This window comes from Variovorax sp. HW608, assembly GCF_900090195.1.
Taxonomy (GTDB): Bacteria; Pseudomonadota; Gammaproteobacteria; order Burkholderiales; family Burkholderiaceae_C; genus Variovorax.
This window is the reverse complement of record NZ_LT607803.1, coordinates 4,785,899-4,895,177: the sequence shown is the minus strand read 5'-3', so window position 1 is coordinate 4,895,177 and position 109,279 is coordinate 4,785,899. Positions and strand designations below refer to the sequence as shown.

Below are 109,279 nucleotides of genomic sequence, written 5' to 3'. Positions count from 1 at the left end.
AAAAGCAGTTCGAAGTGCTGTCGACCAACGGCGACACCTTCCTCGGCGGCGAGGACTTCGACCAGCGAGTGATCGACTACATCATTTCCGAGTTCAAGAAGGAACAGGGCGTCGACCTCTCCAAGGACGTGCTCGCGCTGCAGCGCCTGAAGGAAGCGGCCGAGAAGGCCAAGATCGAGCTGTCGAACAGCGCCGCGACCGACATCAACCTGCCCTACATCACGGCCGATGCCTCGGGTCCGAAGCACCTGAACATCAAGCTCACCCGCGCCAAGCTCGAGAGCCTGGTGGACGACCTGATCGAGCGCACCATCGCGCCCTGCCGCACCGCGATCAAGGATGCCGGCGTTTCCGTGTCGGACATCAGCGACGTGATCCTGGTCGGCGGCCAGACCCGCATGCCCAAGGTGCAGGACAAGGTCAAGGAGTTCTTCGGCAAGGACCCGCGCAAGGACGTGAACCCGGACGAAGCCGTGGCCGTCGGCGCCGCCATTCAAGGCCAGGTGCTCTCGGGCGACCGCAAGGACGTGCTGCTCCTGGACGTGACCCCGCTGTCGCTCGGCATCGAGACGATGGGCGGCGTGATGACCAAGATGATCACCAAGAACACCACGATCCCGACGAAATTCGCCCAGACCTTCTCGACCGCCGAAGACAACCAGCCGGCCGTGACCATCAAGGTGTTCCAGGGCGAGCGCGAAGTCGCAGCGGGCAACAAGCTGCTCGGCGAATTCAACCTCGAAGGCATTCCGCCGGCATCGCGCGGCACGCCGCAGATCGAGGTCAGCTTCGACATCGACGCCAACGGCATCCTGCACGTCGGCGCCAAGGACAAGGGCACCGGCAAGGAAAACAAGATCACCATCAAGGCGAACTCGGGCCTGTCGGAAGACGAGATCCAGAAGATGGTGAAGGACGCCGAGCTCAACGCGGCCGAGGACAAGAAGAAGGTCGAGCTCGCCCAGGCGCGCAACCAGGGCGAAGCCATGGTCCACAGCGTGAAGAAGTCGCTGGGCGAACACGGCGCGAGCCTGGATGCCGGCGAAAAGGAAAAGATCGAAGCCGCGATCAAGGCCGTCGAGGACGTGCTCAAGGGCGAGGACAAGTCCGCGATCGAGGAAAAGACCAACGCGCTGATGGCCGCGAGCCAGAAGCTCGGCGAGAAGATGTACGCCGACGCGCAGGCGGCGGCCGGCGCGGCCGGTGCCGCGGCTGGCGCCGGCGCCGAAGCCGCGAGCGCTGCGGCGGACGACAACGTGGTCGACGCCGAAGTGAAGGAAGTCAAGAAGGGCTGATTCGCTCGCCCTGACACGAGGCTGGGTCACCCGAAGGTGATCCAGCCTTTTCCGCTTCCTGACCCCGCCTCCTCTCGACCTGCCTCACCATGGCCACCAAACGCGACTACTACGAAACCCTCGGCGTCCCGAAGAACGCAAGCGACGAGGAAATCAAGAAGGCTTATCGCAAGCTCGCGATGAAGCACCATCCCGACCGCAACCACGGGGACTCCAAGGACGCCGAGGCCAAGTTCAAGGAGGTCAAGGAAGCCTACGAAATGCTGTCGGACGGCCAGAAGCGCGCGGCCTACGACCAGTACGGCCACGCCGGCGTCGACCCGAACATGCGCGGCCCCGGTGCCGAAGGCTTCGGCGGCTTCGCGGAGGCGTTCGGCGACATCTTCGGCGACGTGTTCGGTGCGCGCGGCGGCGGTCGCGGTGGTCGGCAGGTCTACCGCGGCAGCGACCTGAGCTATGCGATGGAGATCACGCTCGAGGAAGCCGCCGAGGGCAAGGACGCCCAGATCCGCATCCCGAACTGGGACGACTGCGCGACCTGCAAGGGCAGCGGCGCCAAGCCGGGCACCAAGCCGATCACCTGCACCACCTGCCACGGCCAGGGCGCGGTCCAGATGCGCCAGGGCTTCTTCAGCGTGCAGCAGACCTGCCCGACCTGCCATGGTTCGGGCAAGATCATTCCGGAGCCGTGCACCACCTGCCACGGCCAGGGCAAGATCAAGAACAACAAGACGCTGGAAGTGAAGATCCCGGCCGGCATCGACGACGGCATGCGCATCCGCAGCAGCGGCAACGGCGAGCCCGGCACCAACGGGGGCCCGCCCGGCGATCTCTATATAGAGATCCGCCTCAAGAAGCATGAGATCTTCGAGCGCGACGGCGACGACCTGCACTGCGTGGTGCCGGTCAGCATCACGATCGCGGCGCTCGGCGGCGAGATCAGCGTGCCGACGCTCAAGGGACCGGCGGCGATCGACATTCCTGACGGCACGCAGAGCGGCAAGCAGTTCCGCCTGCGCGGCAAGGGCATCAAGGGCGTACGGTCGAGCTATCCCGGCGACCTGTACTGCCACGTGCGCGTGGAAACCCCGGTCAAGCTCACCGAGCACCAGCGCAAGCTGCTGAAGGAACTCGACGAGTCGCTCAAGAAGGGCGGCGACAAGCACAGCCCGACCGACAAGGGCTGGTTCGACAAGGCGAAGGAGTTCTTCAGCTGAGCTCGAAGCCGCCCTGCGCTCGCAGGCTGCGCGAGGTCGGCCCGGCCAGGAGCGCCACGAAGCGCTGGGCCAGCGCCGGATTGCGCGCCGTCGCGCTCACTGCGGCCGTGTAGACCGTCGCGAGTTCGAAAGCCTCCGGCAGGGGCCCGGCCAGCGCGACGCCGGGCGTGTACCTGATTTCGGTGATCTGGGTGCAGCCGATCGCGCCGCGGCGCGATTCCGCCGCCAGTTCGCGCATGGCGGTGGCGCCGTTCGGAAAGGTGCGAAGCCGCGCCGCGACGTTGCTGGCGATGCCCAGCTTCGCCAGCACCGACGCGAAATGGATGCCGGCCGTGGAGCGCTGCGCATCGGGAAAATAGATCGCGCTCGCGGCCAGCAGGCTCGCCCTCAGCGCCTCGGGCGTCGAGATCGCGGGCACCGGATCGCCCGTGCGGACCGCGATGCCGGTGCGCACACGGCCGAGCGCTGCTTCCGAATCGACGATCAGCCGTCTTTCGTTCTGGAGTTCGGCCACCATCGGCGCAGTGACGATCATCACGTCGCACGGCTCGCCGGCCAGCAGGGCCTCCTTCATCGCGCCCACCGCGCCGAAGCGCCCTTCGACCTTGGCGCCGGTCAGCTCCAGGAAAACGCCCTGCAAGGCCTTGACCAGGCCCTGGGCAGCGCCCGCACAAAGAATATTCATTGGTCAGCCTTCGCGCCGGAGATCTTGACGATGCGCGCCCACTTGGCGATGTCGTCGTTCATGTAACGGGTGAAATCGGCAACATTCATCGTCATCGGCGTCGCGCCCTGCGCCTTCCAGGCGCGGACCACGTCCGGGTTCGATGCGATCCCGACCACTTCCGCGTTGAGGCGCTCGACGATCGCGGGCGGCGTGCCCTTCGGCGCCATCAGGCCCAGCCAGATCGTGGCTTCGTACCCGGACACACCGGCCTCGTCGACCGTCGGCACGTCCGGCATCACGGCCGAGCGCGCGAGGCCGGTGGTCGCCATGGCCTTCACCCTGCCGGCGCGGACGTGCTCGGCCATGGTCGGCACCGCGTCGAACATCATGTCGACCTGGCCGCCGAGCACGTCGGTGCGCGCGCCGGCGCTGCCGCGGTACGGGATGTGCAGGATCGACACGCCCGCCATCGCCTTGAAGAGCTCGCCGGCCATGTGGTAGGGCGTTCCGGGGCCGGACGAGGCGTAGGTCAGCGCCCCGGGGCGGGACTTCGCCATCGCGATCAGCTGCCCCAGGTTGTCCACCGGCAGGCCGCTGCGCGTCACGAGCACCAGATCGGAATAGTTGATCGCCGCGACCGGCGTGAGGTCGCGCATGAGCTGATACGGCTTGTTCGGGATCAGCGACTCGTTGACTGTCTGCGCGTTGGACATCAGGAGCAGCGTGTAGCCGTCCGGCGGGCTCTTGGCGGCGGCATCGGTGCCGATCACCGAGCCGGCGCCGGGGCGGTTGTCCACCACGAAACCCTGGCCCAGCGCTTCCTGCAGCCGGTTGGCGACGACACGCGCATACACGTCCGCCGGGCCGCCTGCGGCAAACGGCACGATGACCCGCACCGGACGGGTCGGATAGTCCTGCGCCACGGCCCATGGGGCGGCCGCCGCCAGTGCCGCGGCGATCCAGGCGCGAAGCGCCGGCCGCGCACGCTGAACCCAATGCGTCATTCCTTTTGTCTCCGGATCTGGGGTGGGTGGTCCCGCCCCTATTGGTATCGATTGGTATGTAAAACTTCCAATTGCGTACCAATATAGCGAGCCCCCGCACGGGGGTCAATGCGGGGCCGGGTTAGTCCGCAAGAGGATGTGGCGCGGGCGCCAATTCAGTAGCCCAGCAGGTTGCGCCGCACATGCACCAGGTGCCCGAGGCAGAGCTCGGCGGCGCGGGCGCTGTCGCGGTCCTTCAGCGCCGCCACCAGTTCGCGATGCTCGCGCTGGTATTCGAGCCGGCGCTCCGGCGTGGCGCTGCGGCGCTTGAGCATGCCCCACTCGCTTTGCGCCCGGACCTCGTTCATGCGCTGGAACACGGTGGAGATGAAGCTGTTGTGCGCGGCATCGGCGATCGCCTCGTGCAGCCTGCCGTCCCACAGCTCGAATTCCTCGAGGGTCGCGGCCGCCTCGCTCTTGTCGCAGCACTGATCCATCCTGTCGAAATCCGCCGCCGTCGCATTGCCGATCACCATGGCGATGATCGCTGGCTCCAGCACCAGGCGCGCGCTCATGAGTTCCGCCGGACTGGTCGCGAGCGGCGATGTGCCGCTCGCGATGTCCGCCAGCGCGCGCCCGACGTCGTGGCTGACGTAGGTGCCGCTGCCGACGGTCTGCGTGATCAGCCCTCGGGTCTTCAGGTCACCGAGCACCCGCCGCACGGTCGAGCGGCTGAGCCCGAACTGCCCACAGAGCTCGCGCTCGGTGGGCAACCGGTGTCCGGCACGCCAGGCGCGCGACTTCAGGTTCTCGAGGATCGCTTCCCGCAGGGTCAAGGCACTGTGCACGTTGGGCGCAAGAGGATGAGTTGGTGGGCGCACCGATCGTATCAATGTCAGTGCAGGGCCTGGCTCTATTGTGCACTTGGTATCCGATTGGTAGCATTTGGTCGGTCAACAGGAGATCATTTTGCGCATTGCCACCTATCAGCACCAAGGCCGCCGCCAGGTCGGCCTCGTCTCGGCCGACGGCCAGACGGTGTCGCCGTTCCAGATCGAAGCATCGCGCACCCGCCGTGGTGCGCTCTCACTCATCGAGGCGCAGGCCGCCGGCGAATCGCTGCCCGCCACCGGCCAGCCCGTGCCGCTGGGCGCCGTCCGGCTCGAAGCGCCACTGCCCATGCAGCGCCGCAACATCTTCTGCGTGGGACGCAACTACCACGCGCACGCCAAGGAGCTGTCGGGTTCGGTCTTCAGGAACAGCGCCGCCAAGGTCGATTCATGGCCGATCGTCTTCACGAAGGTGCCCGAATGCGTGATCGGCCCGAACGACGAGGTGCGCCTGCCCGGCGAGGCGATCTCGGCGCAGATCGACTACGAGGCCGAACTCGCCGTTGTGATCGGCAAGCCGGGCCGCAACATCACGCGCGAAGACGCCATGTCGCACGTGTTCGGCTACACCATCGTCAACGACGTGACCGCGCGCGATGTGCAGATGCGGCACCAGCAGTGGGATCTGGGCAAGTCCTTCGACACCTTCTGCCCGATGGGTCCGTGGGTCGTCACCGCCGACGAACTCGACGGCACCCGAACCCGGGTGCGCTGCTGGGTCAATGGCGAACCGCGCCAGGACGGCCGGACCACCGACCTGATCTTCGACATCCCGACGCTGATCGAAACCTGCTCGCGCGGCATCACGCTGAACGCCGGCGACGTGATCGCGACCGGCACGCCGGCCGGCGTCGGCATGGGCCTCACGCCGCCCCAGTACCTCAAGTCGGGCGACGTGGTCCGCATCGAGATCGACGGCCTGGGCGTGCTGGAAAACCGGTTCGTCTGAAGCTCGCCCCCGAACACGACAAGACGGAGACAACATCCATGAACGCATCACGACGCACGCTGCTGCAGGCCGCGCTGCTCGCGGCCGCCGGCTGCGCCGCGGCGCCCGGCGCGCTGGCCCAGAACAACTGGCCCGAAAGGCCGATCACGATGGTCGTGCCCTTCCCCCCCGGCGGCGTCGCCGACACGGTGGCCCGGCCGGTGGCCGAGGCCCTGTCGCGCGAACTCAGGCAGCCGGTGGTCGTCGACAACAAGGCGGGTGCCGGCGGCGCCGTCGGGATCGGCTTCGTCGCCCGGGCGCCCGCGGACGGTTACACGGTGCTGCTGAGCCTGTCGTCGATTTCGATCCTCCCCGAAGCCGACGCCATCCTGGCCCGCAAGCCCGCCTACCAGATGAACCAGTTCAAGCCGATCGCGCGTTTCACCGCCGACCCGACCGTGCTGGTGGTGCGCGCCGACGCACCGTGGAAGACGCTGGCCGAGTTCATCGCCGACGCGCGCACCAAACCGGGCACCTACAACTACGGCAGTTCCGGCAACTACGGAACCATGCACGTGCCGATGGAGATGCTGAAGAACGCCGCCGGCTTCCGCATGACCCACATTCCGTACACCGGCGCCGGGCCGGCGGTGATGGCGCTGCTCGCCGGCCAGGTGGATGCGGTGGCCGGCGGACCGGCCACCGTGGTGCAGCAGATCCAGGCCGGCAAGCTGCGGGCGCTCGCGCACTGGGGCGATCAGCCGCTCGCCGCACTGCCCAGCCTGCAGCAGGCCGGCTTCGACGTGAAGTTCGCGCAGTGGTCGGGGCTCTTCGTTCCGGCCGGGACGCCGGACGAGGTGATTCGCAAGCTCCGGGCCGCCTCCGCCAGGGTCGCGGCGGACCCGGCCGTGGCGCAGGTGATCGAAAAGGCCGGCAGTCCGCTCGCCTACCTCGATGCGCCCGCGTTCCAGGCCTACTGGAACGCGGATGCGGCCACCATGACGGAAGCGGTCCGGAAGATCGGCAAGGTCGAGTGAGCGCGATGCAGGGCCGCGGCTCGGACCGGAAAGAAAAAAGCGGCCCATCGGCCGCTTTTTTGTGTCGCGCCGCCGCATAAGAATATGCAGAGTCATTGTCGCGCAATTCGCGCTTATTCGTATGCCGCACGGACGCGTCGCGCGTTTCGATTGGAATAGAGCCTCAGGGAATATGGAAAGAACCGACAGGTGCAGACGACGAATCCCGACACGTGCAGGCCCCCTGTGCGCACGACGATGGCGGCAGCAAGCCCATCGTGCATGTCAGGGTTACCGAACGAGTTCACGATGCCCCCAACTTTTGCGCTGAACTTTCAATCTTCGTGTGGTTCTTATCCCAAAAGCAATTTGCTCGACGCCCTGTTTGTTCTATGCTGAGAGCCAAGTACCTGCTTGAGGAGTGAATCCGAAGCGTGCACACATCACCTGGCACCATTCCTGCGAACGATGCAACGTGTGCAGCACGGAGACTCCGGGCAGCGCCCCGCTGACTCGATGGAGGTGTCTATGGATGTCATCAGTAACTTCGCGGCTCGTTACGAACGTACGCGCGAAGAGGTCCTGTCCTTGCAGGAGTACCTGGAAATCTGCAAGCGGGAGCCATTGGCGTACGCGACCGCGGCCGAGCGCATGCTCAAGGCCATCGGTGAGCCGGAGCTGGTGGATACGCGCAACCACCCCCGTCTGTCGCGGATCTTCGCCAACAAGGTCATCAAGATCTATCCGGCGTTCCGCGAGTTCTACGGCATGGAAGATGCCATCGAGCAGGTGGTTTCGTACTTCCGCCACGGCGCGCAGGGCCTCGAGGAAAAGAAACAGATCCTCTATCTGCTCGGACCGGTGGGCGGCGGCAAGAGCTCGATCGCCGAGCGCCTCAAGCAGCTCATGGAGCACGTGCCGTTCTATTCGATCAAGGGCTCGCCGGTGAACGAATCGCCGCTCGGTCTCTTCGACGAGGCCGAAGACGGCGAGATCCTCGAAAAGGAGTACGGGATCCCGCGCCGCTACCTGCAGCGCATCCTCTCGCCCTGGGCCGTGAAGCGGCTCGAGGAGTACGGCGGCGACATCCGCCAGTTCCAGGTCGTCAAGCGCTACCCCTCGGTGCTGCGGCAGATCGCGGTCGCCAAGACCGAGCCCGGCGACGAGAACAACCAGGACATCTCCTCGCTGGTCGGCAAGATCGACATCCGCAAGCTCGAGGACTATGCGCAGGACGACCCGGACGCCTACGCCTACTCCGGCGGCCTGTGCCTGGCGAACCAGGGCCTGCTCGAGTTCGTCGAAATGTTCAAGGCGCCGATCAAGGTGCTGCACCCGCTGCTCACGGCCACCCAGGAAGGCAACTTCAAGGGCACCGAGGGCTTCGGCGCGATTCCGTTCGACGGCATCGTCCTCGCGCACAGCAACGAGAGCGAGTGGAAGACCTTCCGCAACAACAAGAACAACGAGGCCTTCCTCGACCGGATCTACATCGTCAAGGTGCCCTACTGCCTGCGCGTCTCGGAAGAGATCAAGATCTACGAGAAGCTGGTGCGCAACTCCTCGCTGTCGCACGCCCCCTGCGCGCCCGGCACGCTGCGCATGATGGCGCAGTTCTCGGTGCTCACGCGCCTGAAGGAGCCCGAGAACTCCAGCATCTTCAGCAAGATGCAGGTCTACGACGGCGACAACCTCAAGGACACCGACCCCAAGGCGAAGTCCATCCAGGAGTACCGCGACTACGCGGGTGTCGACGAGGGCATGAGCGGCGTCTCCACGCGCTTCGCGTTCAAGATCATCTCGAAGGTCTTCAACTTCGACAGCAGCGAGATCGCGGCCAATCCGGTGCACCTGATGTACGTGCTCGAGCAGCAGATCGAACGCGAGCAGTTCGCGCCCGAATCCGAGCAGAAGTACCTGTCCTATATCAAGGAGCTGATCGCCCCGCGCTACGCCGAGTTCATCGGCAAGGAGATCCAGACGGCGTACCTCGAGAGCTACTCGGAGTACGGCCAGAACATCTTCGACCGCTACGTCACCTACGCCGACTACTGGATCCAGGACCAGGAATACCGCGACCAGGACACCGGCGAGGTGTTCGACCGCAGCTCGCTCAACGCCGAGCTCGAAAAGATCGAGAAGCCCGCGGGCATCAGCAATCCCAAGGACTTCCGCAACGAAATCGTCAATTTCGTGCTGCGCGCTCGCGCCGGCAACGCAGGCAAGAACCCGCTGTGGACGAGCTATGAGAAGCTGCGCACGGTGATCGAGAAGAAGATGTTCTCGAACACCGAGGAGCTGCTGCCCGTCATCAGCTTCAACGCCAAGAGCAGCGCCGACGAGCTCAAGAAGCACGAGGATTTCGTCAATCGCATGGTGCAGAAGGGCTACACCGCCAAACAGGTGCGGCTGCTGTGCGAGTGGTATCTACGCGTACGCAAGAGCTCATGATGAGCGAGTGAAGGAGGTCCGGCCGTGGCCATGCTGCAGCAGATCATCGACCGCCGGTTGTCAGGAAAGAACAAGTCCATCGGCAACCGCGAGCGTTTCCTGCGGCGCTATCGCGAGCAGATCGGGGAGGCCGTTCGCCGCGCGGTCAGTGGCCGGGGCATCCGCGATCTCGAGCAGGGCGAGGACATCACGCTGCCCAAGCGCGATGTCTCCGAACCGGTCTTCGGCCACGGGCAGGGCGGAGACCGCGAATACGTTCACCCGGGCAATCGCGAGTACGTCAAGGGCGACCGCATCGAAAGGCCGCAGGGCGGCGGCGCCGGCTCCGGCAGCGGCTCTCAGGCCGGCGACGGCGAAGGCGGCGAGGACGACTTCGTCTTCCGCCTGACCAAGGAAGAGTTCATGCGGGTCTTCTTCGAGGACCTCGCCCTGCCCCACCTGATCCGCACGCAACTGGCGGAAGTCCCCGAGTGGAAGAGCCACCGCGCCGGCTTCACCAGCGACGGCACGCCGGCGAACCTGCATGTGGTGCGTTCGATGCGCGGTGCACTGGCGCGGCGCATCGCATTGGGCGGCGATTCGCGCAAGGAGATCCGCGAACTCGAGGCGCACCTGCTGCGCCTGCAGCGCAGCCCGCGCGCGACCGACGCACTGGTGCAGCGCGAGATTCGCGAGACGGAAGCCAAGCTCGAAGAGTTGCGCGCCAAGGCGCGCCGCATCCCCTACCTCGACCCGATCGACCTGCGCTACCGCAATCGCGTGAAGGTGCCGGTGCCTTCGGCCAAGGCGGTGATGTTCTGCCTGATGGACGTCTCGGGCTCCATGGACGAGGCGCGCAAGGACATGTCCAAGCGCTTCTTCATGCTGCTTTATCTCTTCCTGACGAAGCACTACGAGAAGATCGACCTCGTCTTCATCCGCCACCATACGCAGGCCGCCGAAGTGACGGAGGAAGAGTTCTTCCACGCCACCGAGACCGGCGGCACCGTGGTGTCGAGTGCGCTCACGCTGATGCTCGACATCATCCGCGCCCGCTACCCGAGCACCGACTGGAACATCTACGGTGCGCAGGCCAGCGACGGCGACAACTGGCACCAGGACAGCGGCCGCTGCCGCGAGCTTCTGGCCGACCACCTGCTGCCGCTGGTGCGCTACTACGCCTACGTGCAGGTGGCCGAGGCCGAGCAGAACATGTGGGAGGAATACACCCAGCTGCTCGATTCGCACAAGAACTTCGCGATGCGCAAGGTGTCGGACGCGCAGGAGATCTACCCGGTGTTCCGCGAGCTGTTCAAGAAAGAGAGAGGAACGGTGTGAACGACAAGACCCGGACGCCCCTTCCCAGCCCGTCCGACTGGACTTTCGAACTCATCGAGCAATACCACGGCGAGATCGCCCGCGTGGCGAAGGGCTACAAGCTGGACACCTACGCCAACCAGCTCGAGATCATCACGGCCGAGCAGATGATGGACGCCTACGCCTCGGTGGGCATGCCGGTGATCTACCGCCACTGGTCGTACGGCAAGCAGTTCATCCAGACCGAGAAGAACTACCGCCGCGGCCACATGGGGCTGGCCTACGAGATCGTCATCAATTCGGACCCCTGCATCGCCTACCTCATGGAAGAGAACACCATGGCGATGCAGGCGCTGGTGATCGCGCACGCCGCCTACGGCCACAACAGCTTCTTCAAGGGCAACTACCTCTTCAAGATGTGGACGGACGCGTCGTCCATCATCGACTACCTCGTCTACGCGCGGAACTACATCAGCGAATGCGAGGAGCGCCACGGCGTTTCGGCGGTCGAGGACCTGCTCGACTCCTGCCACGCGCTCATGAACCACGGCGTCGACCGCTACCGCCGGCCGCAGAAGCTGTCGCTCAGCCAGGAGCAGGCGCGCCGCGAGGAGCGCGAGCACCACCTGCAGCAGCAGGTCAACGACCTCTGGCGCACGCTGCCCAAACGCACCCGCAGCGCCGAGGAAGAGGAAGCCGCCAAGCGCTTCCCGCCGGAGCCGCAGGAGAACCTGCTCTACTTCATCGAGAAAAATGCACCATTGTTGGAGCTGTGGCAACGCGAAGTGGTGCGTATCGTGCGCAAAATCGGGCAGTACTTCTATCCGCAGCGGCAGACGCAGGTGATGAACGAGGGCTGGGCCACCTTCTGGCACTACACGCTGCTCAACACGCTGTACGACGAAGGCCTGCTGGCCGACGGCTTCATGATGGAGTGGCTGCAATCGCACACCAACGTCGTCTTCCAGCCGCCGATCGGGCACCGCGCCTACAGCGGCATCAATCCCTATGCGCTGGGATTTGCGATGTACACCGACCTGCGCCGCATCTGCGAAAAGCCGACCGAAGAAGACAAGCGCTGGTTCCCCGATCTCGCGGGTTCCGACTGGCTGACGACGCTCGACTACGCAATGCGCAATTTCAAGGACGAGAGTTTCATCGGCCAATTCCTGTCGCCGAAGCTGATGCGCGATTTCCGCTTTTTCGCGATCAGCGACAAGGAAAGCGAATCCGAACTCGAAGTCTCCGCCATCCACGACGACAGCGGCTACAGGCAATTGCGCGAGGCGCTGTCGCGGCAATACGACCTCAACCACCGCGAGCCCAACATCCAGGTGTGGAGCGTCAACCTGCGCGGCGACCGCGCGCTCACCCTGCGGCACACGCAGCACAACAACCGGCCGCTGCACGACGATTCGCAGGAAGTGCTCAAGCACGTGGCCCGGCTGTGGGGTTTCGACGTGCACCTCGAAAGCGTCGACAGCCAAGGGCGCATCAGCCACCGCAAGGTGTCCGGCCCGCAGACGACGTAGCGCAGCAGGGGCGGCTCAGCGCGGCAGCTCGAGCTTCGCGCGGGCGGCGAGCGCCATCTCGCGCGCATGGCAGCCCTCGATGTGGTCGTTGACCAGCCCCATGGCCTGCATGAAGGCATAGACGGTGGTCGGGCCGACGAAGCTCCAGCCCCGCCTCTTCAGGTCCTTGGACATCGCCACCGATTCGGGCGAGGTGGCCATGGCCCGCAATGCCTCGTGCGTGATCCGCCCGGGCCGCGTTGCCGGGTCCGGCTCGTAGCGCCACGCATAGGCGGCGAGCGATGCGAACTCGTCACGGAGTTCGAGCAGGCGCTTCGCATTGTTGACGGCCGATTCGATCTTGCCCCGGTGCCGCACGATGCCGGCATCGGCCAGAAGCCGCTCGATGTCCTTGGCGCCGAAGCGCGCCACCTTCTCGGCGTCGAACTGCGCAAAGCCCCTTCGGAAGGCCTCGCGCTTGTTCAGGATGGTGAGCCAGCTCAGCCCGGCCTGGAAGCCTTCGAGGCACAGCTTCTCGAAAAGCCGGCGCTCGTCCGTGACCGGGAAGCCCCATTCGCTGTCGTGATAGGCCTGGTAGGCCGGCGTCGACTCGCACCAGCGGCATCGCAAGGTGCCGTCGGCAGCCTCGAAAAGCCCGGCTTGCGCGCCCATCAGCAGTCGTCGCTCACGCGGACCAGCGCCTCGATCGCGAGCGCATAGCCCTTCACCCCGAAGCCGACGATGATCCCGCGCGCCGCGGGCGAAATGTAGGAGTGATGCCGGAATTCCTCACGCGCATGCACGTTGGAGATGTGCAACTCGACCAGAGGAACGCTGGCCCCCTTGATCGCGTCGTGCAGCGCGATCGAGGTGTGGGTGTAGGCGCCCGGATTCATCACGACGCCGAGCATGCGGCCGGCGGCGACCTCGCGGCCCGCCTCGTGGATCCAGTCGATCAGCATGCCTTCGTGGTTGGACTGGCGGCATTCGATCTCGACGCCGAGCTTCGCGCCGGCTTCCGCGCACATGCGCTCGACGTCGGCAAGGGTCTCATAGCCGTACTGCGCGGGCTCGCGCGTGCCGAGAAGGTTGAGATTGGGGCCGTTGAGAACGAGGATCTTTTTCATGGCCACTTTGTATCAGGTGTCGCCCAATGCCACCACCGGGAGCGCCGATCCGGAGTAAAACAACGCATGCCACCGAAGAATTCCGTTCTCGACCGCCTTCAGGGACCGCTGCGCCTCGGCTTGGGCGGCGCACCGCTGGGCAACCTGTACGCCCCGCTCAGCGACGACGCGGCGCTGCAGACGATCGAAGAGGCCTGGCGGCTCGGCGTGCGCTATTTCGACACCGCGCCGCTCTACGGTCATGGGCAGAGCGAGGTGCGGCTCGGCCGCTTCCTGCAGGTCCAGCCGCGCGACAGCTTCGTGCTCTCGACCAAGGTCGGCCGGCTGCTGAGCCCCGACCCCGATCCGCCCGCCGAACGCGACGGCTACGTGCAGGGCCTGCCCTTCGCGCCACGCTTCGACTACAGCTTCGACGGCGCGCTGCGCTCGATCGACGAAAGCCTGCAGAGGCTGGGGATCGACCGCATCGACATCGCCTTCATCCACGACATCGACCGGCACACGCACGGCGACGCGCAGCCGGCGCGGTTCCGCGAAGCCATGGACGGTGCCTACCGTGCGCTGCACCGGCTGCGGGGCGAAGGCGTGCTCGGCGCGATCGGCATCGGCGTCAATGAATGGCAGGCCTGCTGCGACGCCCTGCGCGAAGGCGACTTCGACTGCCTGATGCTGGCCGGCCGCTATACGCTGCTCGACACCTCCGCCGCGGCCGAACTGGTGCCGATGTGCAGCGCCAAGGGCGCGCGGCTCGTCCTCGCGGGCGTCTTCAATTCGGGCATCCTCGCGAGCGCCAACGGCGTTGCGGCCGACGCGCGCTTCGACTACCGGCCAGCGGATCGGCAGGTGCGCGACAAGGCCGCGCACATCGCGCGCATCTGCAACGAGTTCGGCGTGGCGCTCCCGGCCGCCGCCCTGCAGTTCGCGCTGGCCTGCCGCTCGGCCGCGGCGGTGGTGGTCGGCGCCCGCAGCGCCGCCGAGATCGCGCAGAACGTCGCGCATCGCGATGCGCCGATCCCCGCCGCGTTGTGGGAAGCGCTCGTCGTCGAAGGCCTGCTGCCCGCCGGCCTGCCACCAGGGAGTTGGCCATGAGCGTTGTCCGAGTCGATGCCCATCAGCACTACTGGTCACTGGCGCACCGCGACTATGGCTGGCTGCGCGACACGCCCGAGTTGCACGCCATCCATCGCGACTTTGCACCGGAAGATCTGGCGCCGCTGCTGGACGACAGCGGCATCGACGCCACCGTGCTGGTCCAGGCCGCGCCGTCCGAGGCCGAAACCGCGCGCCTGCTCGCCATCGCGGCCGATCCGGCAAGCCGCGTCCGCGCGGTGGTCGGCTGGACCGACCTCGCCGCCGACGACGCGCCGCGACGCATCAGCCGCCTCGCGCAGGAACCGTTGCTCAAGGGCCTGCGGCCCATGCTGCAGGACCTGCCGGACCCGGAGTGGATCCTCGACACGCGCCTCGAACCCGCCATCCGGACCATGACCGAGCTGGGCCTTTGCCTGGATCTGCTGATCAGGCCACACCAGATCGACGCCGCGACGAAGTTCGCCTTGCGCCACCCGCTGCTGCCGATGGTGATCGACCACGCGGCCAAGCCCGATATCGCGAACGGGCGGTTCGAGCCGTGGGCGAGCCAGATCGCGGCCTTCGCGCAGTCCACCCGCGTGAGCTGCAAGCTCTCGGGGCTCGCGACCGAGGCCGGCGCCGACTGGGATGCGGCCGCGCTGCGACCTTACGTCGATCACCTCATCAGCCACTTCGGTCCCTCGCGCCTCCTGTGGGGCAGCGACTGGCCGGTGCTCAACCTCGCGGGCAGCTATGGGCAATGGCATGCGGCATCGCTCGAACTGCTGGCCGGGCTTTCTTCTCTCGAGCTGGAGCAGATTCTGGGCACGAACGCGTCAACCTTCTATGGCATAAAGTGAGGCCCGGGCGCCGTCCGCCCCGCATCCAATACCTCGCTCCACCCATGAAAACCAAAGCCGCCGTCGCCTGGAAATCCGCTTCGCCCCTCGCCATCGAAACCGTCGATCTCGAAGGTCCGCGTTTCGGCGAGGTGCTGGTCGAGATCAAGGCCACCGGCATCTGCCATACCGACTACTACACGCTCTCTGGCGCCGACCCGGAAGGCATCTTCCCCGCCATCCTCGGCCATGAAGGCGCCGGCATCGTGGTCGACGTCGGCCCGGGCGTGACCACGCTCAAGAAGGGCGACCACGTCATCCCGCTGTACACGCCCGAGTGCCGGCAGTGCAAGTTCTGCCTCTCGCGCAAGACCAACCTCTGCCAGCTCATCCGCGGCACCCAGGGCAAGGGCCTGATGCCCGACGGCACCAGTCGCTTCAGCATCGACGGCAAGCCCATCTTCCACTACATGGGCACGAGCACCTTCAGCAACTACACGGTGGCGCCCGAGATCTCGCTCGCCAAGATCCGCGAGGACGCGCCCTTCGACAAGGTCTGCTACATCGGCTGCGGCGTGACCACCGGCATCGGCGCCGTGATCTTCACGGCCAAGGTGGAAGCCGGCGCCAACGTGGTCGTGTTCGGCCTCGGCGGCATCGGGCTCAACGTGATCCAGGGCGCGAAGATGGTCGGCGCCGACAAGATCATCGGCGTCGACATCAACCCGGCGCGCGAAGCGATGGCCCGCAAGTTCGGCATGACGCACTTCCTGAACCCGAGGGAGCACGCGAACATCGTCGACTCGATCGTGCAGCTCACCGACGGCGGCGCGGACTACAGCTTCGAGTGCATCGGCAACACGCAGGTGATGCGCCAGGCGCTCGAATGCACGCACAAGGGCTGGGGCCGCAGCATCATCATCGGCGTGGCCGAAGCCGGCGCGGAGATCAGCACCCGCCCGTTCCAGCTCGTGACCGGCCGCAAGTGGGAAGGCTCGGCCTTCGGCGGCGCGCGCGGGCGCACCGACGTGCCGAAGATCGTCGACTGGTACATGGAAAACAAGATCAACATCGACGACCTGATCACGCACACCATGCCGCTGGAAAAGATCAACGAAGGCTTCGACCTCATGAAGCGCGGCGAGTCGATCCGCGGCGTCGTCATCTACTGAGCACCGCCGTGACGCGCATGGGCCCGCTCCGCACGATCCGAGCCGGCGTGCTCGAGGTGTCATATGTCGAGGCGGGACCGGCGGAAGGCCCGCCAGTGCTGCTGATGCACGGCTTTCCTTACGACATCCACAGCTACGTCGACGTCGCGCCGATGCTGGCGGCCGCGGGTTGCCGGGTGATCGTTCCGTACCTGCGCGGCTACGGCGGCACGCGCTTTTTGAGCGACGCGACGCCGCGTTCGGGCGAGCAGGCGGCGCTGGGCGCGGATCTGCTCGCGTTGCTCGATACGCTCGCGATCCCGAGCGCGGTGCTCGCCGGCTACGACTGGGGCGGCCGCGCCGCCTGCGTGGTGGCGGCGCTGTGGCCTGGGCGTTGCGCGGGGCTGGTCTCCTACAACAGCTACAACATCCAGGACATCGCGAAGGCGATGCAGCCGGACAGCGCCGAGAACGAGCACCGGCTCTGGTACCAGTACTACTTCCACAGCGAGCGCGGCCGTGCCGGGCTGGCGGCCGACCGGCGCGGCATCACCCGGCTCCTGTGGCGGCTCTGGTCGCCGACCTGGCGCTTCGACGACGCGACCTTCGAGCAGAGCGCGAAGGCCTTCGACCACCCCGACTTCGTCGACGTCGTGATCCACTCGTACCGCCACCGCTTCGGTCTGGTGCCGGGCGATCCGGCCTATGCGTCGATCGAAGCGAAGCTGGCGGCCCAGCCGGCCATCACGGTTCCGGCGATCACTTTCGACGGCGCCGACGACGGCGTCCGCTCGCCGGCCGATGCGTCGACGCATGCGCAGCGCTTTGCCGGACCGCGCTCGCACCGCGTGCTACCCGGCGTCGGCCACAACATGCCCCAGGAAGTCCCGCGCGTGTTCGCCGATGCCGTGCTCGAACTCATCCCTCGACCGAAAACATGACAGACAGCCTGAAGACGCTCTCCGAACACCGCTGCTTTGGCGGCACTCAACGCTTCCACGAGCACGACTCGCGCGAGATCGGGCTGCCGATGCGCTTTTCGGTGTTCCTGCCGCCACAGGCCGAACGCGGCCCGGTGCCCGCGGTGGTGTACCTCGCAGGCCTGACCTGCAACGAAGAGACCTTCATGATCAAGGCCGGCGCGCAGCGCGTTGCCGCCGAACTGGGCCTCGCGCTCATCGCGCCCGACACCAGCCCGCGCGGCCCCGAAGCCGAAGGCATCGAGGGCGCCACGGCGAGCTGGGATTTCGGCATCGGCGCCGGTTTCTACCTCGACGCCAGCGCCGAGCCGTGGGCAGACCACTGGCGCATGGAAAGCTGGATCGTCAACGAACTGCTGCCGCTGATCGCGCGCAGCATGCCGATCGACGGCAAGCGCATCGGCATCTTCGGCCATTCGATGGGCGGGCACGGCGCGCTGACCTTGGCGCTTCGGCATCCCGGCCGGTTCCGCTCGCTGTCGGCGCTGGCGCCGATCTGCGCGCCTTCGCAATGCCCATGGGGCCAGAAGGCGTTCGCCGGCTACCTGGGCCGCGACGACGAGACCTGGCTCGCGCACGACGCTTGCGCGCTGATGCAGTCGCAGACCGCGCCGCCCTATCCCGCGGGCATCCTCGTCGACCAGGGGCTGGCCGACAAATTCCTCGCCGAGCAATTGCGCCCGAAGCTGCTCGAAGCCGCCTGCCGCGCCGCGGGTCAGCCGCTCACGCTGCGGCGGCACGAGGGCTACGACCACGGCTATTACTTCATCCAGAGCTTCATCGCGGACCACCTCGCGCATCACGCGAGGACATTGCTCGGCGCGAAATGAGTGCGTCCGCGACCTGAGCCGGCCGGCTCAGATCCACGCCCGGACCTGCGCGACGAGCTGCGGGATCGGTGCGGTCGCGTCCACCGCCAGCACGCCCGGCTCGCCGACCGGCGACTCCAGCGTCGCGAACTGGTTGGCGACGAGGCTGGCCGGAAACATGTGCACCGCGGCGCGCTCGGCGACGCGCCGCTCGGCCTCCTGGCGTGACAGCGCCATGAAGACGAAGCGCAGCCCGGGCCGCGCGGCACGCAGGCGCTCGCGGTAGTCGCGCTTGAGCGCCGAGCAGGTCAGCACCGCGCCCGCCGCATGCCCGCCGAGTTCGCGGCCGAGCCGATCGAGCCAGCCGGCGCGATCGGCATCGGTGAGCGCGATGCCGGCGCGCATCTTGCGAACGCTTTCCGGCGCATGGAAGTCATCCCCCTCGATCAGCGGCAGGGCCAGTTCGCGCGCGAGCGCCGCGCCGAGGCTGGACTTGCCGCACCCCGAAACGCCCATGACCACCAGCCATCGGGCGACGTCTGTTCCGGGTGTGTAGGTCTGCTGCATGGTCGGCATTCTCGCCGAGCGGTCCACCGAGCTAGAAGAGACTGCCCTGCCCCGCTGCGCCAGGCGGCCGGAACGCGCTCAGGTCCAGCGGCGTGCGGTCGTTGCAGAAGCCGAGGCGCTTCGACGCCTTCTCGAAACGCTGGCGGATCAGCTCGGCCCAGACGCCGCTGCCCTTCATGCGCGTCGCGAAATCGGCGTCGTAGTCCTTGCCGCCGCGCATCTCGCGGATGCGTTCCATGATGCGGCCCGCGCGCTGCGGGTAGTGCAGCTCGAGCCACTGCTTGAAGAGCGGCGCGACCTCCCACGGCAGGCGAATCACGGTATAGAAGGCGCTGCGCGCGCCGGCGTCCCAAGCGGCTTCGAGCACCTGCTCCATGTCTTCGTTGACGAAGGGGATCTGCGGCCCCACGCTGACGCCTACCGGGACGCCCGCCTCGGCCAGCGTGCGCAGCGTCCGCAGCCGGCGGTGCGGCGCGGCCGCGCGCGGCTCGAGCTTGCGTGCGAGCTCGCCGTCGAGCGTGGTGACGGTGACGTAGACCGCCGCGAGATGCTCCGCGGCCATCGGTGCGATCAGGTCGAGGTCGTGCTCCACCGCGCTCGATTTGGTGATGATGCCGAAGGGATGGCGCGCTTCCTTCAGCACCTCGATCACCGAGCGCGTGAGGCGAAGCTCGCGCTCGATCGGCTGGTAGCAGTCGGTCGCGGTGCCGATGATGATCGGGCTCGGCTTGTAGCTCTTGCGCGCCAGCTCGGCCCGCAGCAGGTCGGCGACGTTGCGCTTGGCGATCAGCTTGGTCTCGAAATCGAGGCCCGGCGAGAGGTTGAGGTAGCTGTGCGTGGGGCGCGCGAAGCAGTAGATGCAGCCGTGCTCGCAACCGCGATAGGGGTTGAGCGAGGTGTCGAAGCTGATGTCCGGCGAATCGTTGTGGCTGAGCACGGACTTGGCGTCCTCGAAGCGGACCTCGGTGGCGAGCGGCGGCAGCTCATCGGCTTCGGCCGCGCCTTCCTCGAGCGTCCCCCAGCCGTCGTCGAAGGCATTGCGCGTGTCGCGCTCGAAGCGGTGCGCGAGCCGCGTGGCCGCGCCGCGGCCCTTGAGCGCGTGAACGGGAATGAAAACATCGGGCATGGCGATGGTTCGAAATACTGGATGAATTCACAGTATTTCACCATCTTGCCGCGCGTGCAGCAACTGGTTGTTTCAGCCGGGATTCTGGCGCTAAGCTGCGCCTTAGCCGCCGGACTTCCCCATGCCACGCCGCCCCGAAAACCTCTACCCGCAATACCACGCCCACATCTACTTCGGCCCCGCGACCGCCGCGCAGGCACGGCAGTTGGCCGAGGATGCGGGCCACAGCCTGCTCGTGGTGGTCGGCCGGGTGCACGAGAAGCTCGTCGGCCCGCATCCGCACTGGAGTTGCCAGATCGCCTTCGACGCGGCGGAATTCGACGAGGTCATCGAATGGCTCGATGCGCACCGCAACGGGCTCGACGTGTTCGTGCACGGCGTGACGGGCGACGACTACCTCGACCACACCGCGCACGCGATGTGGCTGGGCAACGAATCCAGCCTCGATCTGCGGATGTTCCGCAAGCCGGCCTGAGAGGCGGGCGGCTCAGAACTCGGCGTCGAGTTCGTCGATCTCTTCCGGCTCGGCCTTCGCGGCCTTGATCCACTCCTGCATCGCCGGCAGCTCGACGATGCGCTTGCAGTAGGCGGTGCAGGCCTTGTCCAGCGCGACGTCGTAGGTGATGAAGCGCGTGACCACCGGCGCGTACATCGCGTCCGCGATGCAGGGCGTCTCGCCGAACAGGAACGGCCCGCCGTAGGCCGAGAAGCATTCGCGCCAGATCGTGACGATGCGGTCGATGTCGGTCTGCGCGCGCGACCAGATCTTGAAGCCCGGGAAGCGCGCCTTGACGTTCATCGGCAGCGAGCCGCGCATCGAGGAGAAGCCCGAGTGCATCTCGCCGCAGATCGCCCGGCAGTGCGCGCGTGCCTTGGCATCGGCGGGCAGCAGGCCGGCCTTCGGCTTGATCTCGCCCAGGTACTCGCCGATCGCGAGGGTGTCCCAGACCTTGATGCTGCCATGCTGCAGCGAGGGCACCAGCATCGAGGACGAGAGCAGCAGCATCTCGGCCTTCATCGCCGGGTCGTCGGGCGGGATCACCTCTTCGGTGAATTCCAGCCCCGCCAGCTTGCACATCAGCCAGCCGCGCAGCGACCAGGCGCCGTAGTTCTTGCTGCTGATGGTAAGTACGGGTTTGGCCATGCATCGCTCCTGGTCCGCCGGATCGGCGGTGCAGTCGTGCAAGGCCTGTGCCAGAAAGGTGCACCGCGCGCCGCTCGTGCACGACTGGCCCGCAACTTGCCTGCAACCCGTGCATGCTGTATCGCGCCTACCAAACCCACGCCGACCTGTTCTCGCCGACGCGGCTCACGGCGCAGGTCCTCGGCAAGGCGCTTTGGAACGACAAGGCGGACCGCAGCCTGACCCGCCGCGTCGCCTCGGCCATGGAGGTCTTTTCGCGCATGCGGCTCACCCACACGCGGCCGCCCTACGGCATCGAGCGCGTGGTGGTCGACGGCAAGGAAGTGGCGGTGCATGAAGAGGCGGCGCTGGTCACGCCCTTCGGCACGCTGCTGCACTTCCGCAAGGAGTCCAATGCGGTGCATCCGCCGGTGCTGCTGGCTGCACCACTATCGGGCCATTTCGCGACGCTTCTGCGCGAAACCGTGCGCACGCTCCTGCGCGACCACGACGTGTACGTGACCGACTGGCACAACGCGCGCGACGTGCCGATCTGGCACGGCGGCTTCGGCCTGGACGACTACACGCTGCGGATCATCGATTTCCTCGAGGCGATCGGCCCCGGCGTGCACATGGTGGCAGTCTGCCAGCCCTGCGTCGCGGCGCTCGCCGCCACCGCGCTGATGGCCGAGGACGACAACCCCTCGACCCCGCGCAGCCTCACGCTGATGGCCGGGCCGGTGGATTGCCGGGTCAACCCGACGATGGTGAACAAGCTCGCGAACGACCGGTCGATCGGCTGGTTCGAGCGCAACCTGATCAGCTACGTGCCCTGGCCGCACGCCGGCATGATGCGGCGCGTGTACCCGGGCTTCCTGCAATTGAGCGCCTTCATGAGCATGAACCCGGACCGCCACAAGCAGCAGTTCGCGAAGCTCTACCAGCACCTCGTGGACGGCGAGATCGAGCAGGCCGACACCATCCGCACCTTCTACGACGAGTACCTCGCGGTCAACGACCTGCCGGCGGAGTTCTATCTGGAAACCGTCGAGCGCGTGTTCCAGACCTACGACCTGCCGCGCGGCGAACTCACGGTCGGCGAGCGCAGGATCGACCCAGCCGCCATCCGGCGCACCGCGCTGCTCACGGTCGAAGGCGAGCGCGACGACATCTGCTCGGTCGGCCAGACGGTGGCGGCGCAGGACCTGTGCACCAGCGTGCGCCCCTATCTCAAGACCCATCACCTGCAGGCGGGCGTCGGGCACTACGGCGTGTTCAGCGGCAGCAAGTGGAACACGCAGATCTATCCGCGCGTGCGCGAGACGATCCACACAGCGACCGAGCTCCACTGAGGCTCAGGCGCCGCGCTTGCGCGGCGGGCGAAGACGCCGCGGTGCAATGCCATCGGCGGGTGACGGCAGGCTCTGCCGCAGATGCGCGATCAGCGCCTCGGCCATCACGTTGCGCATCGGCCCCGGAAGATGCACCAGCACCACGCGCCGCTCGATGTTCGGCTTGCGCAGCGGCAGCACCACCAGTTCGTCATCGCCCAGCGACGAGGTGTAGAGCTTGGGCATCAACCCGAGCGCGAGGCCGCCGCGCACCAGCGCGTAGAGCGTCTCCGAGTAGCTGACGCGATACGGCTCGGCGCCCTGCGCGAACTGGGCGCGCGCCGGATCGCCCAGCGCAGGCATGCTGCCGCTCTCGAACAGCACGAGCCGCTCGCCACCGATGGCTTCCCAGTCCGCCTCGCCCGCCTGCGCGAGCGGATGGTCGCGCCGCACCACGAGCACCAGCGGATCGCGGAACAGGTCCACGCAGACGAGCCCGCCCGGCGGCTCGGTGATGGCTGCGACCGCCATGTCGAGCTGCCCGCTGCGCACTTCGGCCAGGAGCGTGTTCGAGGGCGCGTCGCGCCAGCCGAATTCGACCTGCCGCGCCGCATCGCCGCGCTGGAAGTCGCCGACCGCCGCCGCGACCCGGCCGCTCGCGGAAGGGATGACGCCGATGCGCACGAACGCGCGTCCGCGCTGCACCGTGTGCTCGATGTCGCGCAGCGCCACGTCGAAGGTGTTGACCAGGAAATCGGTGCGCGCAAGCACCTCGGCGCCCAGCGGCGTGAGTTCGAGCCGGTGCGTGGAACGCGTCAGCAGCTCGGCGCCGAGCAGCTTCTCCATCTGCTTGATCGCATTGCTGAGCGCGGGCTGCGTGATGGACAGCCGCTTCGCCGCGCGGCCGAACTGGCCTTCCTCCACCAGCACCGAGAAGAACCGCAACTGGCGCAGCGTGAGCGCGCGCAGGGAGGAGGAAAGCTGCGTATTCGCCATTGGATTCGGACCGGATTGCCATCAGTCGGCTGAATCAAATTATAGAAATTCAAAATTTTCCTTATCGCCGCATCGTGCCTAGACTGCGCGCCATGACACAAGCCGCAGCCGTTCCGGCATCGCCCCTGGAATCGTTCCTCCACGCGATTCCGAAGGTCGAACTGCACTGCCATCTGTTCGGCACTGTGCGCAAGGACACTTTCATCGACCTCAACCGGCGCGCCGGCAAGCCGCTGCGGGGCGACGAGATCGAGGCTTTCTATACGCGCGGCGAGAAGCCCGTCGGCGTGTTGCGCGTGCTGCGGGCGCTCGATTCGGAACTGGTGCGCAGCGCCGACGACCTGCACCGGCTCACGCTCGAATACCTGGAAGACGCCGCACGCCACAACGTGCGTTATGGCGAGTTCTTCTGGAACCCGACCGGCACGGTGCACGAATCCGGCATCGACTACCGCAAGGCGCAGGACGCGATCGTGCGCGCGATCCACGACGCGAAGCGGCAGTTCGGCATCACCGGCCGCCTGATCGCCGCGATCGACCGCGAGGCCAGCCCCGAGGCCGCCGTCGAGATGGTGCAGTGGGTCGTGGGCAACCGCTGCGACGAAGTGATCGGCATCGGCATCGACTACCGCGAGAACGACCGCCCGCCCGAGCTGTTCCAAGAGGCGTATGCCGACGCGCGCCGCGCCGGCCTCAAGACGACCGCGCACGCGGGCGAATTCGGCATGCCGTGGACCAATGTGCGCACGGCACTCGAGCTGCTCCATGTGGACCGCATCGACCATGGCTACACGGTGGTCGACGAGCCCGCGTTCGCGCGCGAGTGCGCCGACCGCGGCGTGATCTTCACCGTGGTGCCGACCAACTCCTACTACCTGCGCACCCTGCCGCCGGAGCGCTGGGCGCTCGACCATCCGATCCGCCGCATGCCGGGTCTCGGCCTGCGCATCCACCCGAACACCGACGACCCGACCTTGCACAAGGTCACGCCCACCCAGGCCTGGCACATGATGGTGCGGGACTTCGGCTTTGGCCTCGACGACCTGCGCGGCTTCATGCAGAACGGGATCGACGGCGCCTGGATCGACGACTCGCTTCGCCGCCAGTGGCGTGCGCAATGGACCGCCGAATTCGATGCGCTGCGCGCCCGCCTCCCGCAAGACCTGACGCCTCCCACCCCATGAACAAGCTCATCCGCAAGCCCCTTCTCCTCGCCTCGATGCTGCTCGCCGCGCTGCCCGGCGCGGCGCTCGCGCAGGCCGCATGGCCCTCGTCCAAGCCGATCACGCTGATCGTCCCGTACTCGGCCGGCGGCAGCGTTGACTTCAACGCGCGGCTGGTGGCCAGCAAGCTCGGCGAAAGGCTCAAGCAGTCGGTGGTCATCGAGAACATCTCCGGCGCGGGCGGCGCGATCGGCGTCGCCAAGGCGGTCAATGCCGCGCCCGACGGCTACACGCTGGTCGCCGGGCCGGACAGCGTCATCGCGATCGGCCGGCTCATCAATCCGGGCGCCTTCAAGTTCGACCCCCTCAAGGACTTGGCGCCCGTGGGCATGCTGAACACCGCGCCGATGGTGCTGGTCGCCAGGCCGGGGCTGCCGGCGAAGGACTTCGCCGACTTCGTCAAGCTCGCGAAGGCGGCGCCGGGCAAGTACAACTACGCGACCTCCGGCGTGGGCACGGTGCTCCAGCTCGCGATGGAACTGCTCAAGGACCGCACCGGCATCTACGTGACCCACGTGCCCTACCGCGGCGGCGCGCAGATCGCCTCGGACGTGATCGGCAATCAAGTCGATCTCGCGATGCTGGTCAGCACCAGCGCCATCCCGCATGTGAACGGCAATCGCCTCAAGGCGCTCGGCGTGACGAGCGAGAAGCGGCTTGCGGCCCTGCCGGACGTGCCGACCTTCGGCGAGATGCCCGGCCTCAAGGGCTATTCGATGGTGAGCTGGACCGGCATCTTCGCCCCGGCCGCCACCCCGCCGGCGATCGTCAACCGGCTCAACCAGGAGCTCAACGCCGTCCTGAAGGACCCGGAGATCCGCGCCAAGCTGCAGGAACAGGGCGCCGTCCCCGGCAGCGGGACCGCCGAAGAACTGGGCCAGTTCGTGCGAGCCGAATACGCCCGCAACCAGAAGATCGTCCAGTCGGCGAATATCAAGGAATAGGGGCCGGAGCGGCCCCGGGGGCGAGTCCTACTGCTCTTCGGGCCAGTCGCGGATATAGGCCTTGAGCATCTTGTTCTCGAAGTTCTGGCTGTCGACGACCGCCTTCGCGACGTCGTAGAAGCTGATCACCCCCATCAGCATGCGCTTGTCCATCACCGGCATGTAGCGCGCATGGCGCTCCAGCATGATGCGGCGGATCTCGTCGAGATCGGTCTCGAGGGTGCAGGTCACCGGATGGTCGTCCATGGCCTTGCGCACCAGCGTGCCGCCGACCTGGCCGCCATTGCCCACGATGGCGAGGATCACTTCGCGGAAGGTGAGCATGCCGACGAGGTCGCCGTGCTCCATCACCACGAGCGAGCCGATATCCTTGTCGGCCATGGTGCTGACGGCCTCGGCCAGGGGTTGATCAGGGGTGATCGTGAACAGGGTGTTTCCCTTGACGCGCAGGATGTCGCTGACCTTCATCGTGTTGCTCCTCTCTTGGTTGGCGGCGTTGCGTTTTTGAATATAGCCCACAATGACCACCCGTCCACAGGCCACGTCGGCATCGCAGGGATTGCGCGCGTAACGGGCCTTTGCAGAAACCCCATCGAAAGACCCCCATGCCCGGCTACTCCGACCCCGGCTTCGACACGCTGGCCCTGCACGCCGGCGCCGCGCCCGACCCCGCCACCGGCGCGCGCGCAGTGCCGATCCACCTGACCACCTCCTTCGTCTTCGAGTCCAGCGACCACGCGGCGGCACTCTTCAATCTCGAGCGCGCCGGGCATGTGTATTCGCGCATCAGCAACCCGACCAACGCGGTGCTGGAGCAGCGGGTGTCGGCGCTCGAAGGCGGCATCGGGGCGATCGCCACCGCGAGCGGGCAGGCCGCGCTGCACCTGTCGATCGCGACGCTGATGGGCGCGGGCTCGCACATCGTCGCGAGCACCGCGCTCTACGGTGGCTCGCAGAACCTGCTGCACTACACGATGCGGCGCTTCGGCATCGAGACCACCTTCGTCAAGCCCGGCGACCCGGGCGGCTGGCGCGCCGCGATCCGGCCCGACACCAAGCTGCTGTTCGGCGAAACGGTCGGCAACCCGGGCCTCGACGTGCTCGACATCCCGGCGGTGAGCGAGATCGCGCACGCGGCCAAGGTGCCGCTGCTGGTGGATTCGACCTTGACCTCGCCCTATCTCATCAAGCCCTTCGACTGGGGCGCCGACCTGGTCTACCACTCGGCCACCAAGTTCCTGTCGGGCCACGGCACCGTGATCGGCGGCATCGTGGTCGATTCGGGCAACTTCGACTGGGAGCGCTCCGGCAAGTTCGCGGAACTGACCGAGGCCTACGACGGCTTCCACAACATGGTCTTCAGCGAGGAAAGCACCGTCGGCGCCTTCCTGCTGCGCGCGCGGCGCGAGGGGCTGCGCGACTTCGGCGCCTCCATGAGTCCGCACACCGCATGGCTGATCCTGCAGGGCATCGAGACGCTGCCGCTGCGCATGGAGCGGCACATCGACAACACGCAGAAGGTGGTGCAGTTCCTCGCCGCCCATCCGTTCGTGGCGCACGTCGGGCATCCGCTGCTCGAATCGCATCCGAGCCACGCGCTCGCCAACCGGCTGCTCAAGCATGGCGCGAAGGGCGCGGGGTCGGTCTTCAGCTTCGACCTCAAGGGCAACCGCGAGCAGGGCAAGAAGTTCATCGAGGCGCTGCGGCTGTTCAGCCACCTTGCGAACGTCGGCGACTGCCGCAGCCTCGTGATCCACCCGGCGAGCACGACGCACTTCCGCATGAGCGACGAAGCGCTGGCCGCCGCGGGGATTTCGCAGGGCACGATCCGGCTCTCGATCGGGCTCGAAGACCCGGCCGACCTGATCGACGATCTCAAGCGCGCCCTGAAAGCCGCGGAAAAGGCAGGTGCGTGATGCAGCTCAAGGTCAACGGCCACGCCACCTATTGCTACACCGGCGGCAAGACGCTCGACAGCGCCAAGCCCACGGTCGTCTTCATCCACGGCGTGCTGAACGACCACAGCGTGTGGATCCTGCAAAGCCGCTGGTTCGCCAACCATGGCTGGAACGTGCTGGCGATCGACCTGCCCGGGCACTGCAGGAGCGAAGGGCCGCCGCCGGCCACCGTCGAGGAGGCAGCGGCGTTCATCGCCCTGCTGCTCGACGCGGCCGGGGTGGCGAAGGCAGCGCTGGTCGGCCACAGCTTCGGCTCGCTGATCGCGCTCGAGACCGCCGCGCGCTCGCCGGAGCGCGTGACGCATCTCGCGCTGGTCGGCACCGCCTATCCGATGACGGTGTCGCCGGCACTGCTCGACGGCGCAATCAACGATCCGCAGCAGGCGATCGGGATGGTCAACACCTTCTCGCATTCGCTGCTGGCACCGCCGCCCTCCTCGCTCGGGCCGGGCACCTGGCTCCATGGCGCCTCGCGCGCACTGATGCGCCGCGTGCTGGCGAGCAATCCGGATGCGAACGTCTTCCACATCGGCTTCAAGGCCTGCAACGACTATGCGAACGGCGAAGCCGCGATGGCCAAGGTGCAATGCCCGACGCTCTTTCTCCTCGGCGCATCGGACCAGATGACGCCGCCACGTGCCACACGCACGCTGATTTCGAAGGCTGCCAACGCGAAGGTGGTCACGGTCAACGCCGGCCATGCGCTGATGACCGAGGCACCGGACGAAGTGCTCTTCGCGCTCGGCGCCTTCCTGAAGAACTGAATCAGCCGCCCAGCCTGTTGATGTCGGGTACCTCGACCAGCGGCGCCGGCGCGCCGCGCTTGGCTGCCATGAGCATCGCGCGGCCCACCTTCACGCTGGTCGTGACCCGGTCGGGCGCCCAGCGCTGGAGGAGCCCGAAGACCGGCTTCGCGATCACGTAGGCCGCCTGGTAGAGCGCCGTTTTCGAGCGCACGCCATGCATCGGCTCGATGAACCCGGGCCGGAACATGTAGGCCGCCTTGAACGGCAGCCGCATCAGCGCGTTCTCGGTCGCACCCTTGACGCGCGCCCACATCACCGATCCGCGCTCGGTGCTGTCGGTGCCGGCGCCGGACACATAGATGAAGGTCATCTGCGGATTGAGCCGCGCCAGGGTGCGCGCCGCAGCCAACGTGAGGTCGTAGGTGATGCGGCGGTAGTCGTCTTCCTTCATGCCGACGGACGACACGCCGAGGCAGAAGAAACAGGCGTCGTAGTCCCTGAGCTGGTCCAGGACCGCCGAATAGTCGTGGAGATCGGGAAGAACCAGCTCGTGCAACTTGGGATGCTGCTCGCCGCTGGGCCTGCGGCCCACGCAGAGCACCCGTGTCACGTCGCCATCGACGAGGCATTCGCGCAGAACGCCCTGCCCCACCATGCCGGTTGCGCCGAAGAGAAGAATCCTCATCGGCCGCTCCGCTTCAGGCGACCGAGAAGGTCTCGGGCTCTCGCTGGAGCGCCGCGAGCAGTGTCCGCACCTCTGGCGCCGAAGCCTGGGCGGGCTGCAGCGCGGTCAGCAGCCGCGACAGCGTCTCGGCGTGCGGCAGCAGCGGCCCGAGGAAATGCGTGCCGCCGCCGTTCGCGATCAGCATCGTCGGGAAGGTCTCGACGTCGAAGTCGTCGGCCAGATCGGCATGGTCCTCGATATCCACCCAGGCAAACCGGAGTTGCGGATGCGCGCGCGCCACCTGCTCGAACAGCGGCCGGTACTCGCGGCATGCGCCGCACCATTCGGCGCACAGGCAGACGACCCACAGCGGATCGTCGGCCGGAACGGGCGCTGCACAGGAGGAGAAGTCGGTCAAGGCCAGGCTCGGTCGTGAAGGTGGAATGAGAAATCCGCCGCCATTATCGATAGACCAGCAGATCCTGCAGCAAAAGCGTATCCAAAGGGCCTTTGCGCCAGAGGTTCTCCAGCGGCGGCGCCTGTGGCATGAGCAGTTCTTTCAGCAGCGGTTCGAGCGGGGTGATGGTCGGGTCCGCGAGCAGCACGAAGCGCGGGTCTTCGTTGGCGGGCTCCTCGGCGATCGGCGCGATCCAGTCGATGGCCACCAGCGTCTCGAGCACCGGCGCGAGCTGCAAGGCCTCCACCCGCATGCGCGCCACCAGCGCGGCGGCGCCGAGCCCCTTGGCGGTGGTCGATCGGGCCTCCGAGAGATGCTGCAGCACTTCGACTGCCAGCTGCAGCGGCCAGCCCGCCGCTCCGCCGCGGCGCGCCACGCCGGTGAGAAGGCTCGGCAGATAGGCCGCGATCACCGCGCCGAACAGCACAATCAGCCACGCCACGTAGGTCCACACCAGCAGGATCGGCACCGTCGCGAAGGCGCCGTACATCACCGAATAGGTCGGCACGAGGCTGAGGTAGTAGCCGAGCACCCGCTTCGAGATCTCGATCGCCGCCGCGACGAAGAATCCGCCGGTCCAGGCATGCGACCACTTGACGTGCGTGTTCGGCACATAGCGATAGAGGCAGGCCATGCCGCCGGCCAGCAGCACGAACTCGAAGCTGTCGAGCAGCAGCTTGACGATGGCGCCACCGAACACTTCGCGCGAGGCCGCGAGGAAGGAGGCGGTGGTGCTCAGGCTCAGGGCCAGCACCAACGGCCCGAGCGTGATCGCGGCCCAGTAGATCAGCACCCGCTGTGCAAAGGGCCTGGGCGTGCGCACACGCCAGATGCTGTTCAGCGTCTTGTCCATGGTCAGGATCAGCGCCACCGCCGTCGCGAGCAGCACCACGAGGCCGGCCACGCCCAGCCCGCTGGCCTTGTTCGCGAACTGGGTGAGGTAGCCGAGCACCTGCCGCGCGATGTTGTCGGGAATCAGGCTTTCGATCAGCCAGCGCTGAAGCCGCCCCTGCATCTTCGAGAAGATCGGGAACACGGTGAACAGCGCCAGCGCCACCGTGAAGAACGGCACCATCGCGATGGTGGTGGTGAAGGTCAGGCTGCTCGCGGTCAGGCCGAGGCGGTCCTCGCGGAAGCGCTCGCGAAGGACTGCCGCCGTGTTCCCCCAGGGGAAATGCGAAAGGTCCCTCCACAATTGCCGGCGATTCATGGCCGGTATCATGCCGTACCAGGCTCACCCCAGGCTTCGCGCACTGCATCTCGCTTCGCCTTTCCTTGTGATCAATCCCTCGCTTCCTTCCGCCTCCGTCTCCGCCAGCCGCTGGCTCGCCGTCGGCAGCCTCGCCGGGCTGATCGTGCTCGGGCTGGCCTGGGAACTGTGGCTGGCGCCGCTCCGGCCGGGCGGGTCGTTGCTCGCACTGAAGGTGCTGCCCCTGGTGGTGCCGATCGCGGGCCTCTTGAAGAACCGCATGTACACCTACCGCTGGGTCAGCCTGCTGGTCTGGCTCTATTTCACCGAAGGCGTGGTGCGCGCCTGGAGCGACACGAACGGCGTCAGCCAGGCGCTGGCGCTGATCCAGGTGCTGCTGTGCCTGGCGCTTTTCATCGCCTGTGCCTGGCATGTGCGGCTGCGGCTGCGCAACGCCGAGCGGGCACGAACACTGGAAGGAGCGACGCAATGAGCGTCCTGATCGAAAAGCTGCGCGGCATCGTCGGCGCGGCGAACGTCCTCACCGATGGCGATCTCACCGCCTGGGAGCAGGACTGGCGCAAGCGTTCGCGCGGCAAGGCGCTGGCGGTCGTCCGGCCGGGCACCACGCAGCAGGTGGCCGACGTGGTCAAGGCCTGCGCAGCGGCCGGCACCTCGATCGTTCCGCAGGGCGGCAACACCGGCCTCGCGGTCGGCTCGATCCCCGACGGCAGCGGCACGCAGGTTCTGCTGAGCCTGCAGCGCATGAACGCGATCCGCGGCATCGATGCAGCGAACCTCACCGTGACGGTCGAGGCCGGCTGCGTGCTGCAGGTGCTGCAGGAAGCGGCGCGCGACGCGGGCTTCCTCTTCCCCCTGAGCCTCGCGGCCGAAGGAAGCTGCACCATCGGCGGCAACCTTGCAACCAATGCCGGCGGCACGCAGGTCGTGCGCTACGGCAATGCGCGCGACCTGTGCCTCGGTCTCGAAGTGGTGACGCCGCAGGGCGAGATCTGGGAAGGCACCAACGGCCTGCGCAAGGACAACACCGGCTACGACCTGCGCGACCTGATCGTCGGCAGCGAAGGCACGCTCGGCATCATCACCGCGGCGACGATGAAGCTCTATCCGCTGCCCGCGGCGCAGCTTACGGCCTGGGCGGCGGTGCCGTCGCTCGACCATGCAGTGACCTTGCTCGGCCTCGCCCACAAGCGCCTGGGCGCGGGGCTGACCGGCTTCGAGGTCATGGGCCGATTCGCGCTCGGCCTCGTCGCCAAGCATTTCCCCGCGCTGCGCGTGCCCTTCATCGACGAAGAATCGGTGCCCTACTGCGTGCTGCTCGAGAACTCCGACAACGAATCCGAGGACCATGCACGCGCCCGCTTCGAGGCACTGCTCGAAACCGCCTTCGAGGCCGGCTGCGTGACCGATGCGGTGGTCGCCGAGAACCTCACGCAGGCGCATCAGCTCTGGCATGTGCGCGAGAGCATTCCGCTCGCGCAGGCCGAGGAAGGCCTCAACATCAAGCACGACATCTCGATCGCGGTGTCGCGCATCCCCACCTTCGTGGCCGAGACCGATGCGCTGCTGCAGCGCGAGATCCCCGGCGTGCGGCTGGTCAACTTCGGGCACCTCGGCGACGGCAACCTGCACTACAACGTGCAGGCGCCCGCCGGCGGCGACAACGGCGCCTTCCTGCGCGAACACGAGGATCGCATCAACGCGCTGGTCTACGACGAGGTGGAAAAATTCGAGGGCTCGTTCTCGGCCGAGCACGGCGTCGGCTCGCTGAAAGTCGAGAAGCTCGAGAAGCACAAGTCGCCCGTCGCCCTCGCGATGATGCGCGCCATCAAGCGCGGACTCGATCCTGAGAACATCCTGAATCCGGGCCGGGTGATTCGCAACACATAGGGCATGCGCGTAAACTATGCGCATTGCCGATCAATCGCATTCCCCCATGCTCCGCTTCGACAACGCGCCCAAGAAGGCAACGAACCTCACCCTCAACAGCAAGGTGCTCGAGATGGCCCGCGACCTGGGCATGAACGTCTCGCAGACGGTCGACCAGCTCCTGGCCGAGGAGGTCAAGCGCCGCTACTGGGAGAAATGGAACGAGGACAACCGGGAAGGCATCGCCGCCTACAACGCGCGCATTGCGAAGGAAGGCCTGCCCTTGGCCAAGTACCGGACGTTCTAGATCGCGCATGGCCCGTTTCGACGTCTATCGGCATCCGGACGCGGCGCTGCGAAAGAGCACGCCCTACCTCATCGACCTGCAGAACAACTACATCAGCGGACTGGACACGCGCGTGGTGATTCCGCTCAGGCTTGCCCGGCTCTTCGGCCCACCGATGCGCGATCTCAATCCCTCGTTCGAGGTCGATGGCGCGGAGGTGATCCTCGATACCGCCGCGCTCGCTGCCATTCCCACCGCCGAACTGCGAACACCGGTCGCCAACCTGCAGGCACAAAGCGAACGCATCGTCGATGCACTCGACACCCTCTTCGGTTCCTACTGACATGACCCAACGCCCCATCCGCTCGCAATACGAAGACTTCATGCGCCACGTCGACACGACCGGCGTGCAGAAGGGCGACCGCACCGGCACCGGCACCAAGAGCGTGTTCGGCTACCAGATGCGCTTCGACCTGAACGAAGGCTTCCCGCTGGTCACCACGAAGAAGGTGCACCTGCGCTCCATCATCCAGGAGCTGCTGTGGTTCCTGACCGGTTCGAGCAACAACAACTGGCTGCGCGAGCGCGGCGTCACGATCTGGGACGAATGGGCGCGCGAAGACGGCGACCTCGGCCCGGTGTACGGCGTGCAATGGCGCAGCTGGCCGACGCCGGACGGCGGCCACATCGACCAGATCCAGCAGGTGATCGACACGCTGCGCAGCAACCCCGATTCGCGCCGCATCATCGTGAGCGCCTGGAACGTGGCCGAACTGCCCAAGATGGCGCTGATGCCCTGCCACGCCTTCTTCCAGTTCTACGTCGCGCCGCCGCAGGCGCCGGGCGAGCGCGGCAAGCTCAGTTGCCAGCTCTACCAGCGCAGCGCCGACATCTTCCTCGGCGTGCCGTTCAACATCGCGAGCTATGCGCTGCTCACGCACATGATCGCGCAGCAGTGCGAGCTCGACGTCGGCGATTTCATCTGGACCGGCGGCGACTGCCACATCTACAGCAACCATGCCGAGCAGGTCGCGCTGCAACTCGGTCGCAAGCCCCATCCCTATCCGACGCTGGTCATCAAGCGCAAGCCGAAGTCGATCTTCGACTACGCGTACGAGGATTTCGAAGTGGTCGACTACCAGCACCACGACGCCATCAAGGCGCCGGTCGCCGTCTGACGCCATGACGACGCGCATCAACCTCATCCTCGCACGCGCCGCCAACGGCGTGATCGGTCTCAATGGCGTGATGCCCTGGCATCTGCCGGAGGACATGGCGCACTTCAAGCAGCAGACGGTCGGCGCGCCGGTCATCATGGGCCGCAAGACCTGGGACTCGCTGCCGCCGCGCTTCCGCCCGCTGCCGGGCCGCCGCAACATCGTCATCACCCGCCAGCCGGACTGGCAGGCCGACGGTGCAGAGCGCGTGTCGAGCCTGCAGGCAGCGGTGGATCTCTGCGAACGCGACGCGACGCCCGAAGCGTGGGTGATCGGCGGCGCGCAGATCTACGCCGAGGCCGAGCCGCTGGCACATCGCGCCATCGTCACCGAGATCGCGCGCGACTACGGCGGCGACGCCTGGGCGCCGCGCTTCGGCGCCGGCTGGCACGAGATCGAGCGCGAGTCCCACACTTCGGCGAGCGGCATCCCCTATAGCTTCGTTACTCTCGAGCGAAATCCATGAAGATCGCCACCTGGAACGTCAACTCCCTCACCGCCCGACTGCAGCACGTGCTCGACTGGCTGATCGCCAACCCCGTCGACGTGCTGTGCCTGCAGGAGCTCAAGCTGAGCGACGACAAGTTCCCGCTGGAAGTCCTGAAGTCCGCCGGCTACGAAGCCGCGGTGTTCGGGCAGAAGACCTACAACGGCGTCGCAGTGCTGAGCCTCGCGCCGACGCGCCACGTGGTGAAGAACATCGTCGGTTTCACGGATGAACACTCGCGCGTCATCAGCACGACCATCGACACGCCGTCCGGCGAATTGCGCATCGTCAACGGCTACTTCGTGAACGGCCAGGCGCCGGGCACGGACAAGTTCGCCTACAAGATGAAGTGGCTCGAAGCCCTGCGCGACTGGCTGCGGCAGGAGCTCGCCCTGCATCCCGACCTCGTGCTGCTCGGCGACTTCAACATCGCGCCGGAGGACCGCGACAGCTTCGACCCGGTGGGCCTCGCGGAGACGATCCATCACACCACCGAGGAGCGCAACCACTTCAAGGACCTGCTCAAGCTCGGGCTGACCGACAGCTTCCGCCTCTTCGAGCAGCCCGAGAAGAGCTACTCGTGGTGGGACTACCGCATGCTGGGCTACCAGAAGAACCGCGGCCTGCGCATCGACCATATCCTGGTGAGCGATCCGCTGGTGCCGCGCGTGAAGGGCTGCGTGATCGATCGCGCGCCGCGCAAGTGGGAAAAGCCCAGCGACCACGCACCGGTGATTCTGGAGCTCGCACCATGACACACGCTCTCGCTCTTGCGCTTCTCGCGGCTGCGATCGGTCTCGCCGGCTGCTCGGCGCTTCAGAAGGAACGCGAAGGCGAGGCCGCCAAGGAAGCGGCAGCCGCACCCAGCGCGCCGGTGCAGGAGACCACCGGCCGGACGATCACCGCCCAGACGCCGGAAGTACGCGCCTACCGCAAGCTCGGTGCGCAGTACATCTACAAGACGTATCCAAAGCGCATCTACAAGGGCAAGATTCCGCCGCTGGTCTATGCAGTGGTCGTGACCGAGACCGACATCGATGCCACCGGCAAGGTGACGGGCGTGCACTTCAGCCGCACGCCGAGCCATGCGCCCGAAGTGCCGCCGATGATTGCGGACCTGATCAAGGAGGCGTCGCCGCTGCCCAACCCGGGCAGGGTCGGTGCCCACACCTATGTCGACACCTGGCTGTGGGACAGGAGCGGCCAGTTCCAGCTCGACACGCTGACCCAGGGCCAGCGCAGCCGCTGATCAAGGCCCAGGCCGGCGCCGGGCCGCCAGCGCGCGGCGAAGTCCGCGCTTCGCGCAGACGGGCGGCCTGCTGACTCCCCCTCGGGGGGCAGCGAGTACACGCAGTGACGGAGCGTGGGGGCCACATTCACTCCAGCCCCAGTTCCTGGATCTTCCGGGTGATCGTGTTGCGGCCGATGCCGAGCTTCTGCGCGGCCTCGATGCGGCGGCCTCGGGTGTTCGCGAGCGCCGTGAGGATCAGCCGTGACTCGAAGCGGCGCGACAGCGCATCCCAGACGTCGGTCCGGCCGGCCGCCAGCATGCTTTGCGCTTCCGATTCGAGTCCGCTTTCCCACGTCGCAGCCGGCGCGCTCGCAACGGCCGCCGGTGCCACGGGCTGCATCGCAGGCAGGGCGACGGCTGCGGCAGCAACCGGCGCGGCCGGGGGCTGTTCATGCTCGGACGCCAGTGCGGGTGCCACGGCAGCCGGTGCGGCAGGTGCCTCCGTGGAGGCATTCGCCAACACTTCGGGCGGCAGGTCCTTGGCCTCGATCAACTGCGCCGGCGCCATGACCGTGAGCCAGTGGCAGATGTTCTCGAGCTGCCGAACGTTGCCCGGGAAGCCAAACGCCGCGAGTTGGGCCAGCGCCGCGTCGGAAATGCGCTTGGGCTCGACGCCGAGCTGCTTGGCGCTCTGCTGCAGGAAGTGGCGTGTGAGCGCGGGCACGTCCTCGCTGCGCTCGCGCAGCGCGGGCAGGCGCAGGCGGATCACGTTGAGCCGGTGGAAAAGGTCTTCGCGAAAGCCCCCTTGCTTGACGCGCAGCTCCAGGTCCTGGTGGGTCGCCGCGATCACGCGGACGTTGGCCTTGACCGAGTTGTGACCGCCGACGCGGTAGAAATGCCCGTCGCTCAGCACCCGCAGCAATCGCGTCTGGAGATCGAACGGCATGTCGCCGATTTCGTCGAGGAAGAGCGTGCCGCCTTCGGCCTGCTCGAAGCGGCCGCGCCGCATGGTCTGCGCGCCGGTGAACGCGCCGCGCTCGTGGCCGAAGAGTTCGCTCTCCAGCAGGTCCTTCGGAATGGCGGCGGTGTTGATGGCGACGAAGGGCCCGTTGGCGCGCGGCGAATGCTTGTGCAGCGCGCGCGCAACCAGCTCCTTGCCCGAGCCCGACTCGCCGGTGATCAGCACCGTGACGTTGCTCTGCGAAAGCCGGCCGATGGCGCGGAACACGTCCTGCATCGCCGGCGCCTGGCCGAGCATCTCGGGCGTGGACGCCATGCGTTCCTCGGCCACCTCTTCGCGCTGGCTTTCGTCGACGGCGCGGCGGATCAGCTCCACAGCGCGCGGCAGGTCGAAGGGCTTCGGAAGGTATTCGAAGGCTCCCCCCTGGAACGCCGACACGGCACTGTCCAGGTCGGAGAAGGCGGTCATGATGATGACCGGCAGTCCGGGGTGCTTGGCCTTGATCTTGTCGAGCAGGTCGAGGCCGGAACCACCCGGCATGCGGATGTCGCTCACCAGGACCTGGGGGCCCTGCAGATCGTCGTCGGCTGCCGCTTCGAGTGCGGCGAGGACTTCGCGCGTGTTGGTGAAGCTACGGGTCGGCAGGTCTTCGCGCAGCAGCGCTTTCTCCAGCACGAAGCGGATTGATTGATCATCATCCACTATCCAGATCGGCTTCATGCAGCTCCTTGTTGCGTGGCTGCTAGGGCAGCGGTATCAGTATCTTGAAATCCGTCCGGCCCGGAACACTGTCGCACTCGATCACGCCGTGATGCTGCTGCACAAAAGTCTGTGCAAGCGTCAATCCCAGGCCTGTCCCGCCTTCCCTGCCCGATACGAGCGGATAGAAGATGCGGTCCTTGATCGAGTCCGGCACGCCCGGACCATTGTCGATGACATGCAATTCCAGTGCCAGTCGATACCACTGTTTGTTGAATATGACCTGACGAGCGACACGCGTCTTGAGCGTGATCTGCGCGTCGCCCGCAGCGCGCCGTTCGGCGAGCGCCTGCGCGGCGTTGTGGACGATGTTGAGCGTCGCCTGGATGAGCTGCTCGCGATCGCCCCGAAACTCGGGGATCGAGACGTCGAAGTCGCGCTCGATGTGAAGGTCGCGCGGAAACTCCGCGAGGATCACCGAGCGCACGCGCTCGCACACTTCGTGGATGTTGACGTCGCCCACCACGTGCGGCCGGCGGTGCGGCGCGAGCAGGCGGTCGACCAGCGTCTGCAGCCGGTCTGCTTCGTGGATGATGACCTGCGTGTACTCGACGAGGTCTCGCGACTCGACCTCCATCTGGAGCAGTTGCGCGGCGCCGCGGATGCCGCCGAGCGGGTTCTTGATCTCGTGCGCGAGATTGCGGATGAGCTCCTTGTTGGCCTGCGCCTGGTCGAGCAGGCGTTCCTCGCGGTCCTGGCGCACCTGCTGCTCGAGCGGCGACATCTCGATGATGAGCTCGCCGGCCTTGTCGCTCTGCGCGATCGTGACCTGCACCGGCATCAGCTCGTGATTGACCCTGCGCAGCATCGCCTCGTAGCGAAGCGTCGCGAAGTCGTTGCTGCTCGCGCCCTCGATGGCGGTGCGCAGCACCTGGGGTTCATTGAAGCAGGCCCCGAACTGCGAGCCTTCGAGCGTCCGCCGCGACGTGCCGAGCGCGTCCTCGAGGCCCGCGTTGGCAAACAGGACCGACCCGTCGGTGCGGACCACCGCGATCAGCGTGGAGAGCAGGTCGAAGGCCAGGAAGCGTTTGCCGGGGCCCGCCGGTTTGCCAAATGCCATCAGCGATTGGCCGCAGCAGGCAGCCGGCCGATTTCGCGCTGGATGCCGTCGATGTCGCTTTGATTGCGGTCGATCTCGGCCTTCATTTCCGCCACGCGGTCCAGGTACTTCTGGTAGTTCTTGGATTCGCTGCCCTGCTTCTCGGGCTCGCCGTTGTTGTAGTCCTTCAGCAGCTGCGCCTGGCGGTCCTGCGCCTTCTTGAGTTCGGCTTCGAGCACCGAGCGCGCTTCGCCGTCGCGGGCGCGCTGATCGGCGCCATCGACGCGCGGACTGCCTGCCGGCGACCGTGCAGCGGCTGCCCCGCTCGACGACGACGCGGCGGACGCCACCGGCCGACTGCCCTGCACGACGGTGACGTTGCCGCCTTCCATGATCTTGCAGCCGCGCTGCTGCGCCAGCGTGGCGTTGTTGGTGTATTCGTTGCCGCAGCGCCAGACGCGCTCCTGCGCATTGGCTTGCATGTTCAGGCCGCCGAAGGCAAAGGTGGCCACCAGGAAAGCGGAAAGAGTCTTCATGATCGTCGATGGAGTGCGCTCAGCCGGACATTTTGATGCAATTCGATGCCGGTGCGACCGAGGCGTTCCTCCTGAAAAAGAAAAGCCCGTCAAAGACGGGCTTTTGTTCGTGAGACACCGCGGAACCGGCGTTGCCGGTCCGCTGGTGTTGCCCCCGGTCGGGGGTCGGCGGAGCGACACGAAGTGCGCGCAGCCTGGGAGCGAGCAAATTACAGCGAATAGTACATGTCGAACTCGACCGGGTGCGTGGCCATGCGGAAGCGCGTGACTTCCTGCATCTTGAGTTCGATGTAGGCGTCGATGTAGGCATCGGTGAACACGCCGCCCTTGGTCAGGAACGCACGGTCCTTGTCGAGGTAGTCGAGCGCCTGGTCGAGGCTGTGGCAGACAGTCGGGATCAGCGCGTCTTCTTCCGGCGGCAGGTGGTAGAGGTCCTTGCTCGCGGCTTCGCCCGGGTGGATCTTGTTTTCCACGCCGTCCAGGCCGGCCATCAGCATCGCGGCGAAGCCGAGGTACGGGTTCATCATCGGATCGGGGAAGCGTGCCTCGACGCGGCGGCCCTTCGGGTTCGCCACGAACGGGATGCGGATCGATGCCGAGCGGTTCTTGGCCGAGTAGGCCAGCTTGACCGGGGCTTCGAAGCCGGGCACCAGGCGCTTGTAGCTGTTGGTGCCGGGGTTCGTGATGGCGTTGAGCGCGCGGGCGTGCTTGATGATGCCGCCGATGTAGAACAGCGCGAATTCGCTCAGGCCGGCGTAGCCGTCACCGGCGAACAGGTTCTTGCCGTCCTTCCAGACCGATTGGTGCACGTGCATGCCGGAGCCGTTGTCGCCGACGATCGGCTTGGGCATGAAGGTCGCGGTCTTGCCGTAGGCGTGCGCGACGTTGTGGATCACGTACTTCTGCAGCTGGACCCAGTCGGCGCGCTGGATCAGCGTGCTGAACTTGGTGCCGAGTTCCATCTGGCCGGCGTTGGCCACTTCGTGGTGATGCACTTCGACCGGGATGCCGAGCGACTCGAGCACCAGGCACATCTCGGAGCGCATGTCCTGGAAGCTGTCGACCGGCGGAACCGGGAAGTAGCCGCCCTTGACCGCCGGACGGTGGCCGGTGTTGCCATGCTCGTATTCCTTGTCGGTGTTCCACGAGGCTTCTTCGGAGTCGATCTTCACGAAGCAGCCGGACATGTCGTTCTTCCAGCGGACGCCGTCGAACACGAAGAATTCCGGTTCCGGTCCGAAGTAGGCGGTGTCGCCCAGGCCCGACGCCTTCATGTAGGCTTCGGCGCGCTTGGCCAGCGAGCGCGGATCGCGCTCGTAGGGCTTGCCGTCGGTCGGGTCGACCACGTCGCAGGTCAGGATCAGGGTGGTTTCTTCGAAGAACGGGTCGATGTTGGCCGTGTTCGGATCGGGCATGAGCAGCATGTCCGAAGCTTCGATGCCCTTCCAACCGGCGATCGACGAACCATCGAACGCGTGACCCGAATTGAACTTGTCTTCGTCGAAGGCGGACACCGGCACGGTCACGTGCTGTTCCTTGCCGCGGGTATCGGTGAAACGGAAGTCGACGAACTTGACCTCGTTTTCCTTGACGAGTTTGAGTACATCGGCGACGGACTTTGCCATCAGGTTCTCCTGGTTTGGATGGTGGTTGGAATGACGGGGAAGAGGGAATGCAGTTTCTGTGCCATTGTCACTGCCCCGAAGGGCGCTTTGGTGCACGCATGCACTCCCGGAAACATGCAAGTTGTAACCAATTTGGTGCGCTCGAGATCATCGCACCAATTCGGGGCCAAGGCGTGCATCAAAGGCGTGCAGGCCTTGCAGAAGCCGGGCGTAGGCGGCGTCGACCTTGTCGGCATCGCCCTTGACGCCGAGCTCGATATGGCGGCCATGCTCGGCATGGTCCACGCTCGGCAGGCTGAACACCTTGATGCCCGGATGCTCGCGCTCGATGGCCTCCATCAATGGCGTGAGCGTGGCTTCCATCGAGCCGAAGACGATCACCGATTTCTCGACGGCGCGGCCTCGCGCGAAGAGCTCGGCATAACGCTCGTCGAGCACCGACTCGATCATCGGCCAGGCCATGACCGGGAAGCCCGGCACGAAATGGACGTCGCCGATGCTGAAGCCCGGGATCTTGTTGTAGGGATTCCGGATGATCTTCGCGCCCAGCGGAAACACGCCCATGTTGAGACGATGCACATTGTCGGGGCGGTCGGGTTCGTAGGGCACGCCCTGCTCCCGCGCGGTGTCCTGCATGCGCTCGCGGATCAGCACCTCGGCCTCGGGGTGCAGCGCCAGCGGGACGCCGAGCGCGGCCGCAGCGCACTGGCGCGTGTGGTCGTCGGGCGTGGCGCCGATGCCACCGGTGGAGAACACCACGTCGCCCGAGGCGAAGGCGCGCGCGAGCGCGGCGGTGATGCGGGCCGGGACATCGCCGACATACTCGGCCCAGGCCAGTTGCAGCCCGCGGGCGGCGAGCAGCTCGATGACCTTGGGCATGTGCTTGTCGAGGCGCTTGCCCGACAGGATTTCGTCGCCGACGATGATCAGACCGAATGACCGGCTCATGGTGCGCTCCACTGGCTTGCGGCGGCCTTGGCGTCCGCCATGTCGATGGCCGGCGGCGCGACCGCGGCGGCCGCCTGCTGCAGGCGCAGCCTTGCGAGCGCGTCCAGGCAATAGTGGGCGAACCAGAGCGCGGAAAACGCGAACACCAGCGTGTAGATCCAGATGGCCATCGGCGCGAGCACGAAGAAGGCGGCCGCGAACAGCAGCCCCGATGCCCAGACGATGCTGGGCGCCGCGCCCAGATAGCCGCACAGCACGCCGATCGCCAGCAGGGGCAGCCGGTGGGCGCGCAGGAGCGCATTGCGCTCCTCGGACGTGGCGTGCTCGGCCAGTGCATCGAAGCTCATGACACGGTAGGTCAGCCAGCCCCAGATCAGCGGCGGAAGGATCAGCACCAGCGGCGGAATCAGCCACAGCGGCATCGACACCACGAGCGCGAGCATCGCAAGGACGGTCAATCCGAGCGAACGGGCCGCGCTGCCCATGAAGGACGCACCCCTTTTCTGCTCCAGCGCAGGAAATCTCCGCTCGGCAACCAGACGCGTCAGCGCCGGCGCCATGAAGCCGGCCACGATCAACAACGACACCACCACGATCAGCGGCGTGACGGCAAGCACCACGAACAGCGGCGCGAGGATCGCCTTGACGTCGCTGGAGAAGATGCCGCCGATCCATGCCCACACGCCCGAGAGCAGGGGCCAAGCATCGAGCGCCTGCCGCGTCCAAGCGACCGAGGCGTCCCAGTAGAAGTAGCCGAGCACCGCCGCGAGGACCACCATCAGCCCGAGCGGCAGGAACGACAGCACGATCACCCGCGGGTGCATGCAATAGGCGACTGCGCGCCAGAACGAATCGAGAAGAAGTCGCATGGGGGGCCCGAGGATAACGCCAGCGCGTGAAGCGAGATTCCGCGCTTTCAGCCTCGGCCGGCCAGCCGCTTCAGGCCGAGCCATTGCTGCGACCAGAAACCCCGGCCGTAGTCCCTCACGCGGCCCTGCGCGTCGGACTCGACCTGGTCGCGGATGCCGGTCGGGTCGTAGCGCTGGTCGAAATTCACGCTGCCGAACAGCATGTCCCACCACGGCAGCAGCACCCCGAAGTTGTGGCCGCCCAGCGTGCGCGGCCCCCCGGACTCGTGCCCGATGCCGATGCTGTGATGCACGCGGTGGAAACGCGGGCTGATCCAGAGCCGCTCGCCCAGCCTGCCGAAGCCTAGGCGCAGATTGGCGTGCTGCAGGCTCTGGCTGAGCTGGGTGAAAGCCACGATCGCAATGAACTGCCTCGGCGCGACGCCGATCAGCTGCGCGACGACGACGATGATGGCGTCGTGGATGAGGTCGTCGAGGAGGTGGTTGCGGTTATCGCTCCACATCGTCATCTGCCGCTGCGAGTGGTGCAGCGAATGCAGCGCCCACCACCAGTTGAAGCGGTGCTGCCCGCGATGGATGAGGTACTCGACGAAGTCGATCACCACCAGGTACATCGCGAAGGCGACCCAGGGGATGTCGCTCACGCCGGGCCAGAGCTCGTCCAGGTGCATCGTCCCCCAGCCGGCCGCGCGCACCATGCCCAGCACCTCGTCGAACAGCGGGTCGACCGCGAAGAACATCGCGAGCCGGAACAGGCCCAGCCGATGGATCAGCGTGTACAGAACATCGGTGCGGATGGCGGGCCGGTCGACCACCGGTTCCACCGGCTTCCAGCGCTGCATCGGCCCGATCACTGCCACCAGCACCGCGATCTGGATCAGACCGACCAGCAGCCAGCCGGTGGCGTCGAAGGCATCTTCGACCCAGCCGCCGAGGCCGATCGCATAGACGATCGGCTGCACCGCGGCCTCGAACAGCCACTGCTGCAATGCCGAGAATTGATCGGTGAGCCACTCCATTGCCGTGCGATCCGGTTCAGGCGCCGATGGCTCAGGAATGCGCCGCGATCCACTCGCGGTACGCCGGATGCTGCGACAGCGTCTGGAAGCAGAAGCCCTTGGCCTTGAGGCCGACGATCAGCGGCTCCAGGTCGGCCGGCGCCCACGGGTCCTTGCGCGACCAGATGCCCAGGTGCGCGAGCAGGATGTCGCCCGGCTGGATGGTGTCGAGCGCCTGCTGGAGCAGCTTCTCGTTGCTGTACTTCTCGCTTTGCAGCTCGTCGCCGAGGAAGCCGGCCGGCGACCAGCCGACGTGCTCGTAGCCGCAGCTCTTGGCCACCTGCAGCAGCTTCGGCGAGGTCTTGCCGCCGGGTGCGCGGAACAGCGGCAGCGGCTTCTTGCCGGTGACGAAGGCGAGCCGGTCGGCGGCCTTCGTGATGTTGTCGCAGTACTGCTTCGCGTCCCACGTGAATTCGCGGTCGGCCAAGGCGCCGGCGGTCGGCCGGATGCGAAAGCGCGGCTCGATGCCCTTGAGGTCGCCACGCCAGTAGGCGTGGTCGTAGGTGTGGGAAGCGAACTCGTGACCTTCGGCTGCCCTCGCCTTCCACCACGGCGCCCAGTGGGTGTCCAGGCTGTCGCCGCCGGTTTCGGTCCGTTCCGCCGCGGCGAAGAAGGTCACGCGCACATCCTGGCGCTTGAGCACGTCGGCCACGAGCGGCGCGATGCCCATGTGGCCCGTATCGAGGGTGAGGTAGACCGGCTTGCTGCAGGTGCCCTCGGCCAGCGCGTTGCTGCTGGCAAGCACCGTCGCCAGCAGCAGGACCCCGAAGGCGCGCCTACGACTTCGCATGCTCGAGGGTCCAGACGCCGTGCGGCGAGCGACCGACATTCACCTGCCGCACGATCTTGTTGCCGACCAGATCGACCACCGTCAGCTTCTTGGCCCAGCGCGAGGTCACATAGAGCGTCTTGCCGTCGGCGGAAACGTCCATGCAGTCCGGCCCGCCCGGCACCGCATAGGTGTCGGTGACCTTGAGGGTCGCGATGTCGATGCGGCTGATCGTGTTGGCGACCCGGTTGCTGATGAACACGCTGCGGCCATCGCCCGCCGACCGGAAGGCATGCGCGCCCTTGCCCGTCGGCAGCTTGCCGACCAGCTTGGGCTCCGTCCCAGCGACGTCGAACACCTGCACGCCGTCGCCGCCGGTCAGGCCCACCAGCAGGGTCTTGCCGTCATGGATGCCGAAAACGTCGGCCGGCATCGGACCGGTGGGCATGCGCCAGCGGATCGACTGCGTGGCGAGATCCACCGCAATCAGCTCGTCGCTGTCCTGCATCGTCACGTAGGCGGTGGTGCTGCGCGGGTCGATCCAGATGTGGCTCGGCGTCTTGCCGGTGGGAATGCGCTTGACGAGCTTGGGCTCCTTGCCGTCCCAGCGGTAGAGGTCGACGTGGTTCAGGCGGTTACCCGCGGTGACGAACCACTTCATGTCGGGCGAGAAGCGCAGCTGGTAGGGATCGATGATCCCGTAGACCACGCGCTGAACTTCGGCCGTGCGCGGGTTCAGGAAGGTCAGCGAGTCACCGGCCGAGTTCGCGACGATCAGCGAGGTCTCGTCGGGCGTCAGATAGAGGTGGTGCGGCTCCTTGCCGGTCGGGATGCGAACCCTTTCGGTCCACGAGGCGGGATCGATCACGCTCACCGTGGCATCGAGGGAGTTCAGCACGAAGACGGGGGGCGGCTCCGCGGCATGCGACGCGAGCGCCGCACAGGCAAACAAAAAGGCCGCAAGGCGGCCTGTCAGGTGGGAAGTGAGACGCAAGGGAGGTTTCCGAAAGAAGAATTCGGATTTTAACGACCGGCGCCCTCCGCCGGCTGACTTGCGCGCGCAACTCGCAAAGCCTCGACTTGCGCAGCATCAAGCCAGCGCCACTCTCCGGGCGCCAGGTCCTGCGGGAGCGCGAGCGCGCCGATGCGCGAACGGTGCAGGGCCTCGACCCGGTTTCCCACGGCGGCGAGCATGCGCTTGACCTGGTGGTACTTGCCCTCGGTGAGCGTCAGGCTCAGGTGGTGGGGCCCGGCGATCTCGCAGGCGGCGGCGCGCACCGGCTTCGGATCGTCGTCGAGCACCACGCCGGCGAGCAGGCGTTCCACCTGCTTCGCATCGATCGGATGCTTGGTCGTCACTTCGTAGACCTTCGGCACATGGTGCTTGGGCGAGCCCATGCGATGGATGAACTGGCCGTCGTCGGTCAGCAACAGCAGCCCGGTCGTGTCCTGGTCCAGCCGGCCGATCGCCTGCACGCCCTGTACCGCCCCCTTGTTCGGCCGCTGACGCAGCGGCGACGGCAGCAAGGTATAGATGCTCGGATAGGTCGACGGCTTCTGGGAGCACTCGGTGCCGGCCGGCTTGTGCAGCATCAGGTAGGCCTTCTCGTGGTACGCCCACTCAGTCCCCTGGACGATGAATCGCAGCCCCGCGGTCTCGAATTCCGAAGCAGGGTCCGTGACCGGCGCGCCGTCCACCCCGACGTACCCCTGCTGAACCAGCCCGGCGCAGACGCGACGTGTTCCGAAGCCCTGTGTGTAAAGGATCTCGTCGATGTGCATCAAAAAGGACCGGCGCCGATGGTCATCCATCGGCGCCGGTTGCATTGAGTGGTGGAGCTGGGGGGATTTGAACCCCCGTCCGTAAGCCTTCTTCGCGCAGATCTACATGTTTAGCGGTCTGTTTTGGATCTCGCCACCGGTGTCGCGCAGTCGCACGCTACACCGGTCGCCAGTACCCTTGGTTCTCGCCCCGATCCAAGGTACCCGGATCGAAGCCAGCCAACGTAGATTAACTTTGCAGCCGGGAGGCGTCGGATTGCTCCGAGCCCCCTTGCCCAGCCCGTTGGCGTGCTGTTGCAAAGCTCACTGGCAATTAAGCAGCGAGTGCGAAACGTTCGTCGTTTGCAGTTAGTTTGTTTGAATCTGTTTAACGAGCACATTCAGCTCGACATGCCCCGCTGCGATTCCGAACCCACGTCGAAACCAGTGCAGCCCCAAGGATCTGCATTTTAGGGCTGATTGAGTAGTTGCAAGAGCTCCAGGGGCGACGCGATGGCCGCGTCGGCGTCCCAGCGCGCGACCTCGGCCTGCTCGCCCATGTAGCCGTAGGTGGCGGCGATCGTCCTCATGCCGGCCGCCCGGCCCGCCAGCATGTCGCGCTCGTCGTCACCGACGTACACGCAGGCTTCGGGCGCCACGCGAAGCCGCCGTGCCGCTTCGAGAAGTGGCTCCGGGTGCGGCTTCGAGTAGGGCGTCGTGTCGCCGCTGACGATCGCGCCGGCCGTCTCGAACAGCGCAATGGCGCGGGTCAGCGGATCGGTGAAGCGCCCCGACTTGTTCGTCACCACGCCCCAGCGCAAGCCGCGTTCGCACAGCGCCTCGACGAGCTCGGCGACGCCAGAAAAGACCTGCGTATTGCGCAGCATCCTCGCCTCGTAATTGAGAAAGAACTCCTCGCGCAAGCTGTCGAAGCCGGGTGCGTCCGGCGTGATGCCGAAGGCAACGCCCAGCATGCCCCGTGCACCGGCTCCGGCCATCGGGCGATAGCGCTCCAGCGGCAGGGATGCAAGACCTCTGGTGATGCGCATCTGGTCGGCCGCCGCGCCGAGGTCGGGGGCACTGTCGATCAGCGTGCCATCCAGATCGAACAGCACGGCCAGCGTTTCCCGCCCACCCATCACTGCACCTGCGCCGGCTTTTGCGTGGCGATCATGTAGTTCACGCTGGTGTCGTCGCTCAGCCAGTAGCGCCGCGTGATCGGGTTGTGCTCCATGCCGCGTGTCTGGCGCAGGTCGAGTCCGGCCGCCCGGCAGTAGGCGGCGAGTTCGCTCGGACGGATCAGCTTCTGGTATTCGTGCGTTCCGCGGGGCAAGAGCCCGAGCAGGTATTCGGCGCCGACGATGGCGAACAGGAACGACTTGAGATTGCGATGGATGGTCGAGAAGAACACCCACCCGCCCGGCTTGACCAGGTCCGCGCAGGCCTTGACAACCGACGCGGGTTGCGGCACGTGCTCGAGCATCTCCATGCAGGTCACGACGTCGAAGCTCCCAGGCTGCTCGGCGGCAAGCGCCTCGGCACTGACGGCGCGGTACTTCACGCCTCGCGTGCCGGCCTCCAGCGCGTGCAGCTGAGCCACCTTGAGCGCCTTGTCGGCCAGATCGATGCCCAGGACCTCCGCGCCCTTTCGCGCCATCGAATCCGCCAGGATTCCGCCGCCGCAGCCGACGTCGAGCACCCTGCGCCCCGCAATCGGCGCAATGCCGTCGATCCACTCCAGGCGCAGCGGGTTGATTTCGTGCAGCGGTCGAAATTCGCTTTCGACGTCCCACCATCGGTGCGCCAGCTCCGAAAATTTGGCGAGTTCGGCCGGATCGGCATTCACGGTATCGGTCATGTGCTGATTATGAATCGGGTCGAATTCGGCCCCACGGCCGATCGAACAGCTCGCCTCAAGAACGCATCGCGCGCCGTGCGGGCATAAAAAAACCCCGCCGAGGCGGGGTTTCATCAGTGATTCGGAAGAATCACTTGTTGGGGCGGGTACCCACCACTTCGATTTCCACGCGGCGGTTCTTGGCGCGGCCTTCGGCGGTGCGGTTGTCAGCGATCGGCTGGGTCTTGCCCTTGCCTTCGGTGTACACGCGGTTCTTTTCGATGCCCTTCGAGACCAGGTAGGCCTTGACGGCTTCAGCACGGCGAACCGACAGCTTCTGGTTGTATTCCTTCGTGCCGATCCAGTCGGTGTGGCCAACCGCGATGATCACTTCGAGGTTCACGTCCTTGATCTTCGAGACGAGGTCGTCCAGCTTGGCGCGGCCTTCCGGCTTGAGGACGTACTTGTCGAAGTCGAAGAAGGCGTCAGCAGCGAAGGTCACCTTCGAAGCAGCGACGGCCGGGGGAACCGGCGCCGGAGCGGGAGCGGGAGCTGCAGCAGCGGGTGCGGGCGGCACGAGGGCGCCGTCGCAACCAGCGGCGGCGGTTGCCGGCGTCCAGTTGGCATCGCGCCAGCAGAGTTCGTTGGTGCCGTTCTTCCAAACCAGTTCGCCGGTGCCGTTTTGCCAGTTGTCGATCGCCGGACCACCGTTCGCGGCGGTGACACGGTTCTGCGCGCCGGCGGCAGTGGCGAGCGCAGCGACTGCAAACATCATCGCCACTTTATTCAGTTTCTTCATGGTTCTCCTCTTGGGGAAAAAGCCGCAGCCGCGCTGCGAATCAAGGACGCTTTAAGTGACCACCACCCAAAACGTTGAGGCGATTGTGCCATAGGGTCTTTCGCAAACAGCCCGGCAGACGCCCCTGAAGCGTAGGACGGAGGCGGAATAGCCAGCTTCTGTTGCGGCGGTGCGACACCCTCCACAGCGTAAAATTTCGCCTCCTTGCCGTCAGCCCGCCGTCCATGACCTCGTTCGCCAAAGAAACCCTCCCCATCAGCCTCGAAGAGGAGATGCGTCGCAGCTACCTCGACTACGCGATGAGCGTGATCGTGGGTCGCGCCCTTCCCGACGCCCGGGACGGCCTCAAGCCGGTGCATCGCCGTGTGTTGTATGCGATGCACGAACTCAACAACGACTGGAACCGCCCCTACAAGAAATCGGCCCGTATTGTGGGCGACGTGATCGGTAAGTATCACCCGCACGGCGACCAGTCGGTCTACGACACGATCGTCCGATTGGCGCAGAACTTCTCGATGCGCCACATGCTGGTTGACGGACAGGGAAATTTCGGCTCGGTAGATGGCGATATGGCGGCAGCCATGCGATATACCGAGATCCGTCTGGCAAAAATTGCGCATGAAATGCTCGCCGATATTGACAAGGAAACTGTCGATTTCGGCCCGAATTACGACGGCTCTGAAAAAGAGCCCTTGGTATTACCGAGCAAACTGCCGAATCTTCTGGTCAATGGCGCCGGCGGCATCGCCGTCGGCATGGCGACCAATATTCCCCCGCACAACCTCAACGAGGTGGTCGACGCCTGCCTCCACCTCCTGCGCCACCCGGATGCCGGCATCGACGATCTGATGGAGATCGTGCCGGCCCCGGACTTCCCGACCGCCGGGATCATCTACGGCATCAACGGCATCAAGGAGGGCTACCGCACCGGCCGCGGCAAGGTCGTGATGCGGGCCAAGTGCCACTTCGAGGAGATCGACCGCGGCCAGCGGCAGGCGATCATCGTCGATGAGCTGCCCTACCAGGTCAACAAGAAGACCTTGCAGGAGCGCATGGCCGAGCTCGTGCACGAGAAGAAGATCGAGGGCATCAGCCACATCCAGGACGAGTCCGACAAGTCGGGCATGCGCCTGGTGATCGAGCTCAAGCGCGGCGAAGTGCCCGAGGTGGTGCTGAACAACCTCTACAAGCAGACGCAGCTCCAGGACACCTTCGGCATCAACATGGTGGCGCTGGTCGACGGCCAGCCGAAGCTGTGCAACCTGAAGGACCTGATCGAGGTCTTCCTGCAGCACCGCCGCGAAGTCGTGACGCGGCGGACCATCTTCACGCTGCGCAAGGCACGCGAACGCGGACACGTGCTCGAGGGCCTGGCCGTCGCCCTGGCCAACATCGACGAGTTCATCGCGATCATCCGCAATGCGCCGACGCCGCCGGTGGCGAAGGCCGAGCTCATGAATCGCGCCTGGGACAGCAAGCTGGTGCGCGAGATGCTCACCCGCACGCGCGCCGATGGCGGCGTGGTCAACGCCGACGACTATCGGCCGGACGGCCTGGACCGCGAGTTCGGCCTTGCCGCCGACGGGCTCTACAGGCTGTCGGAAACGCAGGCGCAGGAAATCCTGCAGATGCGCCTCCAGCGCCTGACCGGCCTCGAGCAGGACAAGATCGTCGCCGAGTACAAGGAAGTCATGGCCGAGATCGACGACCTGCTCGACATCCTGGCCAAGCCCGAGCGGGTCTCGATCATCATCGGAGACGAGCTCGGCTCGATCAAGCAGGAGTTCGGCCAGAGCAAGCTGGGCGTGCGCCGCAGCCAGATCGAGCACAGCGCCTTCGACCTGTCGACCGAGGACCTGATCACGCCGACCGACATGGTGGTCACGCTCTCGCACGGCGGCTACATCAAAAGCCAGCCGCTGGGCGAATACCGCGCCCAGAAGCGCGGCGGACGCGGCAAGCAGGCGACGACGACCAAGGACGACGACTGGATCGACCAGCTCTTCATCGCCAACACGCACGACTACATCCTGTGCTTCTCGAACCGCGGCCGGCTTTACTGGCTCAAGGTGTGGGAAGTGCCGGCCGGCTCGCGCGGCTCGCGCGGACGCCCGATCGTGAACATGTTCCCGCTGCAGGAAGGCGAGAAGATCAACGTCGTCCTGCCGCTCACGGGCGAGAAACGCACCTTCCCTGCCAACCACTTCGTGTTCATGGCGACGTCCATGGGCACCGTGAAGAAGACGGCGCTCGATGAATTCAGCAACCCGCGCAAGGCCGGCATCATCGCGGTCGACCTCGATCCGGGCGACTACCTGATCGGCGCCGCGCTGACCGACGGCGCGCACGATGTCATGCTCTTCTCGGACGGCGGCAAGGCGGTGCGCTTCGACGAGAACGACGTGAGGCCCATGGGCCGCAATGCCCGCGGCGTGCGCGGCATGACCCTCGAAGACGGCCAGGGCGTGATCGCGATGCTCGTCGCGGAGGACGAGCAGCAGAGCGTCCTCACCGCCACCGAAAACGGTTACGGAAAACGGACAAGCATTACCGAGTACACGCGCCATGGCCGCGGAACCAAAGGCATGATCGCCATTCAACAGAGTGAACGTAACGGCAAGGTGGTTGCGGCGACCCTCGTTCACGCCGATGACGAGATCATGCTCATCACCGACAAGGGCGTGCTGGTGCGCACCCGCGTCGCCGAGATTCGTGAACTCGGTCGCGCGACGCAGGGCGTCACGCTGATCGGGCTCGACGAAGGCGCCAAGCTCAGCGGGCTGCAGCGCATCGTCGAGAATGACGCCAACGTCGATAACGAGTCCGGCGCCGACGACACTTCCTCAACATCTTCAACGGAGAATCCTCAGTGAAAAAAATCAAACTCGCGCTTCTGACGGTCGCGCTCGGCGCAAGCTCGCTGGCCATGGCCCAGGACAAGGCCGCGCTGGTCAAGCAGTTCATCGATCTGCAACGCCCCGGCATCGAATCCCTGGCGCGCGGCCTGGTCGAGCAGTCGAGCGCCCCGATCGCCGCTGCCGGCTCGCAGTACCTGCAGACGCAGGTCCCGGCGGAGAAGCGCGAAGCCGCCGCCAAGGCCGCCGATGCCGAACTCAAGAAGTACTTCGACGACGCCTACCCGATCGTGCGCGACAAGGCGGTGCAACTGGCACCGGGCGCCCTGGGCCCGATCATGGAGCAGAACTTCAGCGAAGATGAGCTGAAGCAGCTTCTGGCCTGGATCAGCTCGCCGCTGAGCAAGAAGTACCAGGATCTCAATCCGAAGCTGCAACAGGCGCTGACGGAAAAGCTGGTTGCCGAGACCCGCGCGACGATCGAGCCGAAGATGGTTGCGCTCGACAGCAGCGTCGCCAAGGCACTCGGCGCGCCGACCAATCCGCAGGCCGGCGGCGGCGCGGCAGCACCGAAGGCTGCGCCCGCGAAGGCGCCTGCCAAGAAGTGACGCGGCCGACGGGTCCGCGCCCCTACAACTTCTCTGCCGGTCCGGCCGCGATGCCGGACGCGGTGCTGCAACGCGCCGCTTCGGAAATGCTCGACTGGCAGGGCAGCGGCATGGGCGTGATGGAAATGAGCCATCGCGGCAAGGAGTTCGGCGCGATCTGCACAGAGGCCGAAGCCGATCTGCGCTTCCTCCTCGCGGTGCCGGAGGACTTCCACATCCTGTTCATGCAGGGCGGCGGGCTCGGCGAGAACGCGATCGTCCCGATGAACCTCTCGCGCGGGACCAGCGCGGATTTCATCATCACGGGCAGCTGGAGCAGCAAGTCCCACAAGGAAGCCCAGCGCTATTGCAAGGCGAACATCGCCGCAACCAACGCGCCGGACCAGCACACGCGACTGCCCGATCCCGCGTCGTGGCGGCTTTCCGGCGATGCGGCGTACGTGCACGTGTGCTCCAACGAAACCATCAACGGCGTCGAGTTCCAGGAGCTGCCGGATCTGGCGGCGCTGGGCAGCAAGGCGCCGCTGGTCATCGATTTCTCCTCGCACGTGGCTTCGCGCCCGGTGGACTGGCGCCGCGTCGGCCTCGCCTTCGGCGGCGCGCAGAAGAACCTGGGGCCAGCGGGCCTGACGATCGTGATCGTCCGCGACGACCTCCTGGGCCACGCGCTCGACATCTGCCCGAGCGCCTTCAACTACAAGACCGTCGCGGACAACCGCTCGATGTACAACACGCCGCCGACCTGGGGCATCTACATCGCCGGGCTGACGTTCCAGTGGCTGCGTGCACAGACCGAAGGCGAGCTCACGGGCATCGCCGCCATGGAAGCACGCAACATCGCGAAGGCACGCCTCCTGTACGACTTCATCGACGGCTCGTCCTTCTACGTCAACAAGGTCGCCCCATCCTGCCGCTCGAGGATGAACGTGCCGTTCTTCCTTTCTGATGAAAGCCGCAACGACGCCTTCCTCGCGGGCGCACGCGAAGCGGGCTTGCTGCAGCTCAAGGGACACAAGTCCGTGGGCGGCATGCGGGCCAGCATCTACAACGCGATGCCGCTGGCCGGGGTGCAGGCGCTGGTGAGCTACATGCGAGAATTCGAGCGGTCGCATGCCTAGACGGCATGTGCACCTGACCGATGACCGCACCCGCCCCACAGCCCCAGCACCCTGACAACGCCTCCCTCGCCGATCTGCGCGTGCAGATCGACTCGCTCGACCAGCAGCTTCTCGACCTCCTGAACCGGCGCGCCCATGTCGCCGAACTGGTCGGCGAGGTCAAGAAGCGCGAAGGCACCCCCTATTTCCGTCCCGATCGCGTCGCCCAGGTGATCGAGAAGATGCAGCAGACGAACCAGGGCCCGCTCAAGTCGCAGCATGTCGCCGCGATCTGGCGCGAGATCATGTCGGCCTGCCTGGCCCTCGAATCGCCGCAACGGGTCGCGGTGCTGGGCCCCGAGGGCACCTTCTGCGAGCAGGCCGCCATCGAATACTTCGGCGGCGCCGCCGACCTGATCTATTGCGCCAGCTTCGACGAGGTCTTCCATGCAACGGCGGCCGGCAGCGCCCAGTACGGCGTCGTCGGGGTCGAGAACTCCACCGAGGGCGTGGTCGCCCGCTCGCTCGACCTCTTCCTGCACTCGCCCACCCATGTAGTCGGCGAGGTCAGCCTTCTCGTGCGCCACCACCTGCTGCGCACCAGCAATTCGCTGGAAGGCATCGAGGCCGTCCTGGCGCATCCGCAGGCGCTTGCCCAGTGCCAGACCTGGCTTTCCAAGCACCTGCCGAACGCCGAGCGCCGGGCGGTTTCGAGCAACGCCGAAGGCGCGCGGCTCGCGGCCGGCAACCCGGCCTGGGCCGGCCTGGCGAGCGAGCGCGCCGCAACGCGCTTCGGGCTGCACATCGTCGCCCACGCGATCCAGGACGACTCCTACAACCGCACCCGCTTCGCCGTCATCTGCCTGCCGCAGACGCTGGCCATGCCGCCGGCAACGGGCAAGGACTGCACCAGCCTGGTCGTCTCCGTGCCCAACCGCCCCGGCGCCGTGCACGACCTGCTGGTGCCGCTGAAGACCAACAACGTCTCGATGACCCGGTTCGAATCGCGGCCCGCGCGCACCGGCCAGTGGGAGTACTACTTCTACATCGACCTCGACGGCCACCCCACCCAACCCAACGTTGCGGCCGCGCTGACCGAACTGCGCAAGCTCTGCGCGTTCTACAAGGTCATCGGCGCCTACCCGGTCAATTCCTGAGGCCACGGACGATGTTTGAACAACTGGGCCTGATCGGCTGCGGCCTCATGGGCGGCTCCTTCGCGCTCGCGCTCAAGCGGGCCAAGCTCGTGAAGCGGGTCGTCGGCTACAGCAAGTCGCCCTCGACGACGGAGCGCGCGAAGCAGCTCGGCGTGATCGACGTCGCGGCGCCGTCCGCCCTGCTCGCGGTGTCGGGCGCCGACCTGGTGCTGATCGCGGTGCCCGTGGGCGCATCCGAACAGACCTTCAAGGCGATCCGCCACGGCATCACCGAACAGATGCTCGTGATGGACGTGGGCTCGACCAAGGGCGACGTGATCGAAGCAGCGCGCCGCGGCCTGCAGGACCAGCTGGCGTCGTTCGTACCCGCCCATCCGATCGCCGGCAAGGAGGTCGCCGGCGTCGAACACGCCGATGCCGGCCTCTACACCGGCAAGCAGGTCGTGCTCACGCCGATCAAGACCACCTTGCGTTCCAACGTCCAGCGCGCGACGCAGGTCTGGAGCGGCATCGGCGCGAAGGTCAGCATCATGACGCCGGATGAGCACGACACCATCTTCGCGGCCGTGAGCCACCTGCCGCACCTCATCGCCTTTGCGTTCACGAACGGCCTCGTCACGCAGCCGCAGGGCGAGCGCTTCCTGGAGATGGCCGGCCCCGGATTTCGCGACTTCACGCGCATCGCGGCCAGCGACCCGGTCATGTGGCGCGACGTCCTCATGGCCAATCGGGAGAAGGTCCTGCTCCAGTCGCAGGCCTTCCGGGAAGCGCTGCGGCAATTCGAGGCGCTCCTGGCCGCGAGCGATGCGCAAGCGCTCGAAAACGCCATTGCCTCCGTGAGCAAGTTGCGCAGCCAGTGGCAGCCCGGCGCCATGGGCTCGACCGAATGAGGCCCGCGCACTGACATGTACGCCACACCATTTCTGGACATTCCCGCGCTCGCCGGCGCCTCCGGCACCGTCCAATTGCCGGGATCGAAGAGCATTTCCAACCGAGTGCTGCTGCTGGCCGCGCTCGCCAGCGGCACGACCACGATCCACGACCTGCTGGATTCGGATGACACGCGGGTCATGCTGGACGCGCTGACAGCCCTCGGCTGCACCATCGAACGCAATGGCACGACCGTGAAGCTCGAAGGGCTCGGCGGAGCACTGCGGACCACGAAGGCCTCGCTGTTCCTCGGCAACGCCGGCACCGCCATGCGCCCGCTGACCGCCGCGCTCTCGCTGCTCGGCGGCGAATTCGAGCTCAAGGGCGTGCCGCGCATGCACGAACGGCCGATCGGCGACCTGGTCGACGCATTGACCCAGCTCGGCTGCCGCATCGACTACCTGGGCAACCCGGGCTATCCGCCGCTGGCGATCCACCCGGTCGCGATCGACGCCCTGCAGCTCGACACGCCGATCCGCGTGCGCGGGGACGTGTCGAGCCAGTTCCTCACGGCGCTGCTCCTCGCGCTCCCGCTCGCCGCGCGGCGCGACATCGTGATCGACGTCGTCGGCGAGCTGATCTCCAAGCCCTACATCGAGATCACGCTCAACCTGCTCGCGCGCTTCGGCATCGAGGTGCGGCGCGAGGGCTGGCAGCGCTTCACGATTCCGGCCGGCAGCCGTTACCGCTCACCCGGCGAGATCCACGTCGAGGCCGACGCCTCGTCGGCCAGCTACTTCATCGCGCTGGGCGCGATCGCCAACGGTTCGGGCATCCGGATCGAAGGCGTCGGCGCCGAATCGATCCAGGGCGACATCCGTTTCATCGAGGCCGCGCGGCAGATGGGCGCCCGGGTGGACAGCGGCCCCAACTGGCTTTTCATTTCCCGCGATGCGTGGCCGCTGAAGGCGATCGACATCGACGCCAACCACATCCCCGATGCGGCCATGACGCTGGCCGTGATGGCGCTCTACGCCGACGGGCCGAGCACCCTGCGCAACATCGCGAGCTGGCGCGTCAAGGAGACCGACCGCATCGACGCCATGGCGAACGAGCTCGGCAAGCTGGGCGCGACCGTCGAAGCCGGGCCGGACTTCATCCGCATCCAGCCGCTGCCTGCGGGCGCCTGGCAGCCGGCCACCATTCGCACCTACGACGACCATCGGGTCGCCATGTGCTTCTCGCTCGCGGCCTTCAATCCGGACGGCAAGCCCGTGCGGATCCTCGAGCCGCACTGCGTCGCGAAGACCTTCCCCGACTATTTCGAGACGCTGTTCTCGGTGGCTCAGGCCGGCGAGATTCCCGTGATCTGCATCGACGGCCCGACCGCGTCGGGCAAGGGCACCCTGACGATCGAAGTGGCGCGCCGGCTCGGCTACCACTACCTCGATTCGGGTTCGCTCTATCGCGTCACGGGCATCGCGCTCCGGCGTGCCGGCCTTGCGCCCGACTCCGAGCACGAATCCCGGATCGCCGAAATCGCCGCCGCGCTGCCGCTTTGCTTCAACGAAGGCAAGGTCCTGCTCGCCGGCGAGGATGTCAGCGACGCCATCCGCACCGAGGCCGCTGGCATGGACGCCTCGCGCGTGTCGACGCTTCCCGCGGTGCGCACCGCCCTCGTCGACCTGCAGCGCAGCTTCCGCAAGCTGCCGGGACTCGTCGCCGACGGCCGGGACATGGGCACCGTGATCTTCCCCGACGCGAAGCTCAAGGTCTTCCTGACCGCAAGCGCCGCGCACCGGGCCGAGCGGCGACATAAGCAATTGATTTCAAAGGGAATTTCGACTACACTTGACAGTCTTCGCGCCGACTTGGAAGCGCGTGATCTTCGGGACTCATCCCGCAGCGTCGCACCTTTGAAGCCCGCGCAGGACGCCCGCCTCCTGGACAACTCCCATCAAACGGTCGAGCAATCGGTCGCAGAGGTGTTGTGCTGGTGGCAGGAAATACAGCCGTTCGAGTCTTCTTGAGCGGCGTTTCGGTCCAGCAGGTCCCCACCGCGCGTCAGCGCACCGGCCTGCTGGTTGTTCAACCCCAACCGGGCCCCCAAAGCCCAAACAACCGCCGTCTCCAGACCCAAGCCAGCCGCAAGCACTATTGCATGGGCGTCTGCAAACCCTGCGTGACGGAAGGAACACACAATGTCTGAATCTTTTGCCGACCTGTTCGAAGAATCCCTGAAGCGCTCCGAAATGCGCGCCGGCGAGGTCATCACCGCCGAAGTCGTGCGTGTCGAACACAACCACGTCGTGGTCAACGCAGGCCTCAAGTCCGAAGCCTACGTGCCGATCGAGGAGTTCAAGAACGACAAGGGTGAACTCGAAGTCCAGGCCGGCGATTTCGTCTCCGTCGCCATCGGCAGCGTCGAGAACGGCTACGGCGACACCATCCTCTCGCGCGACACCGCCAAGCGCCTCGCTTCGTGGCTCGCTCTGGAGAAGGCCCTCGAATCCGGCGACTTCGTCACCGGCACGACGAGCGGCAAGGTCAAGGGCGGCCTCACGGTGCTGGTCAACGGCATCCGCGCCTTCCTGCCGGGTTCGCTGATCGACACCCGTCCGATCAAGGACCTGACCCCGTACGAGAACAAGACCCTCGAATTCAAGGTCATCAAGCTCGACCGCAAGCGCAACAACGTGGTGCTCTCGCGCCGCGCCGTGGTCGAAGCCAGCATGGGCGAAGAGCGCGCCAAGCTGATGGAAACGCTCAAGGAAGGCGCGATCGTGCGCGGCGTGGTCAAGAACATCACCGAGTACGGTGCGTTCGTCGACCTCGGCGGCATCGACGGTCTGCTGCACATCACCGACATGGCATGGCGCCGTGTCCGCCACCCGAGCGAAGTGGTGCAGGCCGGCCAGGAAATCACCGCCAAGATCCTCAAGTTCGACACCGAGAAGAACCGCGTGTCGCTGGGTCTCAAGCAGATGGGCGACGACCCGTGGATGGGCGTTTCGCGCCGCTACCCGCAAGGCACCCGCCTGTTCGGCAAGGTCACGAACATCGCCGACTACGGTGCGTTCGTCGAACTCGAGCCGGGCATCGAAGGCCTGGTGCACGTGTCCGAGATGGACTGGACCAACAAGAACATCGCTCCGAACAAGATCGTCTCGCTGGGCGACGAAGTCGAAGTCATGGTCCTCGAGATCGACGAAGACAAGCGCCGCATCAGCCTGGGCATGAAGCAGTGCAAGGCCAACCCGTGGCAGGAATTCGCGCAGAACACCAAGCGCGGCGACCGCGTCAAGGGCCCGATCAAGTCGATCACCGACTTCGGCGTGTTCGTGGGTCTGGCTGCCGGCATCGACGGCCTCGTCCACCTGTCCGACCTGTCGTGGAACGAGCCGGGTGAAACCGCTGTCCGCAACTACAAGAAGGGCCAGGAAGTCGAAGCGATCGTGCTGGCCGTCGACGTCGACCGCGAGCGCATCAGCCTGGGCATCAAGCAGCTCGACAGCGATCCGTTCACCACGTTCACGACCGTGAACGACAAGGGCCAGATCGTGACCGGCAAGGTCAAGAGCGTCGACCCGCGCGGCGCCGAGATCGACCTCGGTGACGACATCGTCGGCTACCTGCGCGCCAGCGAAATCTCCCGCGACCGCGTGGAAGATGCCCGCAACGTGCTCAAGGAAGGCGACGAAGTCACGGCCGTGGTGGTCAATGTGGATCGCAAGACCCGCAACATCCAGCTGTCGATCAAGCAGAAGGACATGGCCGACCAGCAGGAAGCCATGGCCAACCTGAGCCAGCAGGCCGCGCGTGAAAACGCCGGCACGACCAGCCTGGGCGCCCTGCTGCGCGCCAAGCTGGACAACAGCGACAAGTAAGCTGAGTCCGGGGACAGGGCAGGCCTTGCGGCCGCTCTGTCCTTTTTTTCGTCTTCACGTTTTCTGTCATGACCCGTTCCGATCTTGTCGAAGAACTCGCCGCACGCTTTGCGCAACTGACGCACCGCGATGCCGAATACGCCGTCAAGACCATCCTCGACGCGATGGGCGACGCACTCGTGCGCGGACACCGCATCGAGATCCGGGGCTTCGGCAGCTTCACGGTGAACCGGCGCCCGCCCCGCATCGGACGCAACCCGCGTTCGGGCGAAAGCGTGCAGATCCCGGAGAAGCGGGTGCCGCACTTCAAGCCCGGCAAGGCCTTGCGGGAAGCGGTCGATGCGCGCAGCGCCGAACTCGACGCCGAGAAGAAAAGGCACGTGTAAAGCGAAGCACAGGCCCTCCGAGTCCGCCGACCTGCAGGCATAGAATTCCCCCGCCAACGGGGAAGCGCATGAAATATCTCCTGTGGCTGCTCAAGGCAGCCATTTTTTTTACCCTCTTCGCCTTCGCGCTGAACAACCAGCACGACGCGACGGTGTATTTCTTCTTCGGCACCTCCTGGCGTGCCCCGCTGGTGCTGGTGGTGCTGGCCGCGTTCGCGGGCGGCATGGTGGTCGGTGCCCTGGGTATGCTGCCGGGATGGTGGAAGCATCGCAGTGCGGCGGCACAGCAAGCGCCCGCCGCCGTCGCTGAGCCAGCCGCAGCGCCGGCCACGCCCCCTGCCACCGTTTCCGCCGCCGACCTGCCCGCCGTACGCCAACATGGACTTTGACCTCAGCTGGCTGCTGCTCGGCCTCCCGATCGCCTTCGTTCTCGGCTGGCTCGCTTCGCGCTTCGACCTTCGGCAGCTCAGGATCGAGAACCGCCAGGCGCCGAAGGCCTACTTCCGCGGCCTGAACTTCCTCCTGAACGAGCAGCAGGACCAGGCCATCGACGCCTTCATCGAAGCGGTGCAGAACGATGCGGACACGCAGGAGCTGCACTTCGCGCTCGGCAACCTGTTCCGGCGCCGCGGCGAATATCAACGTGCGGTCCGGGTGCACGAGCACCTGCTGGGACGCGGCGACCTGAGCCGCGCCGATCGCGACCGCGCGCAGCATGCGCTCGCACAGGACTTCCTGCGCGCCGGGCTGCTCGATCGCGCCGAGGCCGCGCTGCAGAAGCTCGAGGGCACGCGCTACGAGAACGAGGCCCGGCTCTCGCTTCTGGCCATCTACGAGCGTTCGCGCGAATGGGCCCAGGCGGCAGACGTGGCCCAGAAACTCGACGAATCGGAACAGGCCAGCTACGAGACACGGCGCGCACACCACCTCTGCGAACAGGCCGCCGAACGTGTCGCGGCCGCGGACCTGGACGGCGCGGCGCAGCTGCTTCGCCAGGCGGTGGCGCTGGCGCCGAACGCACCGCGCCCCGCCATCGATACGGCGACGCTGCAGCTGCGCAATGGCGATCCGGCGGCGGCTTTCGACACGCTCAAGGCGCTCAGCGAGCGCGCGCCGCTGGCGCTGCCGTTGTATGCGGCGATGCTCCAGCAGGCCGCGGTGGCATCGCAGCGTTCCGGAGAGGCACTGGCGCTGCTGCAGCGCCGGTACGTCGCCTCGCCGTCGATCGATGTGCTCGAAGCCATCATCGCGCTTGGCGGCACGCCCGCATTGCCGGATGACGCACGCTCGGCCGACGCGACGGCACCCGAGCCGCGCGACGGCTACATCGCGCACCTGGCGCGCCAGCCTTCGCTGGTGGCCGCATCGCGCTGGCTCGCCGGCGAGCGCTTCGAGCACGAGCAGTTCCATCCGCAGGTGCAGCGTTCCCTCGACCAGGCGACGCGGCCCCTGATGCGCTACCGCTGCGCTGCGTGCGGATTCGAGGCGCACCAGTACTTCTGGCACTGCCCCGGCTGCCAGGCGTGGGACAGCTATCCGCCCCGTCGCGTCGAAGAGCTCTGATCCCTGGCGACAGCCCGCGCGAGGCGGTCGCCCCCTCCCCGCTATCATGCGATCGCCGCGCGCGTTCTGCGAGCGGCGGAGCGCTTTCGCGTTCCTCTCACAACAATGTCAGGGAGATAGTTAGTCATGCTGAAGAAAATCCTGGCCGCCACGGCCATGCTGTTTGCCGTCGCCTCCTGGGCCGCGGTCGATGTCAACAAGGCCACCGAAGCCGAACTCGACAGTCTCAAGGGCGTCGGCCCCGCGCTCTCCAAGCGCATCATCGAAGCCCGCAAGCAGGGCGAGTTCAAGGACTGGGCCGACTTCATGCACCGGGTCAAGGGCGTGAAGGACAAGTCCGCCACCAAGCTCTCGGGCGAAGGCCTCACGGTCAACGGGCAGCCGTTCAACGCTTCCGCACCGGTCACCAGGAACGATGCGAAGAAGGCCGCGCCGGCAGCAGCGGCGCCGAAGGCTCCGGCGAAGCCCTGAGCTTCATCGCAGCGCACAACGGATGCGCTGAACTGAAGGCCGCCCTCGGGCGGCCTTTCTGCATCCTGCGCCTCATTCCGAGGGATTTGCGGCGGGGGGCGGTCGATAGAATCGATCGCAATGCCCCTGGTCTTTCTCGTTGCACTTCCGTTCATCGCCAGCGTGCTCGCCGCGCTGCTGCCATCGGATGCGCGAAACAGGGAATCGACCTTGGCGGGCCTGGTCGCACTGGGCTGCGCGATCCAGGCGGCATGGTTCTTCCCGGAGGTCGCCAGCGGCAGCGTGATCCGGCAGCAGATCGACTGGCTGCCCGCCATCGGCCTCGATCTCGTCTTCCGCATGGACGGCTTCGCGTGGCTGTTCTGCATGCTCGTGCTGGGGATCGGCACGCTGGTCGTGCTCTACGCGCGCTACTACATGTCGCCGTCCGATCCGGTGCCGCGATTCTTCTCGTTCCTGCTCGCGTTCATGGGCGCGATGATGGGCGTGGCGCTGTCGGGCAACATCATCCAGATGGTGCTGTTCTGGGAACTCACCAGTCTTTTCTCCTTCCTGCTGATCGGCTACTGGCACCATCGCCGCGATGCGCGGCGCGGCGCGAGCATGGCGCTCGTCGTCACCGGCGCGGGCGGCCTGTGCCTGCTGGCCGGCGCGCTGATCCTGGGACGCATCGCCGGCAGCTACGACCTCGACGCGGTGCTGGCCTCGGGCAGCCAGATCCGCGCGAACCCGCTCTACCCCGCCGTGCTGGTGCTGGTGCTGCTCGGCGCCTTCACCAAGAGCGCGCAGTTCCCGTTCCACTTCTGGCTGCCGCGCGCGATGGCCGCGCCCACGCCGGTCTCGGCCTACCTGCATTCGGCCACCATGGTGAAGCTCGGCGTGTTTCTGATGGCGCGGCTCTGGCCGGTGCTGTCGGGCACCGAGCAATGGTTCTGGCTGGTGAGCGGCGCCGGCGCGATCACGCTGCTGCTCGGCGGCTACGCCGCGATGTTCCAGCGCGACCTGAAGGCGCTCCTGGCGTATTCGACGATCTCGCACCTCGGACTCATCACGCTGCTGCTGGGCCTCAACAGCCCGCTCGCGGCGGTGGCGGCGGTCTTCCACGTCATGAACCACGCGACCTTCAAGGCATCGCTCTTCATGGCCGCCGGCATCATCGATCACGAGAGCGGCACGCGCGACATCCGCCGGCTCAGCGGCCTGCAGAAGCTGATGCCGATCAGCGGCACGCTGGCGATCATCGCGAGCGCATCGATGGCCGGCGTGCCGCTGCTCAACGGCTTCCTGTCGAAGGAGATGTTCTTCGCCGAGACGGTGTTCATCGAGGCCACGCCCTGGGTCAGCCGGAGCCTTCCGGTCATCGCGACCATTGCCGGCATCTTCAGCGTGGCGTATTCGGCGCGCTTCGTCTTCGACGTGTTCTTCGGCCCGCCGTGCGCGCCCCCCGACGTGCCCAAGCAGCCGCACGAGCCACCCCACTGGATGCGGGTTCCGGTGGAACTGCTGGTGCTGATCTGCCTGGTGGTGGGCGTCGCGCCCGCATGGTCGGTCGGCGCCTTTCTCGCCACGGCCGCAAGGCCGGTCGTCGGCGGCACCCTGCCGGAATACAGCCTGGCGGTGTGGCACGGATTCAACCTGCCGCTGCTCATGAGCGTCATCGCACTGGCCGGTGGGGCGGCGCTCTATCTGATGCAGCGCCGGGGCCGCGAACTGGGCGTGCTGACGGATGCCACGCCGCTGCTGCATGGCTTCGATGGCCAGCGCATCTTCGAGAACCTGCTTGCGCGCCTGGGCGAGACCGGCCGCCGCAGCCGCCGGATTCTCGGCACGCGGCGTCTGCAGATCCAGCTGCTGCTGCTGGTCGGCGTCGCGATCGGCGGCGCGGCCGCGGCGCTCCACTTCACGCCAGCCACACGCGGATCGCGCGAGCTGCTCCCCTTTTCGCCCATGTTCGCCATGACCTGGCTGATCGGCTGCACCTGCGCGATCGCCGCCGCAGTGCAGGCCAAGTTCCACCGTCTCGCCTCGCTGATGCTGGCGTCGGCCGCGGGGCTGGTGAGCTGCATCACCTACATCTGGTTCTCGGCGCCCGACCTCGCGCTCACCCAGCTCGTGGTGGAGGCGGTGACGACGGTACTGATCCTCCTCGGCCTGCGCTGGCTGCCGATGCGCACCGCGACACCCGAGCCCACGTGGTCATGGCTGCGCCAATGGGGGCGGCGCGGCCGCGACCTGGCGATCGCCACGGCCGCCGGGGCCGGCCTCGGCTCGATCGCCTGGCTGATGATGACGCGGAACTTTCCAGAGAGCATCTCGCCGTTCTTCCTCGACAACGCCCTGACGCGCGGCGGCGGCACCAACGTGGTCAACGTGATGCTGGTCGACTTCCGCGGCTTCGATACCTTCGGCGAGATCACGGTGCTCGGCGTCGTGGCGCTGACGGTCTATGCGCTGCTGCGGCGCTTCCGTCCCGCACCGGAATCGATGGCGCTGCCCCCGCAGCAGCGCGCGCATCCCGACGACGGCAGCAGCGACCTGCTCAACCCGCGCCGCGCCAGGGACACCGCGGTCGGCTACCTGATGGTTCCGGCGGTGCTCGTGCGGCTCTTGCTGCCGCTGTCGGTGCTGGTGTCGGTCTACTTCTTCATGCGCGGCCACAACCAGCCGGGCGGCGGCTTCGTCGCGGGGCTGGTGATGTCGGTGGCGCTGGTGCTCCAGTACATGGTGTCCGGGACGGAATGGGTGGAAGAGCATCTGCGCATCTATCCGCGGCGCTGGATCGCGGTCGGCCTGCTGCTCGCCTTGATCACGGGCGACGGCGCGATCCTCTTCGGCTACCCCATCCTCACCACGCACACGGCGCATCTGCACCTGCCGCTGCTGGGCGAGGTGCATGTGCCGAGCGCGCTGTTCTTCGACACCGGCGTGTTCGCGCTGGTGCTCGGCGCCACCATGCTGATCCTCACCGCGCTGGCGCACCAGTCGATCCGCAGCCATCGCTGGTCCGACGAGCAGGCCGAGCGTGCCGCCGCGGCCGAAGCGGAGGGTGTCGCCTGATGGAAATCGTCCTCGCGATCGCCATCGCCGTCCTCACCGCCTCGGGCGTGTACCTGCTGCTGCGCCCGCGCACCTTCCAGGTGATCATGGGCCTCACGCTGATCTCGTATGCGGTCAACCTGTTCATCTTCAGCATGGGCCGCCTCAAGGTCGACAGCGAGCCGGTGCTGACGCCGGGCTTCGCCGCCACGCTCGCCAACACCGCGGACCCGATGCCGCAGGCCCTGGTGCTGACCGCGATCGTGATCGGCTTCGCAATGACCGCCTTGTTCCTCGTGGTCCTGCTCGCCTCGCGCGGACTGACCGGCACCGACCACGTCGACGGTGAAGAGCGCCAGGGGCCCCACCCATGACCGACCTCTTGCACCTGCTCGACCGCGTGCTCGAACACGGCATGCCGCACCTCATCGCCGCGCCGATCGTGGTGCCGATGCTGACCGCCGCGCTCATGCTGCTGCTGCGCGAGGAACGCCGCCGGACCAAGTCGGCACTCAGCATCGCCTCGGGCCTGATCGGCCTCCTGGTCGCGCTCGCGTTGCTGCGCTGGGTCAACGCGCCGGAAACCGGCGGCGGCGCGGGCTCCATCGGCGTGTACCTGCCGGGCAACTGGCCCGCGCCGTTCGGCATCGTGCTGGTCGCCGACCGCCTCTCGACGATGATGGTCGCGCTCACCGGCGTCGTCGCGTTCGCGGCGTCCATCTACTCGACCTCGCGCTGGGACCGCGCGGGCGTGCACTTCCACCCGCTGCTGCAGTTGCAGCTCATGGGCCTGAACGGCGCATTCCTCACCGGCGACCTGTTCAATCTCTTCGTCTTCTTCGAGGTGATGCTGGCCGCCTCGTACGGCCTGCTGCTGCACGGCTCCGGACGCGGGCGCGTGCATGCGGGCCTGCACTACATCGCGATCAACCTCGCTGCATCGTCGCTGTTCCTCATCGGCGCCTCGCTGCTCTACGGCGTGACCGGCACGCTCAACATGGCCGACCTGGGCATGAAGATCGCCCGGATCGACCCCGCCGACCGCGGCCTGGTGCACGCCGCGGCGGCGATCCTTGCCACGGCCTTCTTCGCCAAGGCCGGCGCATGGCCGCTCAACTTCTGGCTCGTGCCCGCCTACAACTCCGCCGTCTCGCCGGTCGGCGCAGTGTTCGCGCTCTTGACCAAGCTCGGCATCTACGCCTTGCTGCGGCTCTGGACGCTGATGTTCGCCCCCGACACCGGCGCGTCGGCGGGATTCGGCCAGGGCGTGCTGATCGCGATGGGCCTGGCGACGCTCTTCGTCGGCGCGCTCGGCATCGTGGGCACGCAGCGCCTGTCGAACCTCGCCGGCTTCAGCGTGCTGGTCTCCGCGGGCACGCTGCTGACCGCCGTCGGCTTCGGGCAGACGGCCGTCTGGGCCGGCGCGCTCTACTACCTGCTCAGCTCGACCCTGGCGGTGAGCGCCTTCTTCCTGCTCATCGACATGATCGAACGCTGGCGCAATGCCGGCATGAGCATCGCGCCGCACGAGGCGGCCCACGAGGTGCCCTTCCTTTCCGCCGACCTGCAGCGCATGGCCGACGTGAATCTCGACGACAACGCCCAGGCGCTCTACGGCCGCGCCATTCCGGCGGGTGTCGCATTCCTCGGGCTCAGCTTCGCCGGCTGCACCATCCTGCTCGCCGGATTGCCGCCGCTGTCCGGATTCCTCGGCAAGTTCGCGATGCTCTCGGGCCTCTTGGATGCCGCAAGGGTCACGCCGGCGGCCTGGACCTTCCTGGTGCTGCTGCTGGCGTCCGGCTTCTTCACCCTCATCGCGTTCAGCCGCACGGGCATCCGGCATTTCTGGACGCAGGAGCACGGCAGGCTGCCCTCGCTGCCCGCCCTCGAGGTGATTCCGGTCGGGGTGCTGCTGGCCGCCTGCCTCGCGCTGGCGCTCGGCGCCGGACCGGCCCTGCAGCATGCCACTGCCACGGCCGAGGGACTGCGCACGCCGACGGCCTATCGCAACGCGGTGCTCCATGCGCGCGAAGTGCCCAGCCCCGCGCCGAAACCGGGGGTCGCGAAATGATCAAGCGCTGGCTCCCCTTCCCGCCGCTGTCGCTGGGTCTCTTCGTCGTGTGGCTGCTGCTCAACCAGTCGCTCGACCTCGGGACGCTGCTGCTGGCGGCGATCTTCGCGATCGCGGTGCCGCTCTTGACCCAGTCGCTGCGGCCGCGGGAAACGGTGCGCATCCACCGGCCCGGCACGGCGCTGAAGCTCGCCTTCGTGGTCATGCATGACATGGTCGAATCCGCCCTCACCGTGGCGCGCCTGCTGCTGACCCGCCGCAACGACGAGATGCACCCGTGCTTCGTGCGCGTTCCGCTTCAGCTGCGCGATCCCAACGCGCTCGCGGCGCTCGCGATGATCGTCTGCCTCACGCCCGGCACGGCGTGGGGCGAGATCTCGTTCGACCGTTCGAGCCTCTTGATCCACCTGTTCGACGAGCGCGATCCCGAGGCCTTCATCCTGCTCGTGAAGTCGCGCTACGAGCGCCCGCTGATGGAGATCTTCGAACCATGACGCCAGTCCTTTTCTGGGCGCTCAAGCTCGCGCTGTTCCTCCTTGCCGTGGCGATGCTCTGCGCGGTCACGCGCCTGCTCATCGGCCCGACTGCGCAGGACCGCGTGATGGCGCTCGACTGCCTCTACATCAACGGCATGCTGATGATGCTGATCCTCGGCATCAACTACACCAGCAGCGTGTACTTCGAGGCCGCGATGCTGATCGCGCTGTTCGGCTTCCTCGGCTCGACGGCGCTCGCGAAGTTCCTGCTGCGCGGCGAAGTCATTGAATGAAGGAGACTCTCGAATGACCAATCTCATCGGCAGTCCCCTGCCCCTGTGGGCCGAAATCCTCACCGCGGGCTTCGCGGTGCTGGGCGCGGCCTTCGCGGCCATCGGGTCGTTCGGGCTCGTTCGGCTGCCGACCTTCTTCCGGCGCATCCATCCGCCGACGCTGGGCGCGACGCTGGGCGTGTGGAGCATCACGCTCGCCACCGTCATCTACTTCTCGGTGCAGAGCGCGAGCCTGTTCCTGCACGCGGTGCTGATCGCCCTTTTCGTCGCGCTCTCGGCGCCGGTGACCACCATCTTCCTGATGCGCGCGGCGCTTTTCCGCGAACGGCTCAAGGGCGGCAATGTGCCGAGCGCCGATGCCCGCCAGCCCTGACGACAGTCTTTTCCAAATGAGGTATGAGCCTGGAGCAGCCTGAGAACGGCGATGCGAAGCGAGTCGATCCGTTGTTGACAGCCTGCAGTGTAGTGAGGGGCAGTTCTGGACTTCTTTTGAACGCAGAAGGGGGTACAGGCGCGGCGCAGCCGTGAGACTGTGGGCAAAGCTACAGCTTGCTGAGCTTTGTCCACAGACCACCCTGAAGGGGCGCCAAGGGGGAAGGCTTTCCCCCTGCTTGTGGGTCTTGCTGCGCAGCAGCACATGCTGTGTCTTGCCTGGCGGGGCGCGCAGCTACGCGCGAGCGGGCACGCGTCGGAACAGTTCTGCGCGCGCTTCGTTCAGCTCCTGGGCGGCCTGAACGTCGCTGAGCGCTCGGGCGAGCTGCTGCAGCTCTTCGAGCGTGACGCCTTCGCGCAGAAACTTTGCCGCATCGGGCAGGCTTGAGAGCTTGTCCAGTGGCGTCATCGCGTCCTTGGGCCGGTACACGCGCTTGATGCGACCAGGCTTCTTCGCATCGGCCACCTCGGTGGCGAACAGGCACGGGCGGTGAAAGTTCAGGAACGGGTTGAGGTACTCGACGCAGAAGGTGTTGAAGCGCCCCGCATGGCGTTGCGCGATGTGCTCGTAGCCGAAGATCTTGCGCACGACCGCACCGTTCTTGGTCTCGGCCAGGCCGTTGTCGTTGCTGCGGCGCGGGCGGCTGCGTGTGAACTCCACGCGCAGCTTCTCCAGCATCGCGGCCACGCGGTGGTTGACGTACTCGCTGCCGTTGTCGGCGTGAAAGCCCAGGATCTCGAAGGGGAACTGCGCGAGCATCTGCTCGATGACCGGCAGCAGGTGGTTCTCGGCAATGGTCTGCACGCTGGCTACCACCTGCCACTGCGTGACGCAATCGACCGCGTTGATGTGGTACAGGCCTTTGGCGCCGTCGAAGTCGCCCTGGTGCACGCTGTCGATGCGGATGAATCCGGGGCGGCCATCTGGCGCGGGGGCCTTGCGCACGCCGATCGTCACGGCTTTGTCGCCGCGCGTCTTGGTCAGCACGACGCGCTGGGCGCGATAGCTCGCATCGTTGCGCAGGTTGTACAAGTGCGCCACCGAGATCGATCCCAGTCGCTCGAACCGCGTGTCGCCGAAGACATCGCGCTGGCGGCGCAGCACGCATGCCGTGGCCGGCCCCGACAGCGTGCCCATGGCGCGATCTACCTCGGCCAACAACGCCACGTCAGCGGCCGTATAGCGCCGTGCAAACGCGTGCTCGGGCGCGCGGTAGTTCTTCACCAGCGGCTTGCCCGCCATCCAGCGCGAGACCAGCCGCGTCACCTGGGCACGGCTGTAGCCGCTCAAACGCTGCAGGTAGGCCAATACCGCGCCCTTGTCGGCCCGACCCAGCTGGCGGTACCCCAGTCGCCGCAGCACAGTCGCAACCCAGCCGTAGCGCCCCTCATCGTCCTGAGCCGCGCGAAACCGCAGTTCCTGCGTCCCTGCCAGCACCTGGCGCACCTGTTCCACCGTGCGTACTTGCGCCTCGTCCATGTCGATCACCATTCGCCTCGATGATCGACTCGCCCGTCGGCAGGCTGCCCGTCAGCCGCTCAACCGCCGCTGCAGGCTCCCGCCAGGCTCATTTCCCACTGGAATCACGAGCCCGGCTCCAGGCTCACACCTCGTTGGACAAGACTACGACTTGGCCGCGCGCATGCAAAGGCGGATCATCCCATCGCAACGTTTCCTGGAGTTCGTGCCATGAAGGCTCTCGTTCTGACGACGGCGCTCGCCGTCATCCCACTGGTCGCGTCGAATGCGAAGGCGCAGGTTTTCGGCGGCGACGACGGCGGCGCAGCGCGCGCCGAGCGCATGCAACAGGGGAAGGCTGCCGCACGCGGCCCACAGGTCGGCGAAGGCAATCCGGTCCCCGATGCCAGGCCGAAGACCTCCACCGACGAGCGCGCCGCGGCGCGCGCCCGGCGCACGACGGCCGGCGCCCAGGCGGCACGCGGCCCGCAGATGGGTGAAGGCGATCCGATTCCGCGTCCGGCCCCGGCCGCGAACAGGTAGTTCGATCCCACCGCGCCCGCGCTTGCCTGCATGATTGGCGCCCATGCATTTGTCCGAATTCCTGCAGAACTACGGCTATCTAGCCGTCTTCCTCGGCGGCCTGTTCGAGGGCGAAACCATCCTCATGCTGGGGGCCTTCGCGGTCCACCAGGGCTATCTGTCGCTCGGGCCGCTGATCGCCTGCGGCGCGGCAGCCGCATTCCTCACCGACCAGTTCTACTTCCACCTGGGGCGTCGCAAGGGCGCCGAGCTGCTCGCCGAGCGCCCGAAGCTGCGTTCCTACGTCGAACGGGTCAATGGTTTCGTCACGCGGCATCCGGTCGCGACGATCTTCGTGATGCGATTCGCCTGGGGGCTTCGGATCGCGATGCCGGTCACGCTCGGCATGGGCCGCATGGCGGCGCTGCCCTACGCCGGGTTCTGCGCGATCGCGGCGGTCGTGTGGGCCACCGTGATCAGTCTTTTCGGGGTGAAGATCACGGCGTGGATCCATGCCGCGGTCGGCCACCTGCGGCCCTACGAGCACAGGCTGATCGCCACGGCGTTCGTGCTCGCCGTGGCGCTTGCGTTGCTCAGGCAGTGGCGCAACCGGCGCTGAAGGCCGGGCCGGGAGCGGCGCGCCCCGCGTGGATCAGTCGTTGTCGCCGCGCTCGAGAATCGCGCGGTTGATGTACAGCGCGACGAGCGTACAGAGCGCGCCGGAGAGCAGATAGACGCTCACGTAGCCCAGGCCGAAGCTCGAGGACAGGCCGAGCGCGACGAGCGGCGCGAAGGCGGCGCCGATCAGCCAGGCCAGATCGGAGGTCAGCGCAGCACCGGTGTAGCGGTACTTCTTCTCGAAGTTCGCGGTCACCGCACCCGCGGCCTGACCGTAGGACAGGCCCAGGATCAGGAAGCCCACCAGGATGAACACGTCCTGGCCGAGCTTGCCGCCGTCGAGCAGCGTCGGCGCGAAGCCGCTGAAGACCGCGATCAGCACCGCGAGGCTGCCCAGCGTGTTGCGGCGCCCCATGCGGTCGGCGATCAGGCCCGAGGCGACCGTGCCGATCGCGCCGAGCACCGCACCGACCATCTGGACCACCAGGAATTCGCTGATCGACTGGGTCGAGAACAGCGAGATCCACGAGAGCGGGAACACGGTGATCAGATGGAACAGCGCGTAGCTGGCGAGCGCGGCGAACGCGCCGATGACGATGTTGTAGCCCTGCGAGCGGGTCATCTCCAGCACGTTGGTCGGCTGGAGTTCGCGCGATTCCAGCGCGCGGTCGTATTCGTTCGTGGAAACCAGGCGCAGGCGCGCGAACAGGGCCACGACGTTGATCGCAAACGCGACGTAAAAGGTGTAACGCCATCCCCAATCGAGGAAATCCTCCATCGAAAGGCTCGAATACAGGTAGGCGAACAGCGCGCTGGCCATGAAGAAGCCCAGCGGCGCGCCGAGCTGGCCCAGCATCGCGTACCAGCCGCGGCGGTTCGGCGGTGCGTTGAGCGCCAGCAGCGACGGCAGACCGTCCCACGAGCCGCCGAGCGCCAGGCCCTGGCCGACGCGCAGGATCGACAGCAGCACGATCGCGGCCGTGCCCATCGACGCATAACCCGGCAGGAAGGCGATGCCGGCGGTCGAGATACCCAGCAGGAACAGCGCCATGGTCAGCTTGGCTTCGCGCCCGAACCGGCGCTGGACCGACATCGAAATCAAGGTGCCGAATGGCCGGGCGATAAAGGCGAAGGAGAAGATCGTGAAGGCGAGAAGCACCCCGTCGAGGCGGTTCTCGAACGGGAAGAACACCGACGGGAACACCAGGACCGAGGCGATCCCGTAGACGAAAAAGTCGAAGTACTCCGATGCACGGCCAATGACCACGCCGACGGCGATCTCGGAAGGCGTGATGTGCGAGTGCTCATCCCCGTGGAGGGTCTCGCTGATATCGGTATGGACGGGTGTGGGACTGATGCCGGACATCATCATTTCTGCAAAGGTTCGTATGTCATCCTGGGACCCCGCAAGGTTCTCACCGAATCGGGATTGCCGCCATAGGACAAAACGTCCAATATCCGGCACCTGCCAAACCAAGTAGATTCTGGCCTCTTTGCCCAGTAAAAGCTCACTCTTCGGCATGCCTCCCCTCTCCAAACTCCGCGGACTGCTGCTGCTGCCGCTCGCCCTGTTGGCGGGCTGCAACATGGTGGTATTGAACCCTTCCGGCGATATCGCCCGCCAGCAAGGCCAGCTGGTCGTCATTTCCACGGTGCTCATGCTCCTGATCATCGTGCCGGTGATCGGGCTGACCATCTTCTTCGCCTGGAAATACCGGCAGTCCAACCAGGAGGCGAAGTACACGCCGGATTGGGACCATTCCACCGAGCTCGAACTGGCGATCTGGGCCGCGCCGCTGATGATCATCATCGCACTGGGCGCCATCACCTGGATCAGCACCCACACGCTCGACCCGTACCGCCCGCTGCGGCGCCTCGAGGTCAACCGCCCGGTTCCCGACAACGTCAAGCCGCTGACCGTCGAAGTCGTCGCGCTCGACTGGAAGTGGCTTTTCATCTACCCCGAGCAGGGCATCGCCGCCGTCAATGAGCTGGCGGCGCCCGTGGACCGGCCGATCGAATTCAAGATCACCTCGTCCTCGGTGATGAATGCCTTCTACGTTCCCGCGCTGGCCGGCATGATCTACGCGATGCCGGGCATGGAAACCAAGCTCAACGCGGTCATCAACCAGCCCGGCGAGTTCGACGGCTTCTCGGCCAACTACAGCGGCGCCGGCTTCTCGGGCATGCGCTTCAAGTTCCACGGCGTGAGCAACGAAGGCTTCGACCAGTGGGTCCAGAAGGCCCGCGCCGAAAGCACCGAGCTCAGCCGCGAGGTCTACCAGAAGCTCGAGCGTCCCAGCGAGCGCGAACCGGTGCGCCGCTTCGGCAGCGTGGCCGCCGACCTCTACGACGCGATCCTCAACCGCTGCGTCGACCGCAACAAGATGTGCATGAACGAGATGATGGCCATCGACGCAGGCGGCGGCATCGGCGGCGCACCCGGTGCCTACAACGTCGCCAGGAAGCCCTGGCGGCCCGATGAGAAGAATTCCCCGATCCGCAGCTACGTGACGGCCATGTGCACCGTCGAGGACCCTGCCGGCATCTCGATCCCGCGTACCAACTTTCGCATCGAAGAGTAACGATGTCCGAACATCTTGATTTGACGAAGCTGATCTTCGGCCGTCTCAGCTGGGAAGCGATTCCGCTTCACGAACCCATTCTCCTGGTGACCTTCGCGGCCGTCGTTCTCGGCGGCATCGCAGTCCTCGGCGCGATCACCTACTTCCGTCTCTGGGGCACGCTGTGGCGCGACTGGATCACCAGCATCGACCACAAGAAGATCGGCGTCATGTACGTGATCCTCGGCCTCGTCATGCTGCTGCGCGGCTTCGCCGACGCGCTCATGATGCGCGCCCAGCAGGCCATCGCCTTCGGCGACTCCGCCGGCTATCTCCCGCCGCACCACTACGACCAGGTCTTCACCGCCCACGGCGTGATCATGATCTTCTTCGTGGCGATGCCGCTGGTCACGGGCCTGATGAACTACGTCGTGCCGCTGCAGATCGGCGCGCGCGACGTGGCCTTCCCGTTCCTGAACAACTTCAGCTTCTGGATGACGACCTTCGGCGCCATCCTGGTGATGGCGTCGCTCTTCGTCGGCGAATTCGCGCGCACCGGCTGGCTGGCCTATCCGCCGCTCTCGGGGCTGGATTTCAGTCCTGACGTGGGGGTCGACTACTACATATGGTCGCTCCAGATCGCGGGGGTCGGCACCTTGCTCTCCGGCGTCAACCTGATCGCGACCATCGTCAAGATGCGCGCGCCCGGCATGTCGATGATGAAGATGCCGGTCTTCACCTGGACCGCCCTGTCGACCAACATCCTGATCGTCGCCGTCTTCCCGGTGCTGACCGCGACCCTCGCGCTGCTGTCGCTCGACCGCTACGTCGGAACGAACTTCTTCACCAACGACCTCGGCGGCAATCCGATGATGTACGTCAACCTCATCTGGATCTGGGGCCACCCGGAGGTGTACATCCTGGTCCTGCCGGCCTTCGGCATCTTCTCCGAAGTGGTGGCGACCTTCTGCGGCAAGCGCCTCTTCGGCTACGCCTCGATGGTGTATGCGACGCTGGTGATCACGATCCTCTCGTACCTCGTGTGGCTGCACCACTTCTTCACGATGGGTTCGGGCGCGAGCGTGAACTCCTTCTTCGGGATCACCACGATGATCATCTCGATCCCGACGGGCGCGAAGATCTTCAACTGGCTGTTCACGATGTACAAGGGCCGCATCCGCTTCGAACTGCCCATGATGTGGACGGTCGCCTTCATGATCACCTTCGTGATCGGCGGCATGACCGGCGTTCTGCTCGCGGTGCCGCCGGCCGACTTCGTGCTGCACAACAGCCTGTTCCTGATCGCGCACTTCCACAACGTGATCATCGGCGGCGTGCTGTTCGGCCTGCTGGCCGGCATCACCTACTGGTTCCCGAAGGCCTTCGGCTTCAAGCTCGATCCGTTCTGGGGCAAGTGCTCGTTCTGGTTCTGGGTGGTGGGCTTCTACGTCGCCTTCATGCCGCTGTACGTGCTCGGCCTGATGGGCGTGACGCGCCGCCTGAACCACTTCGACGACCCGTCGCTGCAGATCTGGTTCGTGATCGCCGCCTTCGGCGCCGTGCTGATCGCGCTGGGCATCGCCTCGTTCATCATCCAGATCGCGGTGAGCTTCATGCGCCGCGAGCAGCTGCGCGACACCACGGGCGATCCGTGGGATGCCCGCACGCTCGAGTGGTCGACCTCGTCGCCGCCGCCGGCCTACAACTTCGCGTTCACGCCGCGCGTGCATGACAACGATGCCTGGACCGACATGAAGAAGCACGGCTACGTTCGTCCGACCGAAGGCTTCATCCCGATCCACATGCCCAAGAACACCGGCGCCGGCTTCATCATCGCGGCCCTCGCCACCGTCACGGGCTTCGGCCTCATCTGGCACATGTGGCTCGTCGCCGGCATCGGCTTCGTCGCCACGCTGGCCGCCGTCATCACCCACACCTTCAACTACAAGCGCGACTTCCACATCCCCGCGGAAGAAGTCGTCCAAACCGAAGGCAAACGCACCCGCCTCCTGGCCGCCCATGTCTGACGCAACCGCACTCTCCCCCGTCGGCGCCGCGAGCGCCAGCCCCAGCGCCCGCTTCTATCTGACGAGCGAGCACCATCCCGAACAGGGCACGCTGCTCGGGTTCTGGCTCTACATCATGAGCGACTGCCTGGTGTTCGCCTGCCTGTTCGCGGTCTACGGCGTGCTCGGGCGCAGCTATGCGGCCGGCCCCTCGGGCGGCGAACTCTTCGATCTGCGGCTGATCGCGCTGAACACCTCGCTGCTGCTGCTGTCGTCGATCACCTACGGCTTCGCGATGCTCGAGATGCAGCGCAACAAGGCGAAGGCCGTGATGATCTGGCTGCTCGTGACGGGCCTCCTGGGCGCGGGCTTCATCGGCATCGAACTCTTCGAGTTCTCGCACCTGATCCACGAGGGCTTCGGCCCGCAGCGCAGCGCGTTCCTGTCGTCGTTCTTCGCGCTGGTGTCCACGCACGGCCTGCACGTGACCTTCGGCATCATCTGGCTCGTCGTGCTGATGGCCCAGGTCGCCAAGCACGGCTTCATCGCCGAGAACCGCCGCCGCCTCATGTGCCTGTCGATGTTCTGGCACTTCCTGGACGTGGTCTGGATCGGCGTCTTCACCTTCGTCTACCTGATGGGAGTGCTGCCATGAGCGCACACAACGCAATCTCCGAGCACCACGGCCACGACGACCATGGCCATGACGATGGCGGCGCGCCGCACGCCACCTTCAAGGGCTACATGACGGGCTTCGTCCTGTCGATCATCCTGACGGCGATCCCCTTCTGGATGGTGATGGGCAACGTGTTCGAGAAGCCCAGCACGACCGCGCTGGTCATCCTGGCGTTCGCGGCGGTGCAGATCGTGGTGCACATGGTGTACTTCCTGCACATGGACTCGAAGTCCCAGCACGGCTGGACGATGCTGGCGTTCATCTTCACCGTCGTGCTGGTCGTCATCACCTTGTCCGGCTCTTTGTGGGTCATGTTCCACATGAACAACAACATGATGCCGCACATGACGACCGAATCGCACCACAAGCCTTGATGGCCGAGCGCGGCCCCCGTTCCGCGCCTTTCCTGGCCGCGCTCGCGATCTTCGCGGCAGCGGTCTTCACGGGGCTCGTCGCCCTCGGCCTGTGGCAGGTCGAGCGGCGATCCTGGAAGCTCGATCTCATCGCCAGGGTCGACCAGCGCGTGCACGCAGCGGCCGTTGCGGCGCCCGGCCCCGGGCAATGGCAGCAAGTCAATGCGGCCGCCGACGAATACCGGCGCGTCTCTGCCACCGGCACCCTCCTGCTCGATCGCGAGACGCTGGTGCAGGCCACCACGGACCTCGGCGGCGGCTACTGGGTGCTCACGCCGCTGCAGCGCACCGATGGCAGCGTCCTCCTGATCAACCGCGGCTTCGTTCCGCCGGAGCGCCGCGATCGCGCCAATCGCGGCGACAGCGCGCCGGCCGGCGAAACCACCGTCACCGGGCTCCTGCGCCTCACCGAGCCCGGCGGCAGCTTCCTCAGGCACAACGATCCGGCCGCGAACCGCTGGTATTCGCGCGACGTGCAGGCGATCGCCGCCGCACGCGGACTCGGCCAGGTGGCGCCCTTCTTCATCGACGAGGAAGCGCCTGCCGGCCACGGCGCGGCGTCACCGAAGGAGCAGAGCTGGCCCGCCGCGGGGCTGACGGTCATCAGCTTCCCGAACAACCATCTGAGCTACGCGATCACCTGGTTCGCCCTCGCCCTCATGGTCGCCCTGGCAGCCGGGTACGTGGCGCGCGACGAGCTTCGGGTGCGCCGGGGCCGCATGCGCGAAGATGCGCGCCATGACTGACTCCACCGCGACTGCGACCGCGCCGACGCCTCGATCCGACAGTTCCCCCGGTCCGCGCTTCGGCGACGCCACCGGCCTGAAGAACATGCAGCAGCTGATCCAGCTGCGCTGGATCGCGGTGGTCGGCCAGGTCGCCACGATCCTCGTCGTCCACTTCGGCTTCGGAATCCGGCTGCCGCTCGACCAGATGCTGGCGGTGCTGGCCGGCCTCGCGGCCTTCAACGCGGCGAGCCAGTTGCGCTGGCGCATCCCGCGCGACGTGACCAACACCGAGCTGTTCATCGCGCTCTTGGTCGACGTCGGCATGCTCACGGCGCAGCTCTACCTCAGCGGCGGCGCGGCCAACCCCTTCGTCTTCCTCTACCTGCTGCAGGTGATCCTGGCGGCCATCCTGCTGGAGTCGTGGTCGACCTGGACCATGGTCGGCGTCACGATCGCCTGCTTCGCCGGCCTCGCGCTGTTCTCCGAACCACTGCGGCTGTCGACGGACCCGGGCCAGGGTCTGTTCAGGCCCTACGTGGTCGGCATGCTGATCTGCTTCGCGCTGGTCGCGGCGCTGCTGGTGGTGTTCCTCACGCGGATAAGCCGCAACCTGCGCGGGCGCGATGCGCGCCTCGCCGATCTGCGCCAGCGCGCGGCCGAAGAGGAACACATCGTCCGCATGGGCCTCCTGGCCTCTGGCGCGGCGCACGAACTCGGCACGCCGCTCGCCACGCTCGCCGTGATCCTCGGCGACTGGCGCCACCTGCCCCACTTCACCTCCGACCCGGAACTGCTGGAAGAGGTCATCGAAATGGAAGCGCAGGTCAAACGCTGCAAGACCATCCTGAGCGGCATCCTGCTGTCGGCCGGCGAGGCGCGGGGCGAGAACTCGGAGGAAACCACCGTCAGCACCTTCCTCGACGACCTCGTTCAGGAATGGCGCACCACGCGCGCCGCGACCTCGTTCGCCTACGAGAACCGCTTCGGCCACGACCTGCCCATGGTTTCGGATTCGGCGCTCAAGCAGATGATCTGCAACGTGCTGGACAATGCGCTGGAGGCCTCGCCGCAATGGGTGGGCCTCACGGCCGCGCACGACGGCGATGCGCTGACCCTGACGGTCTCCGATGTCGGCCCCGGTTTCGCGCCGGAAATGCTGGCGCAGTTCGGCAAGCCCTATCAGTCGAGCAAAGGCCGGCCCGGCGGCGGGCTGGGCCTGTTCCTCGTCGTCAACGTGGCGCGCACGCTCGGCGGCAGCGTGACGGCGCGCAACCGCCCCGAGGGCGGCGCGGTGGTCACGCTGACGCTGCCGCTGGCCGCGATCACACTCGAAGAGGACGACGAAGAAGACGATGGACACGGACGCTGAACGCCTGCTGCTGATCGCGGAAGACGATGCGGCCTTCGCGCGCACGCTCGGCCGGTCGTTCGAACGCCGCGGCTACACGGTCATGCACGCTTCGAACCTCGAGCAGGTCGCGGCGCTGCTGCAGGACCACTCGCCCGGCTACGCGGTGGTCGACCTCAAGCTCAACGGCGATGCCTCGGGCCTCGCGTGCGTGCAGACGCTCAACCGGCACGACCCTTCGATGCTCATCGTGGTGCTGACCGGCTTCGCGAGCATCGCGACCGCGGTCGAGGCGATCAAGCTCGGCGCCTGCCACTACCTCGCCAAGCCATCGAACACCGACGACATCGAGGCGGCATTCGGCCGTGCCGAGGGCACCATCGACGTCGAGCTGACCAACCGATCGACGTCCATCAAGACGCTGGAGTGGGAGCGCATCCACGAGACGCTCGCCGAGACCGGCTTCAACATCTCCGAAACCGCGCGCCGGCTCGGCATGCACCGCCGCACGCTGGCGCGCAAGCTGGGCAAGCAGCAGGTCAAGTAGGCCGAAGGCGGCTCATTGGAGTACCTTCGCGCAGCAGCGCTGCGGTATTCGCCTTGGGGCGGCCCGGCGGCTCATGCGCGCCCTTCGGCCTGCGCCAGCAGCCTCGCGGCGGCCTTGGCGGCCATCTCGAGGCGCTTCACGTCCCGCTCGTCGAGGTCGGCGCGGGGTTCGAAGCTGAACCCGCACAGCACGCCATAGAGCCTGCCATCCGTGAACCGCACCGGGACGCCGACGTGCGCGCCCATGCCGTGGTAGTACGCGGGCAGGCCGTTCGTCGTCCGGATCGGCGTGACGTCGGGAATGACGCAGGGCATGCGCCCGTCGACGATGCGCTGGCAGATCGACTCGATGCGCGGATGGCCCTGGCCGGGCTTGATGATCGCGTCGATGGTCTTCGACGAGATGTGGCGGAAGACGCGGTGGTCATCGACGAATTCGCCGACGAACACCACTTCGAGGTCGAGCTGCTCGCGCACCATGCGCAGCAGGCTCGCGATGCTGCGCTCGGTCAGGTTGCCGTGCGTGTGGATGTCCGGCGTGATCGCCGCCACTCGGGACGCCCAGGTCTCCAGATCGTCGGCGTCGCCCTGGGGTGTCTTGTCGTCCATTCTTGCCCTCTCGTGGCGAGATCCTAAGCCAGAGGCGCGCCGACTTGTACCGGGGTTTTGTGGATAAGGTTGTGTGTAGTGCGTGGAGGTTCGTGCGCGAAGCGAGTCGCCATGCGGGTTGCCGCTGCATTGCCTCGGAAACAGGCAGCGGCCCCCGGATGTTCGCAAGTTCCGGTCAGCCCTTGATGAAGGCCAGCAGATCGGCATTGAATTCGTCGGCCTGGGTGGTCGCCAGCCCGTGCGAGCCGCCGGGATAGACCTTCAGCGTCGAACCCTTGACCAGCTTCGACGACAGCATGGCCGAGGCACCGATCGGCACGATCTGGTCGTCGTCGCCATGCGCGATCAGCGTCGGCACGTCGAACTTCTTCAGGTCTTCGGTGAAATCGGTCTCGGAGAACTGCTTGATGCAGTCCAGGAGGCCCTTGTGCCCGCCCATCATGCCCTGCAGCCAGAACGAATCGCGCACGCCTTGCGAGACCTTCGCGCCCGGCCGGTTGTAGTTGTAGAAGGGCACCGTGAGGTCCATGAAGAACTGCGATCGGTCGGCGGTCACGCCCGCGCGGATGCCGTCGAAGACCGCGAGCGGAGCCCCGCCCGGATTCGCGGCGGTCTTGAGCATCTGCGGCGGCACCGCGCCGAGCAGAACCGCCTTGGCGACGCGCGAGGTGCCATGCCGCCCGATGTAGCGCGCGACCTCGCCGCCGCCGGTGGAGTGACCGACCATCACCGCGTCCTGGATGTCGAGCTTGTTCATCAGCTCGGCGAGATCGTCGGCATAGGTGTCCATGTGATTGCCGTCCCAGGGCTGGCTCGAGCGGCCATGCCCGCGCCGGTCATGCGCGATGACGCGATAGCCGCGCTCACCGAGGAAGACCATCTGCGCATCCCACGCATCCGCAGTGAGCGGCCAGCCGTGGGAGAACACGACCGGCTGGCCTTTGCCCCAGTCCTTGTAGAAGATCTGCGTGCCGTCTTGGGTGGTGAGGGTGCTCATGCGGTCCTTTCCGTGGTCGTGTTGGGAGGGATGGAGTGCGTGCCGCACCCGGTCGGGCGCGGCAGGGCAGCGTAGACGAGCGAGCTTCTTTTTGGAAGCGCGTCGGCGCACCAGGCCCTGCGACCAAAGACGGATGGCGATGCGCGCCGCTCAGAGGCGCGCAAAATACTTGAAGCCGAGAACCAGCACGACCCCGAGAATCGCGAAGAACAGCAGCCGGCCCCAACGCGCGATGGGCTGGTTGTAGTCGGGTATTTCGTTGCGGTGGAGGCCGGAAAACGATGTGGTGTCCGGCTTGTCCCGATGCCAGTCGTGGAAGTTGTCGCGCTCGGTATTCATGTAATACATATTAACTACACTTACATGCGTACCCACAAGTGCTCCACTTGACGAATCCCCGAGGTGCCAAAAAGTGCACGCTTCGCGCCGGTTGTGGACGGTGTCCAGCGACAACCCGAGGGAACGATGACACGGGCGTAACGTAGGCATTGGCCTACAGAAAATCCAGGGGCGCGCACCCACCATCAAGGCATGAAAAACCCGATCAAACTCGTCATCGACGAGCCCGCGCCCGGATCGTTCATCTGGACACTTCTGGAGACCGACGCCGGCGGCGCACCGCGCAAGGTGCTGCGCGCGGCCGAGTTCGGAGCAGACACCTACGAGGCCGCGCTCGCGGCCGGGACGCGCATGATGGACGCCGAGATTCGCAAGAACGTCGCGGCGCCCGCGGAGCGCAACAACGCCTGACTCCTAGGCCAGGAGCGACTTCAGCGGCACGGCTGGATTGGCCGCGACCGACGGTTCGGGGCTGCGGCCCGCTTCGAGCAGCTTGCGGCTCATCATGTGGTCGACCGGTGCATTCACCGATTCGACGCAGCGCAGTTGCGCCCCGACGTAGTGCAGCAGCGAGAACGACGCGGGGTTCGCGCCCGGCCGGCGGACCGTGAGCGCGCCCGCCGTCCCCGGCGCCGGCACCAGCCCCGCCATCTGCAGGCGCAGGCTTCCCTGGTCCGACCAGAACCACGGCACCACGTCATGCGGACGCGGGGCCCCGGTGAGCGTCGCCACCGCGGTGCGCGCCTGGTCGTTCGCGTTCTGCACCGATTCGAGCCGAAGCGGCGCGTCCGAGCGCTGGTCCGGAAAGCGCGTGCAGTCGCCGACCGCGAGGATCGCCTCGTCGCTGGTCTGCATGAAGGCGTCGACCACGACGCCGTCGGCGCACTCGAGGCCGGCCGCCTGCGCGAGTGCGATCTCCGGCACCGCGCCGATGCCGAGCAGCAGAAGATCGATCGGCTGGGGCTGGCCATCGATCTCGATCGCGGTCAGATGGTTGCCGTCGACCTGCCGCACGTCCGCCTTCACCCCGACGCGGATGTCCATGCCCGCCGCGCGATGCGTCGCCAGCACATGCGCCGACAGCTCGGGCGACACCGCGCGGCCCAGCAGCCGCGGTGCGCTCTCGAGCACCAGCACCTCTTTGCCGAGCGCCAGCGCGGTCGCTGCCACTTCGAGCCCGATGAAGCCGCCGCCGAGCACGGTCACATGCTGCGCGAGAGCGAGCTTGTCGCGCAGCTGCACCGCCTCATGCGCCGCACGCAGAAGCGCCACGTTCTCCAGCCCTTCGAGCGCCGAGATACGGCGCGCGCGCGTGCCGGTGGCGAGCACCAGACGCTCCCATCGGAGCACCGCGCCCGACTTGAGCGTGACGGTGCGCGCCTGCCGGTCGATGGACTGCGCCGCATCGCCCAGATGCAGCGTGATGCCCGCATCCGCATACCAGACCTCGGCGCGATGCTGTTGCGGCACCTCGTCCGGGCTCTTGAGGAAGGTCTTGGACAGCGGCGGCCGGTGATAGGGAATCGCCGTTTCCTCGCACACCATGTGGATGCGCGCGCCCTGCCCCGCTTCCACGAGGCCGGCACAGAGTTGCGCGGCCGCATGGCCGCCGCCGATGATGACGATGTTCGAATTCATGATGGTTTCCGTGACGGGTCTGCCACTGTAGCCTTAGCATGGCGGCAACGACCACAGCGAGCCACAGAGACAACGAGATGAAGATACGCATCATCGGTGGCGGCCCCGCGGGCCTCTTCTACGCCTATCTCATGAAGCGCGACGATCCGTCGCACGACATCCGCGTGTACGAGCGCGATCCCGAGAGCGCCACCTACGGCTGGGGCGTGGTGTTCTCCGACGTCGCGCTCGCCTTCGTGCGCGACATCGCGCCGGAGCTCTACGAATCGATGACGCGCAACCAGGAGGTCTTCGACGAGATGGCGGTGGTGCATCGGGGCGTGCACGTCACGCTCGCGCACAACACCTTCCACCGCATGGCGCGCATCGACCTGCTGAAGGCGCTGCACGCGCACTGCCGCAAGGCCGGCGTGGTGATCGAGTTCGAGCGCCGCGTGGGCGACGTCGATGCCTTCGCCGATGCCGACCTGATCGTCGCCGCCGACGGCGCCAACAGCGCGATCCGCACGCGCTTCAAGGAGCACTTCGAGCCCACGCTCGACGAGCGCCCGAACCTGCTCGCGTGGTACGGCACCACGCAGCTCTTCGATCCGCTCTCGCTCATCTTCCGCCAGAACCCCGACGGGCTCGCGATCGCGCACACCTACCGCTACAGCCGCACCCACAGCACCTTCCTCGTCGAGGTCGACCCGGCGACCTTCGGGAAGGCCGGGCTCGGCAGCATGACCGAGGACCAGAGCCTCGCGTGGTGCGAGAAGGTCTTCGCCGAAGACCTGAAGGGCCACAGGCTGCTGTCCAACAAGTCGAGCTGGTTCCGCTACACCATCGTGAAGAACCGCAACTGGCACTGGCGCAACATCGTGCTCCTCGGCGATGCGCTGCGCACCGGCCATCCTTCGGTCGGTTCCGGCACGCGGCTCGCGATGCAGGATTCGATCGCGCTCTTCGATGCCTGCAAGACCTGCGGCAACGACGTTCCGAAGATGCTCGATGAATTCGTTCGCATCCGCCAGCCGGGCTCCGACTCGCTGCAGAAGGCCGCGATCAGGAGCACCGAGTGGTACGAGAACCTCGGCCCCAAGCTGCCGCTCGATCCGATCTCCTTCGCCTACGACTACGTGACGCGCAGCGGCCGCGTCGACCATGCCGACGTGCGCCAGCGCGACCCCGAGCTCGCGGCCGCGTACGAAAAGCTGCACCCCGAACTCGGCTTCTGACACCGGAAGGATTCGCCATGCTCGAAGGCTGCGTTCCCTGGCCCGCGGAGGCCGCCGACAGGTTCCGCAGGCTCGGCCTGTGGGAAGACATCACGGTCGCCGAGATGGTCGAGCGCACCATGCGCACGATGCCGGACAAGACGGCGGTCGTGTTCAACGACCAGCGCATCAGCTACGCGGAACTGGTGCGCTCGTCGCAGCGGCTCGCAGTGGCCCTGCTCGACCTCGGCCTGAAGCCGAGCGACCGCGTGGTGATGCAGTTGCCGAACGTGCCCGAATTCGTCATCAGCTACCTCGCGCTCAACCGGATCGGCGCGATTCCGGTGATGGCGCTTCGCGCCCATCGGCACAACGAGGTGCGCCACTTCATCCGTGCCTCGGGCGCCACGGCGTATCTGGTGCCCGACGTGCTCGGCAACTTCGACTACCGGTCGATGGCCGCGGAGATGGCATCTGAGTTTCCGCACCTGCGCCACGTCATCGTCGCGGGCGAGCCGGCACCGGGGCAGCGCGCGCTGGGGCCGCTGATCGACGGCAGCGCCGTCGACACGCATGCGCTCGGCCAGCGCCTCGACGCGGTGCGCCCTTCGCCCGACGACGTCTCGACCATGCTGCTCTCGGGCGGCACCACCTCGGTGTCGAAGCTGATCCCGCGCACGCACAACGACTACGTGCTCAACGCGCGCCTGTGCGCGCACACGGCGGGATTCGATCAGGGCACGGTGTTCATGGCGATCCTGCCGCTCGGGCACAACTACAACCTCGCTTCGCCCGGCATGCTCGGCACCTTCCATGCGGGCGGAACGGTGGTCATCGCGGCAAGCACCGACATCGAAGAGATATTCGCCACCGTCGAGCGCGAGCGCGTCTCGGTCATCGCGAGCGTGGTGCCGCTGATCTCGAACTGGATCAACAGCGATGTGCCGGCGCGCTTCGACCGCTCGACGATCAAGGTGATCCAGAACGGCGGCGCGCGGCTCGCGCCCGAGCTGCGCATGCGCCTGAGAGAACAGTTCCACTGCACGCCGCAGGAGATCTACGGCACTGCCGAGGGCCTCATCAACATGACACGGCAGGGCGACCCGGACGACCTGCTGCTCGAAAGCTCCGGCGCACCGGTCAGCGAATACGACGAGATCAAGGTGCTCGACGACAACGACCGCGAAGTACCCGACGGCGAGCCCGGCGAGCTGGTCACGCGTGGCCCCTACACCATCCGCGGCTACTACAACGCGCCCGCAAAGAACGCCGAGGCCTTCACGGCCGACGGCTTCTACCGCATGGGCGACATCGTGCGAAAGCGCGGCCGCCACGTGTTCACCGAAGGCCGGCGCAAGGACCTCATCAATCGCGGCGGCGAAAAGATCAGCTGCGACGAGATCGAGAACCTCATCTTCGGCATGCCGCAGGTGAAGGTGGTCGCGCTGGTGGGCCTGCCCGACCCGGTCTTCGGCGAGAAGGCCTGCGCCTGCGTGATCCTGCAGCCGGGCGCCACGCTCGGCTTCGACGAACTCGTCGCCTACCTGCGCCAGCAGAAGATCGCCGCCTTCAAGCTGCCGGAGCGGCTCGCGATCATGCAGGAGTTCCCGGTCAGCCCGGTGGGCAAGATCCTCAAGCGCGAACTGCGCGAGCGGCTGACGGCGCAGCCGGACGCGTGATCGCGCCCCCTGGCAGGCGCGCGGCCATGCCTGCGCGGGTATCCTCACGACAGGCACGCCACGGTCCAACACGGAGAATCCGCCCACGATGATGCCCACCCCCACCGCCATTCCCGGCGTCGATGCGCTCTGGCCCCTGTGCCTCGACATCGCCCTGCACCGCCGCGGCGGACTGGCGCGCCTGCCGTGGAAAGCCGATGCGCCGCTTGCCGGCGACGCGGTGCACGGCTTCTCGCTGCGCGGCATGTGGGACGACGCGGCGGTCGAGCTGTTCGAGCTCATCAAGCCGCTGCTCGACCGGCCGCGCAAAGGCGCGCCCTGGGTCATCGGCCAGCTGGGCCAGAGCCTCGACGGCTACGTCGCAACGCACAGCGGCGATTCGCACTACGTCAACGGCCGCGAGGTGCTGGTGCATCTGCACCGCCTGCGCGCGCTCTGCGATGCGGTCATCGTCGGCGCGAACACGGCAGCCATCGACGATCCGCAGCTCACCACGCGGCATGTCGAGGGCCGGCACCCTGTGCGCGTGCTGATCGACCCGGCGCTGCGGCTGCCGCCCACGCTGCGCGCCCTGTCGGACCGCCTCGCGCCGACCCTGCTGGCCTGCGATGCCCGCCGCGCCGCGGAGGCGGCGGGGCGCTTCGGCGCCGATCAGGTGCTCGGCGTACCCGCGCTGGTGGATGGCGAAGGCCGGCTGAACCTGCGCGCACTGGTGACCGAACTCGCGTCGCGCGATCTGCGGGTGCTGTTCGTCGAGGGCGGCGGCGTCACGGTCTCGCGCTTCATCGCGCAGGGCTGTCTCGACCGGCTGCACCTCAGCATCGCGCCGGTGGTCATCGGCTCCGGACGGCCCGGACTGCAGGTGCCGAGAAGCGCCGCGATGCGGGACTGCCTGCGGCCGCCGGGGCGTGTGTTCCGCATGGGCGCGGATGTGCTGTGGGATCTCGATCTGCGCGAGACCTGCCCCGGCTCGCGGGACTGAACGCGCATCAAGGCAAGGTCGCCAGAAGATCCCGGTGGCCGACGCGCAGGGTCGTGCGTTCGAGCCGGTCGAGCCGGCGCGCGGTCCAGTCCCTGATCCACGGGGCAGCCGATGGGTCCTGCTCGATGGCCGCGGCCGCCGCGCCTTCGACCATGGCGCGCAGCATGGCCACCGAATGCGCACCGTCGCGGCCGTCGATGTGCCAATCGCTCGCTGCCTGCGTGACCTCATAGCCCAACGAGGAAAGCCGCGTGGCAGCCCATTGCGCTGCATCGCCGCCGAGTGCCGGGCCGAAGCCCTTGTCGCGGCGCTGATGCGCGGCGAACAGGCGGTGCACGCCGTCGTCGTCCCGCAGGCTGGGCTGCCACAGGGCCCGGCCATCGACGCTCAATGCGAACAGCAGTGCCGCTTCGGCCTCGTGTGCGCGCACGGCCAGCGCGTCGATCCAGCGCGCCGACACCAGATCGAGCAGCGCCGATGCGGTGACCAGGCGATGGCGCCCGGGCAGCGCCGGATCGAGCGGCCGCGCAAGATCGCCACGCAGCAGCTCGACCTCGACCCTCGATGCCGGGCCTTCGAAGCAGAGACCGCCTGCGCTCGTCGTCATGGACAGACCCGCCGCCCGCGCCCACGGTGCGGACACGCCCGGCACCGCCGCCAGCAATCGCGGGTCGTGATCGACCAGCGTCCAGCGCTGCACGCCGCCCAGGCGAGGCGCGAGCTCGCGCAGGTTGGCACCGGTGCCGCAGGCCAGGTCGAGCACCGTCAAGGCCGACGCCTCGCCGCGCAGCCGTGCCGCGAGGCCTTTGAGATCGAACGACGCGCCAGCGGCAGCGCGCGCCTCGCGATCGAAGGGTTCGCGCAGGGCCAGCCAGCCGGCACTGAAGGCGTTCATTCGCCAGGAGCCGTCTCGAGCGCTTCCAACGCCGACGCAAAACGCGCCGCGCTGTCCGCCCAGGTCGGCAATCGATCCCGCGCGGCCCTTGCGCCTGCCGCAAGCTGCTCACGCCACGCGGTGTCGTCCATCAGCCGCTGCAAGGCGGTGCGAAGCGCCCGGCCGTCGCCGGGCGCCACGAGCGCGCCCGCGTCGGCCGGCACGGTGTCCGGAATCGCACCGGCCGTGGTGCTGACCACCGGCAAGCCATGCGCCAGCGCCTCGGCCAGCGCCATGCCGTAGCCCTCGTGGAAGGACGGCAGCACGAAGGCATCCGCGCGCGCATAGAACGCACGCAGCGCCGCTTCGTCCTGCTCGCCGTGCAGCATCACGCGATCACGCAGGCCCTGGCGATCGATCGCTGCCATGAGCGCCGCGGTGCACGCGGCATCCATCGTGAGGCTGCCGACGCAATGCAGCACCCAGCGCCGGTCGCGCAAGCCGGCGAGCGCATCGATCAGCAATGCATGGCCCTTGCGCGGCGTCAGGTTCGCCACAGAGAGCAGATGCAGATCGCCCGCGCCCGAACCGGTCGCGAGCGGCGCGGGCTCGGTGCCCGGCTCGACCACGGTGATGCGCGAAGCCGGCACTTGATAGGTCGCCAGCGCGCGTGCGGTGGAAGGGCTGGTGACGATCACGGCGCGCACGGTCGCGAGCGCCCTGCGCTCGCTGTCGAAAAGCAGCGTCTCTGCGTTCGCGTCGAGCCCGGTCTCGAGCGCGAGCGGGTGATGCACGAGCGCCACCCAGCGCAGCCGCGTCGCGTGCGCCTCTGCCAACTCGGGCATCGCGCCGAAAGCCAGGCCATCGGCGACGACCAGCGAGTCCTCCGGCAATGCTTCCAGCACCTGGCGGGCAACCCCCATGGCCGCGTCATCGGGCATCGGCCAGCCTTCGCCGAGCGAGCGCACGTCGACATGCCAGCCCAGCGCACGCAGGCCATCGATGACGTGCCGGTCGTAGGTGGAGCCGCCGGTGCGCGCGCCGAGCGCACCCGGCACGAGAAAGCTGCAGCGTTCGCTCACGAGCTGCGCGCAGGCAATGCGCCCTCGTAGGCCGCCCAGGCGACATGCGATTCGTTCAACCGCACGCGCAGGCTCGAAAGGCCGCTCGCGTGCGGCCCGAGTTCGCCCGCGGCGATGCGTGCGGCCACGCGGTCGAAGATCACGCGCGCCATGAATTCGGTCGTGGTGTTGCGGCCCTTGAATGCCGGATCGTCGTCGAGGTTGCGCAGGTTGAGTTCGCCGAGCACGCGGCGCAGCACCTCGGTCGCGAGCGCGATGTCCACCACCACCCCGTCCGGATCGAGTTCGGCGCGGCGCATTTCGAGGTCGACCACGTAGGTCGCGCCATGCAGGCGCTGCGCCGGCCCGAACACCTCGCCGGTGAAGCTGTGGGCAATCATGAAATGGTCGCGGACATTGACGCTGTACATGCAGGCCTTTCGGAAGCGAAGAACGATTCAGCAATAGTCGATGCGCTGGCACAGCGTGTCGGGGGCGCCGCTGGAAAGGCGTTCGAGCACCGCGGGCAATTCATCGAAAGGCGCGCTGTCGGTGATCAGCGCGTCGAGCACCGGATCGCGCAGCAGCGAGAGGGCCAGCGCCATCCGTCGACCGCGATCCCACCGCGCGCGCTGGGCCGTCGCGACATGGCCGACCTGCGAGCTCCTGAGCGTGAGCCTGCGCGAATGAAAGGCTTCGCCCAGCGGCAGCGGCACATCGCGCGCGCCGTACCAGCTCATCTCGATGACCGATGCCTCGAAGGCCGCGAGCCCCAAGGCGGTGACGAGGCCTTGCGGATGGCCGCTGGCGTGCACCACCAGGTCCGCATCGGGCGTCGCCTCTTGCGGCGTCGAGAAACCGACACCGAGCGCCTCGGCCACCGCACGCCGCGATGCACGCACGTCGACGAGTTCCACCCTGCAACCCGGCATGCGGCCCGCGAGCCAGGCCACCAGCAGCCCGACCACGCCGCCACCCACCACCGCCACGCGATCGCCCACGCGCGGCGCCGCATCCCAGAGGGCGTTCACGGCGGTCTCCATGTTGGCGGCGAGCACCGCGCGCGCTGGGGGGAGCCCCTCGGGCAGCACATGGACCGCATCCACCGGAACGACGTAGCGCGTCTGGTGGGGATGCAGGCAGAACACGTCGCGGCCCTTCAGCGCCTGCGGCCCCGCCTCGACCGTGCCGACACTCGCATAGCCGTATTTCACCGGCGCCGGGAAATCGCCTTCCTGGAACGGCGCGCGCATTCGCTGGAACTCGGCCTTCGGCACCTCGCCGCGAAACACCAGCATCTCGGTGCCACGACTGACCGCGGAGTGAAGCGCCCGGACCTGCACCTGGCCGGCTGCCGGCGCGGGCACCGTTGCGGCGCGGATTACCGCGCGGCCGGGCGCCTCGATCCAGCAAGCCCTGGAGCCACCCGGAATGTCGTGGGATGGGGATGTCGGCATGGCGCGCAGCAGCATTAAGTGTTCAGTGTTTTTCCTCAGCGCAGCGGGCCATTCGCGTCACCGTTCTCTGATAGCCTGTGGGTCCATGCGCGCCATCGTCCTTCTCGCCAACTTCGGCCTTCTCGCACTGGCCTTCTATTTCGGTTCGCTGGCCGGTCTGCTCATTGCTGTCGGCGTGTGCGTCGCGATCATTGCCTGTCTGTTCCTGTTCTCGATGTCCCGCAGCGAATCGCTCGAATCCAAGGAGACGCGCCGATCGATGGGCCGCGACACCACCTTCCTCGGCACTCTGATGGACTCGCGCCGCTGAAGCGGCTCAGACCGCCGCCGCGGCCGCCTTCGCGATCGCGACTGCCGCTTCGCGCGGCAACTGCACCGCATTCTTGACCGCGAGGATTTCCGCCATCACGCTCACCGCGATCTCCGGCGGCGTCTTGCTGCCGATGTAGATGCCGATCGGCCCGCGCAGGCGTGCCAGGGAGGCCTCGGTCTGGTCGAAGTGCTCGATCATGCGATCGCGCCGCGCCTCGGCATTGCGGCGCGAGCCGATCGCGCCGACATAGAACGCCTCGCTCTGCAAGGCCTCCAGCAAGGCGAGGTCATCGAGCTTCGGGTCGTGCGTGAGCGCGACCACGCAACTGCGGCGATCGGGCTTGAAGGCGACCACCGCGTCATCGGGCATCTCGGTGGTGGTGGTCACGCCGGGCACGTTCCACGAGGTCTGGTATTCGGTGCGCGGGTCGCACAGCGTGACCGCAAAGCCGCTGAACTGCGCCATGGTCGCGAGGTATTCGGCGAGCTGGCCGGCGCCGATCAACAGCATGCGGTACTCGGGGCCGAAGGTGTTGACGAGCTCCACGTCGTTGACGCTCAGCTCCGCGGGCGATGACGCCTCGGCCAGCTTCACCGACCCGTCGGCGAGCGTCACCGTGCGCTGCATGAGCCGCCCGCGTTCGAGCGCCGCCACCAGCGTCTCGATCGATGCGGGATCGGGGTCGTATTCGAGCAGCAGTTCGAGCGTGCCGCCGCAAGGCAGGCCGAAGCGGTGCGCTTCATCGGCGGTGACGCCGTACTTGACGAAGGCCGGCTTGCCGGTGGGCATCGCACCGTCGCCGTGCGCGCGGGTGTAGCGCGCGATCAGGTCGTCTTCGATGCAGCCGCCCGATACCGAGCCGACCACCGCACCGTCTTCCGCCATCGCCATGATCGATCCGATCGGGCGCGGCGACGAACCCCAGGTGCGCACCACCGTCGACAGCAGCGCACGGCGGCCGGCGAGTCGCCAGTCACGCAGCGCGCGAAGCACCATCACATCGAGGTTTTCCATGGCTTAAGCCTCTTTCAGTCAGCCGGCTTTTCCGCCGTGCCGTCTTCCTCGGCATTGTCCTTCTTGCGAAAGCCCAGCTTCTGCATGAAGCCGGCCATCGCGCCCTTCTTCTCGGCCGGCGCGGCCTCGCCTTCGGCCGGCGTTTCGGCCGGCGGCGGGCCGTAGCGACTCTGCATCTCGGCTTCGAAGCGCTTGAAGAAATCGTCGGCGGTGGACTTGGCCGCGCCGTCGATCAGCCGCTGCCCGAGCTGCGCGATCTTGCCGCCGACCTGCGCCTGCACCGTATAGTCGAGTTCGCAGCCTTCCGCGCCATCGCCCCCGGGCTTGAGCGACACGCCCGACGAGCCCTTGGCAAAGCCCGCCACGCCGCCCTGCCCTTCGAAGCTGAGCCTGTAGCTGTCGGGCGACTGGATGTCCGACAGCGTGACCTTGCCGTTGAACTTGGCCGAGACCGGGCCGATCTTGACCGCCAGCCCGACGCTGTATTCGTTGTCGCCGGTCAACTCGAAGCGGTCGCAGCCGGGGATGCACTTCTTCAGCGTCTCCGGGTCGTTCAGCGCGTCCCAGGCCTGTTGCTGCGTGATCCCGAGCTTGCGGTTGCCGAGCATTTCCATGATGAATCTTCCTTGTGGTTGTCGGTGTTGCTGCTCAGCGGCTCGACCGCATGAGGGCGGCGAGGCTTGCAGCGAGTTGTTCCAGAGCGCTGAGATTGTGGACCGCCAGCATCGCGTCTGCATGGCGGTGCAGCATGGCCGCACCGCGCGCAAGGGGTGCGTAGCCTTCGAAGCGCAGCAGCGGGTTCAGCCACAACACGCGGCGCGAATGGCGCTTGAGCCACTGCAATTCGTTGTCCAAGATCTCGGGCTCGCCGGTGTCGAGCCCGTCGCTGATCACCAGCACCAGCGTGCGACGGCCGGTCAGCCGGCGCGCATGGCGGCGGTGCAGCTCGACCAGCGATTCGCCGAGCCGCGTGCCACCGGCGAAGTCGTCGATGGCCTCGCTCGCGGCGGCAAGCATCGAGTCGGTATCGGCGAGCCGGAAGGCGGGCGTGAGGTCGGTCAGGTGCGTGCCGAAGGCGAAGACGTCGCGCCGGCCCGAGCGCCGCGTCGCGGCGTGCAGAAAGGCGAGCAGCAAGCGCGCATAGCGCTCCATCGAGCCCGACACGTCGACCAGCACCAGGAGCGGCAGCGGCTCCTTGCGCCGTGCCCATCGCGGCAGGCGCAGGATCTCGCCGCCGGTGCGTGCCGCCTCGTGCAGCACGCCGGGCCAGTGCATGCGCGAGTGCGCGCCCGCGTCGCCGGTGACGCGCAGCCGCCGCGCCGGCAGCGTCGGGATCGGTAGCGCGATGTCGCGTGCCAGGCGTTCGACGAGGCGGTATTCCGCCGCGCCGAGCGCGTTGAAATCGGCGTGGTGAAGACGGGTGCGGTCGCTCGCGGTCATCGCGGCGTCGAAATCGACTTCGCGTTCGTTCTGCGCCGCGCGTGCGCCATCGCGCGGAGGCGCCAGCGCTTCGCGCACCCGCGGCCGGCGTTTGGAGGGCTCCGCCTTGCCCTCGGCGCTCGGCAGCATCTGCGCGAGCAGCTTGTTGGCCAGCTCGGGGTCGCGAAACCACGCATCGAAGAGTTCGCGGAACACCAGCCGGTCTTCCTCGCGGCTGATCATCACGGCCTCCATCGCGGCGGCGAGATCGAGGCGGTTCTCGACCCCCACCAGCGTCGCGGCCTCGGCGGCGAGCGCGATGCGCATCGAATCGGTCCGCACGCCGGCGCGGCGCAGTGCGCGGCCGAAGCCCAGCATGTTGCCCGCCAGCTTGCCGCGGCGCGCGTCGCCGAGCTGATGGACAGTTTCGTTCAAGGCGCGGCCTCCTCCTCGGGCTTGAGGAGATCCGTTGCCATCGCATGGGTCAGCGTCGCGACGTCGTCGCGCTGCTTGAACAGGATGCCCGCGGTGTCGACCACGATCTCGGGGTCGAGCTCGATGGTGTCGAGCGCCACCAGCGCCTTCGCCCATTCGACGCTTTCGGCGATGCCCGGCCCGCGCTGGAACGCACTCGCGAACGGCGTGCTGCGCAGGCGGCCGACGAAGTTCGCGATCTGCGCGGACAGCGCGGCGCTGGCTTGCGGCACCTGCGCGCGCACGATCGCGAGCTCGCGCTCGCGCTCCGGATAGTCGAGCCAGTGATAGAGGCAGCGGCGCTTGACCGCGTCGTTGAGCTCGCGCGTTCGGTTGCTGGTCAGGATCGTGACCGGCGGGACCAGGGCCCGCACGGTGCCGAGTTCCGGGATGCTGACCTGGTATTCGCCGAGGTACTCCAGCAGGAAGGCCTCGAAGGGCTCGTCCGCGCGATCGACTTCATCGATCAGCAGCACCGCGCCGGGCGCGGACGCCTGCAGGGCCTGCAGCAGCGGGCGGCGGATCAGGTAGCGCGGCTGGTAGACCTCCGATTCCACGTCGGTCGAGATGCCCTGCGCCTCGGCCGCGCGCATGTGCAGCAGCTGCGCGGCGTAGTTCCACTCGTAGAGCGCCTCGCGCTGTTCGAGGCCGTCGTAGCACTGAAGCCGCAGCAGCTCGCGCTTGAGCGCGGTCGACAGCGCCTTGGCCAGCTCGGTCTTGCCGACACCGGGCTCGCCTTCGAGCAGCAGCGGGCGCTGCAGCTTGAGCGCCAGGAACACCGCCGTGGCGAGCCGCCGGTCGGCGTAATAGCCGGCGCCCTGCAGCGCCTGCACGACGGCGTCGATGGAAGAGAACGGCGAAGCCGCCGGGGGGGTGTCGTGATCGGTCATCTCGGCAGCTTAAGGGCTCTTGGCGTTGCGCGCGGGCTGCGGGGAATGGTTCGCCCCGCAGCCATTTGCCGCGCACAACGGCGCACGACGAAGCGGCTGTCGGAAGGCTTTTTACCCGAGAGCTTTTGCGACTGCGCGCTGCGTCAAGACGCCAATGAGGTTCGCGCGGTAGGCGGCGGAAGCATGCAGGTCGGTGTTGAGATCGCTCGAATCGATCTTCACCGTCGCCGCCGACTCCGGCGTGAAGGCCTTGCCGAGCGCCTGCTCGAGCCCCGCATGCCGGAACACGCCGTTGCCCGCGCCCGTGACCGCCACGCGCACGCCGCTGTCGAACTGCGCGACGAACACACCCACGAGCGGGAAGTTCGAGGCCTTCTGGCGCAGCTTCTCGTAGGCGGCGCGCTTCGGGATCGGGAAGCGGATCGCCTTGATGAGCTCGCCGTCGGTGAGCGCGGTGGTAAAGAGGCCCTGGAAGAAGTCGTCGGCCGCGATCTCGCGCTGGGTGGTGACCACCGTCGCCCCGGCCGCGAGCACCGCGCTCGGGTAGCAGGCGGCCGGGTCGTTGTTGGCGACCGATCCGCCGATGGTGCCCATGGCGCGCACCTGCCGGTCGCCGATGTGATCGGCGAGCCATGCGAGCGCCGGGAAGGCGGCCTTGACGTCGGCGTTGTTCGCGACATCGAGATGGCGCGTCATCGCGCCGATCACGAGTGCATCGCCCGACTTGCTGATGCCGGCGAGTTCCTTGACGCCGCTCAGGTCGGCCAGTTGCTCGGGGGCGGAAAGGCGCAGCTTCATCGAGGCCAGCAGGGTCTGGCCGCCGGCGAGCGGCTTGGCGCCGGCCGCAGCGAGCTTGACCGCATCGGCCAGGGTCGTGGGACGTTCGAGGGTGAAGGCGTACATGGTGTTCTGACCTTTCTCGTGTTCAGGCTTGCTTCTGCATCGCTTCCCACACGCGGAAGGGCGATGCCGGCATGTCGAAGTCCTTGACGCCGAGCGGCGCGAGCGCATCGAGCACGGCGTTGATCACCGCCGGCGGCGAACCGATCGCGCCCGCCTCGCCGCAGCCCTTGGTGCCCAGCGGGTTGTGCGTGCACGGGGTGCACACGGTGTCGAGCTTGAACATCGGGAAGTCGTCGGCGCGCGGCATGGCGTAGTCCATGAAGCTGCCCGTGAGGAGCTGGCCGCTCTCCTTGTCGTAGACGCAGTTTTCCATCAAGGCCTGACCGATGCCCTGCACGAGGCCGCCGAGCACCTGTCCTTCCACGATCATCGGATTGATGATCGTGCCGAAGTCGTCGACGGCGGTGAAACGGTCGACCCGCACTTCGCCGGTCTCCTTGTCGACCTCGACCTCGCAGATGTAGGTGCCGCCCGGGAAGGTGAAGTTCGTCGGGTCGTAGAACGCGGTTTCGTCGAGCCCCGGCTCGAGCTTGTCGAGCGGGTAGTTGTGCGGCACGTAGGCGGTCAGCGCGACCTGCCCGAAGGGGATCTTCTTGTCGGTGCCCTTGACGGTGAACTCGCCGTTGGCGAAGTCGACGTCGGCATCGCTCGCTTCCATCAGGTGCGCCGCGATCTTCTTGGCCTTGGCCTCGATCTTGTCGAGCGCCTTCATGATCGCCGCGCCGCCGACCGAGATCGAGCGCGAGCCGTAGGTGCCCATGCCGAAGGGCACACGGCCGGTGTCGCCGTGCACCACGTCCACCGATTCGACCGGGATGCCCAGGCGCGCGGCCACCACCTGCGCGAAGGTGGTCTCATGGCCCTGGCCGTGGCTGTGCGAGCCGGTGAACACCGTCACGCTGCCGGTCGGATGCACGCGGATCTCGCCGCACTCGAACAGGCCCGCGCGCGCACCGAGCGCGCCCGCGATGTTCGACGGCGCGATGCCGCAGGCTTCGATGTAGCTCGAATAGCCGATGCCGCGCAGCTTGCCCTTGGCCTCGCTCGCCGACTTGCGCTGGCCGAAGCCGGCCACGTCGGCCAGCGTCCTGGCCTTGTCCATGCAGGCGTGGAAATCGCCCGTGTCGTACTGCAGCGCGACCGGCGTCTGGTAGGGGAAGCTGGTGATGAAGTTGCGCTTGCGGATCTCGTCCTGGCCGAGGTTCATCTCCCACGCGCAGCGCGAGACGAGCCGTTCGAGCAAGTAGGTGGCCTCGGGCCGGCCCGCGCCGCGGTAGGCATCGACCGGCGCGGTGTTGGTGAACCAGGCATCGACTTCGACGTAGATCTGCGGCGTGGCGTACTGCCCCGCGAGCAGCGTCGCGTAGAGGATGGTCGGTATCGCGGTCGAGAAGGTCGACAGGTAGCTGCCCAGGTTCGCGTCGGTGTGCACGCGCAGGGCGAGGAACTTGCCGTTGGCATCCATCGCCATCTCGGCATGGCTCACGTGGTCGCGGCCGTGGGCGTCGGAGAGGAAGGATTCCGAGCGCTCCGCCGTCCACTTGATGTTGCGGTTGAGCTGCTTCGAGCCCCAGGTCAGGGCCACGTCCTCCGCATAGAGATAGATCTTCGAGCCGAAGCCGCCGCCCACATCGGGTGCGATCACCCGCACCTTGTGCTCGGGCAGGCCGAGCACGAAGGCGGTCATGAGCAGGCGCTCGACATGCGGGTTCTGGTTGGAGACGTAGAGCGTGTATTCGTCGTTCGCGCGGTTGTAGCTGCCGATGGCGACGCGCGGCTCGATCGCGTTGGGCACCAGCCGGTTGTTGACCAGATCCAGCCTGGTGACGTGCGCCGCATTCGCGAAGGCCGCATCGACCGCCGCCTTGTCGCCGATGGTCCACTTGTAGCACTGGTTGTCCGGCGCCTGCTCGTGGATCACGACGCCGCTCTGCTTCTTCGCGGCATCGGCCACGCTGACCAGCGCGGGCAGCTCTTCGTAGTCGACCACGATCGCCTCGGCGGCGTTCTTCGCCTGCTCGACCGTCTCGGCCACGACCATGGCGACGTGGTCACCCACATAGCGCACCTTGTCCGTCGCGAGGATCGGATGAGGCGGCTCCTTCATCGGCGTGCCGTCGGGGTTGTTGATGAGCCAGCCGCAGGGCAGGCCGCCCATCTTTCCCTCGATGTCCTTGCCGGTGAGGATGCCGACCACGCCGGGCATCTTGAGGGCGGCCGCGGTGTCGATGGACTTGATGTTCGCGTGCGCGCGCGGCGAACGCAGGAACACCGCGTACGCCTGGTTGCCCAGGGTCACGTCGTCGGTGTACTGGCCGGCGCCGGTGAGGAAGCGGTAATCTTCCTTGCGGCGCAGCGCCTCGCCGATGTGCGGCAGGCTGGAGAAGTCGGATGCACCCATGACTTTTCTCCTCAGACGTTGGCCGCGGCCTTGGCGGCAGGTTCGGTCATCGCCTTGCCGCCCATCTGGACCGCCTTGACGATGTTCTGGTAGCCGGTGCAGCGGCAGATGTTGCCGTCGAGCAGTTCGCGGATCTCCGTCTCGCTTGCGTTGGGGTGGAAGGTGCACAGGTCGATGGCGCTCATCACCATGCCCGGCGTGCAGAAGCCGCATTGCAGGCCGTGGCACTCCTTGAACGCCGCCTGCATCGGATGCATGGTGCCGTCGGGCTGCGCCACGCCCTCGATCGTCGTGACCTTGGCGCCGACGACCTGCGCGACCAGCACGTTGCAGGACTTCACCGCGCGTCCGTTGACGTGGACCGTGCAGGCGCCGCACTGTGCGGTGTCGCAGCCCACGTGCGTGCCGGTGAGATGGAGGTGTTCCCGGAGCGCCTGGACCAGGAAGGTGTTGGGGGGCGCGTCGACCGTGACATCGCGGCCGTTGACCGTGAAAGAAACCTGCATGTGGCTGTCTCCGTTCGTAAAGGTAAGAGAAGGCTGTTTTTCGGCCACATGAATCTTGGACGTCGCACCTGACCGCAACCCTAGGCAAAACCCTAGCCGCTTGCGCGTGGCACTTGAAATTCTCAAAATGAAACAGCTCGGCCTCCGGCCGATGCATGAATAGAACAGGTGCCGCGTCAGGCGCCGGACCCCCACGATGACCACCTCCGTTGCTTCGCCCCTGCCAGAGCGCTCCATCTCCATCGCCCAGGCACGGCGAGAGTGGATCGACGGCGAACCGGCCGCCGCGCAGGGAACGCGGGTCGATTCCTGGCTGCTGCGTTCGTGGCAGCGCTGCCTCGCGGCCGGGCGGCTGCCCGCGGAGCGCGTGAGCTTCGACCCGGTCTCGGTGCAGGCCGCGCTGCGCGCCGCGGATCGCAATCGCGCGCTGGTCGCGGCGGCGCGGCCGGTGATCGAGCGGCTCTCGCGCGCGATCGCCGATACGCGCTACTTCGCGATCCTCACCGATGCGGACGGCATCGTGGTCGACGTCGGCGCGCTGCCGGGCGGCAGCGATCCGGCCGCGCGCCATGCGCGCGACATCGCCCGCATCGGCGTCGACCTGTCGGAGCGCGCGGTCGGCACCACCGCGATCGGCACGGCGCTGGCCGAGCACGAGCCGGTGTGGCTGCACCGCGGCGAACATTTCTTCGACGACACCAGCGTCTACAGCTGCGCGGGTGCGCCGCTCTTCGGTCCGCGCGGCGAATGCATCGGCATGCTGGACCTGACCGGCGTGCAGGTGGTCGAGCGGCCCGAGCTGCGCCATCTGGCCGCCCTGTCGGCGCGCAGCATCGAGAACGCGCTGCTGCAGGACCATCCGTGCGCGCTGCGGCTGCGCATCGGCTGGCCGGGCTGCGCGCCGGGCGCCGATGCCGAAGGCCTGCTGTGCATCGACGCCGACGGCTGGGTCATCGGCGCGAACGCGGCCGCGCGCCACATGCTGCACCAGCCCCTGGGCGCCGGGCCCGCGCTGAACTGCAACGACCTCTTCGCGCTGCCGCCGCAGATGCTCTTCGACGCGGCACGGCGCGGCGAGTCGGTGCTCGAAGTGCCGCTGTGGTCCGGGCTGCGCGTGCACGTCCGGCCGCAACTCGCGAGCCGGCCGGCCGTGTCGTCGCAAGCCGGCGGTCGGCCGCGTCTGCGCGACATGCAAACCGCGCTGATCCGCAAGGCGGTGGAGGATGCGCGCGGCAATGTCGCCGAGGCCGCACGCGCGCTGGGCATCAGCCGCGCGACCGTCTACCGCAAGCTCCCCCGCAGCCGGCGCGCGGGAGCCTCGCGCCTTCGTGCGGTTTGCCACAGAAAAGCCGGGGACGTAGCCCGGTTCGGATAGACCTGTTTACATTTTGTTGCTATTGTCAGAGGCTGCAAAAACTTCTGCGTGCCTCATCGTCGGCATGCCCTGGGGACGTCGACCATGAGTGATTCCAAGGCCCGGACCTTCGACCTGTTGCCGAGGCCGACACGACGCCAAGCCATCGGCCGGCTGGCCGGAGCCGCCACCGTCGCCGGCCTCGGACTGCCGGTCTTCGCACAGGCCAAGACCCTGCGCATCGGCGCCACCTTCGACAACAGCAGCGTCGAGAAGGCCAACGGATGCGGGCTCTTCCTCGGATCGAGCGCCTATTTCAATGCGCTCAACCGCGCGGGGGGCATCAACGGCACGAAGGTCGAGCTGGTCATGGCCGACGACCAGTTCAAGCCCGACATCGCCAAGGCCAATGCCCTCTCCTTCGCCGCGGACAGCTCGATGCTGGCCATCCTGCACCCGCTCGGCACGCGCCAGACGGCGGAGGTCAGCGACGCGGTCCCCGGCATGGCGGTGGTGGGGCCGAACACCGGCACGGTCGCGCTGCGCAAGAAGGCGAATCCGAACACCTTCTGGGTGCGCGCCAACTACGACCAGGAAATCGACAAGCTCATCGCCACGGCGGCGGTGCTCGGCCAGTCGCGCATCGGTCTCGTGCACGCGAACGATCCGTTCGGGCTTTCGCTGCTGGAGGGCTTCAAGGCCTCGCTGGTCAAGGCCAACCTCGAACCCGCCGTGATCGCCACCACCCCGAACACCACCAGCATGGACGTCGACCCGGCGGCCCGCGCGATCGCCAAGGCCAATCCGCAGGTCGTCATCGTCGGCCTCGGCGGTACGGCGCCCGCCTTCGTGCGCGCGCTGCGCGCGGCGGGCTGCATGAGCCAAGCCTATGGCGTGTCGATCACGGCCGGCTTCCTGGGCCAGCTGGGCGATCTTGCTCACGGAGTGGGCTTCGCGATCGTGGTGCCCTCGCCCTACTCGACCAAGTTCGAGCTCGTGCGCCGCTACCAGGCGGACATGCTGGCCAGCGGCGTGAAGGACTTTTCGCTGATCAGCCTGGAGGGCTACATGGACGCCGCCGTGCTGGCCGAGGGTCTGCGCCGCGCCGGTCCGGCGCCGACGCGCGCGGCGGTGCTCGCGGGGCTGGAACGCATCGAGGCCTTCGACCTCGGCGGCGTGAAGATCAATTTCGGCAGGACCAACCGCGAAGGCAGCCAGTTCGTGGACGTGGCGGTCATCAGCAGCAACGGAAGGCTGATCAGCTGATTCGCACGGGCGGCCCGCTGCCGGCGCCTCACGAGCGCGATCCGGGGCGCTCAAGCAGAATCGGGCGATGAGTTCCTACGCCACAGAACAACCTTCCCGCGCCGAAGTGGACGCGATGCCCGGCCTCACGGTGGTCGAGTTCGGCGCCAACTGGTGCGGCATCTGCAAGGCCGCGCAGCCCGCGATCAACGAGGCGCTGCGCGATGCACGGCACCTGCGCCATCTCAAGGTCGAGGACGCCAGCGGACGGCCGCTCGGCCGATCGTTCCAGATCAAGCTCTGGCCGACGCTGGTCTTCATGCGCGACGGCCTCGAAGTCGGGCGCGTGGTGCGGCCCGGCAGCGCGGCGGACATCCGCCGCGAACTCGATCAAGCCGCGGGCGCGAAGCTCTAGGCCCCGGCCGGCACCTTGTCGAGAAAGCCGGTGACTGTCTGCAGCCTGCCCGCTTCGAGCTGCACGAAGTCCGTGCCCTCGATCAGGTCCTCGGCGCCGCTCGGGCCGAGCGTCCATGAAAAGCGCAGCTGGTCGCCGTGCCCATCGACGCGGCCCTTGAGCGCGAAGCGGAAGCCCGGATAGCGCTGGTGTACGCCGCCGACGAGCGCGTTGATCTGCGTGCGGCCGCTCGCCTCTGCGATCGGATCGACATAGCGCGCATCGTCGGTCCAGTGCGCTTCGAGCAGCTTCAGCCGGCGCTCGCCGTCGGTCTCGTTCCAGACGGCGATGTATTGCTCGGCGAGCCGGACGGCATCGGGGGTGGCGGTGTTCATGGCGAATCCTTTCGGTGTTCAACACCCGCAACAGCGCGGGGTGAAGGAATGGTCGCCGCGAGAGTGCCGCCGGTCGATGACGCGGGAGGTTATGCGGGCACGCCCGCCGGCCGCACGATGCGGCGCCCGCCGGATGCCGGCGCGAGGTAGCGATCGACCGAGAGGCCATCGGTGCGGATGTCGGGACGATGGCCCATCACCTGGTCGGCGACCAGCTTGCCCGAGCCGCAGGCCATGGTCCACCCCAGCGTGCCGTGGCCGGTGTTGAGGAACAGGTTGGCATACGGCGTCGCGCCGATGATCGGCGTGCTGTCGGGTGTCATCGGGCGCAGGCCGGTCCAGAATTCGGCGCGCGGCAGGTCACCGCCGGGGAAGAGATCGGTCACGACCCGCTCCAGCGTCTCGCGGCGGCGCGGATTCAGCCGCAGGTCGAAGCCGCCGAGCTCGGCCATGCCGCCGACGCGGATGCGGTCGTCGAAACGGGTGACAGCCACCTTGTAGGTCTCGTCGAGCACCGTGGATTGCGGCGCCAGCGAAGGATCGACCAGCGGCACGGTCAGCGAATAGCCCTTGACCGGATACACCGGGATATCGAGCCCCAGCGGCGCGATGAAATCGCGCGAGTAGCTGCCGAAGGCCAGCACGAAGCGGTCGGCGCTGAGCACCTCGCCGCCGGCCAGGCGCACGCCGGTGATGCGGCCGCCTTCGGTGACGAGACGCTCGACCGATTGATCGAAGCGGAATTGAACGCCGAGCCCGCGCGCCACCTCGGCCAGGCCCTTGGTGAACAGGTTGCAGTCGCCGGTCTCGTCGTTCGGCAGGCGCAGGCCGCCGGCCAGCAGATCACCGGTGCGCGCGAGCGCCGGTTCGACGGACGCGAGCTGCTCTCGACCGAGCAGCTGGTACGGGACGCCGCATTCCTCGAGCACCGCCACGTCGCGCTGCACCGCGTCGAGCTGAGCCTGGGTACGGAAGAGCTGCAGCGTGCCCTGCGTCCGGTGCTCGTAGCGCACGCCGGTCTCGGCGCGCAGCTGCCGCAGGCAATCGCGGCTGTATTCGGCCACGCGCATCATCCGTTCCTTGTTGACGGCGTAGCGGTCGGGCGAGCAGTTCTTGAGCATCGCCGCCATCCAGCGCAGCTGGAACAGGGTGCCGTCCGGACGGATCGACAGCGGCGCGTGCTTCTGGAACATCCATTTGAGCGCCTTGAACGGAATGCCCGGCGCGGCCCACGGCGTCGAATAGCCGGGCGAGACCTGCCCGGCGTTGGCGAAGCTGGTTTCCTGCGCGGCGCCGCTCTGGCGGTCGAGCACGGTCACTTCGGCGCCGGCCTTGGCGAGGTAGTACGCGGTCGTGACACCGATGACGCCGCCACCCAGAACGATCACTTTCATCGAAAAATCCATTCAATGCAGGGAATGCGCTAAGCGTATTCTTCGCATTGCCATAAACTCCACCGAAATCAACCTCTCCGGCAGTTGTTTTTGCTGATTTTTGGCCTCTTTGGGGCCCCAAGGAGTGAAATGACCGAGCTCGATCGAACGGACCGGAAAATCCTCGACATCCTGCAGCGCCAGGGGCGCATTTCGATGACCGACCTGGCGGAGCAGATCGGCCTCTCGACGTCGCCCTGCTCCGAGCGCGTGCGCCGCATGGAACGCGAAGGCGTCATCACCGGCTACTACGCGCGCGTCGACCCGCAGGCCCTCGGCAAGACTCTGCTGGTCTTCGTCGAAGTCACGCTGTCGTCCAAGTCGGGCGACGTGTTCGACAAGGTGCGCAAGGAGCTGATGCACATCCCCGAGGTCATGGAATGCCACCTGGTGTCCGGCGGCTTCGACTACCTGATCAAGGCACGGCTGCGCGCGATGAGCGACTACCGCAACCTGCTGGGCGACCTGCTGAAGAAGCTGCCCGTGACCGCGGAATCGCGCAGCTACGTGGTGATGGAAGAGGTCAAGGAAAGCCTCTACCTGCCGGTGGACCGATAGGGATCTGCCGCGTTCGGGAAGAAGAGTTGTTCGCCGCCGATCTTGTAGGCGGCGATGCTCGACTGGCCCGCGGGCGAAATCACCCAGTCCACGAACTTCTGCGCGCCCGCACTGTTGAGCTGCGGGAACTTGGCCGGGCTCACGACCATCACGCCGTACTGGTTGAAGAGGCGCTTGTCACCCTCCACCAGGACCGCGAGATCGGCGCGGTTCTTGAAGCTCAGCCAGGTGCCGCGGTCGGCCAGCAGATAGGCGCCGGTCGACGCCGCGATGTTGAGCGCCGGGCCCATGCCGCAGCCGCACTCCTTGTAGCCCGTGCCCTTCTTCTCGTTCGGCACCGGCTGGCCGGCGTCGGCGAGGCCGGCCTGCGTCCACAGGCGGCGCTCGGCGGCGTCGGTGCCGCTCTTGTCGCCGCGCGACACGAAGGCTGCGTTGGCGGCGGCAATCTTCCCGAGCGCGGCGACGATGTCGCTGCCCTTCGTGCCGGCCGGATCGTCCTTCGGCCCGATGAGCACGAAGTCGTTGTACATCACCGGGAAGCGCTTGGCCGCGAAGCCTTCGGCGACAAACTTCTCCTCGGCCGCGGTGTCGTGGACGAAGAGCACGTCCGCATCGCCGCGCTTGGCCATGTCGATGGCCTGCCCGGTGCCGACCGCGACCACCTTCACGTCGATGCCGGTGGCCTGCCTGAACGCCGGCAGCAGATGGCCGAAGAGGCCGGACTGCTCGGTCGAAGTGGTCGAAGCCATGGTGATGGTCTCGGCGTGCGCGGCCAGCGCCGCCACCGAAAGAGCGATCGCGCCCGAGGCGATCAACGCATGGAGACCGGCGCGGCCAAGCCGGGGAATCCCGCGGAACCGGCTTTGCCGGGCCGCTGGGATTGCCCCCGGAGAGGGGGAGCGCCGAAGGCGCATGGGGGTGAGTGTCATAGCGCTTCTCCTTTGACGAACAGACGCGCTTCGCGGGGCAAGGGCCCGTTGAAGAAATCGTGGACCGGCAGGTCGGCGAGCAGCCGGCCGTGCTCGAGATAGACGACCCGGCTCGCGAGCCGCTTGACCTGCCCGAGGTTGTGGCTGGCGAACACCAGCGTGCGGCCGTGCGCCGCATCGGCGATGAGCGCCTCGACGTCGCGCTTGGCGGTCGGGTCGAGGCTCGCGGTGGGTTCGTCGAGCAGCAGCACGTCCGGCTGCAGCACCCAGGCGCGCGCCAGCGCCATGCGCTGCTGCTGGCCGCCCGACAGCGTGCGCGCATTGCGGTCCACGAGATCGGCGAGGCCGACGCGCGCGAGCGCCACCGTCGCCTCCCGCTGTGCATTGCGCCACGGCGCGCCGTGCAGCCAGAGCGCGAGCGCGACGTTGTTGCGCACGCTCGCGCGCAGCATGTGCGGCCGCTGGAACAGCATCGCCTGCCGGCGGCGCGGCACGCGGCTCACGAAAGCCCCCCGCGAGTGCGGCACCAGCCCGTGCAGCACGCGCAGCAAGGTGCTCTTTCCGCTGCCGTTGGCGCCGATCAGCGCGACCCGCTCGCCCGCGTGGATCGACAGCGTGGTTCCCGAGAGGGCCAGCACTCTTCCGAATCGCACATCGATGTCGTGCAAGCTGAAGAGCGGCTCGACGTTGGCGAACGCGCTCATTGGGCAACCTCCGCGCAGCAGCGCTGCGGCATTCGCCTTGGGGCGGCCCGGCGGCTCATTGAGCAACCTCCGCGCAGCAGCGCTGCGGTATTCGCCTTGGGGCGGCCCGGCGGCTCATTGAGCAACCTCCGCGCAGCAGCGCTGCGGCATTCGCCTTGGGGCGGCCCGGCGGCTCATGATGCCACCTCCAGATGGCGCCTGACCGCCGGATCGGCCGCCGCGCCATCGACACGCTCGCGCCAGTTGCGCACCGCCGCGATCGCGAGGTTGAGCACCAGCACCACCGCCAGCAGGACGAAGCCGAGCGCGAGCGCCAGCGGCAGATCGCCCTTGCTGGTTTCGAGCGCGATGGCGGTGGTCATCACGCGCGTGAAGCCGTCGATGTTGCCGCCGACGATCATCACCGCGCCGACCTCGGACACCGCGCGGCCGAAGGCGGCGATCACGACCGTGACCAGCGCATAGCGCTCGTCCGCCACCAGCAGCAGCGCCCGCGCGAACGGTCCGGCGCCGAGCGAACGCAGCTGTTCGCCGTGCGCGCGATCGGCATCTTCGATGGTCTGCCGCGTCAGTGCGGTGACGACCGGCAGGACCAGGATCGCCTGCGCGAGCACCATCGCCTTGAAGCTGAACAGCCAGCCCAGGAAGCCCAGGGGCCCCGAGCGCGAAAGAAGAAGGTAGATCACCAGCCCGACCACCACGGAAGGCAGCGCGAGCAGCGTGTTGAGCACGATCAGTAGCAGCGCGCGTCCCGAAAAACGCATGACCGCGATCCAGGCGCCGAGCACCAGACCGAAGCCGCAGGCGAGCGCGCACGCCGTCGCACTGACCGCGAGCGACCGGCCGACGATCGCCAGCAGCACCGGGTCGCCCGAAACGAGGAGTTGGCCTGCGGCGGCGACGCTGTCTGTAAAGGTGTTCATTCGTGAATGAAATCGGAACGCCGGGCAGTGTGTAGCAATTTGCGACCGCCACTTGTGCAATCGCTTGCATAAGTCATGGATCGCATTTGCATAATCCTGCGGCTCCTGCTTCCAGCCGCCTTCCGTGCACCAAATAGAACTCTCCTACGCCATCGCGCCGCGCAGAAGCGGCCGCTCGCTGATCCGCAATCCGCTCATCGAGCTGCTGCACGCGGTGCGTGAACACGGCTCCATCTCGTCGGCGGCGCGCGCGCTGGGCTTTTCGTATCGCCACGTCTGGGGTGAACTCAGGCGCTGGGAAGCGCTGCTCGGCCATGCGCTGGTCACGGGCGAGCAGGGTCGGTCGGCGCAGCTCTCGGAATTCGGCGACAAGCTGCTGTGGGCCGAGCGGCAGGCGCAGGCGCGGCTCGCGCCGCAGATCGAGGCGCTGCATGCCGACCTCGAACGCGCCTTCGCGCTCGCCTTCGACGACAGCACGCACGTGCTGAGCCTGCATGCGAGCCACGACGACGCGCTGGTCCTCCTTCGCGGTCACGCGGCGGCCAGCGCGCACCTGCAGCTCGACATCCGCTTCACCGGCAGCGTCGATGCGATCAGTGCCTTGAATCAGGGGCGCTGCGTGATGGCCGGTTTCCACACGCTGGAGCATTCGCCGAACGGTTCGCTCGCGCAGCGCACCTACAAGCCGCTGCTCAAGCCCGGCCTGCACAAGCTGATCGGCTTCGCGCGGCGCACGCAGGGGCTGATCGTCGCGGCCGGCAATCCGCTGGGATTGCGCAATCTGGGCGACGTGGCCGGGCGACAGGTGCGCTACGTGAACCGCCCGCTCGGCACCGGCACGCGCGTGCTGTTCGACGAACTGCTGGAGCGCGACCGGCTCGATGCGGACGCGATCGCAGGCTACGTGCACAGCGAGCCTTCACACACCGCGGTCGCGCACGCGATCGCGTCGGGCCAGGCCGACGCAGGTCTCGGCATCGAATCCGCCGCGCGCGCGATGGGCCTGGGTTTCGTGCCGCTGGTGCACGAGCGCTACCACCTCGCCTGCCTCAAGGCGGCGCTGGACCAGCCCGCGATCCAGGCCCTCTTGACCCTGCTGCGCGGCAAGGCCTGGCAGCACCAGCTCGGCACCCTGCCGGGCTACGAGAACGCGGACAGCGGCAACGTGCAGTCGCTGAGCCGGCTGTTGCCGTGGTGGAACTTCAAGCCGAAGAAGCCGGGATGAGGACGGCGCCGGCCACGCTCAAAGCGTGCAGGTCCGAAAGCCGAAGAAGCCGTCGTCACGATCGGGCGCCGCGAAGTCCCTGCGCTTGGGCGAGCAGAGGCGCGCACGGGTCGCGAACGAGGCGCCGCGAAGCACGCGCGCACGCCCGAAGGCGGGTTGCGGATCGAAGGCCGATCCCGCGCTCCACGGATCGGCGCGGAAACCGGTCCACGGCCGCAGCGTGCCCGCGGTCCATTCGTGCACGTCGGCCCAGCGGAAGCCGCGGTTCGTCGCGGTATGCGCCGCGATCTCCCATTCGACCTCGGTCGCCAGCCGGCGGCCGGCCCAGCGCGCCCAGGCGTCGGCCTCCCACCAGCTCACGTGCACCACGCTCTGGTTGTCCGCGGCGCGCACCGTCCGGCCGAAACGCTGCTGCAGCACCGAGCCGCCGCCCTCGCGCATCGATCCGATCTGCTCGACGTGGCGCGGGCCGCGCCGGCCATCGACCTGGGCGGCCAGCCACGCCTGGCCCTCGGGCCGCCACAGCTCGGGCCGGTCGTAGCCGCCGTCGTCGACGAACTCGACGAACTGGCTCCAGGTGACCGGCTGCGCATCGATCTCGAATTCCGGCACCTCCTCACGCTCCGAGCCGCATTCCTGCGCGAACGCGAAACCGGGCCCGGACATGCCGAGGTCCCAGGCGGTCGCCGGCATCAGCACCGGCTGGCGGCTGACGGCGGCCGGCGGCAGCTCGATGCCCAGCCGGAGGCCCAGCGTCTGCGCCATCACCACGAGCTGCTCGCCGCACAGGTCCTCGTGGAACAGCGCGAGCCGGTAGAAATAAAGGCCCGCATCGGTCTCGGCGGCGTGCTCGAGCAACTCCAGCGTGATCTCCAGCGTCTCGAGCAGGTAGGCCTTGGTCTGCGCGAGATCGGGCATGTCGGGCGACCACCGGTCGGCCGGCGGGACCTGCGAAGGGTTCCACCACGCATCGGCGTTCGGCTCGATGGCCGCGAGCCGCGTGGGCCGGACGGGGCACTCGGCGCCGAACGCGCGCTGCGTATTGCGCGCGATCCACCATTCGGCGAACCAGCCGATCTGCCCGGCCAGCCAGACCGGCGGATCGACGCCCTCGACGCGCGGCATCGCGAGCGTCGCCGAGCCGAGCGCCTCCTCGTAGAGCGACAGCAGATGCAGCGTGTGGTTGCGCGCATCGATCAGCGCCAGCGACAACAGATCGCGCCCCGCGTGGCGCATGTCCGGCGAATCGATCGCCTGGGGGGCGCCGGAGGTGCTGAAAGGCGTCGAGGACGACGGGCTGGAAGGCATCGGGAATTATGACGATCCACGCACTGGCGGCGTCAACTCGGCGTTGCCCGGGGGAATAGCCACCGGCAGGCACAGCCACCCCACTTATAAAATACGCGCCCACTACTTTCCCCTCACCAGAAAGAACTTTCCAATATGAGACGCTTCCCTCTCAAGAACTCGCTGCTCGCTGTCGCCGCGTTTGCCGCGTTCACCGCCTTCGGTCCCGCTGCCCAGGCGGCCGACCTGAAGATCGGCGTGGCCGAGGCCCTGTCCGGCGGCGCGGCCCAGTACGGCGCCGCGATCCGCAACGGCTTCGAACTGGCCGTCGCCGAGATCAATGCCGCGGGCGGCATCAACGGCAACAAGATCGAACTGGTCGTGGCCGACGAGCAGGGCAAGAAGGAGGAGGCGATCAACGTCTTCAAGAAGCTGATCTTCCAGGACAAGGTCCTGATGGTCTTCGGCCCGACGCTGTCCAACTCGGCGCAGGCCGCGGACCCGATCGCCCAGGCCGCCAAGACGGTGGCCTTCGGCACCTCGAACACGGCCGACGGCATCACCTCGATCGGCGACCACGTGTTCCGCAACTCGGTGACCGAAGCCGACGTGCTGCCCGAGACGATCAAGACCGCCGTCAAGAACGCCGGCATCAAGAAGGTGGCGGTGCTCTACGGCAACGACGACGTCTTCACCAAGAGCGGCTACGACAACTTCAAGAAGGCGCTCGACGACCTGAAGATCCCGGTGACCACCACCGAGACCTTCGCCAAGGGCGACGTGGACTTCAAGGCCCAGCTCACCAAGATCAAGGCCAGCGGCGCGGATGCGATCGTGCTGTCGGCGCTGCTCGCCGAAGGCGCGCCGATCATGGTGCAGGCCCGCCAGCTCGGCCTCAACGTGCCGGTCATCGGCGGCAACGGCATGAACTCGGTGAAGATCTTCGAACTCGCCAAGGGCCAGTCGGACAACCTCTACGTGGGCAGCCCCTGGTCGTCCAGCAACGCGACGCCCGAGAACACCAAGTTCATCAAGGCCTACACCGAGAAGTTCAAGATGGCGCCCGACCAGTTCGCGGCGCAGGCCTATGACGCGATGTACATCGCGGCCCAGGCGCTCAAGACCGTCAAGGTGAGCGGCGACCTCGCGGCCGACCGCGCCGCCGTGCGTGAGGCGCTGCCGTCCGTGAAGCACACCGGCGCCACCGGCGCGTTCCAGTTCCGCCGCGCCAACGACAAGAGCGGCAAGCCGGCCGGCTACGACGCCCAGCAGCTGCCCATCGTCAGCGTGACGAAGGGTTCCGAGTTCGTGATCACCAAGTAACCCCCAGGCTCGCTCACTGCGTGTAGCTCGGGCACCCCCTGCCGGGGG

The 109,279-nt window shown here is 67.1% G+C and carries 112 protein-coding genes and 1 other RNA gene (1 of these 113 only partly in view); 63 read left to right on the top strand and 50 right to left on the bottom strand.

The window, feature by feature from the left end; translation table 11 throughout:
• Nucleotides 1-1,295 carry the 3' portion of a molecular chaperone DnaK gene (gene dnaK, locus VAR608DRAFT_RS23175; protein WP_088956201.1) on the top strand. Its footprint begins 640 nt before the window's first position, so only the last 1,295 of its 1,935 coding nucleotides appear in the window; its start codon lies off the left edge, out of view; it ends in the stop codon at nt 1,293-1,295.
• 89 nt (nt 1,296-1,384) lie between these two features.
• A complete protein-coding gene (gene dnaJ, locus VAR608DRAFT_RS23170; protein WP_088956200.1) occupies nt 1,385-2,512 on the top strand; it encodes a molecular chaperone DnaJ in 1,128 nt (375 codons plus the stop codon).
• Here the strand turns inward: dnaJ and VAR608DRAFT_RS23165 are convergent.
• The 3 genes from VAR608DRAFT_RS23165 to VAR608DRAFT_RS23155 form a co-directional block, all read right to left on the bottom strand.
• Nucleotides 2,505-3,197, bottom strand: coding sequence for a molybdate ABC transporter substrate-binding protein (locus tag VAR608DRAFT_RS23165; protein WP_088956199.1), 693 nt, complete (start codon nt 3,195-3,197; stop codon nt 2,505-2,507). The genes dnaJ and VAR608DRAFT_RS23165 overlap by 8 nt on opposite strands.
• The gene (locus VAR608DRAFT_RS23160; RefSeq protein ID WP_088956198.1) at nt 3,194-4,183 is read right to left on the bottom strand and encodes a tripartite tricarboxylate transporter substrate binding protein; all 990 of its coding nucleotides are present in this window, start codon (nt 4,181-4,183) and stop codon (nt 3,194-3,196) included. The genes VAR608DRAFT_RS23165 and VAR608DRAFT_RS23160 overlap by 4 nt, the downstream gene beginning before the upstream one ends.
• Nucleotides 4,184-4,338: 155 nt before the next feature.
• Nucleotides 4,339-4,998 (bottom strand): FadR/GntR family transcriptional regulator, encoded by a 660-nt coding sequence (locus VAR608DRAFT_RS23155; RefSeq protein WP_231972933.1) that lies wholly within the window; start codon nt 4,996-4,998, stop codon nt 4,339-4,341.
• 133 nt (nt 4,999-5,131) lie between these two features.
• Here VAR608DRAFT_RS23155 and VAR608DRAFT_RS23150 point away from each other — a divergent pair, with 133 nt between their 5' ends.
• The 5 genes from VAR608DRAFT_RS23150 to VAR608DRAFT_RS23130 all read left to right on the top strand — a co-directional run bounded on the left by VAR608DRAFT_RS23150 (nt 5,132) and on the right by VAR608DRAFT_RS23130 (nt 12,275).
• Nucleotides 5,132-6,001, top strand: coding sequence for a fumarylacetoacetate hydrolase family protein (locus VAR608DRAFT_RS23150; protein ID WP_088956196.1), 870 nt, complete (start codon nt 5,132-5,134; stop codon nt 5,999-6,001).
• Nucleotides 6,002-6,039: 38 nt separating this feature from the next.
• Nucleotides 6,040-7,017 carry a tripartite tricarboxylate transporter substrate binding protein gene (locus VAR608DRAFT_RS23145; protein WP_088956195.1) on the top strand — a complete coding sequence of 326 codons (978 nt, stop codon included), beginning with the start codon at nt 6,040-6,042 and terminating at the stop codon, nt 7,015-7,017.
• A 507-nt stretch (nt 7,018-7,524) separates the two neighbouring features.
• On the top strand, nt 7,525-9,447 hold the full coding sequence (locus VAR608DRAFT_RS23140) for a PrkA family serine protein kinase (RefSeq protein WP_088956194.1): 1,923 nt from the start codon (nt 7,525-7,527) through the stop codon (nt 9,445-9,447).
• 30 nt (nt 9,448-9,477) lie between these two features.
• A complete protein-coding gene (locus VAR608DRAFT_RS23135) occupies nt 9,478-10,764 on the top strand; it encodes a YeaH/YhbH family protein (RefSeq protein WP_172843991.1) in 1,287 nt (428 codons plus the stop codon).
• Entirely contained in the window at nt 10,761-12,275 is a 1,515-nt protein-coding gene (locus tag VAR608DRAFT_RS23130) for a SpoVR family protein (RefSeq protein WP_088956192.1), read from the top strand. The genes VAR608DRAFT_RS23135 and VAR608DRAFT_RS23130 overlap by 4 nt, the downstream gene beginning before the upstream one ends.
• A 15-nt stretch (nt 12,276-12,290) precedes the next feature.
• Here the strand turns inward: VAR608DRAFT_RS23130 and VAR608DRAFT_RS23125 are convergent, their stop codons facing one another.
• Both VAR608DRAFT_RS23125 and aroQ read right to left on the bottom strand, forming a co-directional pair.
• Nucleotides 12,291-12,926, bottom strand: a complete 636-nt coding sequence (locus VAR608DRAFT_RS23125) for a DNA-3-methyladenine glycosylase I (protein ID WP_088956191.1) — start codon at nt 12,924-12,926, stop codon at nt 12,291-12,293.
• Nucleotides 12,926-13,381 (bottom strand): type II 3-dehydroquinate dehydratase, encoded by a 456-nt coding sequence (aroQ, locus tag VAR608DRAFT_RS23120; RefSeq protein WP_088956190.1) that lies wholly within the window; start codon nt 13,379-13,381, stop codon nt 12,926-12,928. Before aroQ ends, VAR608DRAFT_RS23125 begins: the two co-directional genes overlap by 1 nt.
• A gap of 66 nt (nt 13,382-13,447) precedes the next feature.
• Here aroQ and VAR608DRAFT_RS23115 point away from each other — a divergent pair, with 66 nt between their 5' ends.
• From VAR608DRAFT_RS23115 to fghA, 5 genes are read left to right on the top strand one after another with little or no spacing between them, the layout of a single operon-like run.
• The gene (locus VAR608DRAFT_RS23115) at nt 13,448-14,470 is read left to right on the top strand and encodes an aldo/keto reductase (protein WP_088956189.1); all 1,023 of its coding nucleotides are present in this window, start codon (nt 13,448-13,450) and stop codon (nt 14,468-14,470) included.
• A complete protein-coding gene (locus VAR608DRAFT_RS23110) occupies nt 14,467-15,312 on the top strand; it encodes an amidohydrolase family protein (protein WP_088956188.1) in 846 nt (281 codons plus the stop codon). Before VAR608DRAFT_RS23115 ends, VAR608DRAFT_RS23110 begins: the two co-directional genes overlap by 4 nt.
• A 44-nt stretch (nt 15,313-15,356) precedes the next feature.
• Nucleotides 15,357-16,463: an S-(hydroxymethyl)glutathione dehydrogenase/class III alcohol dehydrogenase gene (locus VAR608DRAFT_RS23105; RefSeq protein ID WP_088956187.1), complete on the top strand. Its 1,107-nt coding sequence runs from the start codon at nt 15,357-15,359 to the stop codon at nt 16,461-16,463.
• An 8-nt stretch (nt 16,464-16,471) separates the two neighbouring features.
• Complete coding sequence (locus VAR608DRAFT_RS23100) at nt 16,472-17,383, top strand: alpha/beta fold hydrolase (RefSeq protein WP_088956186.1); 912 nt, start codon at nt 16,472-16,474, stop codon at nt 17,381-17,383.
• Complete coding sequence (fghA, locus tag VAR608DRAFT_RS23095; protein ID WP_088956185.1) at nt 17,380-18,252, top strand: S-formylglutathione hydrolase; 873 nt, start codon at nt 17,380-17,382, stop codon at nt 18,250-18,252. The genes VAR608DRAFT_RS23100 and fghA overlap by 4 nt, the downstream gene beginning before the upstream one ends.
• 27 nt (nt 18,253-18,279) lie before the next feature.
• Here fghA and VAR608DRAFT_RS23090 read toward each other — a convergent pair whose 3' ends face one another.
• Both VAR608DRAFT_RS23090 and VAR608DRAFT_RS23085 read right to left on the bottom strand, forming a co-directional pair.
• Nucleotides 18,280-18,798 carry a gluconokinase gene (locus VAR608DRAFT_RS23090; RefSeq protein WP_231972932.1) on the bottom strand — a complete coding sequence of 173 codons (519 nt, stop codon included), beginning with the start codon at nt 18,796-18,798 and terminating at the stop codon, nt 18,280-18,282.
• A 31-nt stretch (nt 18,799-18,829) separates the two neighbouring features.
• Nucleotides 18,830-19,924, bottom strand: coding sequence for a PA0069 family radical SAM protein (locus VAR608DRAFT_RS23085; RefSeq protein WP_088956183.1), 1,095 nt, complete (start codon nt 19,922-19,924; stop codon nt 18,830-18,832).
• A gap of 121 nt (nt 19,925-20,045) precedes the next feature.
• Here VAR608DRAFT_RS23085 and VAR608DRAFT_RS23080 point away from each other — a divergent pair, with 121 nt between their 5' ends.
• The gene (locus tag VAR608DRAFT_RS23080; RefSeq protein WP_088956182.1) at nt 20,046-20,399 is read left to right on the top strand and encodes a DOPA 4,5-dioxygenase family protein; all 354 of its coding nucleotides are present in this window, start codon (nt 20,046-20,048) and stop codon (nt 20,397-20,399) included.
• A gap of 12 nt (nt 20,400-20,411) precedes the next feature.
• Here the strand turns inward: VAR608DRAFT_RS23080 and VAR608DRAFT_RS23075 are convergent, their stop codons facing one another.
• Nucleotides 20,412-21,068: a glutathione S-transferase gene (locus VAR608DRAFT_RS23075; RefSeq protein WP_088958932.1), complete on the bottom strand. Its 657-nt coding sequence runs from the start codon at nt 21,066-21,068 to the stop codon at nt 20,412-20,414.
• 113 nt (nt 21,069-21,181) lie between these two features.
• Here VAR608DRAFT_RS23075 and VAR608DRAFT_RS23070 point away from each other — a divergent pair, with 113 nt between their 5' ends.
• A complete protein-coding gene (locus VAR608DRAFT_RS23070; RefSeq protein ID WP_088956181.1) occupies nt 21,182-22,399 on the top strand; it encodes a polyhydroxyalkanoate depolymerase in 1,218 nt (405 codons plus the stop codon).
• Between the two features lie 3 nt (nt 22,400-22,402).
• Here the strand turns inward: VAR608DRAFT_RS23070 and VAR608DRAFT_RS23065 are convergent, their stop codons facing one another.
• A complete protein-coding gene (locus VAR608DRAFT_RS23065; protein WP_088956180.1) occupies nt 22,403-23,374 on the bottom strand; it encodes a LysR family transcriptional regulator in 972 nt (323 codons plus the stop codon).
• A 92-nt stretch (nt 23,375-23,466) separates the two neighbouring features.
• On the opposite strand from VAR608DRAFT_RS23065, the gene add reads away from it, so the two are divergent.
• Entirely contained in the window at nt 23,467-24,558 is a 1,092-nt protein-coding gene (gene add / locus VAR608DRAFT_RS23060) for an adenosine deaminase (protein WP_172843889.1), read from the top strand.
• Nucleotides 24,555-25,541 carry a Bug family tripartite tricarboxylate transporter substrate binding protein gene (locus VAR608DRAFT_RS23055; protein ID WP_088956179.1) on the top strand — a complete coding sequence of 329 codons (987 nt, stop codon included), beginning with the start codon at nt 24,555-24,557 and terminating at the stop codon, nt 25,539-25,541. Before add ends, VAR608DRAFT_RS23055 begins: the two co-directional genes overlap by 4 nt.
• Before the next feature lie 27 nt (nt 25,542-25,568).
• On the opposite strand, the gene VAR608DRAFT_RS23050 is transcribed toward VAR608DRAFT_RS23055, so the two are convergent.
• Complete coding sequence (locus VAR608DRAFT_RS23050; RefSeq protein WP_088956178.1) at nt 25,569-26,009, bottom strand: CBS domain-containing protein; 441 nt, start codon at nt 26,007-26,009, stop codon at nt 25,569-25,571.
• 137 nt (nt 26,010-26,146) lie between these two features.
• Between VAR608DRAFT_RS23050 and VAR608DRAFT_RS23045 the strand changes: the two genes are divergently transcribed.
• The gene (locus VAR608DRAFT_RS23045; protein ID WP_088956177.1) at nt 26,147-27,457 is read left to right on the top strand and encodes an O-acetylhomoserine aminocarboxypropyltransferase; all 1,311 of its coding nucleotides are present in this window, start codon (nt 26,147-26,149) and stop codon (nt 27,455-27,457) included.
• On the top strand, nt 27,457-28,263 hold the full coding sequence (locus tag VAR608DRAFT_RS23040; RefSeq protein ID WP_088956176.1) for an alpha/beta fold hydrolase: 807 nt from the start codon (nt 27,457-27,459) through the stop codon (nt 28,261-28,263). The genes VAR608DRAFT_RS23045 and VAR608DRAFT_RS23040 overlap by 1 nt, the downstream gene beginning before the upstream one ends.
• A gap of 1 nt (nt 28,264) precedes the next feature.
• On the opposite strand, the gene VAR608DRAFT_RS23035 is transcribed toward VAR608DRAFT_RS23040, so the two are convergent.
• The 3 genes from VAR608DRAFT_RS23035 to VAR608DRAFT_RS23025 are packed head-to-tail and all read right to left on the bottom strand — an operon-like array spanning nt 28,265 to nt 30,588.
• Entirely contained in the window at nt 28,265-28,930 is a 666-nt protein-coding gene (locus tag VAR608DRAFT_RS23035; protein ID WP_088956175.1) for an NAD-dependent epimerase/dehydratase family protein, read from the bottom strand.
• 13 nt (nt 28,931-28,943) lie between these two features.
• On the bottom strand, nt 28,944-29,327 hold the full coding sequence (locus VAR608DRAFT_RS23030; RefSeq protein ID WP_088956174.1) for a thioredoxin family protein: 384 nt from the start codon (nt 29,325-29,327) through the stop codon (nt 28,944-28,946).
• Between the two features lie 43 nt (nt 29,328-29,370).
• Entirely contained in the window at nt 29,371-30,588 is a 1,218-nt protein-coding gene (locus tag VAR608DRAFT_RS23025; RefSeq protein WP_088956173.1) for a YihY family inner membrane protein, read from the bottom strand.
• On the opposite strand from VAR608DRAFT_RS23025, the gene VAR608DRAFT_RS23020 reads away from it, so the two are divergent.
• From VAR608DRAFT_RS23020 to VAR608DRAFT_RS22985, 8 genes are read left to right on the top strand one after another with little or no spacing between them, the layout of a single operon-like run.
• Nucleotides 30,587-31,048 (top strand): DUF2069 domain-containing protein, encoded by a 462-nt coding sequence (locus tag VAR608DRAFT_RS23020; protein ID WP_088958930.1) that lies wholly within the window; start codon nt 30,587-30,589, stop codon nt 31,046-31,048. The two genes, VAR608DRAFT_RS23025 and VAR608DRAFT_RS23020, sit on opposite strands and share 2 nt — an antisense overlap.
• Entirely contained in the window at nt 31,045-32,466 is a 1,422-nt protein-coding gene (locus VAR608DRAFT_RS23015; protein ID WP_088956172.1) for an FAD-binding oxidoreductase, read from the top strand. The genes VAR608DRAFT_RS23020 and VAR608DRAFT_RS23015 overlap by 4 nt, the downstream gene beginning before the upstream one ends.
• 46 nt (nt 32,467-32,512) lie before the next feature.
• A complete protein-coding gene (locus tag VAR608DRAFT_RS23010) occupies nt 32,513-32,752 on the top strand; it encodes a type II toxin-antitoxin system CcdA family antitoxin (RefSeq protein WP_088958929.1) in 240 nt (79 codons plus the stop codon).
• Nucleotides 32,753-32,759: 7 nt separating this feature from the next.
• Entirely contained in the window at nt 32,760-33,074 is a 315-nt protein-coding gene (locus VAR608DRAFT_RS23005) for a CcdB family protein (protein ID WP_088956171.1), read from the top strand.
• Nucleotide 33,075: 1 nt separating this feature from the next.
• Nucleotides 33,076-33,909 carry a thymidylate synthase gene (locus VAR608DRAFT_RS23000; protein WP_088956170.1) on the top strand — a complete coding sequence of 278 codons (834 nt, stop codon included), beginning with the start codon at nt 33,076-33,078 and terminating at the stop codon, nt 33,907-33,909.
• Between the two features lie 4 nt (nt 33,910-33,913).
• Nucleotides 33,914-34,414 (top strand): dihydrofolate reductase, encoded by a 501-nt coding sequence (locus VAR608DRAFT_RS22995; protein ID WP_088956169.1) that lies wholly within the window; start codon nt 33,914-33,916, stop codon nt 34,412-34,414.
• Nucleotides 34,411-35,190 (top strand): exodeoxyribonuclease III, encoded by a 780-nt coding sequence (gene xth, locus VAR608DRAFT_RS22990; RefSeq protein WP_088956168.1) that lies wholly within the window; start codon nt 34,411-34,413, stop codon nt 35,188-35,190. The genes VAR608DRAFT_RS22995 and xth overlap by 4 nt, the downstream gene beginning before the upstream one ends.
• Nucleotides 35,187-35,684: a hypothetical protein gene (locus tag VAR608DRAFT_RS22985; RefSeq protein WP_088956167.1), complete on the top strand. Its 498-nt coding sequence runs from the start codon at nt 35,187-35,189 to the stop codon at nt 35,682-35,684. The genes xth and VAR608DRAFT_RS22985 overlap by 4 nt, the downstream gene beginning before the upstream one ends.
• Nucleotides 35,685-35,811: 127 nt before the next feature.
• Here VAR608DRAFT_RS22985 and ntrC read toward each other — a convergent pair whose 3' ends face one another.
• From ntrC to ompA, 14 genes are all read right to left on the bottom strand, one after another.
• The gene (gene ntrC / locus VAR608DRAFT_RS22980) at nt 35,812-37,347 is read right to left on the bottom strand and encodes a nitrogen regulation protein NR(I) (RefSeq protein WP_088956166.1); all 1,536 of its coding nucleotides are present in this window, start codon (nt 37,345-37,347) and stop codon (nt 35,812-35,814) included.
• 22 nt (nt 37,348-37,369) lie between these two features.
• Nucleotides 37,370-38,446 carry a nitrogen regulation protein NR(II) gene (glnL, locus tag VAR608DRAFT_RS22975; protein ID WP_088956165.1) on the bottom strand — a complete coding sequence of 359 codons (1,077 nt, stop codon included), beginning with the start codon at nt 38,444-38,446 and terminating at the stop codon, nt 37,370-37,372.
• Entirely contained in the window at nt 38,446-38,961 is a 516-nt protein-coding gene (locus VAR608DRAFT_RS22970) for a hypothetical protein (RefSeq protein WP_088956164.1), read from the bottom strand. Before VAR608DRAFT_RS22970 ends, glnL begins: the two co-directional genes overlap by 1 nt.
• A 209-nt stretch (nt 38,962-39,170) precedes the next feature.
• Nucleotides 39,171-40,586, bottom strand: coding sequence for a type I glutamate--ammonia ligase (glnA, locus tag VAR608DRAFT_RS22965; protein WP_088956163.1), 1,416 nt, complete (start codon nt 40,584-40,586; stop codon nt 39,171-39,173).
• 147 nt (nt 40,587-40,733) lie between these two features.
• The gene (locus VAR608DRAFT_RS22960) at nt 40,734-41,534 is read right to left on the bottom strand and encodes a competence/damage-inducible protein A (RefSeq protein WP_088956162.1); all 801 of its coding nucleotides are present in this window, start codon (nt 41,532-41,534) and stop codon (nt 40,734-40,736) included.
• A complete protein-coding gene (locus VAR608DRAFT_RS22955; protein ID WP_088956161.1) occupies nt 41,531-42,403 on the bottom strand; it encodes an EI24 domain-containing protein in 873 nt (290 codons plus the stop codon). The genes VAR608DRAFT_RS22960 and VAR608DRAFT_RS22955 overlap by 4 nt, the downstream gene beginning before the upstream one ends.
• A 47-nt stretch (nt 42,404-42,450) precedes the next feature.
• Nucleotides 42,451-43,422 (bottom strand): sterol desaturase family protein, encoded by a 972-nt coding sequence (locus tag VAR608DRAFT_RS22950; protein WP_088956160.1) that lies wholly within the window; start codon nt 43,420-43,422, stop codon nt 42,451-42,453.
• A gap of 31 nt (nt 43,423-43,453) precedes the next feature.
• Entirely contained in the window at nt 43,454-44,251 is a 798-nt protein-coding gene (locus tag VAR608DRAFT_RS22945) for a polysaccharide deacetylase family protein (RefSeq protein ID WP_088956159.1), read from the bottom strand.
• Nucleotides 44,238-45,224, bottom strand: a complete 987-nt coding sequence (locus VAR608DRAFT_RS22940; RefSeq protein ID WP_088956158.1) for a YVTN family beta-propeller repeat protein — start codon at nt 45,222-45,224, stop codon at nt 44,238-44,240. Before VAR608DRAFT_RS22940 ends, VAR608DRAFT_RS22945 begins: the two co-directional genes overlap by 14 nt.
• A gap of 29 nt (nt 45,225-45,253) precedes the next feature.
• The gene (locus VAR608DRAFT_RS22935; RefSeq protein ID WP_088958928.1) at nt 45,254-46,012 is read right to left on the bottom strand and encodes a 16S rRNA pseudouridine(516) synthase; all 759 of its coding nucleotides are present in this window, start codon (nt 46,010-46,012) and stop codon (nt 45,254-45,256) included.
• Between the two features lie 49 nt (nt 46,013-46,061).
• Nucleotides 46,062-46,448, bottom strand: a transfer-messenger RNA (tmRNA) gene (ssrA, locus tag VAR608DRAFT_RS22930).
• A 13-nt stretch (nt 46,449-46,461) separates the two neighbouring features.
• Nucleotides 46,462-47,130: an HAD family hydrolase gene (locus tag VAR608DRAFT_RS22925; RefSeq protein WP_088956157.1), complete on the bottom strand. Its 669-nt coding sequence runs from the start codon at nt 47,128-47,130 to the stop codon at nt 46,462-46,464.
• Complete coding sequence (gene ubiG, locus VAR608DRAFT_RS22920; protein ID WP_088956156.1) at nt 47,130-47,849, bottom strand: bifunctional 2-polyprenyl-6-hydroxyphenol methylase/3-demethylubiquinol 3-O-methyltransferase UbiG; 720 nt, start codon at nt 47,847-47,849, stop codon at nt 47,130-47,132. The genes VAR608DRAFT_RS22925 and ubiG overlap by 1 nt, the downstream gene beginning before the upstream one ends.
• A 130-nt stretch (nt 47,850-47,979) precedes the next feature.
• On the bottom strand, nt 47,980-48,627 hold the full coding sequence (gene ompA, locus VAR608DRAFT_RS22915) for an outer membrane protein OmpA (RefSeq protein WP_088956155.1): 648 nt from the start codon (nt 48,625-48,627) through the stop codon (nt 47,980-47,982).
• 224 nt (nt 48,628-48,851) lie between these two features.
• Between ompA and gyrA the strand changes: the two genes are divergently transcribed.
• From gyrA to mnhG, 17 genes are all read left to right on the top strand, one after another.
• A complete protein-coding gene (gyrA, locus tag VAR608DRAFT_RS22910; RefSeq protein WP_088956154.1) occupies nt 48,852-51,500 on the top strand; it encodes a DNA gyrase subunit A in 2,649 nt (882 codons plus the stop codon).
• Nucleotides 51,497-52,090: a DUF2059 domain-containing protein gene (locus VAR608DRAFT_RS22905; RefSeq protein WP_088956153.1), complete on the top strand. Its 594-nt coding sequence runs from the start codon at nt 51,497-51,499 to the stop codon at nt 52,088-52,090. Before gyrA ends, VAR608DRAFT_RS22905 begins: the two co-directional genes overlap by 4 nt.
• Nucleotides 52,087-53,208 carry a 3-phosphoserine/phosphohydroxythreonine transaminase gene (gene serC, locus VAR608DRAFT_RS22900; RefSeq protein ID WP_269458492.1) on the top strand — a complete coding sequence of 374 codons (1,122 nt, stop codon included), beginning with the start codon at nt 52,087-52,089 and terminating at the stop codon, nt 53,206-53,208. The genes VAR608DRAFT_RS22905 and serC overlap by 4 nt, the downstream gene beginning before the upstream one ends.
• A 20-nt stretch (nt 53,209-53,228) precedes the next feature.
• Nucleotides 53,229-54,344 carry a prephenate dehydratase gene (gene pheA / locus VAR608DRAFT_RS22895; RefSeq protein ID WP_088956152.1) on the top strand — a complete coding sequence of 372 codons (1,116 nt, stop codon included), beginning with the start codon at nt 53,229-53,231 and terminating at the stop codon, nt 54,342-54,344.
• 11 nt (nt 54,345-54,355) lie between these two features.
• The gene (locus VAR608DRAFT_RS22890) at nt 54,356-55,234 is read left to right on the top strand and encodes a prephenate dehydrogenase (RefSeq protein WP_088956151.1); all 879 of its coding nucleotides are present in this window, start codon (nt 54,356-54,358) and stop codon (nt 55,232-55,234) included.
• Between the two features lie 15 nt (nt 55,235-55,249).
• Nucleotides 55,250-57,244 carry a bifunctional 3-phosphoshikimate 1-carboxyvinyltransferase/cytidylate kinase gene (locus tag VAR608DRAFT_RS22885; RefSeq protein WP_088956150.1) on the top strand — a complete coding sequence of 665 codons (1,995 nt, stop codon included), beginning with the start codon at nt 55,250-55,252 and terminating at the stop codon, nt 57,242-57,244.
• A gap of 171 nt (nt 57,245-57,415) precedes the next feature.
• Nucleotides 57,416-59,101 carry a 30S ribosomal protein S1 gene (gene rpsA / locus VAR608DRAFT_RS22880; protein WP_088956149.1) on the top strand — a complete coding sequence of 562 codons (1,686 nt, stop codon included), beginning with the start codon at nt 57,416-57,418 and terminating at the stop codon, nt 59,099-59,101.
• Between the two features lie 68 nt (nt 59,102-59,169).
• Nucleotides 59,170-59,487, top strand: a complete 318-nt coding sequence (locus VAR608DRAFT_RS22875; RefSeq protein WP_088956148.1) for an integration host factor subunit beta — start codon at nt 59,170-59,172, stop codon at nt 59,485-59,487.
• A gap of 68 nt (nt 59,488-59,555) precedes the next feature.
• The gene (locus VAR608DRAFT_RS22870; RefSeq protein ID WP_088956147.1) at nt 59,556-59,876 is read left to right on the top strand and encodes a LapA family protein; all 321 of its coding nucleotides are present in this window, start codon (nt 59,556-59,558) and stop codon (nt 59,874-59,876) included.
• Nucleotides 59,866-61,050, top strand: coding sequence for a lipopolysaccharide assembly protein LapB (lapB, locus tag VAR608DRAFT_RS22865; RefSeq protein WP_088956146.1), 1,185 nt, complete (start codon nt 59,866-59,868; stop codon nt 61,048-61,050). Before VAR608DRAFT_RS22870 ends, lapB begins: the two co-directional genes overlap by 11 nt.
• A 126-nt stretch (nt 61,051-61,176) precedes the next feature.
• Nucleotides 61,177-61,521: a ComEA family DNA-binding protein gene (locus tag VAR608DRAFT_RS22860; protein WP_088956145.1), complete on the top strand. Its 345-nt coding sequence runs from the start codon at nt 61,177-61,179 to the stop codon at nt 61,519-61,521.
• 120 nt (nt 61,522-61,641) lie between these two features.
• Nucleotides 61,642-64,578, top strand: coding sequence for a monovalent cation/H+ antiporter subunit A (locus VAR608DRAFT_RS22855; RefSeq protein WP_088956144.1), 2,937 nt, complete (start codon nt 61,642-61,644; stop codon nt 64,576-64,578).
• Complete coding sequence (locus VAR608DRAFT_RS22850; protein WP_088956143.1) at nt 64,578-64,931, top strand: Na+/H+ antiporter subunit C; 354 nt, start codon at nt 64,578-64,580, stop codon at nt 64,929-64,931. The genes VAR608DRAFT_RS22855 and VAR608DRAFT_RS22850 overlap by 1 nt, the downstream gene beginning before the upstream one ends.
• Nucleotides 64,928-66,628 (top strand): monovalent cation/H+ antiporter subunit D, encoded by a 1,701-nt coding sequence (locus VAR608DRAFT_RS22845; protein WP_088956142.1) that lies wholly within the window; start codon nt 64,928-64,930, stop codon nt 66,626-66,628. The genes VAR608DRAFT_RS22850 and VAR608DRAFT_RS22845 overlap by 4 nt, the downstream gene beginning before the upstream one ends.
• Nucleotides 66,628-67,122: a Na+/H+ antiporter subunit E gene (locus VAR608DRAFT_RS22840; protein WP_443082963.1), complete on the top strand. Its 495-nt coding sequence runs from the start codon at nt 66,628-66,630 to the stop codon at nt 67,120-67,122. The genes VAR608DRAFT_RS22845 and VAR608DRAFT_RS22840 overlap by 1 nt, the downstream gene beginning before the upstream one ends.
• The gene (locus VAR608DRAFT_RS22835) at nt 67,119-67,397 is read left to right on the top strand and encodes a K+/H+ antiporter subunit F (RefSeq protein ID WP_088956140.1); all 279 of its coding nucleotides are present in this window, start codon (nt 67,119-67,121) and stop codon (nt 67,395-67,397) included. Before VAR608DRAFT_RS22840 ends, VAR608DRAFT_RS22835 begins: the two co-directional genes overlap by 4 nt.
• Nucleotides 67,398-67,410: 13 nt before the next feature.
• A complete protein-coding gene (gene mnhG, locus VAR608DRAFT_RS22830; protein ID WP_088956139.1) occupies nt 67,411-67,770 on the top strand; it encodes a monovalent cation/H(+) antiporter subunit G in 360 nt (119 codons plus the stop codon).
• 294 nt (nt 67,771-68,064) lie between these two features.
• On the opposite strand, the gene VAR608DRAFT_RS22825 is transcribed toward mnhG, so the two are convergent.
• Nucleotides 68,065-69,309, bottom strand: a complete 1,245-nt coding sequence (locus VAR608DRAFT_RS22825) for an integrase catalytic domain-containing protein (RefSeq protein WP_088958926.1) — start codon at nt 69,307-69,309, stop codon at nt 68,065-68,067.
• A 210-nt stretch (nt 69,310-69,519) separates the two neighbouring features.
• On the opposite strand from VAR608DRAFT_RS22825, the gene VAR608DRAFT_RS22820 reads away from it, so the two are divergent.
• Both VAR608DRAFT_RS22820 and VAR608DRAFT_RS22815 read left to right on the top strand, forming a co-directional pair.
• Nucleotides 69,520-69,831: a hypothetical protein gene (locus VAR608DRAFT_RS22820; protein ID WP_088956138.1), complete on the top strand. Its 312-nt coding sequence runs from the start codon at nt 69,520-69,522 to the stop codon at nt 69,829-69,831.
• A gap of 43 nt (nt 69,832-69,874) precedes the next feature.
• Nucleotides 69,875-70,429 (top strand): DedA family protein, encoded by a 555-nt coding sequence (locus VAR608DRAFT_RS22815; RefSeq protein WP_088956137.1) that lies wholly within the window; start codon nt 69,875-69,877, stop codon nt 70,427-70,429.
• A gap of 33 nt (nt 70,430-70,462) precedes the next feature.
• Here VAR608DRAFT_RS22815 and VAR608DRAFT_RS22810 read toward each other — a convergent pair whose 3' ends face one another.
• On the bottom strand, nt 70,463-71,794 hold the full coding sequence (locus tag VAR608DRAFT_RS22810; protein ID WP_231972931.1) for an MFS transporter: 1,332 nt from the start codon (nt 71,792-71,794) through the stop codon (nt 70,463-70,465).
• 154 nt (nt 71,795-71,948) lie between these two features.
• On the opposite strand from VAR608DRAFT_RS22810, the gene cyoA reads away from it, so the two are divergent.
• Genes cyoA through VAR608DRAFT_RS22775 form a run of 7 tightly spaced genes read left to right on the top strand, consistent with a single transcriptional unit; the run spans nt 71,949 to nt 78,710 of the window.
• Complete coding sequence (gene cyoA / locus VAR608DRAFT_RS22805) at nt 71,949-73,013, top strand: ubiquinol oxidase subunit II (protein ID WP_088956135.1); 1,065 nt, start codon at nt 71,949-71,951, stop codon at nt 73,011-73,013.
• A 2-nt stretch (nt 73,014-73,015) separates the two neighbouring features.
• The gene (gene cyoB / locus VAR608DRAFT_RS22800) at nt 73,016-75,019 is read left to right on the top strand and encodes a cytochrome o ubiquinol oxidase subunit I (RefSeq protein ID WP_088956134.1); all 2,004 of its coding nucleotides are present in this window, start codon (nt 73,016-73,018) and stop codon (nt 75,017-75,019) included.
• Nucleotides 75,012-75,653 (top strand): cytochrome o ubiquinol oxidase subunit III, encoded by a 642-nt coding sequence (gene cyoC, locus VAR608DRAFT_RS22795; RefSeq protein ID WP_088956133.1) that lies wholly within the window; start codon nt 75,012-75,014, stop codon nt 75,651-75,653. The genes cyoB and cyoC overlap by 8 nt, the downstream gene beginning before the upstream one ends.
• Nucleotides 75,650-76,048, top strand: a complete 399-nt coding sequence (gene cyoD / locus VAR608DRAFT_RS22790) for a cytochrome o ubiquinol oxidase subunit IV (protein ID WP_088956132.1) — start codon at nt 75,650-75,652, stop codon at nt 76,046-76,048. The genes cyoC and cyoD overlap by 4 nt, the downstream gene beginning before the upstream one ends.
• Nucleotides 76,048-76,833, top strand: a complete 786-nt coding sequence (locus VAR608DRAFT_RS22785; RefSeq protein ID WP_088956131.1) for an SURF1 family protein — start codon at nt 76,048-76,050, stop codon at nt 76,831-76,833. Before cyoD ends, VAR608DRAFT_RS22785 begins: the two co-directional genes overlap by 1 nt.
• Nucleotides 76,817-78,184 (top strand): ATP-binding protein, encoded by a 1,368-nt coding sequence (locus VAR608DRAFT_RS22780; protein ID WP_088956130.1) that lies wholly within the window; start codon nt 76,817-76,819, stop codon nt 78,182-78,184. Before VAR608DRAFT_RS22785 ends, VAR608DRAFT_RS22780 begins: the two co-directional genes overlap by 17 nt.
• A complete protein-coding gene (locus VAR608DRAFT_RS22775; RefSeq protein ID WP_088956129.1) occupies nt 78,168-78,710 on the top strand; it encodes a response regulator transcription factor in 543 nt (180 codons plus the stop codon). Before VAR608DRAFT_RS22780 ends, VAR608DRAFT_RS22775 begins: the two co-directional genes overlap by 17 nt.
• A gap of 71 nt (nt 78,711-78,781) precedes the next feature.
• On the opposite strand, the gene VAR608DRAFT_RS22770 is transcribed toward VAR608DRAFT_RS22775, so the two are convergent.
• From VAR608DRAFT_RS22770 to VAR608DRAFT_RS22760, 3 genes are all read right to left on the bottom strand, one after another.
• Nucleotides 78,782-79,318: a GAF domain-containing protein gene (locus tag VAR608DRAFT_RS22770; RefSeq protein WP_157731088.1), complete on the bottom strand. Its 537-nt coding sequence runs from the start codon at nt 79,316-79,318 to the stop codon at nt 78,782-78,784.
• A gap of 175 nt (nt 79,319-79,493) precedes the next feature.
• Nucleotides 79,494-80,315 (bottom strand): alpha/beta fold hydrolase, encoded by an 822-nt coding sequence (locus tag VAR608DRAFT_RS22765; protein WP_088956127.1) that lies wholly within the window; start codon nt 80,313-80,315, stop codon nt 79,494-79,496.
• Between the two features lie 150 nt (nt 80,316-80,465).
• Complete coding sequence (locus VAR608DRAFT_RS22760; protein ID WP_157731087.1) at nt 80,466-80,654, bottom strand: hypothetical protein; 189 nt, start codon at nt 80,652-80,654, stop codon at nt 80,466-80,468.
• Between the two features lie 192 nt (nt 80,655-80,846).
• On the opposite strand from VAR608DRAFT_RS22760, the gene VAR608DRAFT_RS22755 reads away from it, so the two are divergent.
• Nucleotides 80,847-81,065: a hypothetical protein gene (locus VAR608DRAFT_RS22755; RefSeq protein ID WP_088956125.1), complete on the top strand. Its 219-nt coding sequence runs from the start codon at nt 80,847-80,849 to the stop codon at nt 81,063-81,065.
• Nucleotides 81,066-81,068: 3 nt separating this feature from the next.
• Here the strand turns inward: VAR608DRAFT_RS22755 and VAR608DRAFT_RS22750 are convergent, their stop codons facing one another.
• A complete protein-coding gene (locus VAR608DRAFT_RS22750; RefSeq protein ID WP_088956124.1) occupies nt 81,069-82,292 on the bottom strand; it encodes an NAD(P)/FAD-dependent oxidoreductase in 1,224 nt (407 codons plus the stop codon).
• A gap of 77 nt (nt 82,293-82,369) precedes the next feature.
• Between VAR608DRAFT_RS22750 and VAR608DRAFT_RS22745 the strand changes: the two genes are divergently transcribed.
• The 3 genes from VAR608DRAFT_RS22745 to VAR608DRAFT_RS22735 all read left to right on the top strand — a co-directional run bounded on the left by VAR608DRAFT_RS22745 (nt 82,370) and on the right by VAR608DRAFT_RS22735 (nt 86,149).
• The gene (locus tag VAR608DRAFT_RS22745) at nt 82,370-83,509 is read left to right on the top strand and encodes an FAD-dependent monooxygenase (RefSeq protein WP_088956123.1); all 1,140 of its coding nucleotides are present in this window, start codon (nt 82,370-82,372) and stop codon (nt 83,507-83,509) included.
• Nucleotides 83,510-83,526: 17 nt separating this feature from the next.
• Nucleotides 83,527-85,167, top strand: a complete 1,641-nt coding sequence (locus tag VAR608DRAFT_RS22740) for a (2,3-dihydroxybenzoyl)adenylate synthase (RefSeq protein WP_088956122.1) — start codon at nt 83,527-83,529, stop codon at nt 85,165-85,167.
• Nucleotides 85,168-85,255: 88 nt separating this feature from the next.
• The gene (locus VAR608DRAFT_RS22735; RefSeq protein WP_088956121.1) at nt 85,256-86,149 is read left to right on the top strand and encodes a RibD family protein; all 894 of its coding nucleotides are present in this window, start codon (nt 85,256-85,258) and stop codon (nt 86,147-86,149) included.
• 7 nt (nt 86,150-86,156) lie between these two features.
• Here the strand turns inward: VAR608DRAFT_RS22735 and VAR608DRAFT_RS22730 are convergent, their stop codons facing one another.
• The 4 genes from VAR608DRAFT_RS22730 to VAR608DRAFT_RS22715 are packed head-to-tail and all read right to left on the bottom strand — an operon-like array spanning nt 86,157 to nt 89,541.
• Nucleotides 86,157-87,044, bottom strand: coding sequence for a class I SAM-dependent methyltransferase (locus VAR608DRAFT_RS22730; RefSeq protein ID WP_088956120.1), 888 nt, complete (start codon nt 87,042-87,044; stop codon nt 86,157-86,159).
• Nucleotides 87,041-88,105 (bottom strand): glycosyltransferase family 4 protein, encoded by a 1,065-nt coding sequence (locus VAR608DRAFT_RS22725; protein ID WP_088956119.1) that lies wholly within the window; start codon nt 88,103-88,105, stop codon nt 87,041-87,043. Before VAR608DRAFT_RS22725 ends, VAR608DRAFT_RS22730 begins: the two co-directional genes overlap by 4 nt.
• A complete protein-coding gene (locus VAR608DRAFT_RS22720) occupies nt 88,102-88,515 on the bottom strand; it encodes a 6-pyruvoyl trahydropterin synthase family protein (protein WP_088956118.1) in 414 nt (137 codons plus the stop codon). Before VAR608DRAFT_RS22720 ends, VAR608DRAFT_RS22725 begins: the two co-directional genes overlap by 4 nt.
• Nucleotides 88,516-88,542: 27 nt before the next feature.
• Nucleotides 88,543-89,541 carry a zinc-dependent alcohol dehydrogenase gene (locus tag VAR608DRAFT_RS22715; RefSeq protein WP_231972930.1) on the bottom strand — a complete coding sequence of 333 codons (999 nt, stop codon included), beginning with the start codon at nt 89,539-89,541 and terminating at the stop codon, nt 88,543-88,545.
• Here VAR608DRAFT_RS22715 and VAR608DRAFT_RS22710 point away from each other — a divergent pair.
• A complete protein-coding gene (locus tag VAR608DRAFT_RS22710; RefSeq protein ID WP_157731086.1) occupies nt 89,540-89,851 on the top strand; it encodes a hypothetical protein in 312 nt (103 codons plus the stop codon). The genes VAR608DRAFT_RS22715 and VAR608DRAFT_RS22710 overlap by 2 nt on opposite strands.
• Nucleotides 89,852-89,857: 6 nt before the next feature.
• Here the strand turns inward: VAR608DRAFT_RS22710 and VAR608DRAFT_RS22705 are convergent, their stop codons facing one another.
• The 7 genes from VAR608DRAFT_RS22705 to VAR608DRAFT_RS22675 all read right to left on the bottom strand — a co-directional run bounded on the left by VAR608DRAFT_RS22705 (nt 89,858) and on the right by VAR608DRAFT_RS22675 (nt 97,461).
• Nucleotides 89,858-90,868, bottom strand: coding sequence for an XdhC family protein (locus VAR608DRAFT_RS22705; protein WP_088956116.1), 1,011 nt, complete (start codon nt 90,866-90,868; stop codon nt 89,858-89,860).
• A 14-nt stretch (nt 90,869-90,882) separates the two neighbouring features.
• Nucleotides 90,883-91,482, bottom strand: coding sequence for a CoxG family protein (locus VAR608DRAFT_RS22700; protein ID WP_088956115.1), 600 nt, complete (start codon nt 91,480-91,482; stop codon nt 90,883-90,885).
• 34 nt (nt 91,483-91,516) lie between these two features.
• Nucleotides 91,517-92,665, bottom strand: coding sequence for a vWA domain-containing protein (locus VAR608DRAFT_RS22695; protein ID WP_088958924.1), 1,149 nt, complete (start codon nt 92,663-92,665; stop codon nt 91,517-91,519).
• Between the two features lie 53 nt (nt 92,666-92,718).
• A complete protein-coding gene (locus VAR608DRAFT_RS22690; RefSeq protein WP_088956114.1) occupies nt 92,719-93,651 on the bottom strand; it encodes an AAA family ATPase in 933 nt (310 codons plus the stop codon).
• Nucleotides 93,652-93,762: 111 nt separating this feature from the next.
• Nucleotides 93,763-94,554, bottom strand: a complete 792-nt coding sequence (locus tag VAR608DRAFT_RS22685) for an FAD binding domain-containing protein (protein WP_088956113.1) — start codon at nt 94,552-94,554, stop codon at nt 93,763-93,765.
• A gap of 22 nt (nt 94,555-94,576) precedes the next feature.
• Complete coding sequence (locus VAR608DRAFT_RS22680; protein ID WP_088956112.1) at nt 94,577-96,955, bottom strand: xanthine dehydrogenase family protein molybdopterin-binding subunit; 2,379 nt, start codon at nt 96,953-96,955, stop codon at nt 94,577-94,579.
• A gap of 11 nt (nt 96,956-96,966) precedes the next feature.
• Complete coding sequence (locus VAR608DRAFT_RS22675) at nt 96,967-97,461, bottom strand: (2Fe-2S)-binding protein (RefSeq protein WP_088956111.1); 495 nt, start codon at nt 97,459-97,461, stop codon at nt 96,967-96,969.
• A 196-nt stretch (nt 97,462-97,657) separates the two neighbouring features.
• On the opposite strand from VAR608DRAFT_RS22675, the gene VAR608DRAFT_RS22670 reads away from it, so the two are divergent.
• The 3 genes from VAR608DRAFT_RS22670 (at nt 97,658) to VAR608DRAFT_RS22660 (ending at nt 100,475) form a co-directional block, all read left to right on the top strand.
• A complete protein-coding gene (locus VAR608DRAFT_RS22670; RefSeq protein ID WP_088956110.1) occupies nt 97,658-98,836 on the top strand; it encodes a helix-turn-helix domain-containing protein in 1,179 nt (392 codons plus the stop codon).
• 84 nt (nt 98,837-98,920) lie between these two features.
• Entirely contained in the window at nt 98,921-100,081 is a 1,161-nt protein-coding gene (locus tag VAR608DRAFT_RS22665) for an ABC transporter substrate-binding protein (protein WP_088956109.1), read from the top strand.
• Nucleotides 100,082-100,148: 67 nt separating this feature from the next.
• Nucleotides 100,149-100,475, top strand: coding sequence for a thioredoxin family protein (locus tag VAR608DRAFT_RS22660; RefSeq protein WP_088956108.1), 327 nt, complete (start codon nt 100,149-100,151; stop codon nt 100,473-100,475).
• Here VAR608DRAFT_RS22660 and VAR608DRAFT_RS22655 read toward each other — a convergent pair.
• Both VAR608DRAFT_RS22655 and VAR608DRAFT_RS22650 read right to left on the bottom strand, forming a co-directional pair.
• Nucleotides 100,472-100,849 carry a nuclear transport factor 2 family protein gene (locus tag VAR608DRAFT_RS22655; RefSeq protein WP_088956107.1) on the bottom strand — a complete coding sequence of 126 codons (378 nt, stop codon included), beginning with the start codon at nt 100,847-100,849 and terminating at the stop codon, nt 100,472-100,474. The two genes, VAR608DRAFT_RS22660 and VAR608DRAFT_RS22655, sit on opposite strands and share 4 nt — an antisense overlap.
• 89 nt (nt 100,850-100,938) lie before the next feature.
• Complete coding sequence (locus VAR608DRAFT_RS22650; RefSeq protein WP_088958923.1) at nt 100,939-102,243, bottom strand: D-amino acid dehydrogenase; 1,305 nt, start codon at nt 102,241-102,243, stop codon at nt 100,939-100,941.
• A 129-nt stretch (nt 102,244-102,372) separates the two neighbouring features.
• Between VAR608DRAFT_RS22650 and VAR608DRAFT_RS22645 the strand changes: the two genes are divergently transcribed.
• Entirely contained in the window at nt 102,373-102,840 is a 468-nt protein-coding gene (locus VAR608DRAFT_RS22645; protein WP_088956106.1) for a winged helix-turn-helix transcriptional regulator, read from the top strand.
• Here the strand turns inward: VAR608DRAFT_RS22645 and VAR608DRAFT_RS22640 are convergent.
• The 3 genes from VAR608DRAFT_RS22640 to VAR608DRAFT_RS22630 form a co-directional block, all read right to left on the bottom strand.
• On the bottom strand, nt 102,819-103,769 hold the full coding sequence (locus tag VAR608DRAFT_RS22640; protein ID WP_231972929.1) for an extracellular solute-binding protein: 951 nt from the start codon (nt 103,767-103,769) through the stop codon (nt 102,819-102,821). The genes VAR608DRAFT_RS22645 and VAR608DRAFT_RS22640 overlap by 22 nt on opposite strands.
• Nucleotides 103,766-104,473, bottom strand: a complete 708-nt coding sequence (locus VAR608DRAFT_RS22635) for an ABC transporter ATP-binding protein (RefSeq protein WP_088956105.1) — start codon at nt 104,471-104,473, stop codon at nt 103,766-103,768. Before VAR608DRAFT_RS22635 ends, VAR608DRAFT_RS22640 begins: the two co-directional genes overlap by 4 nt.
• A gap of 173 nt (nt 104,474-104,646) precedes the next feature.
• Nucleotides 104,647-105,396, bottom strand: a complete 750-nt coding sequence (locus VAR608DRAFT_RS22630; protein ID WP_088956104.1) for an ABC transporter permease — start codon at nt 105,394-105,396, stop codon at nt 104,647-104,649.
• A 124-nt stretch (nt 105,397-105,520) separates the two neighbouring features.
• On the opposite strand from VAR608DRAFT_RS22630, the gene VAR608DRAFT_RS22625 reads away from it, so the two are divergent.
• The gene (locus VAR608DRAFT_RS22625; RefSeq protein ID WP_088956103.1) at nt 105,521-106,621 is read left to right on the top strand and encodes a substrate-binding domain-containing protein; all 1,101 of its coding nucleotides are present in this window, start codon (nt 105,521-105,523) and stop codon (nt 106,619-106,621) included.
• A gap of 18 nt (nt 106,622-106,639) precedes the next feature.
• On the opposite strand, the gene VAR608DRAFT_RS22620 is transcribed toward VAR608DRAFT_RS22625, so the two are convergent.
• Nucleotides 106,640-107,929, bottom strand: a complete 1,290-nt coding sequence (locus VAR608DRAFT_RS22620; protein WP_231972928.1) for an SUMF1/EgtB/PvdO family nonheme iron enzyme — start codon at nt 107,927-107,929, stop codon at nt 106,640-106,642.
• 135 nt (nt 107,930-108,064) lie between these two features.
• On the opposite strand from VAR608DRAFT_RS22620, the gene VAR608DRAFT_RS22615 reads away from it, so the two are divergent.
• Nucleotides 108,065-109,231: an ABC transporter substrate-binding protein gene (locus VAR608DRAFT_RS22615; protein ID WP_088956102.1), complete on the top strand. Its 1,167-nt coding sequence runs from the start codon at nt 108,065-108,067 to the stop codon at nt 109,229-109,231.
• Nucleotides 109,232-109,279 lie beyond the last annotated feature (48 nt).

Bases quoted from the DNA above. Each gene is read 5' to 3' on its own strand.
- VAR608DRAFT_RS23085 (WP_088956183.1), bottom strand. From the start codon at position 19,924: ATGCCCGATGTTTTCATTCCCGTTCACGCGCTCAAGGGCCGCGGCGCG.
- VAR608DRAFT_RS22660 (WP_088956108.1), top strand. From the start codon at position 100,149: ATGAGTTCCTACGCCACAGAACAACCTTCCCGCGCCGAAGTGGACGCG.
- VAR608DRAFT_RS22700 (WP_088956115.1), bottom strand. From the start codon at position 91,482: ATGGAAATGCTCGGCAACCGCAAGCTCGGGATCACGCAGCAACAGGCC.
- VAR608DRAFT_RS22685 (WP_088956113.1), bottom strand. From the start codon at position 94,554: ATGTACGCCTTCACCCTCGAACGTCCCACGACCCTGGCCGATGCGGTC.
- VAR608DRAFT_RS22615 (WP_088956102.1), top strand. From the start codon at position 108,065: ATGAGACGCTTCCCTCTCAAGAACTCGCTGCTCGCTGTCGCCGCGTTT.
- VAR608DRAFT_RS22630 (WP_088956104.1), bottom strand. From the start codon at position 105,396: ATGAACACCTTTACAGACAGCGTCGCCGCCGCAGGCCAACTCCTCGTT.
- cyoC (WP_088956133.1), top strand. From the start codon at position 75,012: ATGTCTGACGCAACCGCACTCTCCCCCGTCGGCGCCGCGAGCGCCAGC.
- VAR608DRAFT_RS22680 (WP_088956112.1), bottom strand. From the start codon at position 96,955: ATGGGTGCATCCGACTTCTCCAGCCTGCCGCACATCGGCGAGGCGCTG.
- VAR608DRAFT_RS22690 (WP_088956114.1), bottom strand. From the start codon at position 93,651: ATGACCGATCACGACACCCCCCCGGCGGCTTCGCCGTTCTCTTCCATC.
- VAR608DRAFT_RS23020 (WP_088958930.1), top strand. From the start codon at position 30,587: ATGCCGTACCAGGCTCACCCCAGGCTTCGCGCACTGCATCTCGCTTCG.
- cyoB (WP_088956134.1), top strand. From the start codon at position 73,016: ATGTCCGAACATCTTGATTTGACGAAGCTGATCTTCGGCCGTCTCAGC.
- VAR608DRAFT_RS23040 (WP_088956176.1), top strand. From the start codon at position 27,457: ATGCAGCTCAAGGTCAACGGCCACGCCACCTATTGCTACACCGGCGGC.
- VAR608DRAFT_RS23075 (WP_088958932.1), bottom strand. From the start codon at position 21,068: ATGGCCAAACCCGTACTTACCATCAGCAGCAAGAACTACGGCGCCTGG.
- VAR608DRAFT_RS22835 (WP_088956140.1), top strand. From the start codon at position 67,119: ATGACGCCAGTCCTTTTCTGGGCGCTCAAGCTCGCGCTGTTCCTCCTT.
- VAR608DRAFT_RS23050 (WP_088956178.1), bottom strand. From the start codon at position 26,009: ATGAAGGTCAGCGACATCCTGCGCGTCAAGGGAAACACCCTGTTCACG.
- VAR608DRAFT_RS23055 (WP_088956179.1), top strand. From the start codon at position 24,555: ATGAACAAGCTCATCCGCAAGCCCCTTCTCCTCGCCTCGATGCTGCTC.
- VAR608DRAFT_RS22885 (WP_088956150.1), top strand. From the start codon at position 55,250: ATGTACGCCACACCATTTCTGGACATTCCCGCGCTCGCCGGCGCCTCC.
- VAR608DRAFT_RS22740 (WP_088956122.1), top strand. From the start codon at position 83,527: ATGCTCGAAGGCTGCGTTCCCTGGCCCGCGGAGGCCGCCGACAGGTTC.
- xth (WP_088956168.1), top strand. From the start codon at position 34,411: ATGAAGATCGCCACCTGGAACGTCAACTCCCTCACCGCCCGACTGCAG.
- ompA (WP_088956155.1), bottom strand. From the start codon at position 48,627: ATGAAGAAACTGAATAAAGTGGCGATGATGTTTGCAGTCGCTGCGCTC.
- VAR608DRAFT_RS22785 (WP_088956131.1), top strand. From the start codon at position 76,048: ATGGCCGAGCGCGGCCCCCGTTCCGCGCCTTTCCTGGCCGCGCTCGCG.
- VAR608DRAFT_RS22750 (WP_088956124.1), bottom strand. From the start codon at position 82,292: ATGAATTCGAACATCGTCATCATCGGCGGCGGCCATGCGGCCGCGCAA.
- VAR608DRAFT_RS22815 (WP_088956137.1), top strand. From the start codon at position 69,875: ATGCATTTGTCCGAATTCCTGCAGAACTACGGCTATCTAGCCGTCTTC.
- VAR608DRAFT_RS23035 (WP_088956175.1), bottom strand. From the start codon at position 28,930: ATGAGGATTCTTCTCTTCGGCGCAACCGGCATGGTGGGGCAGGGCGTT.
- VAR608DRAFT_RS22705 (WP_088956116.1), bottom strand. From the start codon at position 90,868: ATGGAAAACCTCGATGTGATGGTGCTTCGCGCGCTGCGTGACTGGCGA.
- VAR608DRAFT_RS23090 (WP_231972932.1), bottom strand. From the start codon at position 18,798: ATGCAGCAGACCTACACACCCGGAACAGACGTCGCCCGATGGCTGGTG.
- VAR608DRAFT_RS22780 (WP_088956130.1), top strand. From the start codon at position 76,817: ATGCGCGCCATGACTGACTCCACCGCGACTGCGACCGCGCCGACGCCT.
- VAR608DRAFT_RS22925 (WP_088956157.1), bottom strand. From the start codon at position 47,130: ATGGGTGGGCGGGAAACGCTGGCCGTGCTGTTCGATCTGGATGGCACG.
- VAR608DRAFT_RS22860 (WP_088956145.1), top strand. From the start codon at position 61,177: ATGCTGAAGAAAATCCTGGCCGCCACGGCCATGCTGTTTGCCGTCGCC.
- glnA (WP_088956163.1), bottom strand. From the start codon at position 40,586: ATGGCAAAGTCCGTCGCCGATGTACTCAAACTCGTCAAGGAAAACGAG.
- gyrA (WP_088956154.1), top strand. From the start codon at position 48,852: ATGACCTCGTTCGCCAAAGAAACCCTCCCCATCAGCCTCGAAGAGGAG.
- VAR608DRAFT_RS23000 (WP_088956170.1), top strand. From the start codon at position 33,076: ATGACCCAACGCCCCATCCGCTCGCAATACGAAGACTTCATGCGCCAC.
- VAR608DRAFT_RS23165 (WP_088956199.1), bottom strand. From the start codon at position 3,197: ATGAATATTCTTTGTGCGGGCGCTGCCCAGGGCCTGGTCAAGGCCTTG.
- VAR608DRAFT_RS22985 (WP_088956167.1), top strand. From the start codon at position 35,187: ATGACACACGCTCTCGCTCTTGCGCTTCTCGCGGCTGCGATCGGTCTC.
- VAR608DRAFT_RS22855 (WP_088956144.1), top strand. From the start codon at position 61,642: ATGCCCCTGGTCTTTCTCGTTGCACTTCCGTTCATCGCCAGCGTGCTC.
- VAR608DRAFT_RS22960 (WP_088956162.1), bottom strand. From the start codon at position 41,534: ATGAGCCGGTCATTCGGTCTGATCATCGTCGGCGACGAAATCCTGTCG.
- glnL (WP_088956165.1), bottom strand. From the start codon at position 38,446: ATGGCATTTGGCAAACCGGCGGGCCCCGGCAAACGCTTCCTGGCCTTC.
- VAR608DRAFT_RS22770 (WP_157731088.1), bottom strand. From the start codon at position 79,318: ATGGACGACAAGACACCCCAGGGCGACGCCGACGATCTGGAGACCTGG.
- VAR608DRAFT_RS22730 (WP_088956120.1), bottom strand. From the start codon at position 87,044: ATGAACGCCTTCAGTGCCGGCTGGCTGGCCCTGCGCGAACCCTTCGAT.
- VAR608DRAFT_RS23140 (WP_088956194.1), top strand. From the start codon at position 7,525: ATGGATGTCATCAGTAACTTCGCGGCTCGTTACGAACGTACGCGCGAA.
- VAR608DRAFT_RS22775 (WP_088956129.1), top strand. From the start codon at position 78,168: ATGGACACGGACGCTGAACGCCTGCTGCTGATCGCGGAAGACGATGCG.
- rpsA (WP_088956149.1), top strand. From the start codon at position 57,416: ATGTCTGAATCTTTTGCCGACCTGTTCGAAGAATCCCTGAAGCGCTCC.
- VAR608DRAFT_RS23145 (WP_088956195.1), top strand. From the start codon at position 6,040: ATGAACGCATCACGACGCACGCTGCTGCAGGCCGCGCTGCTCGCGGCC.
- VAR608DRAFT_RS22640 (WP_231972929.1), bottom strand. From the start codon at position 103,769: ATGACACTCACCCCCATGCGCCTTCGGCGCTCCCCCTCTCCGGGGGCA.
- VAR608DRAFT_RS22810 (WP_231972931.1), bottom strand. From the start codon at position 71,794: ATGTCCGGCATCAGTCCCACACCCGTCCATACCGATATCAGCGAGACC.
- VAR608DRAFT_RS22875 (WP_088956148.1), top strand. From the start codon at position 59,170: ATGACCCGTTCCGATCTTGTCGAAGAACTCGCCGCACGCTTTGCGCAA.
- VAR608DRAFT_RS22655 (WP_088956107.1), bottom strand. From the start codon at position 100,849: ATGAACACCGCCACCCCCGATGCCGTCCGGCTCGCCGAGCAATACATC.
- VAR608DRAFT_RS23025 (WP_088956173.1), bottom strand. From the start codon at position 30,588: ATGATACCGGCCATGAATCGCCGGCAATTGTGGAGGGACCTTTCGCAT.
- VAR608DRAFT_RS22765 (WP_088956127.1), bottom strand. From the start codon at position 80,315: ATGAGCACCCTCACCACCCAAGACGGCACGCAGATCTTCTACAAGGAC.
- VAR608DRAFT_RS23010 (WP_088958929.1), top strand. From the start codon at position 32,513: ATGCTCCGCTTCGACAACGCGCCCAAGAAGGCAACGAACCTCACCCTC.
- VAR608DRAFT_RS22820 (WP_088956138.1), top strand. From the start codon at position 69,520: ATGAAGGCTCTCGTTCTGACGACGGCGCTCGCCGTCATCCCACTGGTC.
- ubiG (WP_088956156.1), bottom strand. From the start codon at position 47,849: ATGACCGATACCGTGAATGCCGATCCGGCCGAACTCGCCAAATTTTCG.
- VAR608DRAFT_RS22845 (WP_088956142.1), top strand. From the start codon at position 64,928: ATGACCGACCTCTTGCACCTGCTCGACCGCGTGCTCGAACACGGCATG.
- VAR608DRAFT_RS23105 (WP_088956187.1), top strand. From the start codon at position 15,357: ATGAAAACCAAAGCCGCCGTCGCCTGGAAATCCGCTTCGCCCCTCGCC.
- VAR608DRAFT_RS23015 (WP_088956172.1), top strand. From the start codon at position 31,045: ATGAGCGTCCTGATCGAAAAGCTGCGCGGCATCGTCGGCGCGGCGAAC.
- pheA (WP_088956152.1), top strand. From the start codon at position 53,229: ATGACCGCACCCGCCCCACAGCCCCAGCACCCTGACAACGCCTCCCTC.
- VAR608DRAFT_RS22745 (WP_088956123.1), top strand. From the start codon at position 82,370: ATGAAGATACGCATCATCGGTGGCGGCCCCGCGGGCCTCTTCTACGCC.
- lapB (WP_088956146.1), top strand. From the start codon at position 59,866: ATGGACTTTGACCTCAGCTGGCTGCTGCTCGGCCTCCCGATCGCCTTC.
- VAR608DRAFT_RS23080 (WP_088956182.1), top strand. From the start codon at position 20,046: ATGCCACGCCGCCCCGAAAACCTCTACCCGCAATACCACGCCCACATC.
- VAR608DRAFT_RS22635 (WP_088956105.1), bottom strand. From the start codon at position 104,473: ATGAGCGCGTTCGCCAACGTCGAGCCGCTCTTCAGCTTGCACGACATC.
- mnhG (WP_088956139.1), top strand. From the start codon at position 67,411: ATGACCAATCTCATCGGCAGTCCCCTGCCCCTGTGGGCCGAAATCCTC.
- VAR608DRAFT_RS22695 (WP_088958924.1), bottom strand. From the start codon at position 92,665: ATGCTGGGCTTCGGCCGCGCACTGCGCCGCGCCGGCGTGCGGACCGAT.
- VAR608DRAFT_RS22870 (WP_088956147.1), top strand. From the start codon at position 59,556: ATGAAATATCTCCTGTGGCTGCTCAAGGCAGCCATTTTTTTTACCCTC.
- VAR608DRAFT_RS22945 (WP_088956159.1), bottom strand. From the start codon at position 44,251: ATGCGAAGTCGTAGGCGCGCCTTCGGGGTCCTGCTGCTGGCGACGGTG.
- VAR608DRAFT_RS22850 (WP_088956143.1), top strand. From the start codon at position 64,578: ATGGAAATCGTCCTCGCGATCGCCATCGCCGTCCTCACCGCCTCGGGC.
- dnaJ (WP_088956200.1), top strand. From the start codon at position 1,385: ATGGCCACCAAACGCGACTACTACGAAACCCTCGGCGTCCCGAAGAAC.
- cyoD (WP_088956132.1), top strand. From the start codon at position 75,650: ATGAGCGCACACAACGCAATCTCCGAGCACCACGGCCACGACGACCAT.
- VAR608DRAFT_RS22825 (WP_088958926.1), bottom strand. From the start codon at position 69,309: ATGGACGAGGCGCAAGTACGCACGGTGGAACAGGTGCGCCAGGTGCTG.
- VAR608DRAFT_RS22890 (WP_088956151.1), top strand. From the start codon at position 54,356: ATGTTTGAACAACTGGGCCTGATCGGCTGCGGCCTCATGGGCGGCTCC.
- VAR608DRAFT_RS22720 (WP_088956118.1), bottom strand. From the start codon at position 88,515: ATGTACAGCGTCAATGTCCGCGACCATTTCATGATTGCCCACAGCTTC.
- VAR608DRAFT_RS22955 (WP_088956161.1), bottom strand. From the start codon at position 42,403: ATGCGACTTCTTCTCGATTCGTTCTGGCGCGCAGTCGCCTATTGCATG.
- VAR608DRAFT_RS22675 (WP_088956111.1), bottom strand. From the start codon at position 97,461: ATGCAGGTTTCTTTCACGGTCAACGGCCGCGATGTCACGGTCGACGCG.
- VAR608DRAFT_RS23110 (WP_088956188.1), top strand. From the start codon at position 14,467: ATGAGCGTTGTCCGAGTCGATGCCCATCAGCACTACTGGTCACTGGCG.
- VAR608DRAFT_RS22620 (WP_231972928.1), bottom strand. From the start codon at position 107,929: ATGCCTTCCAGCCCGTCGTCCTCGACGCCTTTCAGCACCTCCGGCGCC.
- VAR608DRAFT_RS23135 (WP_172843991.1), top strand. From the start codon at position 9,478: ATGCTGCAGCAGATCATCGACCGCCGGTTGTCAGGAAAGAACAAGTCC.
- VAR608DRAFT_RS22645 (WP_088956106.1), top strand. From the start codon at position 102,373: ATGACCGAGCTCGATCGAACGGACCGGAAAATCCTCGACATCCTGCAG.
- VAR608DRAFT_RS22755 (WP_088956125.1), top strand. From the start codon at position 80,847: ATGAAAAACCCGATCAAACTCGTCATCGACGAGCCCGCGCCCGGATCG.
- VAR608DRAFT_RS22650 (WP_088958923.1), bottom strand. From the start codon at position 102,243: ATGAAAGTGATCGTTCTGGGTGGCGGCGTCATCGGTGTCACGACCGCG.
- ntrC (WP_088956166.1), bottom strand. From the start codon at position 37,347: ATGAAGCCGATCTGGATAGTGGATGATGATCAATCAATCCGCTTCGTG.
- VAR608DRAFT_RS23125 (WP_088956191.1), bottom strand. From the start codon at position 12,926: ATGGGCGCGCAAGCCGGGCTTTTCGAGGCTGCCGACGGCACCTTGCGA.
- VAR608DRAFT_RS23005 (WP_088956171.1), top strand. From the start codon at position 32,760: ATGGCCCGTTTCGACGTCTATCGGCATCCGGACGCGGCGCTGCGAAAG.
- VAR608DRAFT_RS23070 (WP_088956181.1), top strand. From the start codon at position 21,182: ATGCTGTATCGCGCCTACCAAACCCACGCCGACCTGTTCTCGCCGACG.
- VAR608DRAFT_RS22935 (WP_088958928.1), bottom strand. From the start codon at position 46,012: ATGCACATCGACGAGATCCTTTACACACAGGGCTTCGGAACACGTCGC.
- VAR608DRAFT_RS22735 (WP_088956121.1), top strand. From the start codon at position 85,256: ATGATGCCCACCCCCACCGCCATTCCCGGCGTCGATGCGCTCTGGCCC.
- VAR608DRAFT_RS22665 (WP_088956109.1), top strand. From the start codon at position 98,921: ATGAGTGATTCCAAGGCCCGGACCTTCGACCTGTTGCCGAGGCCGACA.
- VAR608DRAFT_RS22710 (WP_157731086.1), top strand. From the start codon at position 89,540: ATGGCGCGCAGCAGCATTAAGTGTTCAGTGTTTTTCCTCAGCGCAGCG.
- VAR608DRAFT_RS23160 (WP_088956198.1), bottom strand. From the start codon at position 4,183: ATGACGCATTGGGTTCAGCGTGCGCGGCCGGCGCTTCGCGCCTGGATC.
- VAR608DRAFT_RS23115 (WP_088956189.1), top strand. From the start codon at position 13,448: ATGCCACCGAAGAATTCCGTTCTCGACCGCCTTCAGGGACCGCTGCGC.
- cyoA (WP_088956135.1), top strand. From the start codon at position 71,949: ATGCCTCCCCTCTCCAAACTCCGCGGACTGCTGCTGCTGCCGCTCGCC.
- add (WP_172843889.1), top strand. From the start codon at position 23,467: ATGACACAAGCCGCAGCCGTTCCGGCATCGCCCCTGGAATCGTTCCTC.
- VAR608DRAFT_RS22950 (WP_088956160.1), bottom strand. From the start codon at position 43,422: ATGGAGTGGCTCACCGATCAATTCTCGGCATTGCAGCAGTGGCTGTTC.
- aroQ (WP_088956190.1), bottom strand. From the start codon at position 13,381: ATGAAAAAGATCCTCGTTCTCAACGGCCCCAATCTCAACCTTCTCGGC.
- VAR608DRAFT_RS23045 (WP_088956177.1), top strand. From the start codon at position 26,147: ATGCCCGGCTACTCCGACCCCGGCTTCGACACGCTGGCCCTGCACGCC.
- VAR608DRAFT_RS22995 (WP_088956169.1), top strand. From the start codon at position 33,914: ATGACGACGCGCATCAACCTCATCCTCGCACGCGCCGCCAACGGCGTG.
- VAR608DRAFT_RS23065 (WP_088956180.1), bottom strand. From the start codon at position 23,374: ATGGCGAATACGCAGCTTTCCTCCTCCCTGCGCGCGCTCACGCTGCGC.
- VAR608DRAFT_RS22760 (WP_157731087.1), bottom strand. From the start codon at position 80,654: ATGAATACCGAGCGCGACAACTTCCACGACTGGCATCGGGACAAGCCG.
- VAR608DRAFT_RS22670 (WP_088956110.1), top strand. From the start codon at position 97,658: ATGACCACCTCCGTTGCTTCGCCCCTGCCAGAGCGCTCCATCTCCATC.
- VAR608DRAFT_RS22715 (WP_231972930.1), bottom strand. From the start codon at position 89,541: ATGCCGACATCCCCATCCCACGACATTCCGGGTGGCTCCAGGGCTTGC.
- fghA (WP_088956185.1), top strand. From the start codon at position 17,380: ATGACAGACAGCCTGAAGACGCTCTCCGAACACCGCTGCTTTGGCGGC.
- VAR608DRAFT_RS22970 (WP_088956164.1), bottom strand. From the start codon at position 38,961: ATGAAGACTCTTTCCGCTTTCCTGGTGGCCACCTTTGCCTTCGGCGGC.